We start from the raw sequence: 115,343 nt of genomic DNA, 5'->3' as shown, positions 1-115,343 counted from the left end.
GGCGGCGAGTCGCCCTGTTCCCGCGATGTACGCGACCGGCGCGGCGATGAGCAGCGGGCAGGGGGTGGCGAGCACGAGCACCTGCGCGAATCGCGTCGGGCTGCCGGATACCGCCCATGCCACGCCCGCGATGGCGAGCGAGAGCACGGTGAACGGCACGGCAAGTCGGTCGGCGGCGCGTACGACCGCGGGGCGTGATTCCTGAGCCTCGGAGACGAGCGCCATGATCCGCTGGTACTGCGAGTCGGCGGCGAGTTCGGTGGCGCGCATCGCGAGCGTGGTCGCGCCGTTCACCGCGCCGGACATGACGCGCGCGCCGGCGTACACCTCGCGCGGCACCGGTTCGCCGTTGATCGCGCTCAGGTCGAGCGTTGCGGAACCGGAGAGCAGCTCGCCATCGACTGGCACGGTCTCCCCCGGCAGCACGATGATCACGTCGCCGGGTTTCACCTGGTCGACCGGCACGGTGTTGAACCACGAGTCGCCGGTTCCCTCGCCGACGCCGGGCATGTTCGAGACGTGCGCGGTGCGCGGTGCGGCCTGAAGCAGTGCGTTCAGGTTGCCTTCGGCCTTCGATTGCGCGTATTCCTCGATCGCCTCGCCGGAGGTGATCATCAGGACGACGGCCCAGCTGGCCCAGTATTCGCCGACCGCGAGGGTGGAAAGCAGCGCCATCACGGCGAGCAGATCGACGCCGACCTGTCCGTGGCGGATGTCGTCGATCATGCCGCGCACAGTGTCGACGACCGTGTAGGCGACGAGCGCGACGACGATCCACTGGCCGATCGACGGGTCGGGCGGGAATGGCATCGCACTGGAGGAGGCCGCGCCGTCGCCGCTGCTCATACTCATGCGGGTTGCGAGGGCGCTCACCCAGGGCGCCGAACCCCACGGCTTCGCGTCCCACAACAATGCGATCGGGATCGCGGAGAGGATCACGACCGGCAGCATCGGCACACGTCGGCACAGGCGTATGACGGCAGCGAACAGGTCGCCGATGCGGCCGGAAATGGGTGCGGAGGTGAAGGAATCGTCGGAACCGGGGTGACCTGGCTTATCGGGGCGATCAGGGCGATTCCGATGGGAGGTATTGACGGTTGACTTGGGGCCTGTTGCGTTGGCGCCGGTTATGTTGCCATGCGGTGCGTTTGTTGCGTTGCCGCTGCTATTGCCGTTAAGTCGGCTCATCGTTTTTCCTTAGGCTGGTCAGGGCCGCACGGCTTCGTTGCTGGCAATCCCCCGGTATCGGATCGGATGGTTCGCAAACGTGCCGCACGGCGGTGCGGTCACGCCTTGTTAACCCATCGACGCATGTGCACGGCGGCTCCCGCTCAGCGGAGGCCAAGTGCATGCGATGCGCGCGATACACGGCGTAAAGATTCGTTATTCAGTTTTCGGAAGTTATGGTAACAACTCACAGTGACACCGCACACGGCGATACCGCCCCCTCCCACGCGATACCGCCTTCCCCCGCGGTGGCATACGCACCCTTTACGAGGTTCCGATTGCTCCTCCATCGCGCGGTCTGCACGCGCATGGCGCGGTGACTTTCCCATGACGCGGTGAGCCGTTTTCCATAAACCGCATGATTCCGCCGTTTTGCGTCACCGCATCATGGGGATTTCACCACTTCATGGGAAAGACACCGCGCGATGGCACCGGGAACCACACCATGGGAAACCGCGTCAGGGGCACCCCTTGGGAGACAGGGACACCCCACGGAAACAGGGACACCCCACAGGAAACATGGGCGCCACACCGCAACGCAGCGCAGCGCGACATAACACCAACATCGCGCGCAAAAAGAAGCCCCGCAACATAGCGGGGCTTCTTCAACGAGACGGAATAGAGAGGAAGAGAGACGTCTCGTTTAATGGTTGACCGAACCAACAGCTGTTCGGCCAAGTCTGTAATCGGCAATCGCGAACCCGGCGGACACCGCCGGCCGGTCGCGCGGACCGAACCGACGGCAGTCAACTACCGGAAGCGATTGGCGTGGAGCCGGTCTCAGTTGAGGCGCAGCTCGGTGGACGGGGCGAACAGGTGCATCTTGGCCGGATCGATCTTGATCTTGACGGTCTCGCCAACCTTCGGCAGCGCACGCGGGTTCACACGAACCGTGGTGAGCTTGTTCTGGTCGGACATGACCTGGGCCTCCTCGGCGGCGGAGCCGTCGGTGATGATGTTGCCGTAGATGTAGCCGTCGGAGCCGAGGTCCTCGACGTTCACGACCTTCAGGGAGAAGGCGTTCGGGTCGTCGGCCGGAGCCAGGGAAGCGTCCTCCGGGCGGAAGCCGACGACGATCTTGCCGCCGTCCTCCGGGGTGAGCTTGTTGACGGCGTCGGCCGGCAGGTCCACGGTGTCCTCACCGATCTGGGCCTTGCCGTTGACAACCGGGTGCACGTTGATGTTCATCGACGGGGAGCCGATGAAGCCGGCGACGAAGACGTTGGCCGGGCGATCGTACAGCTCGGTCGGGGCGCCGACCTGCTGCAGGATGCCGAGCTTGATGACGGCGATGCGGTCGCCCATCGTCAGGGCCTCGGTCTGGTCGTGGGTGACGTACAGGGTGGTGACGCCCAGCTGACGCTGCAGAGCGGCGATCTGGGTACGAGTCTGGACACGGAGCTTCGCATCGAGGTTGGAGAGCGGCTCATCCATGAGGAAGACCTTCGGCTTACGCACGATGGCGCGGCCCATGGCGACACGCTGACGCTGACCACCGGACAGAGCCTTCGGCTTGCGGTCGAGGTACTCGGTCAGGTCGAGGATCTTGGCGGCCTCTTCGACACGCTTGCGGATCTCCTCCTTCGGAGTGCCGGCGATCTTCAGGGCGAAGCCCATGTTGTCGGCAACGGTCATGTGCGGGTACAGCGCGTAGTTCTGGAACACCATGGCGATGTCGCGGTCCTTCGGCTGCATGGTGGTGACATCCTTATCACCGATCAGGATGCGGCCCTTGTTGACCTCCTCGAGGCCGGCCAGCATGCGCAGGGTGGTGGACTTACCACAGCCGGAGGGGCCGACCAGAACGAGGAACTCGCCGTCCTTGATGTCGAGGTTGAGATCATCCACGGAGGGCTTGTCGTTGCCCGGGTAGATACGAGTGACGTGGTCGAAGATAACTTCTGCCATTGTTCATCCTTTCAGAGGCAGGTACGTGCCTCACGATCCGTTGTAAAGGGATTACTGGTTGCTTTACTTACTGTGCTTTGATCCGTTCGTCACCTTCCGCCGCATCACTGCAACATCCGGTAAACCGCAAACCTCGGCGTTTACTTATTGCGGACCCTCCGGACTCCTCCGTCGAGCCTGCGCTTCACTATACACGGTCTGACGACCAAATCAAGGAAAGCGCTTTCGCAAGCGTTTTATGCAAGGATCACGGCGTGTCGCACACAAGGAATCGACTACACCGCGTGATGCGAATCACACATCACGCCAAACACCGGTTAACATCAATCCGACCCGACCGAACCAGTCGAACCGACCCGGATGCCCTGAGCCGTTCAATCCCGCTGACGCTCCTCGACTGCATTCTGCATCGCATCGACCCACTGGATGCGCATCTGACGCCAGTCCTCGCGCATGTCGCGGAACAGATCGGACAGCGACGGCTTCTCGCCCTGCTCGTCCGACTCGTCCTTCCCCGTCGAATCGACTGACCCCGCACCGGATGCGACGGAGGCACCGGAAGCGCCCGGCCGAGCCGGCACGGCGCCCACCGGCACCGCCGCTCCCTCGACCAGCCCGTTCACCCCGTTGGAGACGGCCAGCTTCAGGATGCCGAGCAGTTCGAGCAGTGCGTCCGGGATCGTCTCGCTGTCGTCCTTCTCGACGTCGTTGCGCAGTCCGTCGATACGCCGGCGCAGGGCGTCCGCGTCCTCCGGGTCGATCTTGAGACCGGCGATCAGCGACTGACGCATCGTCTCGTAGTCGAGGTTCGCGAAGAAGTTGAGCTGCTGGAGCTTCATGAACCCCTTGAGCTCGGGGAAGCGCTCGTCGATGTACTCCTCGCGATCGTCGGCGGCCTTCATCCAGTCGCGCATGAGCTTGGGGTCGGCGGTGGCGGTGATCGACCCGCCGCGCATGCGGTAGTGGTAGAGCACCTCGGGGATGCGCACGACGCGCGTGGCGGCGCCGATCACGTTGCAGATGCGCGAGAGATCCTCGATCTTGCGGCCCACTGGGAACGAGAACCCCGTGCCCTGATAGGTCGACGCGGGCGCGAGGAACGCCCAGAAATAGCCGTCGATCTCCGCCTTGACCTGCATCTTGATCGTCTCGACCGGCGTGAGCACCTGCACCTGATCGAAATCGTTGTGACGGTAGTCGGACAGCAGCGTCCTGCCGGACTCGGAGATCGTGTCGAACTTGAACATCACGAGGTCGGCGTCATACTTGCGCATCGCCCTGAGACAGTCCTCCACGAGGTTCGGCGCGATGGCGTCGTCGGAGTCGACGAAGTAGATGTAGTCGCCGGTGGCATGCGCGATGCCGGCGTTGCGCGCGTCGGACAGGCCGCCGTTGGGCTTGTGGATGACGCGTACGCGCGAGTCGCGTTCGGCCCATGCGTCGCACATCGCTGGGCATTCGTCGGGCGATCCGTCGTCGACGAGCAGGATCTCCAGATTGCGGTAGGTCTGCGCCGTCACGCTCTCGACGCATGTGTCGAGGAACCGCGCGACCTTGTAGATCGGGATGATGATGCTGACCAACGGCTCAAGTTCCATGCGCACCAGAGTAACGCCCCGAAGCGAACGAACGGTGAAATTAGGCAGATTTCGTGATCCCACCGATACAATCGAAGCGTAGGGATGCGAGGGATGCGCGAGGGAGGTTCGCATGCGCGAGATCCGTGTCGGGGTGGTCGAGGACGACGCCACCGCATGCCAGCAGGTGCTGGACTATCTCAACCGCTATCAGGCGGAAAGCCGGGACGGCGGGCAACCCGGCGACGGCGTGCGATTCACCGTGTCCGTGTTCGACGACGGCGAGAGAATCGTCGAACAGTACCGGCCGGTGTACGACATCCTGTTGCTCGACATCGAGATGAAGCGCATGGACGGCATGGAGGCGGCGCGTCGAATTCGCGAGCGCGACGATTCGGTCGTGATCGTGTTCATCACCGCGGCGCCGCAGTACGCGATCAACGGCTATCAGGTGGGCGCGCTGTCGTATCTGTTGAAACCGGTGCCGTGGTTCGCGTTCAAGCAGGAGATGAAGCGGTCGATCGACATGGTGCGCCGGCGCGCGGATGAGGCGATGCTCATCGACGCGGGTGGTCGTCAGCAGCGTCTGGAGCTGGCGGACGTGCTCTACGTGGAGTCGATCCGGCACACGATCATCATCCACACGCTGAACGGGAAGCTGTCGGTGACGGGCACGCTCAAGTCGTTCGAGGAGCGGCTCGAGGCGCGTGACTTCTTCCGCTCGAACTCGTGCTATCTGGTGAACCTGCGACATGTGCGCGGCATGGAGGATCAGGACTGCGTGATGTCGAACGGCGAGCGCCTGCGCGTGAGTCGCCCGCGCAAGAAGGCGTTCATGACCGCGCTGGCCGAGTACATGGGCGGCACCGGCGCAACCGGCAGGACCGGCGGCATGTGACGGACAGCCTGATGCACATGATGGACACGATGAACACGATGAACACGATGAACACGATCACGAACGCCCTGCCGGACATCCCGCGCCTGTATACGGCGGCGTGCGAATGGCTGGCGTGCGTCATGTACCTCGCGGTGATCCACCGCCGCGTGCCGATGCGCCGCACGGTCGCGGTCGCGTCGATCGGTCTGCCGGCGATGATCGCGATCCAGTATTTTGACGGCATGATGCCGATCTGGTTCTGGATCATCGGCATGCTGCTCGCGTTCGGCGGCATGTTCGCGATCGTGCTTCTGGGGGCCGGCACCGGCAAGCGCGAAGGCCTGTACATCGGGGCCCGCGCGTTCGTGCTCGCGGAACTGGTGGCGTCCTTGCACTGGCAGTTGGCGACGTTCCTGCGCGCGGCCGCCGGAGTCGACGATCCGCCGCAATGGGTGTCGATCTCGGTCTCCCTCGTGACGCTGATCGCCGTGTACGCGGTGTGCTTCTGCGTCGCGTGGCTCGTGGAACGCGGCAATTTCAGCCGTGACGAGCCGACTACCGTGACCCCGCAGCTGGCGGTGGGCACGGTGGCGATCACGCTGGTCACGTTTGCGATGAGCAATCTGAGTTTCGTCTCGACGAACACGCCGTTCTCCGGGCGCATCGGTCAGGAGGTGTTCTACATCCGCACGCTGGTCGATTTCTGCGGTTTCGCGATTCTGTACGCGCAGCAGGAGCAGGCGCGTCGGCTCGCGGCGAACATGGAGCTCGCCTCGATCAACGCGCAATTGGAGAGCCAGCATCAGGAGTATCTGGCGTCGAAGGAGAATCTCGAGTCGATCGGACGGCTTGCGCATGATCTCAAGCATCAGATCGCCGCGTTGCGTGCGGAGGTCGATCCGCAGCATGCGGCGGCCGGATTCGAGCAGCTGGAGCGATCCGTGGCGGAGTACAGCGCGCAGCAGCACACCGGCAATCCGGTGCTCGACGTGATTCTGACGACGAAGACGCGCGCGTGCGACGAACGCGGCATCACGTTCACCGCCGTGGCTGACGGGTCGCTGCTCGCGAAATCGAACATGTCGTCGATGGACATCGCCACGCTGTTCGGCAACGCGCTGGACAACGCGATCGAGGCGACGTCGCGGCTCACGGACCCTCAGCAGCGGCTGATCCGCCTCGCCCTGTACCGGCAGGGCGCGTTCACGGTGATCCGCGTCGAGAACTACTTCGACGATTCGACGCCGCTGAGCCGTGACGCGGCCGGCAACCTACGCACCACGAAACAGGACAAGTCGCGGCACGGGTTCGGCGTGAAGTCGATCCGACACATCGCCGCGCAGTACGGCGGCGAGGTGTCGATTCACGCCGAGGACCACTGGTTCACCTTGACCGTCCTCATTCCGTGAACAGTAGTCGGCCCCCTCTGACGAGGGGGCTGTCAGCGCCAAGCTGACTGGGGGAGAGATCCCCCGTGAGCCAGAAAACGGGTCACCCGACTGACCCTACTTGCCCTTGGGCATGATCCAGAACTTGAGGATCGGGTAGCTGACGACCACGGCGAGCAGCGTGTTGACGATCGAGGCGATCGTGCCTGCGATGCCGGCGTTCATGCCCCAGCCCTGGCACAGCGCGGTCACGTAGCCGGGCAGCACGAGATTGACGACGACGATCACCACGGCGAGGATCGCATACTTCCATGCGGCGTTGCGGAAGCTGGAATCGGACTTGAACACCCACTTCATCTGCACGAAGAAGTTGACGACCTGCGCCAACACCTCGGCGGTGAGGAACGTGAGGAATCCGCCCAGACCGTTGCCGCTTTCCGGATAGTTGAAGATCAGGAAGTGGAACGGCGCGGTGAGTCCCAGCGCGCCGACGAACACCGCGGTGCCGATCCACGTGACCACGAATCGGGCGATCGTGGAGATGTTCGACAGCACGTTGAACAGGATGAACTCCCAGATGGTCGGGTGGGTGGCGATCCAGCGGCGGACCGGGCCCATCGCGGCGAGCTCGGCGGGTGTGGGGGCCTGCGTGGACGTGGGGTTCGTCGTATCACTCATGGTTCAGCTCCTTTGCGGTGCGCTTGTTGGCGGATTGGTTGCGGAAGTAGGCGGAGATCAGCGATCCCAAGCCACGGAACGTACGCCCGTTGCCGATCTTCACGATCGCGTCGACCATCGCGGAATCGACCATGCCTTGGGTCATCTTGCTCATCGCGCGCGGCGGCATGTTGAGGATGAACAGCGTGTTGAGGTCGGGCGCGCCCGTCTTCTCACGCACCGTGCGCTCGCGCTTCGCGAGCATGTTGGCGATGGTGCGCGCGACGAATCCGCGCGAATCGCCCCACGAGGAGATCGGATCGTTGACGCCGAGTACGGCAGGCTTGCCGGGGGCGATCACCTCATGTCCGAACAGCGCGGTCATTTCGGCGTCGGTGACGTGCTTGACGTCGCCGTTGAGGTAGTGGCCGAGCGCGGGATCGGCGACGGATTGGAACGCGGCCGCCTCGGGGGCGATGATCGGCATGCCGAACAGCATGCCGTCGGAGTGCGCTTCGGCGTCGCCGTTCTCGGGAAGGGCGATCGTGCAGGTCACGCTCAGCGGCAGGGTTTTGGCGTCCGGGCCGACGGCGATCGTCCAATCGCCCGCTTCGACGCGCCACTCCCCCGCGCCGGACGTGCCGGACGGACCGGCAGCGGCGGCGAAATGGCGGAACGTGTAGCGGTCGAAGGCGATGCGCACGGTCCTCGTCTCGTGCGGCGCGAGCGCGACCTTCGTGAATCCCTTGAGCTCGCGCACGGGACGCAGCACGCCGGACGCAGCTGTCTGTCCAGACACCGCCGATCGCGACGGGCCGCTCACATACAGCTGGACGACGGTCGAGCCGGGCACGTCGGAGTCGTTGGTCACGGTGACGTCGATGCCGGAGCCGTCGGAGGCGAGCGCGATCGCGTCGTACGTGAACGTGGAGTAGGACAGGCCGTAGCCGAACGGGAAACGCACCGGAACGCCGGCGGTCTCGTAGTAGCGGTAGCCGACGAACGGGCCCTCGCGGTAGATCGCGTCGCGGCCGACGGCCGGATACCAGCCGGCGGACGGGCAGTCGTCGTAGCGCAGGGCCCACGTTTCGGCGAGATGGCCGGACGGGTTGACCTCGCCGGCGAGCGCGCGCACGGTGGCGGATGCACCGGCCTGGCCGGACAGGCCGACGTACAGGATCGCGGCGACGCTGTCATGCCAGGGCAGTTCGACCGGGGATCCGGCGACGAGCACGACGACGACCGGCTTGCCGGTGGCCGCGAGCACGGCGACCAGATCGTTCTGCGCCTGCGGGATCGCCATCGTGGAACGGTCGAGGCCTTCGGATTCACTGCGTTCGTCGAGGCCGACGACGGCGAGCGCGACGTCGACGTCCTCGCGGGAGGCGAGCGCGACGGCCTCGTCGATCAGGGTCTGGTTCGCGGCGCCCTGACGGTCGTAGCCTGCCGCGTAGCCGGCGACAGCGACGGACGGCGAGTCGGTGTCTGCGGCGGATTCCTGCGTCTTGAGCGCGTCCAGGATGTTCTCCTCGCACGTGGCGTTCACCTTCGACGAGCCGGAGCCTTGGAAGCGTGGCGTTTGGGCCATGTCGCCGATGACGGCGACGCGCGTGCCCGGCTTGAGCGGAAGGACGGGGGCGCCGGCTGTTCCAGCTGTTTCGGCTGTTCCAGCCGCAGTGATGGGCGCGTTCTTGAGCAGAACCATCGAGCCTTCGGCGACGCGGCGCGCGACCTCGTGGTGCGCGGCGGCGATGTCGTCCTTAAGCAGGTCGTCGCGGCCGACGCCGGTGGTGCGGATCAGTCGCGCGATCTTCGCGACCTCGCGGGCGCGGGCGTCGAGGTCCGCCTCGGAGAGCGTGCCGGCGGCGACCGCGCCTTCGAGCTCTCGCACGGAGGTGAGGCCGGGGCTGGGCATTTCCAGCGAACCACCCGCCTTGACGGCGGCGACGGCCGAGTTGGAGCCGCCCCAGTCAGAGACGACCATGCCGTCGAAGCCCCACTCGTCTCGCAGGATGTCCTGCAGGAGGTGCTTGTTCTCGTGCGCGTAGACGCCGTTGATCTCGTTGTAGGAGGTCATGATGGTCATAGGCTTGGCCTCGCGCACGGCGATCTCGAAACCGGTCAGGTAGATCTCGCGCATCGTGCGTTCGTCGATGACGGAGTTGGAGGCCTGGCGGCGCAGCTCCTGGCTGTTGACCGCGAAATGCTTCGGGCAGGCGGCCACGCCGTTCGACTGGATGCCGCGGATCAGGCCGGCGGCCATGCGCCCGGCGACGATCGGATCCTCCGAGTAGTACTCGAAGTTGCGGCCGCACAGCGGATTGCGCTTGATGTTGAGTCCGGGGCCGAGCAGCACGTTGACGTCGAGATCGTGCGCTTCGCGGCCGAGGGCCTCGCCCATCTCCTCGGCGAGGGCAGGATCCCACGAATTCGCGACCGTGCCGGCGGTCGGGAAGCAGGTGGCGGGCTTGGAGGCGCCGAGGCCGAGGTGGTCTCCTTCGCCGAGCTGGCGGCGCACGCCGTGGGGTCCGTCGCTCATGACGAAGCTGGGGATGCCGGCGCGGTCGTTGCCGCGCGAGTCCCATTCGGATCCGCCGGAAAGCATCGCCGCCTTCTCGGTCACCGAAAGCTCTTCGAGTTCCATATCGTTTTTCTCCTGTACGCCGTTGCACGGTTCGCTTGTTGTCTTCGATTCAAGCAGGTTTGCGGCCGATGAGTTCGCCCCCGCACACAACCTGTCGTTTCCCCCGCATGAATGGCTCTGTACGAGTCTGCGCGTCTCTGCGCGACAGACATGCTGCGTCTAGTTCGAGCGGATGAGTGATGGTATGTCCTGAGGCATGGTTGAGAGGGAATCACTCCTCCCTCAACTGCGCAAAGGGCATTTTTCAGGTTGAGGGAAGGGGATTTCCCGCACCCGACCTGATGAAACCGCCTTCTACGGGCTTTCCTATGTCAATGCTGTGGTTTTTTCTATGTCAATGTTATGGTAATCTCTATATCAAGGCTGTGGTAATTCCTATGTCAACGTTATGACGATCCATATGATTGCGACGGGAGGTTCCCCATCATCATGATTCCCCGATTGATGTCCGAACAAGTGAAACGATCGGCAACATGGCTCCCCGTCGTATCCGTCACCGGCCCACGGCAAAGCGGAAAATCCACGTTGGTACGCAGCGTTTTCCCTGAATACGACTACTTGAACCTTGAGAATCCCGAACTGCGCAACAAGGCCAACGCCGACCCGATCAGCTTCATCAAAGACCGCCAGCCGCCGCTGATCATCGATGAAGCCCAATACGCACCCGACCTGTTCTCCATGATTCAGGTGACCGCGGATGACATAGGCAAACCGGGACAGTTCATTCTCTCGGGATCGCAGAACTTCCTGCTGTTGAAGCAGATCAAACAGTCTCTGGCCGGGCGAGTCGGAGTGCTGAGACTGTTGCCGCTCTCCTACGCGGAGGCGGTACGGGCGAATCCAGCCATGACGGTCGAGGAATTCATCATCACCGGCGGATACCCACACCTCCATGATGCCCATATCCCGCGAAGCATCTTCTTCGAAAGCTACCTCGGCAGCTATATAGAACGCGATGTCGCTGATTACCTTGACGTGCGCAACCTCACGGCCTTCCGCACATTCCTGCGCCTATGCGCACAACATGTGGGCGGGCTCATCCGGGAGACGTCGATGGCCAATGAAGCCGGTGTGGCATACCGCACCGTCAAATCATGGCTTTCCATTCTGGAATCGAGCTACATCACGTTCCGGCTGCCCCCATACTTCAGTAACCTCAACAAACGACTGACCAAAACGCCCAAGCTGTATTTCCATGACACCGGACTGCTCTGTCATCTCCTGCGCATCGAAACGATCCAGGACCTGCAGGAACACCCGCTGTTCGGCGAAATCGTGGAGAATCTGGTCATCAGCGAAACGGTCAAACGCTATTACAACGCGCTCAAGGTCCCGGAGCTGTATTTCTACCGGGACGACAGCAAAATCGAGGTCGACCTCATCGACTGCACGCATTCGCAGACCAAGCCGGAACTCATCGAAATCAAATCGGGGCGCATGTATCACGACCGTTTCGCGAAGCACCTACGCTCCATCGGCTCGCTGCTGAACGTTCCCAACGACCACAGAACGGTCGTCATGCGCACTGAAGGCGTCTACCACGACCACGACATCACCGTCAGCGGTCTCAAGGACTTTCTTCTGCGCGAAGAGACACCCATCGGATAATCGGCTGAAATCCTTCTGTCCCTGCAGAAACCACAAGAGTCGGAATCGGCCAGCGGCCACGGTCTCTCCCGTCGACCACCTTCAGCGGCCACCTCGTACTGCAATTATGGACACACTACAGAACGGTTCAACAGTCCACCATGCGATTGCAGACGCTGCGTACAAATGGCAACGACCAGAACCGCCGTAAAAGACCCAAAATGTAACTTCTCAATAATTTTGAGAAGCTATCACCTAAACTTCTCAAAATTCTTGAGAAGTTGTAGTATTGGGTGTTGTAGAAACCTGCTGACTATCGATGACGGGAGGAACCCGATGGTTCCCGATAATCCACGCGAATCGTATGCCATGCTGGTGAGGGAGGCCATGCGCTTCGGCTTCCCCCTGCCGTTGCGACGGGATGATGTCATCCGCAAGCTGGACGAGCCCGCCGCATTCAACATCGTGCACATCATCACCGGCATCCGCCGTTGCGGCAAGACGTTCTACCTGTTCCAGAAGATCCGCGATCTGCTCGACGCCGGCGTGCCGCGCGACCGCATCCTCTACTTCAACTTCGCCGACGATCGCCTCCAGCCGATGCTGGACACGGTTCTGGACGACATCGTCAACGAATATTGGCGTCAAGTCCCCGAAGCCCGACGCGACGGCGCATACCTGTTTCTTGACGAAGTGCAGGAATGTGCGAACTGGCAGGGATTCTGCCAACGCATCGCGGAGCATGAGCGTGTGACGCTCGTCATTACCGGATCATCGTCGAAACTATCCAGCGACGAAATCGCCACGAACTTCCGCGGCCGTTCGCATCCGCACGAGATGTCGCCATTGTCGTTCCGTGAATACTGTGAGTTTCACGGTCTCGCCGTACCGGATCCGGCCGTCATGTCCGCCGCCCCCGTGTTCTCGCCACAGGAAACCACCGATTTCGAAGGCGCTTACGAACGGTATCTGGTCACCGGCGGGTTCCCCGGAGTACAGCGGCTTGACACCCCCGACCGCATCGAGATGCTGCAAAGCTACATGCGTGACGTGGTCGCGCGCGACGTCGCGGAACGGTTCGGGCGTGAGAACATCGCGATGGCGACGCAGACCGCACTCTACCTGCTGCGCAACACCGCGTGCGAACTGTCCGTGAACTCGCTGGTCGCGGCGTTGAAAGACAACGGCTGGAAAGTGTACTGGGACAAGGTCAACACACTGCTGGAACTGTTCAGGCAGGCATATCTGATCCACGAACTGCCCGAATACACCACCTCACTCAAACCGAACAGCACCGGCGTGCCGAAAGTATACGCAATCGATCAGGGCATGGTCTATGCCGTGTCCCGCGCGAATCAACAGGATCTCGGCAAACGGCTGGAAACGGCCGTGTTCTGCGAGCTGCGACGGAGGACGGCCGGACGGCGCACGGAAGCGGTTACGTCGTACACCATGCCCGGTTCCAGACAGGAGAAGGTCGATTTCCTCGTCGGTGACGCGTTGGCGGCAGAGCCGTATGCGCTCTATCAGGTGACAGCCCAGATGACGACGGAGAAGACCCGTAAGAGGGAAATCGGATCGCTGACCACGGTCATGCAACGCACCGGTCTCGACTCGGGCGCGATCCTGACTATGCACGACGAGGAGACCATCGACACTGAATCCGGCATCATACACATCATGCCAGCGTGGAAATGGGCACTGATGCAATGACGCACGCGTGACGCATGCAAGGCTCAATGACGGCAACCTCTCGCTAACGGGGGCGTCTGCGAGAGGTTGCTGTCATGAGGTGACGGGGATGGCTCGGTGACGGCAAGTCGGAAGACTCAGACGAGACATCCCCGATTGCCCGTTAGCGGGCGGTTCCGGTCGGGGCTACTCGGCCTCGGTCACCGGCGCGACGGTCGCGGCCTTGCGGCGGGCGAGGAAGCGGCGGATGGCGAGGAACTCGAGACCGATCACGAGGATGGCGGTCACGCCCCAGACGGCGTACATCGCGGTCTTCCACATCGGGGTGGCGACCTTGGGCTCGCCGTTCTCGTACATCCAGCTGTTGGCCACGGTGTAGAGGATGTTGTGGCTGGCCTGACGCATCGCCTTGACGGAGGTGGCGGACTTGTCGGTCACGTGGTTGGTGGTCACGGTGGTGGCGAGCATGGAATCGTTGCCGTTGCGAATCTCCTGATCGGCGTCCTGGTATCCGCGACCACGGAAGTAGTCGGTGAGTACGAAGCCCTGGAAGCCCCATTCGTCACGAAGAACGGTGTTGAGCAAGTTGGATGAGGCTGCGGCGTAGGTCGGCCCCACGTAATTGAACGCGCTCATGACCGCCTGGGCTCCGCCTTCCTTGACGCTCATCTCGAAGGGGCGCAGGTAGGTCTCACGCATGGCCTGTTCGCTGACCCACGTGGTCAAGGTCATCGTACGGTTGGTCTCCTGCTCGTTCAGGGCGAAATGCTTCATGAAGGAGTACACGCCCTTCTCACGGGCACCGGCAATCTGCTGGGATGCCATCACGCCGGAGAGCAAGGTGTCTTCGGAGAAATACTCGAAGGTACGACCCGCATAGGCGTTGCGATGCAGGTTCATGGCGGGGGCATACCAGCCGGCCACATGCATATCGTGGGCCATGTCACCGATCATCTCGCCGAACTGCTTGGCGAGGTCACGGTTCCATGTGCAGGCGAATGCGGTGGAGGCCGGGAAGCCGATGGAGCCGATGCCGGTGAAGTTGTTGTTCAGCGAGGCCGGGCCGTCGGCGTCGGTCACCTGGATCTTGCCCACGGAGGTCACCGCCGGGGTGCCGTATCCGCCATTGGCGATCAGGGAATCCATATCGTCGAAGGTGAGCTGGTCGAGCAGCTGATCCCACTGCGGATCGTCATAGTCCTTGCCATACAGATCGGACAACTTGACGCCGTTCTTGGCACCGGTGGTCGGCATCTCGTCGGAATCGTCGTTATGCTCGGCCGGATCGTAGTTGCCGTTGTTGGTGTATTCGGACTTGATCTTGTCGGACATGCTGAAATCGCTCGGCGCGGCGGTGGCTTCGGCATAGTTGGCGAAATGATCGGCGCGGGAAAGATACGTCACGTCGCCTTCCGCGTTCTGGAACTGGTTCGTCGCCACGATCTTGTCACCGTTGTGGGTGTTGTCATCGCTGTCATAGGCGATGGTCTTGTCCACGCTCACGGTGGCGGAATCAATCACCTTGTGGGAGTCCGACTGCAGCGAAATCACGTAGTCACCCTGTTCCAGCACCCAGGATTTGGCGTCATGCTCGTCATAGGAGGCCATGTCGTCGTCATCGAACTCGATGCCGACGGTCTCGGACTCGCCCGGGGCGAGCTCCTTGGTCTTCTCGAAGGCCACCAGGTTCACGGACGCCTTCTCGATGCCGCCGTTGGTGTACGGCGGGTTGTAGTAGACCTCGACGACGTCCTTGCCGGCCTTGTCGCCGGTGTTGGTGACGGTCACGTCGAACGACACCTTGCCGTCCTTGTAGGAAACCTCGCCCATCTTCTGTTCGAAGGTGGTGTACGACAGGCCGTAGCCGAACGGATACTGCACCGTGTCGTCGTAATCGATGAGACCTTCGTCGGCGGCGGTCTCATAGAACTTGTAGCCCACGTAGATGCCTTCGGAGTAGTTCACGAATGTCGGGGAAACATGCAGCTTGCTGCCGGTGCGGTCGTCGATCACCTCAACGGCCAGATCGTCCACGTTGTCGTAGTCGAAGTCGCCGAAGTTGTTGGTGGACGGGTTCTTGGAGAGGTCCTTGAGGAAGGTGTCGGAGGTCTTGCCGGAGGGGTTGACGGCGCCGGCGAGCACCTCGCCGAGCGCGGAGAAGCCGGTCTGGCCGGCCGGCGGGCACCACAGCACGGACTTGATCTGCGGATAATCGTTCAGGAAGTCAAGCTGGAAGGTGTTGGCGCCGTTGTAGACGAGCGTGACCTTGCTGTAGTTCTTGGTGACCAAGTCGAGCATGTTGCGTTCGGTCTGGCTCAGCTGCAGGAAACCCTCACCAGCCTTGAAGTCCTCATAATCCTTGGAGTTGTTCGTATAGGTGATGCCTTCGGCCTTCATGTTCATCGGCAGGTCGGCGCCCTCGCCGCCGACGCGCGTGATGACGACCACGGCCTCATCGGAGAAGGACTTCGCTTCGGAGATCAGGGAATCGGAGTACTGGTCGGCGGGTACTTCCGGCAGGGTCCAGTCCTGCGCCCACATGCCGACTTCGGGGCGGTCCTTGCGGTAGTCGGTGTACAGCTTGGTCAGGTCGGCGTTGGTCTCGATGCCGGCCTGCTTGAGACCGTCCAGCAGGGATACCGTCGGGTACTGCTCGGACATGGAACCGGAACCTGTGCCTCCATAGACCGGATTAGTGGAACCCCAACCGAACACGTTCACCTTCTTCGAGGCGAGCGGCAGGTTGTCGTCATCGTTCTTGAGCATGGTGACGGCTTCGGCCTGCACATCTTTGGCAAGCTTGTTCGCCGCGGCAACCGTGTCATCGGACAGCATGTACTTCGTACTTGTAGCATTGTTGAGCAGAGTGGCCAACGGGCCGGAAAGCATCATCGAGACGGCCACGACGATGCCGACCAATGCCACCAGCCAGGATTCGGAATGAACGAGTTTGCGGCTGGCCACGGTCTTCACCGTCTTCTTATTGACGGCAATGGTGATGATGATGGCCAGTGCCAGCAGAATTCCTACGGCCACCAGATAGGGGATCACCGAATTGATGACTCCCATCACGTCGGCCATGTTGATCTGTAGCATGGTGATTCTCCTCCTTGATCCAGCTACGGTTCTCTTCGATTCCGACATGCCGGCATTTCGACACTTCCTTGTCGTCCTTGTCGTCGATGTCGTTGATTTGATTGTGCCTGAGCGGCGCAGACCTCATCGCCCGTCCAGCCCATCCTGTCATTTCGACCGCATATTCTGCTTCCGACCCTCAAGCGACAGCCCGTCAGACGCCATGTCGGACCGGACCGTATGATCCGGCCGGTACGTTCCCCGAGGCCATTGACGGCGATGCCACCGCCAACGTACGGTGACTCGGGCTCAGCGTACGTTCCCCGTGGCTATGAGGCTTCTACCACCCGTATTCGTACTCTGCCCGCCGGTAAGCATACGAATACGGGTGATACGACCGAGATAGCCCGGAGGAACGTACGGTGACCTGCCCTCAGCGTACGTCCTCCGGGATTACGGCCGAAAACACCACGAAGAACGTACGGTGGGCGGTTCCACGGAACGGGTTCCGTGGGACATGGATAGGATGGGGGTATGAGTGATGTGAACGCGTTGACCCTAGAGCCGGGCGAGGTGGTGGGCGGCTACACCCTCATCTCCCGTCTCGGTTCGGGCGCGATGGGATCGGTGTGGCGCGTCAGTGACGGCGGCGGTCAGGTGTATGCGATGAAGATCCTGCGCGATTCGCTGTCCGACGACTTCGCCGACGCCGATTCCGGCAACGGCGGCACCCCCGGCAACCGTCAGTCGGCACCGCAGGATCCGAATCTCAAGGAGCACGTCACCGCCCGCGAGCGCCTGCGCCGCGAGGCGATGGCCCTGAAGAAGGTCAATCACCCCGGCGTGTGCGGTATCGTCGACATGGAACTCGACGACGCGCTTGCGTTCATCGTCACCGAACTGATCGAAGGCCGGAATCTGCGCGACGACGTCGCCGCGAACGGCCGGTATGTGGGCGATGATCTGGAGCGTCTGGCCCGCAAGTTGATCGAGGCGGTGAAGGCCGTGCACGCGGCCGGCATCGTGCATCGCGACATCAAGCCGACGAACGTGATGGTGTCGGCCACCGGTCCGATTCTGGTCGATTTCGGCATCGCGATGGGCGAGGGCGAAAGCCACGTCACCCGTACGGGTCTGGTGATGGGTACGCCGGGGTTCATCGCCCCGGAGATCATCGAGGGCGCCGAATCGGACGAGGCGACCGACTGGTGGTCGGTGGCGTCCGTATTGGCGTTCGCCGCGATGGGCGAGCCGGTGTTCGGCACGAAGCCGATGATGGCGGTGCTGGAGCGCGAGGCGTCGGGCAACGCGAATCTCGCGGGTCTGCCCGCGCACACGATGACCGCGTTCCGCAGCGCGCTGAACCCTGATCCGACGAAGCGCTGCACGCCGGATCAGCTGCTGCATGCGATCGCGTTGGATGCGCTCAATCCCATGGGATGGGATGGCGCGAACGGCACGGACCCCACGAACGGGGTGATGCACCCTTTTGGTCGTGAGGATGCCGGACGCGGGGATACCGCTGGCATGGTCGCCAGTACCGGCGATGTCGTCAGCACGCGCACGCTGTGGCCGGGCGCGTCGGCGGATACGAACGCCACGGCGATTCTCAACGACACCGGTTCCAACGCTCTCGCCGCCACGCGCGCGCTGAGCCCGGAGCAGTGCACGGTAGCCCTGCCGAGCGATCGGCTCGGCCCGAACGACGTGCCCGGTCTGCTGACCCCTCCCCCGCCGCCGGTCGCGCCCGATGCACCCGGTTCGACCAGGGTGATGCCGGCCGTCGGTTCGCCCGAACCGTTCAATCCCCGCGACGGTATGACCGACAATCCCGCCGCCCGCCCCGCGTTGCGACGCATCGCGACCAATGCGAACCAACCTTCCGCCGACGCGCGTCCGATGCGATTCGCGCAGTCCGGACAGTTCGCACAGGTGTCGCCGTCGCGGCAGACGCCGAAACCCGCCGATCTTCCGCCGGCGTATGTGCCGCCGGTGAGCGCGAAGGCCACGCAGTCATCTCGTGCCGCCATGTCCACTCCGATGGACGATGATGCGACATCGAAAACCCAGATAATGCCTCCGAAGCCGCCGAAGGACGGCCCGGATTCCGGCCGTCCGCAACGCACCACGGTGATGCCGGTGGGTCAGACGACGCCACCGGTACGGCCCGGCCAGAGCATTCCTTCCCGTGTATCCTCCGAACCTGGCGTCTCGACGATTCCGCTGCATCCGGGCGGCCGGCAGGTTCCGCGTCCGGAACCGCTGTTCCCTCAGCCGATACAGCAGCCTCAGCCTCCCGTCAACCCCGCCGATCCGGAGCGCACCGCCGCCATTGAAGGCACAGTTCCCGAGTTCCTGCGCACGCCCGCGCAGGGCGCGCCGCAGAACATGCCTCCGGTGATGCCTCTGCCGATGGATCAGCGTCCAAACCAGTACAGCCAGTTCGGCCGATCCGGACTGCCGAATCACGCGAATGCTGCCGATCGGCTTCGCGGCCAGTACGTCAGTCACGGCGTGCTGCCGCTCGTGGTGATGATGGTCATCCCGATGATCGCGGCGGCGGTCTGGCCGGTTGCGGGACTCATCGCCGCGGCGCTGCTGTTCTGGCTGCTGTTCACGGTCGGCTACAGCGAGACCGCGCAGCTCGACCGCGAGTCGAAGCGCGGCGGCGAGCGCAAGGGGTCGGATTCGGCCCTGCGCATCGTGCAGCTGCCGTGGCATCTGGTCAAGGGGCTGGCCGCGACGATCGCGCGCACACTGCAGTTCGCGCTGCTTGACGTGCTGTGCATGGTGTTCGCCACGATCGCGCTCGATCTGCCGTGGCAGCAGGTGCCGATGCCGAACGGCTACTGGCCGTATCAGGTGCCGTGGCTGACCGATGTGGCGCCGTTCTCCGTGACGAATCTGGTTGCGGCGGGCGTGGCGGCGACTGCGTGGATCCTCACGTCGCTGTGGCCGTTCTCTGAGGCGATTCGTCTCGCCGCGGGCGCGATGCGCGGGCGATCCGTCGCCAATCAACCGACCAATCAGCCGGATCAGCAGTACCAGCCGAATCAGCCGAACGTGTAATTCACGCGAAATTCAATCGCCGGCATGCGATCAAGGCGGCATACGGGCTACACTTGCGACAAGATCGTCTGATATGTCTCGTATCGACATATCACGCTGCGGATCACACCGCAGATCGCACCGGGAGAACCGGGTCATTCGGGGAAAGGATCACATACCCATGGCGAACGCCGATAAGACAGACAAGCGCAAGACCCGCGCCGCACGCCGCGCGGCCGAGGAGGCGGCCGCCAGGGCCCGCGCCGAGCAGGCGGCGAAGGAGCGCAAGCAGCAGACCATCATCGGCGCGATCGTCGTCGTGGTCGTCATCGCGCTGATCGCCATCGCGGGAATCGCGCTCTACCGTTCGCACGCCGCCAGCACCGCCCAGGCCAACATGACGGTCGACGAGGCGTACGCGAAGCTGCAGGACGTCAAGGACAAGCCGAGCACCGCGGACGAGAAGGGCGGCGTGCTCGTCTCCAAGGACGGCGTGGGCGAGAAGATCGCCGACGCGCCGACCGTCGCCGTCTACATGGACTTCATGTGCTCCGGCTGCGGCAACTTCGAACGCACCGCGGGCGAGACCCTCACCAAGCTGGTCGAGGCCGGCCAGATCAACCTCGAGCTGCATCCGATGTCGTTCGGCGACCAGTGGAGCAGCGACGAGTATTCGACGCGCGCCGCGAACATGCTGCTGGCGCTCACCGAGCAGGACAAGGATGCCAGCCACATCCTCGGCTTCCTCCAGAACATGTACGCCGAGGACTTCCAGCCGGCCGAGAACTCCGGCAAGAAGACCTCCGACGACCAGATGAAGGAGCAGGCGGTCAAGGCCGGCGTCTCGCAGAAGGTGGCCGACGCGTCCGTCACGGGCAAGTACACCGACTGGCTCGACGCGATCAACACCTATCTGCCCAAGCGCACCGATCTGCTGAACGTGTCCGGCCAGCTCAAGGGCCAGATGACCACGCCGACAGTCACGATCAACGGCAACTTCTGGGATATGAACCAGCTGACCACCGCCGACCTGACGGTCGACGCGGGTCTGGTCCAGGCGCTGGGCCTCGAGGACAGCCAGGTCGGCCAGGCCGGACAGCTGCCGTCGATCGGCGCGGACGGCAAGCCCGTCTCCCTCGTCTGATCACTGACCTGCTCACTGATCGCCCTGAACCACCGGCAAGTGATTCCATCCGGTCTGCTATGCTGGTAGCTCGCGCATGCGCGGGGTGCGGCACCATCACCACGGTGCACGCATGACACGCATGCCACGCCTCTTTAGCTCAGATGGCCAGAGCGGCCGCCTTGTAAGCGGCAGGTCGTCGGTTCGATCCCGACAAGAGGCTCGTCGCGCTCCGAAAAGGTGTACACTGTATGTGCGCACAGGGGGTGCACATTCAATACTTAACACGGGTAAGTCGCCTGGGAGCCTTCCCCCCGATTACGGTTCCTAGGTAGGACTGGAGCGTCCCCCAACCTGCTTCAGTCCGGTTTCAGGGGGCGGGAACTTCCCCTTCTCTCCCGCCCCCTTTTTCTTTTTCTTCGCACATGGTGCGCTACGATGGGCTCCGAGTGCGCCCGTCGTCGCGAAGTGGTGTTGCGGACGAGCATCGGGCGGGAAATGAGGTTTGCAATTATGGCACGGCGATGGACCCCGCAACGGTTTGTGATGTTGCGCCGTATCCGTGTGGCCGTGTGCGTAACGGCCGTCGTGGCGTCAATGGCGGTCACGTTCGGCCTATCCACGCGCAAGGCCGTCGCATTGAACGTCAATGGCAAGACGACCACCGTGCAGACGTACGCGATGAGCGTGGATCGCCTCCTGCAGGAGCAGGGCATCGACGTGAAGAGCCATGATCTGGTCGAATCCTCGTCGGGCGAACGACTCGCCGATCATGCGGTCGTCACCGTGCGCAGCGCCTTCCAGACGACCGTCAACGTCGACGGCGAGGAGATCCCGTTCTGGACGGTCGCCGACAGCGCCGACCAGCTCATCGGCTTCTTCAGGGCGAACGAGAAGCAGGCCTCGAAGATCACCGTCAACATCGGCAACGTATACAACCAGCTGACCGGCGGGCTCGTCATCAACAGCGAGGGTCCGGTCACGGTCATCGCCGACGGCAAGACGTCCGTCGCGCCGAACGGCAAGCTGCCTGCCGCGTCGATCCTCGATTCGAAGGGCATCAACGTCGGCAAGGAGGATCGCGTGACCGTTACGAAGGACGGCGGCACGACGATCCTGCGCGTCCAGCGCGTCACGCACGGTCAGGAGACGCGCGTCAAGACGGTGCCGTTCACGACTCGCACGGTCGTCGACGACTCGCTGCAGCCCGGTCAGACCGTGGTCCGTCAGCAGGGAGTCAACGGTTCGATCACGCAGATCTATGACGTCACGTACGTCGACGGCGTCAAGGAGAGCGAGACGCTCAACAGCGAGACGACGACGCAGGTGGCGCTCGACCAGATCATCGCGGTGGGTCCGGCGAAACAGGACACCACCGACAACTCGACAAATTCGGGCGATTCGTCGGATTCCGGAACGACGTCCGGGAAGGGCGATTCCGGATCGGGATCGACAGGGTCGTCGAATAGTTCGTCGAATGGTTCGTCGAACGGCGGCAGCTCGAACAACTCCAACAACTCGGGGTCCACGAGCAAACCGGACACGAACCAGAACAACCAGAACAACCAGAACAACAACACGTCGAAACCGAACACCGACACGAGCAAGCCGAACGACTCCGGTTCGACGAACAAGCCCGGCGCGGACGACTCGTCCAGCAACTCGGGCAACTCGAACAATTCCGGCTCGACCAGCAAGCCGAACACGAACACCGGCGGATCGAACAACTCCGGCAACTCCGGCGGCAGCTCGAACAACTCCGGCGGCAGCTCGACGAGCGGACGCCTGTGGCATCCGAGCATCTCGCAGGCCAAGACCTACGCCGCGGCCGCGGCCGCACAGCGCGGCTGGACCGGCGCCGAGTGGGACGCCCTCGTGTGGATCTGGGAGCATGAATCGGGCTGGCGGTGGAACGCCGACAACCCGTCCTCCGACGCCTACGGCATCCCGCAGGCCCTGCCCGGATCGAAGATGGGCACCGGCTGGCAGGACGACGGTGCGGTGCAGATCGACTGGGGTCTGAGCTACATCTCGGGCCGCTACGGCTCCCCCACCAAGGCCAAGGAATTCTGGCTGAAGAACAACTGGTACTAATGCACTCAATACGCACGCAACGCAACACGGACGGTGACATGAACGACACAGCACAGGAGAACACGGGCGAGCCGAAGACGGTTTCGATAGAACCGGTCGCAACGCCCGAGGCGGCAGCCGGAACCGGCCATCTGCTCGGCGCGGCCGACATCCGCCGCATCGCCGCCGACGCCGGCGTGAGCCCGACCAAGAAGTTCGGCCAGAACTTCGTCATCGACCCGGGCACCGTGCGCCGCATCGTGCGCGAGGCGCACGTCGACGCCGATACGCACGTGCTGGAGGTCGGCCCGGGTCTGGGTTCGCTCACGCTCGCGATCCTCGAAACGGGGGCGACGATGACCGCCGTCGAGATCGACCCGCCGCTGGCCGAGCGTCTGCCCGATACGATCGCCGAATTCATGCCCGAGGCGTCCGGCAGACTCACCGTCGTCAATCGCGACGCCCTGACCGTCGGCCCCGGGGTTCTGCCGCAGTTCGCGGACACGTCCAAGCCGTTCACGCTGGTCGCGAACCTGCCGTACAACGTGGCTACGCCGATCATCCTCACGCTGCTGGAGCGCTTCGACAACCTCGACTCCTTCCTCGTGATGGTGCAGAAGGAGGTCGCCGATCGTCTGTCCGCGGAGCCGGGCAACAAGATCTACGGCACTCCGAGCGTCAAGCTCGCCTGGTACGGCGAGGCCGGACGAGCCGGCGTCATCGGGCGCAACGTGTTCTGGCCCGCGCCGAACGTCGACTCGGCGCTCGTCTCGTTCCACCGTGGCCCCGAACGCGGCTCGGAGCAGTTGCGTGAGGCCACGTTCCGTCTCATCGACGCGGCGTTCGGCCAGCGTCGCAAGACGCTGCACGCGGCGTTGAAGAAGACCGTTCCGGCCGGCGCGTTCGAGGCCGCCGGCATCGACCCGACCCGTCGCGGCGAGACGCTGACGATCGACGAGTTCGTCGCCCTCGCGAGCGCGGTGATCGCCCTGGAATCCTCGGCCGACGCCGGGACCCAGACCGAGACCGAGGCGCAGGCATGAGCGCCGCAACCGCCCTGTCCGCGGGCTCACCCGTGACGGCAACCGCACCCGAACATCGCCCCGATACGCCGGCGATGGTGAGCGTCGACTGCCCGGCCAAGACGAATCTCACGCTCGAGGTCGGCGCCTCCCGCGCCGAATGGGGCGGACGCCACGAACTCGACACGATCTACTGCGCGATCAGCCTGACCGACACCGTCAGCGCGGCCGTCAAACCGGCCGGCACCGGCTTCTCGCTCGATCTGGCCGGCAAGCATCTGGGCGATCTGGCATCGTCGTCCGCGGATATGCGCCGCAATCACGCGGTGATGGCCCTGTTCGCGATGGCCGAGGCGGCCGGACGCGAACCGGACATCGCCCTGACGATCGACAAGCGCATTCCGGTGGGTGCGGGACTCGCCGGCGGTTCGGCCGACGCCGCGGCCACGATCCTCGCGCTCGACAAGCTGTGGGGGCTCAACTGGCCGATCGAACGCCTGCGCGAGGTCGCGGCGACGCTCGGCGCGGATATGCCGTTCTGCGTGGCCGGCGGCTACGCGCGCGGCACCGGGTACGGCGAGGTCATCGAGTCGATCGACGAAGGCTCCGAGACCGAACGCGCGCTGCGTGCCGACGGCTATGCAGGCGCACTGCTCGTCGGCGCATACCGCACGCAGCTGAGCACGCCCGACGTGTATCGCCTGTTCGATGCGATCGGCGCCGGATCGGGCGATCGCAACCATCTGCAGAAGGCCGCGATCAGACTGCATCCGCGCAGCGGGCAGGCGGTCGACGCGGCTCTCGAGGCCGGCGCGAGGCACGCCTTCGTCTCCGGTTCGGGGCCGTCCGTGGTGGCGTTCACGCCTACTCCCGCGGTGCGTCGGCAGGTGCTCGCGGCCTGGGAGCGTTCGGGCGCGGTGGACCGGATCATCGCGGCGGAAGCCCCCGCCAGGCCCCATATCCACCCCCATATCAGCGTCACGGTTGCACGCTAAGGTAACTTCTCAGCACAGCGAACGAAAGGGAAGCAATGGCCGAACAGTATGATGAGCGCGAGGCACGCAAGGCATATGTACGCCGGCGCCAGAGGACGGTGTTCTCCATCGTCGGCGCTGTCCTCGTGGTGGCGCTGATCGCCTCGTTCCTGCTCTATTTCGGCGTGATCAGGATCGACAAGGAGTCCCAGAACTCCGTCAAGCCGAATTACGGCGTGGCCGTGCCGTGCGCGGCGAAGAACGAGGATGGTTCGGCGATGAAGTGGTCCGACAACTCCACCGTTCCCGTCGAGGTGCTCAACGGCACCGAGTTCAGGGGTCTCGCCGGTGCGGTGAGCGAGGCGCTCAAGAACCGGCAGTTCAATGTGGTGAACGTCGACAACTACAAGTCCAAGAAGGTGGAGCGCACGACGATCTACTTCGGCGTGAACGCCATCAACCCCGCCTACACGCTCAACCAGTACTTCACCGACGCCGTCATGAAGATGGACGATCGCCAGGACCGTACCGTCGACGTGGTCGTCGGCGGCTCCTTCAACAACCTGCGCAGCGAGTCGGAGGTCAAGAAGCAGGGCAGCACGATCGTCGACTTCGAAGGCTGCAAGACCACCGAGGAGATGCAGAAGGCCGGCCTGCCCAAGACCTTCACGCATAAGGAGATCAACTGATCGTTCAACCGATCACGTCTGATCACGTCCGTCTGAACGCCTGAGCCTGAGCCCAAACGCTCAGGCTCAGTTGTTTTCCGCGGCCCAGCGTTTGAGCTCGGCCACGGCCACATCGTGCTCGACCGGGCCGTTATCGAGGCGATAGTCGAGCATGTGCTTGTAGGCGCGTCCGACCATCGGACCGGGTTCGAGACCCAGGATCGACATGATCTCGTTGCCGTCGAGATCCGGGCGGATCGCGTCGAAGTCCTCCTTCTTCTTGAGCTCGCGGACGCGCGCCTCCATCTCATCCATCGCCGTGGCGAAGATATGCGCCTTGCGGCGGTTCTGCGTCGTCGCGTCGGCGCGCGTCAGACGGTTGAGCCGCTCGTAGAGATGTCCGGCGTCCTTGACGTAGCGGCGCACCGCGGAGTCGGTCCACGGCTCGTCCACGTACCCGTGGAAGCGCAGGTGCAGATTCACCAGCTCGCTCACGTCCTCGACGATGTGATGGTCGAAGCGCAGTGCCTTGAGGCGCTTGCGCGTCAGCTTCGCGCCGACCGCGTCGTGATGGTGGAAGCTCACCTTGCCGCCGGATTCGAACTTGCGGGTCTTCGGCTTGCCGATGTCGTGCATGAGCGCCGCCAGTCGCAGCGTCAGATCCGGCCGCGGCACCGGACCGTCGTCGTCCGTCTCCAGGGCGACGGCACGCTCGAGCACGATCATCGTGTGCTCGAACACGTCCTTGTGGCGGTGATGTTCATCGATCTGCAGTTCCAGCGCGGGGATCTCCGGGAACACGATCGCAGCCAGACCGGAGTCGACCAGCGCCTCGATGCCGGCGCGCGGCCGGTCGGAGAGGATCAGCTTGGTCAGTTCGTCGCGCACGCGTTCGGCGGAGACGATGGAGATGCGATCGGTCATCGCGCTGATCGCCTCGGCGGTCTCCGGCTCGATCGAGAAGCCGAGCTGGGCGACGAATCGCACCGCGCGCATCATGCGCAGCGGATCGTCGTCGAACGACTGACGCGGGTCGACCGGCGTACGCAGCACGCCCTTGGCAAGGTCGTTCGCACCGCCGAACGGGTCGACGAACTCCAGATCGGGTACGCGCAGAGCCATCGCGTTGACGGTGAAGTCACGACGTGACAGGTCGCCTTCGAGACTGTCGCCGTAGGCGACCTCCGGCTTGCGCGAATCGGGGTCATACGTGTCGGAACGGTAGGTGGTGACCTCCACCTGCACCTCGGTGCCGTCCGGACGGCGGCGCATCGCACCGAGCGTGCCGAACTTGCGGCCCATATCCCAGAAGCCATCATGTCCGAAGCGGCGCAGGATCGGCTCGAACTGCTCGGGCCTCGCGGACGTGCAGAAATCGAGATCGTGACTGTGCCGGTGCAGCAGCAGATCACGCACCGGCCCGCCGACCAACGCCAGTTCGTATCCCTCTGCGGCGAACATGCGGCCAAGTTCAATGGCCTCCGGCCATACTTCGAAATTCACGACATCCCTTTCGCACGTTTTCTGGCTTTCTTGTCGCCTACCAGCATACCGTTACTCCAATTGCACACGGACTTGAGTAAGGTGGAAGGCATGATTACGCCCGCGGACCTTGCGCGCATGCTTCGTCATGCCGCCCCTGCCGCGGTCAACCATGCCCAAAACGGGTATGAGCAGGACGTGCTGATGTACACGTCTGAATCCTCTCCGAAGCGGCGGGAATCCAATGATTCCAAGGGTTCCATCAAGGACGTGGACGATCCCGACGACGCTGCGGACGCCGCTGCGGCGGCTGCGATGCCCCGTGTCGTCGACGACGTAGCAAGCATGGCCGATGACGCCGCCGTCATGGCCGAGACCGGCATGACCGACGTGACCGACGTGACGCTGACCATCACCGCCACGCAGACCGTCTCCCGCAACGAGGTCGAGGCCACGGCCCCGTCGTCGATGCCGACGCCGGCGACGGTGTTCGCGCGTCTGCGCGTCTCGGAGGCGGTCTCGCCGGCGACGCTCGCGCATCATCGCAAACCGATGAAGCCGGCGAAGCCATCCGGCCCGACCCCGGCGATGATGCCGCGTCGCCGCAACTCCGACGGCCCGACGAAGTTCGCCTCGCTCGACGCGCAGGAGCTGCCGGTCGTGCGCGAGTATTCGGCCGGCGGTCTGGTGTTCGACGAGCGCGGGCGCGTGGCGATCATCGCCCGCCATTCGCGCAGCGGACATCTCGAATGGTGTCTGCCGAAGGGGCATATCGAAAAGGGCGAATCGCCCCAGCAGACGGCCGTGCGCGAGGTGCACGAGGAGACCGGCATTCTGGGCGAGGTGGTCGATTCGATCGCGACGATCGACTACTGGTTCACCGGAACGACGCAGCGCGTGCACAAGCTGGTGCATCATTTCGCATTGCGGCAGATCGGCGGCACGTTGACGGTCGAGGGGGACCCGGACCATGAGGCCGAGGACGCCATCTGGGTTGATTTCAAGGATCTGGACGACGTGCTCAGTTATCCTAATGAGCGCAAGATCGCATGGTTGTATGCGAGGAAACTGAACAGGCAGGCAGACGAGTGAATCACGATACCCTCTACGCCCTTCGCACCCTCCACGCGCGTTGGGGGCGTGTTCTGGGCGGACTGCTGCTCGTCGTCGCGGTTCTGGCCGGCATGATCGGTGTGGCCGGCGTGGCCGGACCGACGACCGTCGCACAGGCCGCGGGCACCACGGCGGACGACACGGCAGACACGGACGGAACCTCCGGATCCACGACATCCGCGGCACAGCAGCGGCACACGATCGCACTGGTATCCGCCACCGCGGTCGTCACGGCGACGTCCGGCTACCATCTGACCGCCACGATCACGAACACCGGCGACGGCACGTGGGCGGCCGGATCGCTGACATTGTCCGTCAATCCGATGTACACGTTTGTTTCGCGCACTGACATGCAGGAGTGGGCGCAGGCGGAGAACCGCATCCCCACGCCGTCCCTGCTCGGCTCGGTCGACGTGCCGGCGATCGATGCCGGAAAGTCCGTCACGATGACGGTCGACGTGCCGGCCGACGCCGACGCGTTGAAGCGCATCACCAACTGGGGTCCGAAGCCGCTGCTCGTCGATTACACGCCCGGCGACGGATCGACGGCGGACGGCGCGCAGCTGCGCACGTTCCTCACGCGTTCGTCGAGTGGCCTGGGCACCGCGACTCCCGCGATGAAGCTCACCGTCGCCATGCCGCTGACCAGCTCGCATTGGACGACCAACGACGAGAAGCTGAACGGACTGGTCACGGGCGATACCATCGTCGGCGCCAACAGCAACGGCGCCAACGATGCCTCCGCCACCAGCAACGCGAACGGTACCTCCTCCGACGCCGTCACGCTCGAGCAGGATCACACCCGATTCGACCGCATGCTCGCCCAAGTGCTGACCAAGCACAGCGGGCTCGAAACCGTCGCCGACCCCACGTATCTCGACGCGCTGGCCACGCCGCCGCAGGTGAGCGCGGTCATGCAGCCGGCCGACTTCGACATCACCACCTACGCCGCACGCGCCGACGATCAGGCCTATGCCGCGGCGGGCGTGAGCACGAAGGCGTGGAACGCCAGCGCGGCGATCGCGCATTACCGCGCCGCCGTCAACGACCCGCAGGCGTCGACCGGCACCATCGCCTGGCAGGGCAGGGCCAAGTGGACGCTGCAGGCCCTGACCGCGGCCAGACAGCAGGGGTATGGCACGGTCATCGCCACGCATGACTTCGAATCGGCGGATGCCAGCACCGTGCACACCGGCACCACCATCGTGCCGACGGAGGCCGGCGATGTGACCGTACTCGTCGAACAGCGCGAGCTGAGTAACCTCATCAAGGGCACGGCCACCAGTCGCAGGGCGACGGCCGAGACCAGCGAGGCCGGACGCATCGCCCGATTCGTCGCACAGAGCGCGTTCTATCAGATGGAACAGCCGTACAACGACCGCAATCTGCTGGTCTGCTTCGACGAAGGCGAGACCCCCGCCACCGTGGACGCGTTCATGACCGCGATCGAACAGTCGACCTGGCTGCAGCTGACCGATCTGGACACGCTCGCCAAGGCGACGCCGCATGCGAGCGGCGAGAGCGCGAAGGAGGAGACGCCCAAGGAGGCGAAGCTCTCCGACTCGGCCATCACCGATCTCAACAACACGCTCACCGCGCTGGCCGACAGCCACGGTGACATCCTTCGCTTCCGCGACGCGATCCTCGACAGCGATGCCAACGCCAGCCCGCGCAACGCCTCCCAGACCCAGCCCGACGGAGGTCCCTCGCAGTGGATCAGCACGCTGCTCGCCGCGCACAACGAGCTCGCGCTGCACGCCCTGTCGACGGACGGCGGCAGCTCCGAGGTGGCCGACGCCTCCCGAACCGTGTCCGCGGGCGCACGAAGGCTCGCCGACGATCTGCTTGGCGGCGTGCATCTGACGCCGTCCGAAGCCGTCACGATGGTGTCGGAAACCGCGTCGATGCCGGTCACGATCAGCAACACCACCGCCTATCCGGTGACGATCCGCCTGTCGTCGATCACCGATTCGCCGGAGATCGTCACCTCGCGCACGACGACGGTGACGATCGCGCCGAAGTCCGAATCGCAGGTCACGTTCACGCTGCGCGCGGCCACATCCGGCTCGACGATCGCGCATGTGACGCTGCTTGATCGCACCGATCAGGCGTTCGGTCTCTCGCAGGACACCCCGATCAACTGCGTGCTCAAGATCAGCGACAAAACCGGTTTCGTCATCATCGGCCTCGCCGTGCTGCTCGGCGTGCTCGGCCTGTGGCGTCAATTCAACCGCAAGAAGGACCCCGACGAATGAGTTCCAACGTCGGCCGCAACTCCCTGATCATGGCATCGGGGACCATGGCCTCCCGTCTTACCGGACAGATCCGCACGATTCTGCTCGCCGCGTGCCTCGGCACCACCGGCATCGCCGCGAACGCCTACCAGACCGGCGCGATGATCCCGCAGGTGCTGTTCACCGTGATCTCCGGCGGCATCTTCAACGCGGTGCTCGTGCCGCAGATCGTGCGCACGTTCAAGGAGCATGACGCACAGGATCGCCTCAACAAGCTCATCACGCTCGCCATCGCGATCCTCACGGCGATGACGCTGCTGATGATGGCCGCCACCCCGCTGCTGACGATGCTGTACCTCAACTCCAGCTGGAACGAGGCGCAGCGCGCGCTCGTCAACGCGTTCACGCTGTGGTGCATGCCGCAGATCTTCTTCTATGGCCTGTACACGGTGATCGGCCAGATCCTGGCCGCGAAGGACAAGTTCGCCACCTACGCGTGGAGCTCGGTGGGCGCGAACGTCATCAGCTGCGCCGGCTTCACCGCGTTCCTCGTGCTGTTCGGGCCGGCCAGCCGCCAGCCGCTGGAGTTCTGGAGCGAGGACAAAATCTTCCTGACCGCCGGCACGTGGACGCTGGGCGTCGCGTTCCAGGCGCTGATCCTGTTCGTGCCGCTGATGCGCACCGGCATCCGCTATCGCCCGCAATGGGGCGTCTCCGGCATCGGACTGAAGGCGATGGGACCGGTGGCCGCATGGAGCATGGGCGTGATGGGCCTGCAGGAGCTGACGAACATCATCAACGCGCGCATCTCCAACGGTGCGCCGTTCGCCGGCAACGACCTGTACGGCATCGCGGGCAACGGCTCGTACCAGAACGCGTTCACGCTGTACATCCTGCCGTATTCGCTGATCGCCGTGTCGGTGGCGACCGCGATCTTCCCGAAGATCTCGCGCGCGGTGGCCGATCACAACATCGACGAGGCGCGAGCCGATCTAAGCGGCGCGCTGCGCAACGTCGGCGTGATGATGATGTACTTCGCGATGGCGATCATCGTGATGCCGGTGCCGATCACGATCGCCCTGCTGCCGAGCGTCAGCGTGCCCGAGGCGCAGCTGATCGCCGGACCGATGATCGCCCTGTCGTTCGGCCTGCCGCTCACCAGCGCGTACCTGCTCATCCAGCGCACGTTCTACTCGTTCGAGGACGGTAAGCATCCGTTCCTGTTCCAGTTGCTGGCCAGCGTGATCCAGATCGTCATCGAGGTGGGCATCGCGATGTTCGCGCCGGCACGCTACTGGACGGCTGGCATCGGATTGGCGATCACGCTGAGCTACGTGCTGAGCTTCCCGCTGCTGGTGCTCATGCTGCGTCGGCGGTTCGACGGCTATCTGGACGGCCGCCGCATCACCGCGACGTTCCTCAAGGCGCTGGTCGCGGCCGTGCTGGCGGGCGCCGCCGTGTGGCTGCTCACCGATCCGCTGATGAGCTTGCTGGGAGCCGACCTGTCACGCGGGCGGCTGAGCTGGCTGCAGGCGGTCGTCTTCTGCGTGATCGGCACGGTGATCACCGCCGTCATCTACGCGGTGATGCTCGTCGTGCTGCGCTGCGACGAATTCACCGGTCTGCTCGGCGCTCTGAACCGTCGTCTGGGCGGCCGTCTCGGCGATCACCTCCCAGGATTCCTGCGCACCCCGCGTCCGCCCCGTCACATGCGCCCCTGACAGTCGCTGCTTCCTCCGCCCGAAAACCGGCACGAAATCACTCCACAATCACCCCGAGGAACGATTCCGTATGCCTAGCCCCATGGTTAGAATGACAACAGCGCGGCAGGCCCTCAGGGTCGGCCGCAACACCTTTCCACAATCGGGCAGTATGGAGTCAAACGAACAATGAAGCCTCAGTTGGGTGACACGCTTTTCAACCGATACATGCTGGTCGCCCTGCTGCGCGACGAGCCCGGCGTTCAGGCCTGGAGGGCGAACGACCGCGTGCTGGCGCAGGACTGCCAACTGTTCATTCTCACCGCTCCGGAGACGCTCGACGATATCTCCTCCCTCGCCTCGACGGCCGGCCTCAAGGACGGCCTGACCCCGGTGCTCCAGTTCCGCAGGGCGGGCGATGTGGCCGTGCTCGTCACCAAGCTGGAGAAGGGCCTGTCACTGACCGAGTATCTGCGCGGCAAGGCCCGCGGCACGCTCAGCTATGAGGCGATCCGATCCGTGATCGGCGACGCCGCGACCATCGTCTCCGGCCTTGAGGTGCCGCGTCTGTCGACCGATACGATCCGCGTGTCCGTCGACGGTCTGGAGATCGCCGACGTCCCGCTGACGGCGCTGCTGTCCGAACCGACCGGCGCCCCCGATGGCATGCCCACCGAGCAGTTGGCGATCCGTCAGCTCGCCGCCGTGATGTACGGCATGCTCAAGCGCAAGCCGGTCACACTCGACACCGAATACGATCTGTCCTCGCTGGATTCGGACATGCCCACCGAATTCCACGTGATCCTGTCCCGTGGTCTGGAACTGCCCAACGCGAACACCGGCAAGCGCGGCGAGCCGATGCTCACGCTCGGCGAGCTGACCGCGCTACTCGGCGAATGGACGCCGTTGGCGCAACTCTCCGACCGCGATATCGCCCTGCCGTCCGATGCCGGTGAAGGCTCGATCTCGACGGTGGCCGTACGCGACCTGTCCAAGGCGAAACTGGCCGAGCTGCCCGCCGAGGACGTCAGCAACGAGCGTCTGCCGGAGCTGAAGATCCATCGCGCGCCAAGCGAGCAGGAGGCCGCTCGTCACGCCGATGCGATCGTCGCCGCGCAGAACGCGGAGAGCTTCGCCGACATGGAGGAATCGTTCAAGGAGTACTCCCCGCATGATTTCTTCGCGATGGGTCGCAACGTGCCGCCGGAGGAGCGAGCCCGCATCGCCGCACGTTCGTATGTCACGCCGGCTTCCGACGGAGGTGCCGGGGTCACCGGGACGAATGCCGCCGGGACTGCGGGGACTGCCGGGAATCGTATCGGTCAGGCGAATGCCGCCGGTCATGACGTGCAGCATCGCACCGAGGATCTGGTCAACGATTTCTCGTTCCAGGTCTACCCCGCCCCCGTCTCGCTGCCGGATGATCTGAACACCGGGGAAGAGACGTCGCGTATTCCGATCATCAACGAATCGAACATGCCGACCGTCGCCATCGATATGCGCGATCCGGAGAACATGTCCATCGAAGGCTTCGAGGATTTCGTCAACCCGCATGAGGCGGATGGCGCGCGCATCGACCATGCGTCGGACGGTGATCGCCGCGGACACGGCGGACGTAACGGTGCCGCGACTGCCGCGCCGAACGGACATTCCGGCAATGGCGGCACTAGCGGCAATGCTTCCGTCTCACAGCATGCCGGTACCGCAGCTGGTCATGGCGCTGCGCAGGCGGGTGCCGCGCATGATCTCACTGATCATGCTCAGGGCACTCAAGGTGCTCAGGGTGCGGCGGACGGTGCCCATGGCGGTGCGGCTGCCCCGCATGCAGGTCCGCACACCGCGCATGACGCCTCGCATCATGGTCACGGTGCTTCGGATGCCGCTGGTGTCGCCGGTGGTTCGATGCCGCCGGCCATCCCGGTCAGCCCGGCGCTGCCTCCGCGTCCGGTTGCGAGCGGTTTCGATATGAATCATCCGCCGAGCTTCAAGCCGAAGTCGATGCTTGATCGCGATCCGGCCGATGATGCGCACGAGGATCTGTCCGATCATCGTCTGCTCGGCAACATGACCACCGCCACTGTGCTGCTGGTCGTGGCCGCACTCGTGTTGATCGCACTGCTGGTTGGTGCCGTGTACCTGTTCAATCGCAGCAGCTCGAACCCGCAGGATCCGAAGGTGCAGCAGAACGAGTGGCCGTCCGAGGACAACCTCAACGACGTCCCCTTCGGAGACAGCAATAACGATCAGAGCAGCCAGTCCGGTCAGTCCGGCACCGCCGCCAACGGAGCCGACGCCTCCGACATCATCACCATCAACGTCACCAGCGCCTACTTCCGCTGATCACGCCAAATACGCCTGCGCATCAAGCGCGGCACGGCATCCCATGCCCGCCGCGCTGATCGCCTGACGGTACACGCGATCGACGCAGTCACCCGCGGCGAACACGCCCTGACGCGACGTACGCGTGCTGGCTCCGTCAACCAGCACGTACCCGTCCTCATCCTTGTCGACGAGATCGCCAAGGAAGCCGGTGGCGGGCGTGTGTCCGATCGCCACGAACACGGCCTTGGTATCCAGCGTGCCGGTCTCGCCGGTCACGGTGTTGCGGATATCGATGCTCGACACATTGCCGACCGCGGGAGCCGCAAGAGACAATCCGCCCGCATTACCCAGCGAGATGCCGTTCGTCGGCTTGCCGAGATTGAGCTGGATCCCCTGCCCTGCCGGCTTGATCGCAGCGGCTGCTGGCGCGGCGGCGGGAGCCTCGCCGTGAATCGCGGTGACGACCGTATCGGTGAGCAGCGTGAGTTTCTCGTTGGCACGCGCACGTTCGACCATGATCGCCGAGGCGCGGAACTCATTGCGACGGTGGATCAGCGTGACCGACGAGCCGAAGCGCGTCAGATACAGCGCCTCCTCGAATGCGGAATCACCACCGCCGACCACGACGATCGGCTTGTTGCGGAAGAAGAAGCCGTCGCAGGTCGCGCAGTACGAGACGCCGTGACCGGAGTATTCGACCTCGCCGGGCACGCCGAGCTTGCGGTACGTCGAACCCGTGGTGACGATCACCGCGCGGGCGTCGAGCTCATCCCCCGTATCGAGCGTCAGGTGATAGGTCGGCTTGACGTCGTCGCCTTCGGCCGGCACTTCGACGATCGATTCGACATCGGCATGATCGAATTCGGTGCCGAACTTCTCAGCCTGCGCCTTCATCGCATCCATCAGATCCGGACCCATCACACCATCCGGGAAACCGGGGAAGTTCTCCACCTCGGTCGTATTGACGAGCTGACCACCCGGCGTCAGCGCACCGGTCACCATCAGCGGCTTCAAGCCTGCACGAGACAGATAGATCGCCGCCGTGTATCCGGCAGGCCCCGAACCAACAATCACCACATTATGCAAAGTCATGCACCCCACCCTAGCAAACCACCGCCCCCGCTCACCCACAGCGCAACACACTTTTCAGCGATATGCTGTTTTCGTGGGTGGCTATTTGTTCTGAGCCATTGAGAGAGTAAGAGAAGAGCGTTTTCCACACGCCCACACGGCACACTTTCTATTGAACACACAAGCCTCGCGAGGGACTCAACGCAGCCAAGGCCGATTCCGGCCTTGAGTCCCACGAATCCGTGGGACTCAAGGCGATTTCCTGCGATTCTCGCGCTGAGTCCCGCAACAACACCCGCCCGCACCGTCACCGGACGGGGAACGCCCCATCAACACCGCTATAAAACGGCGGAATTCCAACGATTTCCATGACATGGCCGCCAGACGGCCGCAGGGCGGGCGTTCAAGCCGTGGGACTCAACGACAAAATCGCTCACAACCGCGTTGAATCCCCTGGATTCGTGGGACTCAGCGCGATTCCCCGCGTTTTTCACACTGAATCCCCCGAGTCAAGCGGACAAGGCGAACAGTAGACGCAACAGACACCAACTTGCCAAAACGAACTCGCTTTGATTTTGGAATTGGCCTTCGGCCGATGCTGTGTTTTTTGCGGCCCGTTCGGGCCGTATTTTCCTCTCTCCCCCAGTCAGCCTTCGGCTGCCAGCCCCCTCGTCAGAGGGGGCCAGATTACTGCTTGCTTTTACGGCCACGTCCCGTCAGAGGAGGCCGGGGCGATCACTCAGACCCACTTGCCGTCTGTAGCGGAGGCTCCGTCGGGGGTTGCGGTGTCGGATTCGGCGGAGGGCATGAGGAGGGAGAGGATGCGGTCCATGTCTTCGGGGGACGAGAAGACGATCTCGATGCGACCGTGCTTCGGGGTGCCCTTGATGGAGACCTTGGTGTCGAAGTGGTTCTCAAGATTCGTCTGGATCGGCGATCCGGCCCAGGGATTGTTCTTGTTGGTCTTCGGCTTCTTCGCGTCCTTGTTCTCGAGGTTCGCCATCGCGACGATCTCCTCGGTGGAACGCACCGACAGTCCTTCGGCGACGATGCGATTCGCGAGTTTGTCCATTGCCTCGGCGTCACCAAGACCAAGCAGCGCACGGGCGTGACCGGCGGTGAGGATGCCGGCGGCGACCTTCTTCTGCACGGTGCTCGGCAGGTTCAGCAGTCGCAACGTGTTGGCGATCTGCGGACGCGACTTCGAGACCGACTTGGACAGCTGCGCCTGCGTCAGACCGAATTCATCGATCATCTGCTGGTAGGCAGCGGCCTCTTCGAGTGGATTGAGGGCGACGCGATGCAGGTTTTCGAGCAGTGCATCGCGGAGCATGTCATCGTCGGCGGTCGTCTTGACGATCGCGGGGATGGTCTCCAGACCTGCCAGCTGGGCGGCACGCCAACGGCGCTCTCCCATGATGAGCTCGTACGTGCTGTCGAGTCGACCATCGAACTGGTTGAGCGGCTTGTGATCCGCCTGCTTCCTGCGGGCCTCCTCGATCTGCGCGGCCGGACGTTTCCGTACGACGATCGGCTGGAGAATGCCGACCTCCTTGATGGAGGCGGACAGCTCGTTGAGATCGTCCTCATCGAACACCGTGCGCGGCTGATGCGCGTTCGGACCGATGTCGGAGAGCTTCAGCTCAGCAAGATATCCGCCTTCGACCGGCTTGAGCTGCGGCTCTTCGGATTCGGCATCCTTCTTGTCCTTGTTCTCTGTTTCACGTGAAACATCGGCAGCGTTCTGCTTTGCAGCATCACTCCCCTGTCGATCGGCAGGGGTTGTCTCGACGGCGGAAGCATCCGCACTGGCGGTGTCGTTGAAGAACATATCGCTCGGATGGGCGATGTCGCCCAGAGCAGGCATCGCGGCACGCTTCGCCTTGCCGCCGGACTTCTTCGCCGAATGCGCTGCCTCCAGCGGAGACTCCTGCTGCGACGAAGTCGCCGGAGTCACGATCGACGGCACTGAGACCCGGGGATGCGAAGGCGCCACTTCAGCCTTCGGCTTCGGCTCGAGCGACTTTCCCGCCTCCTGCTTCTGCACGACCTCATTGATCACACGCTTAGTTTCACGTGAAACAATCGACGGATCCTCGCCCGGCAGATCGGGGAACAGCGCGCCAAGCCCCTTACCAAGACGCGATTTCGATGCCATATCAGGCCTCCTTCATTCGGGCTTCGATGGCGTCCAGCACGTTCGAGGAACGTCGGGCGATCTCCAGCGCGGCCTCCGAATAGGAGATCGCGCCCATGCCATGCGGGTCATAGGCGATGACGCTCTTGCCGAAGCTCGGCGCCTCGGAGATCTTCACCGTACGCGGGATCGTCGTGTCAAGCACGATGGACGGGTAGTGGCTCTTGACCTCGTTGAAGACCTCACGGCTGAGCAGCGTACGACGATCGAACATCGTCACCAGCATCGTCGATACGGTGAGGCTGGGGTTGAAGTGGTTCTGCACGAGGCCGATGGTGTTGATGAGCTGGCCGAGACCTTCGAGCGCGTAGTACTCGGCCTGAATCGGAATGAGCATCTCATGCACGGCGCACATCGCGTTGATGACCAGCAGGCCCAGGCTCGGCGGGCAGTCGACGAACACGTAATCGTAATGCACCTCGGAAGCGGCGAGGTACTCGTCCACGGCATCCTTGAGCAGGGTGTTGCGGTTCGGCAGATCCGCGACCTCAAGCTCCGCACCGGACAGGTCGATGGAGGCAGGCACGACGTCAAGCGTCTCGAAGTCGGGGCACGGCTGCTTGACTTCGGCGAGCTTCAGACGTCCTTCGATCACGTCGTAGACTGAGGGTTCACCGGAAGTGTGACGCACACCCAACGCGGTGGAGGCGTTGCCCTGAGGATCCATGTCGATGACCAGCACCTGAGCACCGCTTTTCGCCAGAGCGGCGGCGACGTTCACCGTGGACGTGGTCTTGCCGACACCGCCCTTCTGATTGGCCACGGCGATCAGTCGCGTCTTTGCCGGCTTGGGGTATGTGATCTTCTGCAGGCGCGCATAGCGACTGGACAGTTGAGCGATTTCCGCTCCGACCGGGGAACTCCCCTCTCCGAAGATGCGCTGCAATGTCTGTTCGGCGGACTCCATCGGATTCCGTTCCTCAGCCATGACTCCTCCTTGACAACATAAAACTCGCTCCAGTCTCCCTATCCGCATGGACATGGAAACCGGCTTTCCACACTTATCCACAAAAATGTGGATAAGTGTGGATAACTTGACCGTTACTCGACGACCGACGACGGATTCATCCTTGCGATCCCAATAATCACAATGCTTTCCGCTTGTCCGTCTTCAAACACGAATTTGTGGATAACTTTTCCGACTCTCTCGAATTGTGGATAAGTGTCCTTCAGCGCTTATCCACCAGCACCACGTGCGTAGGTTCCAGACCGGGGCCGACCTGAGCCTCGACCACCCGCGGATTCACACCATGACGCTTCGCGATCTCCTTCGCCGCCTTGTCGATTTCGGCCTGAGCGGAGCGGCCCTTCAACGCCACCAACCGCCCCTGCGGCTTGAGCAGCGGCAGCGTCCATCCGGATAGTTTGGTCATCGGGGCGACGGCACGGCAGGTGACCACGGCGAACGGATGCATGTCGCGGCGCTTGCGCATTGCGGCGATGACCTCCTCGGAACGCGCGCGCTCGATCCGCACGTTCTCAAGCTTCATCTCGTCGACGCATTCGGCAAGCCAGGCCACGCGACGTTCCATCGGCTCGATCAGCGTGAACTCGTGATCGGGAAGACATGCGGCGGCGACCAGACCGGGGAATCCCCCGCCACTGCCGACGTCGGCCACGCTCTTGAATCGCATGCCCTCCGTCGCTTCACGCACATACGGCACGATGGCCGCGGAGTTGAGGATGTGTCGTTCCCAGATGATGTCGACATCGCGCGGACCGATCAGACCGCGCGGCTCCCCCTCCTCGGCAAGTTTCACGTGAAACGCCTTGAGAGGTTCCAAGGCGTCGCCGAGCACCTCCTCAAGGATCGGCGAACCGTCAAGTTGATCAGCCATCATGCTCCTCTACTCATAGTCAGGCTCTCGCCGCGTCACTCCTCGCCCGTCTCCTCGACATCGTCATCATCGACGTCATCCGCACCGGCGTTGGCACGCAGATAGACGGTGACGTAACGGCGCGGCTCCTCGCCATGCGAACGGGAACGCAGGCCCTCCTCCCGAACCACATCGTGGATGACCTTGCGTTCGAAGGAGTTCATCGGCTTCAGATCGACCGGCTCGCCGGTCTCCTTCACCTCGTCGATCGCGTCGAGGGCGATGTCGTGCAGACGCTGACGCTTGCGCTTGAGGAATCCGTCGACGTCCACGATCAGACGCGAACGCTCGCCGGTCTTCTGCTGCACGGCGAGACGAGTGAGCTGCTGCAGCGCATCGACCACCTCACCATTGCGCCCGATGAGGTGCTTGATGTCGGTGTCATCGTCAGCGACGATCTGCACCATCGGCCGACCGTTGCGCACGCCCATCTCGATATCGCCTTCATAGTCGGCGATGTCCAGCAGACCTTCAAGGTAATCGGCGGCGATGTCGGCCTCATCGTTGAGCTGGTCCACCGTCTTATCGTCATCCAAGGCCATTGTGTTCTCCTTCTTACAGGGGTATTGGTTTCAAGTCTAATCCCACGGCACCATTTCCTACGTTGTGAAACGGCACTCGTGCGGCCCGATGGTTTCACGTGAAACCGATCCGAACACCATATGGCGTTTCACGTGAAACACGACGCATGCATGCATCATGCCAGTGTTCCACGCGAACCACCGGGCCTCACTTACTCAGTTCTTCAGTTATGCAAGCACACCGCTTCGGCGTACCGCTACTTCTTCTTGCGCTTGCGCTGCGGCTGTTGACGCTGGTATCCCTCGTTCACCTTGCGCTCGGCATCCTCCTTGGCCTTCTGCAGCTCCTCCTCCTCGAGGGACATCTGCCCGGCCTTGGCGCGACGCTCGTTCTCACGCTTGTGGTCACGGATCTCCTTGGCGTCCGCGGCGGGCGAGCCCGGAGTCGGGAACGCATACATCTGCCAGAACGTACGCAGCAGGTTGCAGACGTTGTTCGTCAGCCAGTAGACCAGCACGGCGAACGGCATGGTCGCACCGGAGAAGACGTACATAAGCGGGAAGATCCACAGCATCGTCTTCTGCATGGTGGCGGCCTGACCGGTCATCGTAGCCGGGTTCATGTTCTTCTTCATGTTGATCCACTGCATGAAGACCATGCAGGCGATCATCAACACAACGAAGATGCCGATGAACACCTTGCCGGTGATATCGGCTGTGCCGAAGACGTCGGTCACACTCACCAGACCGAACACCTTGGACTGCGCGAACTCCTTGGCGGTGGCCACGTCGAATGCGCCCAGCGCAGCGCGCTTGCCGCGGGCGATGAACGGAATGGCGGACAGCGTGTAGAACATGCACATGAACACGGGGCCCTGTACCAGCAACGGCAGGCACGAACCGGCGGGATTCGCGTCGTTGTCCTGGTAGAGCTTCATCATCTCACGGCTCATGGCCTCCTTGCTGGCCTGATCCGTCTTGCCCTTGTACTTGTTCTGGATGCGCATCATCTTCGGCTGGATCGCCTGCATCTTGCGCATCGACTTCATCTGCTTGTAGTAGATGGGGAAGATGCACGCATGCACGACGAGCACCAGGAAGATGATCGACAGCACCCACGACACGCCGACACGCGGCATGAACAGCGACAGGAACTCGTGGAAGATGTTCATGATCTGCGTCATGAGCCACTCGACCGGAGTCAGAATCTTGTACATCCAACCCCAGAAGCCCGAGTCCAGAAGGAATTGATCTTGATTAATCATCGTACGGAATCCTTAACTTCGTCATCCGGCAGCGGCGTCAACCGCGGCTCCTCGTGGGCCTTCGACCACGAGAACCGATAGAACACGGAAAACCGTTGCGGTACGTCGTCGATGCCACCCCTGCTCCACGGCCGGCAGCGCAACAGGCGCAGCACGGCGAGGAGTCCCCCACGGCATGCACCGAATCGTTCGATCGCCTCAATGGCATAGTTCGAGCAGCTCGGATAGTACCGACAACATGGCACGGCACGATGCGCGGAGAAATGACGCTGGTACCAGCGCACCGCGCGCACCATCAACTCACCGACGGCCATCACCGGCACATCACCGGCTCATCGCCCCTGTCCGGCGCGGTCAGCCCCACCGGCCCCGTCGATTCGATTCGCGATCGACGCGAAACATGCCGCCATCTGTCCGTCCAACGACTGGAACGATGCCTGCGCGGCCGATGGTTTCGCGCGAACCACGACATCGACCCCAACGGGGAGACGATCCTCGTATTTCGCGGCCAACACTCGGAAACGACGTTTGACCGTATTACGGGTGACGGCGTGTCCGACCGATTTGGATACGGCAAGCCCCAGCCTGCGGTCCTCCAGTGCCACAACCCCCTTCGTATACGAATCGTCGCGCACCAGATAGTGCACGACGATGTCGTTACGGGATACCTTGTGGCGGCGTTTGAGCACCGCGACGAATTCGCTGTGGCTTTTCAGCCGTTCCACTTGCGTTACTGCCGTCGAATCGGAAATCAGGCGGACAGGGTCTTGCGGCCCTTGGCGCGGCGACGGTTGATCAGCGCGCGGCCGGAACGGGTGCGCATGCGCGTACGGAAGCCGTGCTTCATGTGACGACGACGGTTGTTAGGCTGGAAGGTCCTCTTCATAATTGCTCCTAGGTCTTTCGGCCGCGCTGACGCGCGGCTCTCACGTGAGTCAAGCTATACCAAACTACCCTCACCCCTCCCCCAACGTCAACACGGAGGCATTTCATTCACAATTCGTCCGGCGGCCGTCCGCCGTTCATTCATGGCGAAACGTTGCAATGACGCCGATCGACGGAGAAAAGTTATCCACAAATTACACGGATGTTATTCACAATCCAGTGATTGCAACACGCAAGCCTGTGGATAACTCCCGGCATATGAGTAACAATAGGGTCCGCACTTTATTCGTTTCGAGCGGGACAGGAGGAACAGGTATGGCCGCGCAGTCGAACGACCCCGTCGCACACGCCAATCGCATCTGGTCCGACACGCTGTCGCTGCTCAAGCACAACAAGACGCTGTCCGCCCGCGACCGAGGCTGGTTCGAGGGCGTGTATCCGGAGGCGATCTTCGGCACGACGATCGTGCTGTGCGTGGAGAACACCGGCACGCGTCAGGCGTTGGAGAACGAGCTCAACCAGCCGCTGCTCGACGCGCTGCACATGGTCACCGGCGAGGAGATGACGCCGGCGTTCAAGATCGTCAAGCGCAAGTCCGCGAAATCGCACGGTTCGACCGTCAAGATCGCGAAGACCGCGCGATCCGGCCGTTCCGCCACCGCGACGATCTCGCAGCGGCCGCAGACCGTGTCGGAACTGTCGCACGAACCGTTCGGCGCGGGAGGTCCGGTCCCCCACGTGCCCGCCGACATGCCGACGAATATGCCCGGACCGATCGCCACTCAGAACGCGGCCCCGACCCGTCCCGAGTATCCGATCAGCAGCAACCGCGTGGCGCAGGATCCGCAGACGCATCTCAACAAGAACGCGACGTTCGACACGTTCGTGCCCGGCGATTCCAACCGTTTCGCCCGCACGGTGGCCCTCGCCGTGGCCGAGGGATCCGGCCGAGACTTCAACCCGCTGTGTATCTACGGCGGATCCGGTCTGGGCAAGACCCACCTGCTCAACGCGATCGGCAACTACGCGCTCGTCAAGGACCCGACCCTGAAGGTCCGCTACGTCAACTCGGAGGAGTTCACCAACGAGTTCATCGAGGCGCTGCAGAATCCGAACCAGTCGCAGGGTCAGATCGCCGAGTTCAACCGGCGCTACCGCGAGGTCGACGTCCTGCTCATCGACGACATCCAGTTCCTTGGCGGCAAGGAGGCCACCCTGGAGCAGTTCTTCCACACGTTCAACGCGCTGCATCAGGCGAACAAGCGCATCGTCATCGCCTCCGATGTCGCGCCGAAGAACCTGAAGGGCTTCGAGGCGCGTCTGATCTCGCGCTTCGACTCCGGTCTCACCGTCGACGTCAAGCCGCCGGACTTGGAGACCCGCATCGCGATCCTGCGCATGATGGCCTCGACGAACCACAGCAACATCCCCAACGATGTGCTCGATCTGATCGCCGAGCGATTCACCGAGAACATCCGCGAGCTGGAGGGCGCGCTGACCCGAGTCACCGCGGTCGCCGCGCTGAGCAACCAGCCGGTCACACGCGCGATGGCCGAGCAGACGCTGCAGGACTTCTTCACCACCGACGTGGAGGTCAAGCCCACCGACATCATCAGTCAGGTGGCGCGCTACTTCCATCTGACGTTCGAGGACATCACCGGCAAGTCGCGCATGAAGAACATCGCGATCGCACGCCAGGTCGCGATGTATCTGACGCGCGAGATGACCAGTCTGAGCCTCGTCGACATCGGCAAGGTGTTCGGCGGCAAGGACCATACCACGGTGATGCACGCCTGCGACCGCATCAGCAACGAGATGCAGGAGCGTCAGGAGGTCTACAACTACGTGATGCAGCTGACCGTGCGCCTCAAGCAGGGCAATTCCGACCTTCGGCAGTAAGGTGGATAGCCCGCCTTCGCGGGTGGTCTCTCCCCCAGTCGCCGGAGTCCCACAAATCGGGGGATCGTACGCCGAAATCGCGCTTCGGGACGGTCCGGCCGGTTCCGCTCTCCGTCCATCTGAAGCGTTTGTGGCGAACGTTTTTCACACTTCAACGGCGAAGTCTGCGAAAACGTGAAAAAATGATCGCCAGAAACGATTCTCCCAGTCGAAAATGCGTCGCAACACTCCGATGATCGCGTAGAATCGAAGAAAAGTTATCCACATAGTTATTCACAAATGTGGGTAACATCGGTGGAGAACCCGTGGATTAGTCCCCATTCCGATGTGGATAACCTGTGGGAAACAAGGCCCCGAATGTGGATGACCCACTCTCGAGTCGGAGGCTGTGGATAAGTCGATAAGTTATCCACAGCACCTGGCACCAGTTATCCACAATCGTCGCCATAGTGGGACACCAAGCGCCGGAACGCGTCGCCCCACTTTTCCACACTATCCACAGCCCTTATTACGACGATTACTTACGTTCTCTCCTTTTGATCGTAATCCTCTGCCCCACTTTTGCGCGAGCGGAGCGAGCTCCCGAAAGTGGGGCACGAAACCCGCGACTAGAATGAATCGCAGTCGACAAACCGCTGCGCACGCGACGGTACGCATGCGTACAGCAACCCAGCATCAGACGAAAGAGGCACCCATGAAGGTAGAAATCAACTCCGCCGCGCTTGCGGACGCAGTGGCCTGGACCACTCGCGTCATCGACACGCGTCCCTCCAACCCGATTCTGGCCGGCATCAAGCTCGAAGCGATCGACGGAACGCTGCAGCTTTCGGCGTTCAACTACGAGATCTCGGCCCGACACCACATCGAGGCCGGCGTCGACGAGTCCGGCGCGGTGCTCGTTCTGGGCAAGCTGCTCGCCGACATCACCAAGTCACTGCCCGCGGAGAAGACCTACCTCGCGACGAACGAGTCGACGATGACGATCACGTCGGGCAAGTCGACGTTCACCCTGCAGCTGATGCCGGCCGCCGAATACCCCGATCTGCCCGGAATTCCGCCGAAACTGGGCCAGGTCGACGCGCCGACCTTCGTGCAGGCGGTCGCTCAGGCGTGCGTCGCGGTCTCCCGCGAGGAGAATCGCCCGGTCCTCACCGGCGTGCGCATGCAGTTCGACGGCGACAAGGTGATCATGACCTCGACCGACCGCTTCCGCCTGTCGCGTGCCAGCTTCACCTGGACGCCGCAGGACGAGAACGTGAACACCACGACTCTGGTGCGCGGCTCCCTGTTGCGCGATGTGGCCCGCTCCCTCGACGAACACCAGAACGTGGTCCTCGATTTCGACACGGAAAGCCCGTCATTGCTTGGTTTTGAGAACGCCGGCCGCACTTCGACCTCGCAGCTGATCGACGGCGAGTTCCCGGCGGTCGATCGTCTGTTCGCCGACGAGTATCCGATCCAGGCGATCATCAACAGGACGCTGCTGATCGATGCGATCAAGCGAGTCGCGCTGGTCGCCGAGCGCAACGCGCCGATCCGCATGGCCTTCTCCGGCCAGGAGCTGACGCTGTCCGCCGGTGCGGTCGACGAGGCGCAGGCCATCGAAACGCTTGACATCGATATGGACGGCGATGAGATCACCGTCGCCTTCAACCCGAGCTACCTGATCGAGGGTCTGTCCGCGATCACCGAACCGTTCGTGCGCATGAAGATGACGACCCCGGTCAAGCCGGTCGAGTTCAACGGCCAGCAGGAGTCGGACTCCGACGAATCGATGGACTACCGCTACCTGCTCGTGCCGATGCGCTTCAACAGCTGATGCACCCCTTCGCCTGACTTTTCGCACTTATTTCGCAGATTTTTGCAAAGTGCGAAAGTCAGGGAAAACTTTTTAACCAAGGAACCAAGGATTCTCCCGTGTACATCTCCCGCCTCGCACTCGACCACTACCGCTCCTGGGAGTCGCTCGTAGTCGATCTCGAACCCGGCGTGAACGTGCTGCACGGCGAGAACGGCCTCGGCAAGACCAACATCGTCGAGGCCATCGAGGTGCTCTCCACCGGCTCCAGTCACCGCACCTCCTCCTCCCTGCCGCTCGTCGAACGCGGCGAATCCAAGGCCACGATCCGCGCCAACGTCGTCGAGAACGCCGGTGACGTTGGCGCGGGCGCCACGGGCGACGATCACCCCGAACCGCGCGTCACCACGTATGAGGCGACGATCGCGACCCGCGGCGCGAACCGCGCCCGCATCAACTCCGGCGCCTCCCGCTACCTGCGCGACATCGTCGGACTCGTCCCCTCGGTCTCGTTCACCCCGGACGACCAGCGGCTCGTCTCGGGCGAGCCCGCCGCACGCCGCACGTTCCTCGATCAGGCCGGCGCGCTGCTCGTGCCCCGCTACGCCGACATGATCCAGCAGTTCACGCGCATCGCCCGCCAGCGCGCCGCCCTGCTGAAGCAGCTCGGCACCCACGAGGGCTCGCCCGACGCGGCCCTGAGCGGGCTGGAGGTGTGGACCGGCCAGTTCATCGAGGCCGGAGTCGCCCTGACCCGCGTGCGCATGCGGATCCTGGAGCGTCTCGCCGCGCCGTTCGCCGCGATCTACGCGCGACTGGCGTCCGGCAGAGGCGCGGCGGGACTCGCCTACGCGCCGTCGTTCACGGAGGTGGCCGACGCAGGTCAGGGCGATCCGAGGCCCGCGATCTCGGCGCATTTCCAGCGCCTGTACGCCGGGGAGATCGCCCGCGGCATCAACCTGATCGGACCGCAGCGCGACGACCTCGCCATCACGCTCGACGGCATGCCCGCGCGCGACTTCGCCTCCAACGGCGAGATGTGGACGATGGCGCTGGCCCTGAGAATGGCGCTGTTCGAGGCCGTCACCGCCGATCGCGGCGTCAGGCCGATCGTCATCCTCGACGATGTGTTCGCGCAGCTGGACGAGTCGCGCAGGGGGCAGATCCTCGACTTCGCGTCCCAGCAGGACCAGGTGCTCATCACCGCGGCCGCGGCGGGCGACATCCCCGGCGGCATCGACGGCGACGACGCGAAGGCGAACATCATCGACGTCGCCGCCCTGCTGCCACGGGAGGACGCGCGATGAAGCCGCCGATCGCCCTGACCCTCAAACTCGACCCGCGCGAACTGCCCGCGAAGGTCTTCGAAGGCTACGCGTCACGCGAGGACGCGCGCCGGCACTGGGCCGAGGAGGCCGAAAAGGCCTGGGAGAGCTTCGGCAAGCCAGGACGCGACCCGGCGAGGCTCGGCGGCGTCGCGAACCTGATCGCCAGGGACGGCAAGTGGATCCCCCATCTCAAGATCTCCCAGCTCAACAACCACTGGGACCAGGTCGTCGGCCCGCTCGTCGCGCAGCATTCGCACGTCGTCGCGTTCAGGGACGGCGTGCTCACCATCGGCACCGAATCGCCCGTATGGGCCACGCAGCTGACCTACCTCATCCCGCAGCTCAACGAGAAGATCCGCGGCAGTCTCGAGGGACTCGACATCCGCGACATTCGCGTGGTCGGGCCCACCGCCGGATACAACCGGCGCTGGGTGCGCAACCGGAAGTAGCGGTGGCCGCCATCGCTGCGTGAGAAGTCCATATGCCTCATATATGGCGTTCGTCGGTAAAGACGAGTAGAATCACATGCAGTATGGTCAAAACGCTCCAAGACCCCTTAGAATGCGATTTTGGGGCAAGGACCCGCGAAACAACCCTTCGCGTGAAGTGAAATTGCAGGAGGAAGCCCTGTGGCGGATTCGTTGGACAAAGCCGAGAGCAAGGAAGAACAGCTCAAGGCCGCGGACGAACACATCAACAACACCGAATTGCAGGAAGGCGAGCTCGACGAGTCGATGACACCCGAGCACTACGACGCCTCCGATCTCAAGGTGCTCGAAGGCCTCGAGGCGGTACGCATCCGCCCGGGCATGTACATCGGTTCTACGGGTCCGCGCGGCCTGCACCACCTCGTCTACGAGATCGTCGACAACTCCGTCGACGAGGCGCTCGCCGGCTACGCCAGCCACATCGAGGTGTCGATCCTGCCGGACAACGGCATCCGCGTCGTCGACGACGGTCGAGGCATCCCGGTCGACGAGGTGCCCGGCGAAGGCATCTCCGGCGTCGAGACGGTCATGACCAAGCTGCATGCCGGCGGCAAGTTCGGCGGCGGCGGATACGCGGTCTCCGGCGGTCTGCACGGCGTCGGCATCTCCGTGGTCAACGCCCTGTCCACGCGCGTCGACATCGAGGTGCGTCGTCAGGGATTCCACTGGACGCAGACCTACATCGACCAGCATCCGACCGCGCGCCTGGCCAAGGGCGAGCCGATGGGCGAGGACGAGTCGACCGGCACGTCCGTCACGTTCTGGGCGGATCCGGCGATCTTCGAGACCACGGTCTACGACTTCGAGACCCTGCGCGCCCGCTTCCAGCAGATGGCGTTCCTCAACAAGGGCCTCAGGATCACCCTGACGGATCTGCGTCAGCCCGATCAGGCCGGCGACGAGATCACCGGCGAGGACGGTGACGGCGAGTCCGACGGCGTGCGCCATGAGACCGTCACCTACCAGTACGCGAACGGCATCCAGGACTACGTCGCCTACCTCGTCAGGTCGCGCAAGTCGACGCCGGTCGAGGACGAGGTCATCAACTTCGACGCCGAGGATCTGAAGCTCGGCATCTCCGCCGAGATCGCGATGCAGTGGACCACCGCCTACTCCGAGTCGGTGCACACGTTCGCCAACACGATCTCCACCACCGAGGGCGGCACCCACGAGGAGGGCTTCCGCGCGGCGCTGACGGGTCTCGTCAACCGCTACGCGCGTGAGAAGGGCATCCTCAAGGACAAGGACGAGAACCTCTCCGGCGACGACGTGCGCGAGGGCCTGACGGCCGTGGTGTCCGTCAAGCTCACCAACCCGCAGTTCGAAGGTCAGACGAAGACCAAGCTCGGCAACTCCGAGGCGAAGACCTTCGTCCAGCGCGTGATGACCGACAAGCTCGGCGACTGGCTCGACGCCCACCCGAGCGAGGCGAAGAACATCATCCAGAAGGCGATCGAGGCGTCCCGCGCGCGCATCGCCGCGAAGAAGGCGCGCGAGAACACGCGCCGCAAGTCGATCTTCGAGTCGGCCGGCATGCCGGACAAGCTCAAGGACTGCCAGTCCAGCAATCCGGAGGAGTGCGAGCTGTTCATCGTCGAGGGCGATTCGGCAGGTGGCTCCGCCATCCAGGGCCGCAACCCGATCACGCAGGCGATCCTGCCGCTTCGAGGCAAGATCCTCAACACCGAGCGCGCAAGCCTCGACCGCATGATGAAGTCCGACACCATCGAATCGCTGATCACCGCGGTCGGCGGCGGCTACGGCGAGGACTTCGACCTGTCGAAGGTGCGCTACCACAAGGTCATCATCATGGCCGATGCCGATGTCGACGGCGCTCACATCGCCACGCTGAACCTGACGCTGTTCTTCCGCTACATGCGCCCGATGATCACCGCCGGATACGTGTACGTGGCCATGCCGCCGCTGTACCGCATCAAGTGGACCAAGGGCGCGCACGACTTCGTGTACACCGACTCCGAGCGCGACCGCGTGCTCGCCGAAGGCAGGCAGAAGGGCCGCCAGCTGCCCAAGGGCGAAGGCATCCAGCGCTACAAGGGTCTGGGCGAGATGAGCTATCAGGAGCTGTGGGAGACGACCATGGATCCGGAGCATCGCGTGTTGAAGCAGGTGCAGATCGAGGACGCGGCCGCGGCCGACGAGACGTTCTCGATGCTCATGGGCGACGAGGTCGAGCCGCGTCGTCTGTTCATCCAGCGCAACGCGCGCAACGCCGCCTGGATCGACGCCTGACGGAATCCAGCGAAGTCGAAGCTCGAAGTCACAGTCACAAAGGAATGTTAAGAAGTGGCAGACGAAACCAATAACACGATCAACCCGGACGACAACGCCGGGAACCCGGATCAGCATCCGGAGAACCCGGAGCTGAATCCGGGCGAGGGCTCGATGGAGCCGCTGAGCCCGCAGGAGGCCGACAACACCGACTACGGCCTGATGACCGGCGAACGCATCCAGCGCAAGGATCTGCGCGCCGAGATGCGCGAGTCGTACCTCGCCTACGCGATGAGCGTCATCGTCGACCGCGCCCTGCCGGACGTGCGCGATGGCCTGAAGCCCGTGCATCGCCGCGTGATCTACGCGATGTACGACGGCGGCTACCGTCCCGACCGCGGCTACAACAAGTGCTCCCGCGTCGTCGGCGACGTGATGGGCAAGTACCACCCGCACGGCGACTCCGCGATCTACGACACCCTCGTGCGCATGGCCCAGTCGTGGTCGATGCGCTACATGCTCGTTGACGGACAGGGCAACTTCGGCTCCCCCGGCGACGATCCGGCCGCCGCCATGCGTTACACCGAGTGCCGCATGGCGCCGCTGTCGATGGAGATGGTGCGCGACATCGACAAGGACACCGTCGACTTCGTGCCCAACTACGACGGCAAGACCGAGGAACCGACCGTGCTCCCCTCGCGCTTCCCGAACCTGCTGGTCAACGGCTCGTCCGGCATCGCCGTCGGCATGGCCACCAACATCCCGCCGCACAACCTGCGCGAGGTCGCCGACGGCGTCCACTGGGCGCTCGAGCACCCCGAGGCGAGTCGCGAGGAGCTGCTCGAGGCACTGATCGCCCGCATCAAGGGCCCGGACTTCCCCACCGGAGCCACGATCCTCGGCCACAAGGGCATCGAGCAGGCATACCGCACCGGCCGCGGACTGATCACGATGCGCGCCGTGGTCAACACCGAGGAGATCAAGGGGCGCATGTGCCTCGTGGTTACCGAGCTGCCGTATCAGGTCAACCCGGACCGTCTCGTCGTCTCGATCCGCGAGGCCGTGCGCGACGGCAAGATCCAGGGCATCGCCGATATGCGCGACGAGACCTCCGGCCGCACCGGCCAGCGCCTCGTGCTCGTCCTCAAGCGCGACGCCGTGCCGAAGGTCGTGCTCAACAACCTGTACAAGCACTCGCAGCTCCAGCAGACGTTCGGCGCGAACATGCTCGCCCTTGTCGACGGCGTGCCGCGCACCCTCTCGCTCGACGCGTTCGTGCGTCACTGGGTGTCCCACCAGCTCGACGTGATCGCCCGCCGCACCGCGTACTTGAAGCGCGAGGCCGAGGAGCGCGATCACATCCTGCAGGGCCTGCTCAAGGCGCTCGACGCCATCGAGGAGGTCATCCGCCTCATCCGTTCCAGCCAGGGACGCGAGGACGCCCGCCCCAAGCTCATGGAGTTCCTCGACATCGATCAGGTGCAGGCCGACGCGATCCTGTCCATGCAGCTGGTGCGACTGGCCAACATGGAGGCGCAGAAGATCATCGACGAGCACAACGAGCTGCAGCGTCGTATCGCCGACTACGCCGACATCCTCGCCAAGCCGGAACGCCAGCGCACGATCGTCGGCGAGGAGCTCGACGAGATCGTCGCCAAGTACGGCGACGACCGTCGCACGCGCATCCTGCCGTTCTCCGGCGAGATGACCGACGAGGACCTGATCCCCGAGGAGAACGTGGTCGTCACGGTCACGCACTCCGGCTTCATCAAGCGCACCAAGGCCGACGAATACCGCGCGCAGCACCGCGGCGGCAAGGGCATCAAGGGCGCCAAGCTGCGCGAGGACGACGTGGTCGACCACTTCTTCCTCACCTCGACGCACAACTGGCTGCTGTTCTTCACCAACAAGGGCCGCGTGTACCGCATCAAGGCGTACGAGCTGCCCGAGGGATCGCGCGACTCCAAGGGCCAGCACGTGGCGAACCTGCTGCAGTTCGGCCCGGACGAGACCATCCAGGCCGTGCTGTCCATCCCGAACTACGAGGTGACCAAGTACCTGGTGCTCGCCACCCGCTCCGGCAAGGTCAAGAAGACCGCGCTCTCCGAGTACGATTCGCCGCGTCAGGGTGGACTCATCGCCATCCGACTGATGGCCGACGAGAACGGCGAGAACGCCGACGAGGTCATCGGAGCCGCGCTGTGCAACGCCGAGGACGACATCATCCTCGTCTCCAGGCAGGGCATGAGCCTGAAGTTCGAGGCGAACGACGATCAGCTGCGTCCGATGGGCCGCCAGACCGCCGGCGTGCAGGGCATGAAGTTCCGCGAGGGCGACGAGCTGCTCGCGATGGACGTCGTGTGGGGCGACACCGACAAGGATCTCCTCGTCGTCACGAACGAGGGCTTCGCCAAGCGCTCCGCGATCAGCGAGTACCGTCTTCAGGGCCGCAACGGCCTGGGCATCAAGGCCGTGCAGCTGGCCGAGGGCCGTGGATCGCTCGTCGGCGCGCTCGTCGTGTCCGAGGACGATCAGGTGATGGCCATCATGAAGTCCGGCAAGGTGATCCGCTCCGACGTGGCCGAGGTCAAGCGCACCGGTCGCAACACCCAGGGCGTCACGCTCGCCAAGCCCGACAAGGGCGACGAGATCATCTCGATCGCGCTGAACGCGGAGAAGGATGAGGATGCCGCCTCGGGCGATGACGAGAATGTGGCCCAGTCGGCTGAGACTCAGTCTGATGTCCAGACGACGGAGAATGTGAACAACCCCACGGATGGCGAGTAATCGTCTGTAAACGTTGCTAGTCTCGGCTACAGATTTCATCTCACGCCTACAGACCAGCGGAATCGTGAAGGAGCAATATGAGCGACAACCGAGAAGAGCAGCGGGAGGGCGCCGTGCCCGAAGTGGCGCTGCCGGAGCGTCCCGAGTCCGGAGCGACGACCGCGATCCCGACCGGCGAGCAGCCGGCCGAGCAGCCCGCGTCGTTCGCCGAGACGTCGGCTGAGCAGCCCGCGTCCGTGCCCGTCGAGGAGCATTCGCCGCGCGTGGCGCGTTCCGCGTCCAACAAGCCGGTGATCGGCGAGGCCGGTCGCGGTGCCGAGTCGGCCTCCGGCGCGCCGGTACGTCCTGGCGTTCGCCGCGGCACCCCGCGTGCCCGCCGCATGAACCTGTCGCTCACGCGCCTCAACGTGTGGAGCGTGGCCAAGGTGTCGTTCATGATGGGCGTCGCCGGAGCGATCATCCAGATCGTGGCCGCCACGCTCGTGTGGCTGTTGCTGAGCGCGGTCGGCGTGTTCGGACAGATCACCAACATCGTGGCCTCCACCGGTCTCGACACCGGCGGTCTCGACCTGACCAGCGTGTTCTCGCTGCCCACCGTGCTGTCGGTGGTGACGATCCTCGCGATCGTCGGCATCGTCCTGTGGACCCTGCTGTGCACGATCCTCGCCGCGATCTATAACGTGGTCAGCTCCTTGGTCGGCGGCATCCACGTCACCCTCGGCGACGACTGATCCCGGGCCAGTACGGGCCAGTTGATGGTACTGGCCAGTTGATACTGACCGGTACCCGGACGGTGGCCCGGGCTGCTGGCCGGTCGGTGGTACTGGCAGTGGTTCGGGCGGACGGTTTTCCGGTTGGTTTCCGTTTGCTGACCGTCCGGTAGTACTGGCGGTGGTCCAGGTGGCTGGTTTCCGGTCCGGGCCCATCCCCATCATCCTTCGAAAGGCTCCCCCACGGGAGCCTTTTTTCGTATCCGGGGTGGCTTGTGGATGACTCGTGGTGACCGGTGCCGGTGTACGTATTATTCCCCGGAATACCCATGGTGGTGACCGGTGATGTGGTGCTGGCGGGCCGGTGGTGTGGTTGTCTGTGTAGTTTCCCCGTGGGATACACCCTGGTCCCCTGATGTAGGTTTCCTCTGGGAGTACCTATGGCGGCCGGTGCCGTACGTTCCCTGTGGGTGCCTACGGTGCCGGTGGTGGGGTGCCGTGTACGTTCCCCGTGGGCATAACCCTCGATGCCACCGGGAACGTACGCTTCCCCATCGTCAGCGTACGTTTGTCCGGGTCATTATTTGTACCATCCGGCAGAACGTACTCTTACCGAGAATGAGGGTACGTTTTGCCGGATGGGCGCCGAGAAAACCCCGCTGAGCGTACGCTGATCAGCTGTCAGTGTACGGTCAACGGGGGTGCAGGCCTCCGTCCTCCGATTCGCCATTGATGGTGAATGCGGCATACAGAGGAAGACTGATGAGCGGTATTTCGGTTCCGGCGACGACATCGGAGCCGAAATCTCGCTCGGACAATCGGTAGGCTTTGGGTGACCGGCCGGTCTGCACGAACCGTTTCAGACTTTTCGCCGTGACGTTTCGTCCTGATTTGACTTCAACGGGAATGACCTGACCGATACGGTTCTGGAACACGAAATCCAGTTCGCCTCGTTCCTTTCCACCGGACATCCAATAGAACGTATCAAGTCCATTCGCCTTAAGTGACTGCATGACATAGTTTTCGGCCAATGCTCCGCGGAACTCAGAGGACAGTAGCTGGGCGGTCTCGGGTCGTAGTAGCAGATGAGCGTCGATGCCGAACTTGAAGAACATGATGCCGGTATCCGCTACGTAGACTTTGAAGAAGCTCCCCTCCTCATCGGAGTACGGGGCGAGTGGCGCCTCCATGTCGTTCGTCATCTCGTTTCTATTGACGATTCCCGCGGTCTCCAGCCATTCCAAGGGCTCCAGCAGTCGTTCTCGCCGACCTCCGCGGATGACGTCCGAGTATTTGAACTTCTTCGTACTCGAACGTAGCAGCTGCTTGGGCAGGCTATCCCAGATCCGTTTCGCCGCAATGCCGCTGATGCCATTGTCCGGGTCGGTCATGTCGTTGACATAGGTTTCGTTGATCTCTCGTTGTTCCTGTGTCACGGCGTCGAACGAGTGAGTGGTGCGATATACGTCCACCGGCTTCGGCATGCCGCCTATGGTGAGGTATCGATGATACAGATCCAGAGCCTTATCATGCAGAATGAATGATGTTCGACTGTCGGCATGTTCGCGGATCGAATCGGCCAGAGGACGTTCGTCGAGGGCCCAGAGAAACTCCTCGAAGTCCAATGGCTGCAAATCCAACTGTCTGACTCCTGACGGGAACGGCAGCCGACGTTTCTTCACCGTGACGCTGAACAGACTGCCGGTGGCGATGACCTTCCACTTGGTTCCGGAGAAGAAACGTAGGGAATTGAGAGCTTTCTCGCTGAGCTGGATCTCGTCGAAGAACAACAGCGTGCTCCCCATCTCACATCGTTTGCCGGTGTATTCGCGGATTCTCGCAACGATGGAGTCGATGTCGTTGGTCGGTACATCGAAGATCCTCTCGATGGTGTCGAGGTCCGTTTGCAGGTCGAGTTTGACCATGTCCCCGTTGAACAGTTCTTGAGCCATATGCTCCACAAGATATGTTTTGCCGGTGCGCCGGGCTCCGCGGATAAGCAGGGGACGTGTATCGTCCGATAAGGCCCATGTCCTGATGTCATCGGTCAATCTGCGTTGCATGTAGGTCATGTCGTGTTCCTTTGATGTGCCGTCCGTCCACCTGTGTACGTGATTTTATCTCTGTTGTTGTACTTGATGTACACGATTTTGTATGAATTCATGTACATGTTGTACGTGAATTCATACAAATGTCTGTGATATCCACCTGACCGGTGGTCCGTGTGGTGGTGCCGGTGATAGAGGTGTTCGTGCAGGTTCCCTGTGGAATACACCATGGTCCCCTGATGTAGATCCCTCTGGAGTACCCGTGGTAGCCGGTATACATTGCTCGTGGGAAGTCATGGGTACCCATGGTGGCCGGCGTACGTTGCCTATGGGTGTGCCGGTGGTGGGGGGCGTGTACGTTCCCCGTGGATGGCGGTTGGTGAGGATGCGTAGCGCCTCGTCCACGAGGTGGTCGTACGTTCCCCGTGGGTATGACCGTCGGTGTCACCGAGAACGTACGTTCCCCCATCGTCAGCGTACGTTTGTCCGGGTCATTATTCGTGCCATCCGGCAGAACGTACGCTCATGCTCGGTAAGGGTACGTTCTACCGGATGGACTCCGAGAAAACCCCGCCGGACGTACGCTGAGTCGTGGTAGACGTACGTTTTTGCGGGTAGGGGAAGAAAAGCTCCCGTTGGACGTACGTTGATCCGTCGTCAGTGTACTTCCAATGGGATCGGGCTTGAACTCCCCGTCGGGTGGTGTCGGTCACGCAGAACAGGGCGTCGCGCACCTGCGATTCGTATCGCAAGCTGTGCATCCACACTTCTGGGGACGATGATTGGTAAAACACCATCCCCAACCAGTAAATCGATAAAGTAAATTCGTTACCAAAATGATATGAATGCGGTATGTAACCGGTCACAAGAGTGCTATAGTTAATCGTGTGACCGGTTACAGTGCCGGCTGTTCGATGTCGAGGAACAGCTCTTTCAAAGGAGAGGAGTCGATAATGGCTTCAGCACAGGCTTCGTCCGCTGCGGTGCCCACTGGGTCGTCCGTGGCGCGGGAGAATAGGCATAAGCCGGATTGGCGTGGTTGGAAGTTCATGGCGCCGTTTGCGGTGGTGTTCGTGTTCGTGTTCATCATTCCGATCGTGTACGCGATCTATATCAGTTTCTTCAAGAAGCAGATGATCGGCGGCACGAAGTTCGTCGGTGTGGAGAACTATCTGCGTCTGTTCGGTGACGCGCAGTTCTGGAGCAGTGTGGGTCGTGTGGCGTTGTTCACGTGTGTGCAGGTGCCGATCATGTTGTTCCTGTCGGCGTTGATGGCGTTGGCGTTGGATTCGATGAAGCTGCATGGTACGAAGTTCTTCCGTATCTCGACGTTCCTGCCGTATGCGGTGCCGGCCGTGGTGTCCACGTTGATCTGGGGTTTCGTGTATGGCGCGAAGTACGGTCTGGTTGGTTCCCTGAACGGTGCGCTGGGCACGAATCTGGATATGTTCGCGCCGAGTGTGTTGCTGGCGTCGATCGGCAACATCGTGACGTGGGAGTTCACGGGCTACAACATGCTGATCTTCTACAGCTCGCTGTCGACGATCCCGCACAGCCTGTATGAGGCGGCGAGCATTGACGGCGCGAGCGAGTGGCAGATCGTCAAGAGCATCAAGTTGCCGGAGCTTCGTGGTTCGTTGGCGATCACGGTGATCTTCTCGATCATTGGTTCGTTCCAGCTCTTTAATGAGCCTTCGATTTTGCAGAACATGGTGCCGGGTAATGCGATCACGACGTATTACACGCCGAACATGTACGCGTACAACCTGAGCTTCTCAGGTAACCAGAGCAATTATGCGGCGGCGTTGGCGATCACGATGGCGGTGATCACGATGGCGATCGCGTACGCGGTGCAGTTGAACAGCATGAAGGAGCAGATGAAGTGATGACGGTTTCGATGATGATGTCCGTTGTGATGGTGAAGGAGCGTGCGTGATGAGTGCGGTGTCGGCTACCCTCGGTCGTATGAGCGCGGCTGATCTCAAGGCCCAGGAGAAGGCCGCCAGGCAGGCGGAGCGCGAGCGTCAGAAGCGCATCGCCCGTGACGAGGCCGCCGAGAGGAAACGCAGCGCGAAGGCCGGTTTCGCGAATGTGAACAATCCGCGCCGTAGCGTGTGGATGACGGTGGTGTGTGCGATCTTCGCGATCTACTGCCTGTTCCCGTTCGTGTACCTGCTGATCAACGCGACGAAGACCCAGGCGGACTTCACGTCGACGTTCGGTCTCGGGTTCGGCAAGAGCTTCGCCCTGTGGGACAACATCGTGACGGTGTTCACGTATCAGGACGGGATCTTCGGCCGCTGGCTGATCAACACCCTCCTGTACGTCGTGGTCGGCGCCGGCGGCGCGACCCTGCTGGCGATCATGGGCGGCTACGCCCTCGCCAAGTTCCGTTTCCCGGGTCGTAAGGCCGTGTTCGCGGTCATCATCGGCAGTATTTCGGTGCCGGGTATCGCGCTGGCGGTCCCGCAGTTCCTCCTGTTCGCCAAGCTCGGGCTGACGAACACGCCGTGGGCCATGATCATCCCGTCGCTCATCTCGCCGTTCGGACTCTACCTGATGTGGATCTTCTCGGATCAGGCGGTGCCGACGGAGTTGCTGGAGGCTGCGCGCGTGGATGGCGCGTCGGAGTTTCGTACGTTCTGGCAGATCAGTCTGCCCCTGTTGGCGCCGGGTATTGTGACGACGGCGCTGTTCACGATTGTGGCGACGTGGAACAACTACTTCCTGCCGTTGATCATGTTGAAGGACGCGGACTGGTATCCGTTGACGATCGGTCTGAACCAGTGGAAGGACCAGGCGTCCACGGCGGGTGGTCAGGCGATCCAGAATCTGGTGATCACGGGCTCGCTGATCACGATCATCCCGTTGGTGATCGCGTTCCTCGCCCTGCAGAAGTACTGGCAGTCCGGCCTCGCCGCCGGCGCCGTCAAGGAATGATCAGTTCGCCTCGGCTTCATTAGGTATCACGTCGGCCGGGCATGGGGATTGTCCTCATGCCCGGCCGACGTTTTCATTGTTCCGGTGTTCCGGTGGCCGGGGCTTGGGCGGATGCGTCATGTTCGACACGCTCCGGGCCGCTCTGGCCAAGTCTTTACGGTCGGACACGACGCATCCGCCCACGCCCCTCGTTTCGCTGTTCCGTTGCGTATGCATGGTTGCGTGTGCAGGTTGGCTAGATGGGACAAGGCGATGCGTCGGTACGGGGGCCGTGCAATGCGGGGCTGGTCATCACATGTCGTCGAAGGAGACGAGCGTTATGGCGGCGTCGTTGCTGGCTGCATTGCGTACCGGCTCGTCGAAGCCGGATTTGGCGAAAAGCATGTAACGGTTGTCGTTTGCGTGCAACAAGTCGGCGCGGTGCTGCAACGTCTCAAGCTCTCTCATACCGCTGGGGATGCTGCGCCACTTGCATTCGCAGAACAGCATCTGTTTCGGATCTTCTCCTGAACCTACGATATCGATCTCCTCCTGACGACGGGTGCGGGGATCGGCTCCCCACCATCGACCGGTTTGCAACAGCAGGAACGGGAGGTCGTCGGTCCCGTTCCTCATCCACAGCCATTGCGTACAGATGTCCTCGAACACCTGGCCCATGAAATCGGTGATCGAACGCATGATACGGTCGGTCGCAAGATCGGATCGACCTGATTGAATCAGTGACATATTTATCGGTACGAAGCGATACCAGAACCGGAAGAATGAGTCTTCGATCCTGTAGATAGTTTTGCGCGGCGAATCCTGCTGGAACGGTGTCTCCTTGCGCACGATGCCCAAATCGATCAGATTGCGCAAGTATGTGGAACAGTTGGACGTTTCCATATGGCAGGCCGTTGCTATGGTGTTCGAGCGTGAGGCGCCCGAGGCGATCGCTTGGATGATGGCGTTGTATTCAGCCGGGTTGCGAAGCTCCTGTTTGAGCAGATTGTCCGGTTCCTCAAATAGATAGCAATCGGGATCGATGATGTTCCAACGTATGTTATCGCGAATGGTCATGGAGTCATCGATCTGATTCAGGTACTGCGGGATGCCGTCCGTCAGCCCATAGGCAATCGCCGCATCCTCCGCGCTGAACCGTGGCAGGAACCGTCGGACGTCTGTGTATCCGAATGGTTCCACTTTGATCTGTGCAGTACGACGACCGTACAGCGGGCTTTCATAGCCGAGCACCTGACGTTCCATGAACGACATGGATGAACCGCACAGGATAAGCATGAGTCGGCTGTCGTCTTTATGGCGGTCGATTGCGTGCTGCAGCACCGAATTGGCCGACCGATCGGCTTTGGCGAGATATGGATACTCGTCGATGACGAATGCGATACGTTGCGTGCGTGCAAGTTCGAAGACGGCATGCAAAGCCTCCTCGAAATTACGGAATATGGGTGCCGATTCCATCGCGGCATCACCCTTCTCGAACAGGGCGATACTGCGGCTGAGTGCTTCAAGATTCCGCGACTCGCTGGATTCGATGGCAGAGAAGAAAATGGTCGGTCTGTCGTTGAGGAATTCGTTGATCAGCGTGGTTTTGCCGACGCGTCTTCTGCCGTACACGACGACGCATTCAAAGGCGTTGGTGTTCCATCGACGTTGCAAGGTGGCGAGTTCGCGATGTCTGCCTATGAACATAGTCCCGGCCTCTTCTCCGATTTATAGAATCGTAATTTACTAAATCACGATTCTATAAATCAGGGAAGAGAGATGCAACATGGACGTATGCACATCGGTTTGGGCGGGCTGGTTTAGCGGTGATGGGTGTTTCACGTGGAACACCCACCGCGTTCCACGCGGGCGTTGTTTCACGCCGACTGGCGTTCGACGATCGAGGTAGGCAGGAGCTTGATGTAGTGATCCTCCACCTGCTCGCCGCGCATCATCTTCAGCAACAGTTCGGCCATCGTCTGGCCGTGCAGGATCGAGTCCTGTCGGACCGTGGTGAGTTTCGGATTGGCGAGGATCGCCATCGAGGAATCGTCGAAACCGGTCACCGCGATATCGTCTGGTACACGATACCCGAAGCGCGTGAGTTGGTTAATCACGCCGACCGCGATGTTGTCATTCGCGCACACGAACCCGTTGATGTGATTGAGCATCGGCTGGAACTCGACCGCGGCCATCTCGCCGCTGGTGATCTCCCAGTCGTCGGCGTAGTAGACCTGACGCTCGTTGAACCGCTCTCCCATCGCCTGCTTGAACCCCTCGAGGCGGTTCACCGCGGACGGCGAGTAGCCCGGTCCGCACACGTACACGAGATCCGCGCGGTCCTTGTCGAGGAGATAGCGAGTGATGTCGCGTTGGCCGTCCCGGTTCGTGAAGTCGACCGCCGGATACGGCAGGTCGCCTCGGTCCCCGGCCTCCGAACGCACCACTGGACGACTGATGTTGAGGAACGTGTTGGCGAGTAAGTTGTCGTTGCTCAGCGAGAACAGCAGGTAGCCGTCGGCGAAGTCGCTGCGCACCAGCTTGGCGATGCGCTCGGTCGACTCGTCCGAATTGGCGATGAGCGTGACCATCTGGTAGCCGGCGTCACCGAGCGTCTGGTTCGCGCCGGTCATCGCCTCACTGACGCTGGCCTGCACGATCGTCTCGTTCGATTCGACCTGAATGATCAGCGCGACGGTGAGCGTGCGCTGCTGCGCCAGCGACTGCGCCGCCCTGTTCGGCGTGTACTCGAGCTCCCTGATGGCCGCGGCGATGCGTCTCGAAGCATCCTTGGAGACGTGGTTGTTGCCGTTGAGATAGCGGGAGACGGTGCCGTAGGAGACACCCGCCTGCTGCGCCACGTCACGTATCGTAACCTTCTTCCTCGTCGTCTTCATATACGTCATCGTATTCACCTCTCTGCCCTCTGTCCGACGCCGTGCTTTGTTGCCGTGTGCCACTGCAAGCAGGCGTCATCACGCTCCTTGTTCTTCGTCGAAGCGACACGCGGATTGTGACCGGTTACACACCAGTGTATACTCATTGCTGTAACCGGTCACACGGAGTGTTGCGGGGCCGGGAGAACAAAGCCTCAAGGAAGAGAAAGGCAAGTAACATGAGCTTCTCGATGAAGAAGTCGGTGGCACTGATTGGCGCTGCAGCCATGCTGGTTTCCGTTGCTGCGTGCGGCGAATCATCGTCGTCCTCCAGTCAGGGCAGCGCCGGCGACGCTAGCGGCGACGTCACGCTGAACCTGTGGGCATGGGAGCCCACCCTCAAGCCGGTCATCGAAGCGTTCCAGAAGAAGTACCCGAACATCAAGATCGACTTCAACAACACCGGTAAGGCCGACACCACCGTCACCTCACTGAACAACGCGATCCAGGCCGGCAGCGGCATCCCGGACGTCGTCCAGCTCGAGTACATGACCATCCCGCAGTTCGTCATCGGCGAGCAGAGCCAGCTGGCCAACATCAAGGACAAGACCTCCGGCTTCGACAGCTTCTACACCCCGGGCACCTGGAACTCCGTGAGCATCAACGACGGCGTGTATGCGCTGCCGATGGATTCCGGCCCGCAGGCCATGTTCTACAACAAGGCCACCTTCGACAAGGCCGGCGTCACCGAGATTCCGAAGACCTGGGACGAGTACTACGAGGCCGCCAAGAAGATCCACGCCCTCGGCCCGAACTACTACATCACCGCCGACACTGGCGACATCAAGGTGATGACCGCGTTCCTGTGGCAGGCCGGCGCCAAGCCGTACGAGTCCAAGGGCGAGAACGTCACCATCAACTTCAAGTCCGACCCCGAGGTCAAGACCGTCGCCGAGTACTGGCAGAAGCTGATCGATGAGGACCTCATCAACACCAAGGTCGCCACCTGGGCCGACGAGTGGAACCGCGGCATCGGCGACGGCACCATCGCCTCCATCTTCGAGGGCGCCTGGATGCCGGCCAATCTGGTCTCCAACTCCGCGGCCGCGAAGGGCAACATGCGCGTCGCTCTGCAGCCGAACTGGGACGCCAGCAAGCCGTCCAACGGTGAGAACGGTGGTTCCGCGCTGGCCGTGACCGCCGCCTCCAAGAACCAGGACGCCGCCTACAAGTTCATCGAGTTCGCGAACCACAGCAAGGAAGGCATCAAGATCCGTACCGACGGCGGTGCGTTCCCGGCCGACAAGGACACCCTGAAGGACGCCGACTTCCTCAAGGGCTCCGACGAGGTGCGCGCCTACTTCGGTGATCAGGACTACAACCAGGTCCTCGCCGAGGCCGCCAACCAGGTCACCTCCTCCTTCCAGTTCCTGCCCTACGCCGGCCAGGCCAACACTATCTACGGCGATTACGTCGGCAAGGCCTACACCGACAAGTCCACCACGCTCATGAAGGGCCTGTCCGCCTTCCAGGACGCGCTGGTCAAGTACGGCAACGATCAGGGCTTCACCGTCAAGGAAGGCTGATCCTGAGCCTCTGCTCTCCCCCAGTCAGCTGTGCTGACAGCCCCCTCGTCAGAGGGGGCCGGGAGGGGGCGTGGATGATCGCGGGAAGGCCGATCACCTTCCCCGAGATCCCTCATAGATCACTCATACTTCGCACGAATCTCCTCTCATCCGGCCGGGGCTCCGCTTCACGCGGGGCCTCGGCTTTTCCTATGCTCGTGAGTTCCCGCTGACAGGATATGAAAAGTTAGAAAAGAATAAACAAACTTAGAAAAAGATAAAAAAGGATATGAAAGCATAGAAAAGGAGAGCAATCGTCGTATCACGATCGAGGTGACGTATGCCGAATCCGTTCAGACCATCCGCAGGGGCGAACCCGCCGTATCTCATCGGCAGAGACTCGGTATTGGATGAATTCGATGACTCACTGGAATCGGGCCCCGGTTCGCCTTATCGACTAATGCGTATCACCGGAAGCCGTGGGTCCGGGAAAACCGTATTGTTGAATTCCCTCGGGAAACGTGCCCGCGCTCGACACTGGACGGTTTTTGATGAGACCGCCACTCCGGGATTTATCGGCAATCTCATACTGACACTGCGTTCAGAATACGGTTCCCGGAGCATCAAATCCATCGATCTTCCCAGCGTGGGCATCGAAGGGGTGGGAAGTGCCGATCTAGGCAAAGTCGAATTCAACGAGACGACCTTGCCCATGACATTGCGTGCGACACTCACCGATGCGTTGGATCGCATCGGGAAACGGCATTCCGATCATGGACTACTGATCACCGTCGATGAAACACAAGGTGCCAATGTCAGCGACCTTCGCGCACTGGCAACGGCGGTCCAACATCTGATTCGAGAGGAACGGAACATCGCGGTGGCCTTTGCGGGACTTCCCGGCATGACGTCCTCGTTGCTGCATGACAACGTCATCACTTTTCTCAGGCGTGCGATGCCGGTCGAATTGGAGGACATCTCCCTTGGCTTGGTCAGCGACGCCTTTGAAGAGGTCATCACGGCCAATGGCGGCGCCATCACTCCCGAAGCGTTGCAGATCGCCACGGAGGCGACGCATGGGTATCCTTTCATGATTCAGCTTGTCGGATACAACATCTGGCGAAAGGCGTCCGGATCGGTCATCGACGCGGGGGCGGCGCGTGCCGGTGTCGAGGCGGCGCGTATTCGTCTTGGCGGTACCGTGCATGAACCGGCGATCGAGGATCTGTCCAGTGTCGATCGCACATACCTGCTGGCCATGGCGCAGGATCAGGGGCCATCGCGCACGGGAGACATCGCTCAGCGATTGGGCAAAGATCCCCAGTATGCGGGGCGATACCGTGAACGTCTCATTCAGGCGGGAATCATCTATCCGTCGGCATATGGGTACGTGGACTTCACCATCCCATATCTACGTCAATGGTTGCAGGAGCATGCGGCCACGCTGATGCTGGGAGGCAACTGACGCGGGTCGTCTCCCTCTATTTCGCTGGCTCGGCCGGCGTGAAGCTGTCGCGCACCACCAGCTTCGTGGATAGGAGCGTGTGCTGTTTGATGTCGGTGTCGTAGCTCAGCGAGTCGGACAGCGTGTGCAGCGCGGTGCGGGCCAGCGCCTGCTGATCGATGTCGAACGTGGTGAGGGTCGGCGAGGTGTACTGCGCGATCGACTGGTTGTTGATGCTGATCAGCTCCACATCGCGCGGTACGACGATCCCCGCCTTGGTGAACGACTGCAGCACGCCCACGGCCAGCGAGTCGGTGGTCACGATGAAGCAGTCCGGCAGGTCGCCGGACGTGTCGCCGGCGAACGTCTCGACGACCCGCTCCCCCAGCTCGCGTCCGTTGTCGACGCTCACCGGGCCGCCTACGAACAGAAGCCCTTCGGTCGGCAGTCCGAGCCGTTCGCACCAGTTGCGGTAGGCCATCGTGCGGATGTCCTCCGGGTATTCGTGCCCGCCCATCATGCGCCCGGTGCCGCCGATCAGTCCGATGCGGCGCATGCCGCGCGCCATCGCAAGATCGAGCGCATCGAGAATCGTCTGCGGCAGGTCCGGCTGGACCGAGTCGAACAGGTCCGGCGCGGGATTGACGTCGATGAAGACGCCGTGCGGCAGAGCGTCGTGCAGCCGTTTCAGCTCGGGGTACGAGTATAGCTGTGAGCCGATCGCGATGAACCCGTCGAACTGGTTCGCGTTGTCGATCAGATGGGCGATTTCGGAGTGGAACGACAACGTCACATGCAGCTGCTGCGCGGTGTCGAGCAGGGTCGAGCGTAGTTCGCGGTAGTACGCGTTGTTGAGTTCCTCGTCATCGGTGATGCCGTCAAGCACCGCCACATCGCGCATCGCGACGAACTGGCGGTCCTGCGGTTCGTAGCCGAGGCGCTCGCTGACTTCGAGGATCTTGCGGCGCGTCTCCTCCTTGACCGAGAAGGTCGGGTCGCCGTTGAGCAGGCGCGAGACGGTCGCCGGTGAGAATCCCGCCTGTTTCGCGATTTCCTTGATCGTGACCATGTTGTTGTTCGCTGCTCCTTCGCGGGGCGGATCGTGCGTTTGATACCGCCCTCAAGCTGATTGGTAATGCGTTTACTAACGTCCATCCTAGCGCATGGCACGCTCGCGGCGTCGATTCGCTGTGTGTCAGCCGGACTGGTTCTGGGCTGGCTGCCGGAGGTGAGGGAGGAGAAGGCGACCATCGCGACGGTGCTGGGGCTGTTGGAGCCAGCTTTGCTGACAGCCCCTCGTCAGAGGGGTCGGTGACATCGAGCGCCGTTTCGATGAACTTGCACTGTGGGTGCGTGAAGACTATTTTTAGTAAAAGATTTACTCCAGAGTTGCGCCGACGGAGCAGTACGCAATAACGGACAGAAAGGGCAAAGACTATGACCAGTACTCAGCCGGACAATCACACGATGCACGCCGATCGCTTCGATCCGGCATGGCTTGACGATCCGCGCACGTTCGAGGTCAATCGCCTCGACGCGCATTCCAGCCATCGCTACTACGACCACGTCCCCGGCGCGGGCGAAACTTCGGACTTGAAGCAGAGCCTCGACGGCGCGTGGAGCGTCAAGGTCGTCGATCTCGCCGACTACGGCAAGGACGCATTTGGTGCCGATCCGCTCGCCGCATTCGCCGCCGCTGACTTCCAGCCGATCGATGTGCCCTCCACGCTCGAGACCCGCGGCTTCCTGAGCCACAAGTACGTCAACCAGCAGTACCCGTGGTCCGGTCACGAGGCTCCGGCGACCCCCGCCATCCCCGAACACAACCACGTCGCGTTCTACCGCCGCGGGTTCGCCGCCTCCCCGAAGGTCGCCGCCGCGCTCAGTGCCGGCCACACCGTCACCCTGACCTTCCACGGCGCGTCGACCGCGATCGCCGTATGGCTCAACGGCGCGTTCATCGGCTACAGCGAGGACTCCTTCACCCCCAGCGAGTTCGACGTGACCTCCGCCCTGCACGAGGGTGAGAACACGCTCGACGTCGCCGTCTTCGAATACTCCTCCGCCAGCTGGCTCGAGGACCAGGACTTCTGGCGCATGCACGGCATCTTCCGCTCGGTCGAGCTCGCCGCGCATCCGGCCGTCTACGTCGAGAACCTCAAGATCGATGCCGACTATGACCACACGACCGGCGCGGGCACGCTCGACGTCGCGGCGACGGTCGTGGGCAAGGCCGCATCGATCGAGGTCGCACTGCTCGACGCCGACGAATCGGTCGTCTGGCAGGACACCAAGGACGTCAATGATGCCAATGATTCCAAGGGTGCCGCGTCCGCCGAAACCCTGACCTGGCGCACGAAGCTCGCCAAGGTCGCCCCGTGGAGTGCCGAGGAGCCGACCCTGTACACGCTTGCCGTCACCGCGCTTGACGCCGACGGCCACGTGATCGAGGTCGCGACGCAGCGCATCGGCTTCCGTCACTTCGCCATCGAAGACGGCATCATGAAGATCAACGGCAAGCGCGTGATCTTCAAGGGAGTCAATCGCCATGAGTTCGATGCGCGCGAGGGCCGCGCGGTGTCCGAGGAAGTCATGGTCCAGGACATCCGCGAGTTCAAGCGACTCAACATCAACGCCGTGCGCACCTGCCACTACCCGAACCAGATTCGCTGGTACGAGCTGTGCGACGAGTACGGCATCTACGTGCTCGACGAGACCAACCTCGAGACCCACGGCAGCTGGACCGATTCGGGCGACGTGTTCCAGCCCGCCCGCGCGATCCCCGGCAGCAAGGACGAGTGGCGCGCCGCGTGCGTCGACCGCGCGGAGAGCATGCTGCGCCGCGACTACAACCATGCGAGCGTCGTGATCTGGTCGCTCGGCAACGAGTCGTTCGGTGGTGACGTGTTCTACACAATGCGCGACTTCTTCCACGCCAACGACCCGTTCCGCCCGGTGCACTACGAGGGCGTGTTCAACGATCCCGAGTTCGCCGCCGCCACCGACATCGAGAGCCGCATGTACGCCAAGCCGGCCGAGATCGTCGAGAAGTACCTCGGCGACGACGCCGACAAGCCGTACATCTCCTGCGAATACTGCCACTCGATGGGCAACTCCTCCGGCGGCCTGCACCTGTACACCGAGCTCGAGAAGTACCCGAAGTACCAGGGCGGCTTCATCTGGGATTACGTCGATCAGGCCCTGTTCCAGCGCCTCGGCGACGGCACCGAGCGCCTCGCCTACGGCGGTGACTTTGACGATCGCCCGAACGACTACGAGTTCGCCGGCGACGGCATCGTCTTCGCCGACCGCACCGTCTCCCCCAAGGCGCAGGAGGTCAAGCAGCTGTACGCCAACGTGAAGCTGGTTCCGGATGAGTCCGGCGTCACGATCACGAACGACAACCTGTTCGTGTCGACGGCCGACTACGTGTTCACCGCGCGCGTCCTCGTCGACGGCATCGAGCGCTGGCACGCCGACTATCGCTTCGACGTGTCCGCCGGCGCGAAGGTCCGCGAGCCGATCGCGTTCCCACACGTCACCGATCTGGTGCCGCTGTCCGGCCGCGCCGAGGTCACGTACGAAGTCGACCAGCGTCTCGCCGAGGCGACCGACTGGGCGCCCGCCGGCTACGAACTGGCGTTCGGTCAGCACACGGCGATCGTGTCGTTCGATGGCGATGGCGATTCCGCTGCCGATGTCTCCGCATCCAAGGCGGTCATCGCCGAGGACGGCTTCAACTCCGGCATCCACAGCGATGTCGCCGAAGTCCTCCTGTCCAAGACGGCCGGCGGCATGGTGTCGTTCCGTTACGGCGACCGCGAGATGGTCATCCGTCGCCCGAACCTGACGACGTTCCGCGCGCTCGTCGACAACGATCGCGGCAACGGATCCGGCTTCGATCGCGCCCAGTGGTTCGCCGCCGGACGCTACGCCCGCGTCACCGGCACGTCGATCGAGAAGACCGCCGACGGCACCGGCCTCGTCGCACGCTACGACTACGAGCTCGCCGACGCCAAGCGCACGCCGGTCATCGTGCGATACGAGGTCGACGCGGCCCTGCACGTGCACCTGACCGTCAAGTACGCGGGTGAGGAGGACGCGCCGACCCTGCCGGCGTTCGGCCTCGAATGGACGCTGCCGGCGCAGTACGATCACCTGAAGTTCTACGGACTCGGCCCCGAGGAGACGTACGCCGACCGCCTGCACGGCGCGAAGCTGGGCGTCTACTCGCGTACCGCCGCCGAGGACTGCGCACCGTACCTGATGCCCCAGGAGACCGGCAACCATGAGGGCGTGCGCTGGGCCGAGATCACCGACGTGGACGGCCACGGCATGCGCGTCGCTGCGGCTCCGGGCGCTTCGCCGTTCGCTGTGAGCCTGCTGCCGTACAGCTCGCTGATGCTCGAGGAGGCCACCCACCAGAACGAACTGCCGCCGGTTCGTCACACGTTCCTGCGCCTGCTCGCCGCCCAGATGGGCGTCGGCGGCGACGACACGTGGGGCGCACCGGTCCACGACGAGTTCCAGCTGCCCGCCGACAAGCCGCTGACCCTCGACGTGACCCTCCAGCTCATCTGAGTCATCCGATATTCCTGGACATTCCGGCCGCCCCGGTTGCCTCGGATGTCCTTGGATGTCCCCGGATGTCCCCGGTTGGCCACATCCCGGTTGCCTCGGATGCCCGACCCCGGCCATTTCGGACATCCTCCGTCCTCCCAACGGGGGTAACCGTCGCTCGACCCCACGGACCGTACGCTGAGCAATCGTCAGCGTACGGTCCATGGGGGTATCATCTTGCAATCCCCCGCATTCGTACGCTGCGGACTGGCAGGCGTACGAAATCGGGGGATTTCGTCGTTCAAGCCCCGAACACCGTATGCTGCGATCGACTCAGCGTACGGTGATCGGGAGTCGCCCTGTGATAGCCCCAGGAAACGTACGGAAGAACTGCACGGGGTCGTATGTAATCATGTGGGGACGTATGAGGCATGGGTCGTATAGTGGTGCCAATGTTGGGATACCTGAGTTACTTCTCCACATCGTTCATCATCGCGATGATCCTGTGGCCGGTCGTCTCGATTGTGCTCACCCTGCCGATCCTCGCGGGACTGTATCACCGGCATCACCGGCTACGTGCGATGTCCGTACTCGCCTCCTACCTGAGCACGCTGTACTTCACCGGACTCATCGCCCTGACGCTTTACCCGATGCCCGACGACCCGGACCGGTTCTGCACGGTGCACGCCGGCGACTACACTCCACAGCTCAATCCCCTGCGATTCCTCGAGGACATCCAGACGGGAGGTCTGTACGGGCTGTTGCAGCTGCTGATGAACGTCGTGTTCTTCATCCCGCTCGGCTTCGTATTCACCCGCTGGCTGCGTTGGTCATGGTGGGCGGTGCTGTCCTCCGGCCTTGTTGCATCGCTGTTCATCGAGACGTCGCAGCTCACCGGATTCTGGGGACTCTACCCGTGCGCCTACCGCCAGTTCGACGTCAACGATCTGATGACGAACACGCTTGGCGCACTCGTCGGATTCGTCATCGCGAAACTGTTCACCCGCTGGGTGCCGCAATCGGCCCTGCCCGGGCGAGATGACGTGAACATGCGTCCGGGTGCCATACATCGTGTGGTCGCCTACGTGATCGACATGATCTTCGTCGTGCTCGTCTACTTCCCCGTGACGCTGGCGATGGTCTTTGCGTTCCACTGGATGTCGACTCCGCTGCCGAACGGCGACTACACGCTGTTCGGAGGGCTGATCACGCTTGGCAACGGCTGGTTGAACGGCGTCGCGCCATCGGCCGCGGCGCTCGCGTTCCTCGTGTTCGAGCTGGCGATTCCGGCGACGCATCGCGGGCAGACCCTGGGCGGCATGTTCACGCACATGACGATCGAAACGGTCTCGCGACGCGGATGGAGCCGAGTGGCGTTCTACGCCGTGCGCACGCTGGTGCTGGGCCTGTTCACCGAAATGGCGATTATCGGGTTCATCGGCGCCGATTCCGACGCATTCCGCTCCCTGCTCGAGTATGCGATTCTCGGCTTCCTGATCGTGTTCGTCTTCGAACTGCTCACCCGCCGCGCGCCGTGGGATCTCATTGCGGGGAATCCGGCGAATCCGTCGAATAATCCGTCGAATCGATAGACCTGACAAAAAATCCGGCGCATGGAACAGAGAGGATTCGTTCCACGCGCCGGACGACTGAATCATGACTCCCCTGACGATGAGGGGACGGTCAATGTGGGTGAATTCCCGATGCCGGGTGTTCACCCACAGGTTCTATATGCTCACAGCACGCCCTGGGCGACCATCGCATTGGCGACCTTGACGAAGCCGGCGGCGTTCGCGCCGAGCATCAGATCACCCTCGTGGCCGTACTCCTTGGCAGCGGCCAGCGAGTTGGCGACGATGGTCTCCATGATCGACTTGAGCTTGGCGTCGGTCTCCTCGAAGGTCCAGGAGAGACGGTAGGAGTTCTGGCTCATCTCCAGACCGGAGACGGCCACGCCACCCGCGTTCGCGGCCTTGGCCGGGCCGTAGAGCACGCCGTTCTTCTGGTAGACGGCGATCGCCTCCGGAGTGGACGGCATGTTCGCACCCTCGCACACAACGGTCACGCCGTTGTCGACGAGCTGCTGCGCGGACTCGCCGTCGATCTCGTTCTGGGTCGCGCACGGCAGGGCGATATCGCCCTTGACGCTCCACACGCCCTTGCTGCCCTCGTGGTACTCGGCGCCCGGCACACGCTCGGCGTACTCCTTGATGCGGCCGCGCTCGACTTCCTTGATCTGCTTGACCACGTCGACGTTGATGCCGTTCGGATCGTAGATGTAGCCGTTGGAATCGGACACGGTGACGACCTTCGCACCCAGCTGCTCGGCCTTCTGCGCGGCGTAGGTGGCCACGTTGCCGGAACCGGAGATGATCACGGTCTTGCCTTCGAAGGAGTCGTTGCGCAGGACGCGCAGCGCTTCGGCGGTGTAGTAGCACAGGCCGTAGCCGGTGGCCTCGGTGCGGGCCAGCGATCCGCCGAACTCAAGACCCTTGCCGGTCAGAACGCCGGAGTACTCGTCGCGGATGCGCTTGTACTGGCCGAACAGGTAGCCGATCTCGCGGCCGCCGACGTTGATGTCACCGGCCGGAACGTCGGTGAACTGGCCGATGTGACGGGACAGCTCGGTCATGAAGGCCTGACAGAAGCGCATGACCTCGGCGTCCGACTTGCCCTTCGGGTTGAAGTCGGAGCCGCCCTTGGCGCCGCCCATCGGCAGCGTGGTCAGGCTGTTCTTGAGGATCTGCTCGAAGCCGAGGAACTTGATGACGCTCTCGGTGACGGTCGGGTGGAAGCGCAGGCCGCCCTTGTACGGGCCGATCGCGGAGTTGAACTGGATGCGGTAGCCGCGGTTGACCTGAACCTTGCCTTCATCGTCGGTCCACGCAACGCGGAACTTGATCACGCGCTCGGGCTCGACGAGGCGCTCGAGCACGCCCGCCTTCTCGTATTCCGGGTGCTTCTCGACGACCGGCTGCAGGCTCTCGAAGACCTCCTGCACGGCCTGCAGGAACTCCGGCTGATCGCCGTCGCGCTTCTCGACCTGCGCGTAGACGCGCTTGACGTACTCGTCCGTGAGCATATGGACTCCCCCTTGGGTTTGGGCTATCAATAGACGTTTCCGATTGTATGCACGTGCCGTTCGATCCGGCAAGGGTCTGTCCACGCTCTGTCAGTGGATGATTGATCGGCTCCATCGAGCGGTGTCGGATCCCATCGCGTTGTGATATTCCCATCGCGCGGTGAGACGATTTTTCGATTTGGCGGAATACCGCCGTTTTGCATCACCGCGTGATGGGTGAAACACCACTTCATGGGGATGTTGTTGCGTAATGGGGCGCGAGAGGGCGTGATGGGAACCGGGGAACCTGGGAATCTGGGAACGCTGTTAGGGCCTGCAAACGAGATAAGGGCCGTGGAATCGGTTGATCCCACGGCCCTCATCCTGTCCCTGAAGTGTCGCCACTAGTGGAGCATGCCGGGTTCGAACCGGCGACCCTCTGCTTGCAAAGCAGATGCGCTACCAGCTGCGCCAATGCCCCAGTGTCCCTAGTTCGAAAGGCGCCTCTTCAGTTGCAGATAGAAAAAAATAGCGGCTCAAACGGCCGCTGTTTTTTCCTGTGGGCCCGGGAGGACTTGAACCTCCGACCTCATCCTTATCAGGGATGCGCTCTAACCACCTGAGCTACGGGCCCGTCCGTGCACTTCAAAGCACAAGCAGTTATAATACAGGTCATTCGAGGTTTGTCAAAGAATGCGTGCGTTACGGCGTGTCGCCTTATGGGAGTAGGAGTGAGTGGCGATTTCATGGTGTACGCCGGGTAGTCACAGGATGAAGAAATCGCGATGTCCTCTCGGTAGACACAATGGCGGATATGCCATATCGTCGCCGCCCCTCCCGCGTCAGTCCCTTCCCTGCCGTCATCTCCATGCGTGTGATCGACGTCGACGGAATGCCGGTCGAGGTGACGCGCAAACGCATCAGAAACATGTATCTGCGCATCAAGCCTCCGTCCGGGGAAATCGTGGTGTCGGCGCCGGCGCGGATGTCCGAACGTATGATCGTCGATTTCGTGCGCGGCCGACGTGAGTGGATCGATCGGCAGCGCGAACGCATGGCCAAGGCGCGTCACGAGGCGATGGCGGGATTCGGCGAGGGCGAGTTTGATCCGTCGAGTAACGGTGGTGTTGGTGGTGTCGGCGGTGTCGAGGAAGCCGGCGACGACCTGTTCTCCGTCAGCGGACTGGATCCGTTCGATGGCGATACGCGTTCCGTTGACCCTGTCCCCTCGACGTCTCCTTCGTCGGACTCCCCCGCCTCGAACGACGGCGACGATGCCGATTTCGATCGCACCCATGTGTGGACCGACGATCGCCGCAAGCGCGCTGAGGAGGCGATCAACGCGGCTTTGCCCGGTCTCCTCGACAAGTGGACACCGATCGTCGGCAAATCGCCCACGCACATCACCCTGCGATTGATGACCTCACGATGGGGGTCGTGCACGCCGAAGACCGGGCGTATCAGACTGAACCTGCAACTGGGGCTCATGGAGCCCGAGTTCCTCGAATACGTGCTCGTCCACGAGCTCACCCACCTGTGGGAGCGCGGTCACGGCGAGCGGTTCCGCGCGCGCATGGACGCCTATCTGCCGCGTTGGCGCGATCTGCGCCGCGAACTCAACCGCCGCATTGTGTTGTAGCACCGTGATCCGGCGTCGTGTTGCGGGTGTGGGCCCGGATGGCGGCCGGGACCGGTCCTCGCTTAGCTATGCCGTCTGCGCGTCTCCCAGCTGTGCCGCTCAACGCTTTTTTCAGTGTTTTTGGCGTTGAGCGGCACGACGATGCGTCGTTACCGACTCGCCACCTTATTTGACATGTTGTCAAAATGGCTATTTTTCAACGATTCTGCAATAGCCGGTATCTCGAGGGCTGTCCTTGCTGCCGATGTGTCTGCCGCTCAACGTGAAAAAGCGCCGAAATCGCGTTGAGCGGCACGGTTTTCTGCCGCTCAACGAACATCAACCGATTGACATGCGCTGAGTGGCAGACTCATCACGCATCCATCCCCGATCCGCCCCGATCGACGTATCGGATCCTATGGGATCGGACGTCTCCCAGCCACACATAACGCCGGATACCACGTCTCCATCTGACCATTTATAACGCGTTATAACGCGTGTTTCGCGTGACAATGAGAAATGCGGTTCCCTTGAGACAAGGAGAACCGCATTTCTCATAAGTCAGTGTCAGTCAATAGAGAAAACGCCTACTCACGCGAGGTGAGAGCGCATGAACCACTGGAACTTCTCGAGCTCCTGGACATGGTCCTGGATGATGTTGGAGCTGATCACGTCGAGGTCGTCGAGCTCGGCGATGGCCTTGCGGTCGTCGGCGATGAACGCGTCGTAGTACTCGATGAGCGCCTTGAGGTACTCCTCGGTGCCTGCGCGGCCTTCGACATCGAACGCCTTCCACGTGCGGTTGCGGGTGATCGCGTCGGCGCGGCCGTCCGGCGTGCCGCCCAATGTGGCGATGCGCTCGGCGGTCTCATCGGCCTGAGCGAGGACGACCTCGACCTGCGGGTCAAGCATCTCATGCACGGCGATGAAGTTCGGGCCGGTCACGTTCCAGTGCGCGTGCTTGAGGACCAGAGCGGCCTCCTGCTCCTGGCTCAGGCGGTTCTGCAGAATCGCGATGGCCTTCTCGGAGACGGCCTCGTCGAGGCCGGGGACGATGAATGCGAGTGCCATGATTGTTCCTTTCCTTCCTTGTGGGAGTCTCCCATAAGGAACCTTGTATTACCCAGTCTAGAGGTTTCGGCTTCAATCAGGGCCGAGGTGCCGGCGTACGTGCCGGCGTACGTTCCTCCGGGTCTTTCTCCTAGACATCCGGGCAACCGTACTCTTGACAACCGTTAACGTACGTTTGCCCGGACATTCGCCGAAAAACCCCGGAGGAACGTACGTTTGGTAACCATTAACGTACGTTCCTCCGGATGTCCACCGGAATAACCCGGTGGAACGTACGCCGACGTCATAGGGAGTCGTCGTTGGTGCTGGCGTACGTTGGTGTTAGTTGGTGTCAGTTGGTTTGGTGTCAGTTCGTGGCCCCGGTGGCCCCACTAGTCGGCTCGTAGTGGTCCGGCGCGCCGGCCTTCTTCACCTCGATGGTCTCAATACGGCGGCCGTCGACCTGCTTGACGATCATGTCGTAGCCGTCGTCGGAGTGCAGCACGTCGCCGACCTCGCCCATCTTGCCGGTGTGCGCAAGGAAGTATCCGGCGACCGTCTCGTACGGGCCGTCCTCCAGTTCGATGCCGGTCAGATCCTCGAAGTCCTCCAATGTGGTACCGCCCTCGATCGTGGCGATGCCGTTGACGAACACGCTACGACGGTTGCGCGCCCCGCCCTTCTCCTCGGGCAGATCGTATTCGTCGTGGATGTCGCCAACCAGTTCCTCGGTCATGTCCTCCAGCGTGACGATGCCGTCGGTGCCGCCGTATTCGTCGATGACGACGGCCAGATGGATACCGCGCTTGCGCAATAGTTCAAGGCTCGGCAGCAGCTTCGACGTGCCCGGCAACGAGATGCCCTCGCGGGTGATGTCGGCGACGGTCTTCGCGTCCGGATCGCGCACGTCGAGCAGGTCGCGTACGTGTACGAAGCCGAGCACGTCGTCGAAGTCCTTGCCGGTGACGGGGTAGCGGGAGTACGGCATCTCGCGCACGTACTTGGCCGCGTCGGGGATCGTCATCGATCCGTCGAGGAACACGACGTCGGCGCGCGGGCGCATCACCTCCGCGACGATCGTCTCGGAGGCGTCGAACACGTCGTCGAGGATCGTGCGCTCGTCCTTGCTCAGGTTCGTGTTCGTGTTGACGAGCACGCGCAGCTCGTCGTCGGACACCTCGGATTCGGTCTCGTTCGGGTCGAAGCCGAGCAGTCGGACGATGCCGTTCGTGTTCTTGCCGATCAGCCAGATGATCGGACGGCAGATCTTCGCGAACACGTCGATCGCCGGGACGACTGCGCGCGCGATCTGCTCGGTCTTCTGCATCGCGATGCGCTTCGGCACCATCTCGGAGATCACGATCGAGCAGTAGGAGATGATGAGCGTCAACACGATCGTCGTCAGCGGCGCGGCGATGTGCTGCGGGACGCCGAGTGCCACGACCCACGGCACGATGAACGGCGAGATCGACGATTCACCGAACGATGCGGACAGGAAGCCGCACAGGGTCACGCCGATCTGCACGGTCGACAGGAAGGTGTTCGGATCGCGGGCGATTTTGGCCACGCGGGCGCCGCGGGCGTCCTCCTGCTCCATCTGGTCGATCTGCGAGCCTCTCAGGCTCACCAGTGCAAGTTCGGTGCCGGCGAAGACGGAGCCGAGCAGCAGGAATACGAAGATCAGCAGGATGTTTAAGCCAAGTGACATGTCTCCACTCTAGGGGAGCGGGGAGTCAAGTCGGGTTCGTGGAGGCTGGTTGGCTGGTCGGGGTCGGTCGGAGGGCGTCGGTGTGATGCCCGGTGTACGTCGTCGGCGGCTTGCGGGAAGTCATCCCCCGGATTCGTACGCTGACGTCGGCGGCATCGTCGGCCGGGCGTATCCGGGGCGTATCCGGGCGTACGTTCCGTGGGGCCGTAATCATGGAACCCCTCGGGGACGTACTCTGACTGTCGCTCACCGTACGTTCCCTGTGGCTTACCCGAGGTCATCCCCCGGATTCGTACGCTGACGTCGGGTAAGCGTACGAATCCGGGGGATGGTCCGGCGTTGACCCCTGCCGCCGTACGCTGATCGCCCGTCAGCGTACGTTCCTTGGGGTTCCTGGGGGTGGGGACGATGGGGCGACAGAGGCCGGGGCACGATGGTGTCTGAGGCGGCCGATCAGAAGCTCAGCACCTCGACGAGGCCGGTGTCGAGCTGGTAGCGGGCGCCGACCAGCATCAGGCGGTCCTCGGCCAGCGCGGTCTGGATGACCTCGCTTCTGGAGACCAGATTCTCGATCGTGCTCGCCACATGCACGCGCTCGATGTCGTCCTGCGCCTCGAGTTCGGCCTCGCGCGCCTGCCAGACGGACATGCCGACCGAACGCATGATGATCGACTTGGATTCGGCGATGCGCTCGTCGAGCGAGTCCATGAGCTCGGCGGCCGCGATCGAATCGTCGGCGTCGGCCGTGGCCTCGTGCAGCATCGCGTCCAATCCGTCCATCGCCATGTGCACCGCGCCGCAGCCCTGATGGCCGAGCACCACCAGCAGGCTCACGCCCAGTTCGCTCACCGCGTATTCGAGCGAGGCGAGCACGCCGTCGTCGACCACCTGACCGGCGGTGCGCACGGTGAACAGATCGCCCAATCCCTGATCGAAGACGATCTCCGGAGGCACGCGCGAATCCGAGCAGGAGAGCACGGCCGCGTCCGGATTCTGGCGGTCGATCAACGATTCGCGCGTCTGCGCATCCTGCCACGGATGCTCCGGCTTGCCCTCGGCGAACCGCCGATTACCCGCCAGCATGCGGCTCCACGTCGCATTCGCCGTGGACTGCTCGGGATCGGTGGGACCCTGCCCCTGCTCGAACTGCTCGTCAGTCGTCATCATCGTCTCCTTGTCGGATTTTTCGAACGTATCGTCGTCGTTCCTGCGTTCCCGGCGTGCGACGCCCTGTTCGGCACCCTATCCGCCGGGTGATTGCCGGGTGATCATCGGGCGATTGCCTTACGGCTCATAGTAGATCATCAACGTTGTATCGCCCGTCCTTCCCCGGATCATTCCGAGCGATGTTCGGGTAACGGGCGGGATCGTCCGGGAGTCTCACGGCTGGCGGAGGTCTGTCCGTCGGCCGTCCAACGTGCGGATGGCCGCATACGGGGATCGTGCCCCCGTCTGCTCACCCGTTTCGGCGATTGGATTTTCGCCTGATTCCCGTGTCCATTTTCGCCCGATTCCCGCCTGTGATGTTCCTCATATGGTCTTGCGCGCGCCGTCCGTTCCGCAGGCAGTGCGCTCGGGATAGGATGGGAGGGCATGGGAAGCGACCGGGGCCGCAACCGGCGGAGGTCTGTCCGGCGGCCGTCCGGACTCGTCCGTCCGGACGGACGGGCACGGCTGATTCCCACGAAGACTCTCACGGAAAGGAACAATGATGACTCTTCTGCAGCACGAACTCACCGACTTCAAGGTTCAGGCCTTCCAGAACAACGACTTCCACGAGGTGACCAAGGCCGACGTGCTCGGTCACTGGTCCGTGTTCTTCTTCTACCCGGCCGACTTCACCTTCGTCTGCCCGACCGAGCTCGAGGACCTCGCCGCTAAGTACGAGGACTTCAAGAAGATCGGCTGCGAGATCTACTCCGTGTCCACCGACACCCACTTCGTGCACAAGGCGTGGCACGACGCCAACGAGAAGATCGCGAAGATCCAGTACCCGATGCTGGCCGATCCGACCGCCCTGCTCGCCCGCGACCTCGACACCTACAACGAGGTCGACGGCATGGCCGAGCGCGGCGACTTCATCGTGAACCCGGAGGGCAAGGTCGTGGCCTACGAGGTCATCTCCTCCAACGTCGGCCGCAACGCCGACGAGCTGCTGCGCCGCGTCCAGGCCTCCCAGTTCGTCTACGAGCACGGCGATCAGGTCTGCCCCGCCAAGTGGCAGCCGGGCGAGGACACCATCGAGCCGAGCCTCGACCTCGTCGGCCTGCTGTGACAAACAGCTGGCTGTTTGTCACAGTGCGTCGCATGTAACCGTAATCCGGCCCCCTCTGACGAGGGGGCTCCCGGCGGAGCCGGGTGGGGGAGAGACAGGGAGGCGAGAATCCTTCCGGTCATCTCTCCCCCAGTCCACCGCGCGGACAGCCCCCTCGTCAGAGGGGGCCTACTTGTTAGAGGCCTATTTACTGCTTTTACTGCTTTGAAGGAGTTTGCATGACTGAGAACAACAGCGATCTGTACGACGTCGTCGTCATCGGCGGCGGCCCCGCGGGGCTCACCGCCGGCCTGTATCTCGCTCGCGCCCGCTATCGCGTGCTCGTGCTCGAGAAGGACGATTTCGGCGGACAGATCACCATCACCAACGAAGTCGTCAACTACCCCGGTGTCGGCCGCACCACCGGTCGCGCGCTCACGCAGACCATGCGCGAGCAGGCGCGTGACTTCGGCGCCGAATTCCTCTCCGCCGAAGCCACCGGTCTCGACGTCGACGGCGACGTCAAGATCGTGCACACCTCGCGCGGCGACCTGAAGACGTTCGGTATCCTCATCGCCACCGGCGCCTCCCCGCGCAAGCTCGGCTTCGAGGGCGAGGCGGAGTACGCCGGCCGCGGCGTCGCCTACTGCGCCACCTGCGACGGCGAGTTCTTCACCGGCAAGGAGGTACTCGTCATCGGCGGCGGATTCGCCGCGGCCGAGGAGAGCGTGTTCCTGACCAAGTACGCGAGCAAGGTCACCGTGCTCGTGCGCGAGGACGACTTCACCTGCGACGCATCCGTCGCCGCGGAAGCCAAGAACAACCCGAAGATCGAGGTGCGATACGGCGTCGAGTTGAAGGGCGTCACCGCCGGTCAGGGCGGGCTGCGCGAGGCGACGATTCTCGATCGCGCGTCCGGCCAGACCGAGACGTGGAAGCCGTCTGACGGCGGCACATTCGGCGTGTTCGTGTTCGCCGGATACGTGCCCGCGACCTCGCTCGTGCGCGGCGTCGTCGACCTCGATCCGCAGGGCTACGTCATCACGCACGACTACCTCGAGACGTCCGTGCCGGGCGTGTACGCGGCGGGCGATCTGCGCGTCAAGAACCTGCGTCAGGTCGTCACCGCGACGGCCGACGGCGCGATCGCGGCCGTTGAGCTGGAACGCTACGCGAAGTCGATGAGCGAGAAGACGGGACTCGTGCCGCCGCGTCCGACCGCGTCCGCGTACGAGAAGGCCGAGGCCGAGGCCGCGAAGGCCGCGTCCGGGGCCGAGGGCACGACGCCCGCTCCCGCGCCGGTCAAGCGCAGCGCCGATGCGGCCGCTGTCGCCTCCGCGCAGCGTAGGCCCGGCGAGCTGTTCTCCGATGCGATCAAGCAGCAGCTCGGCGTCGTCTTCGGACGCATGACCCGTCCGGTCACGCTCGCGCTCGAGCTGGACGACACCCCGCTTTCGGCGGAATTGCAGGGATTCGTCGGTGAGATGGTCGCGCTGTCCGGAGGCAAGCTCGCCTCCGTGGCGATCGACGCCGCGGGACTCGTCACCGCGGTCGACGGCGCGCCCGCCGCGTCTGCCGGACTGGTCGTCGGCGAGCCGGCTGAAATCGTGCTGCCTGCGGGCGGTGGCGACGCCGGTGACGCCGCCGTCCTGCCGACGTACGGCACGCTGGACGACACCGGTCGCGCCGAGTTTGACCCGGCCGGCCTGCTGCCTGGTGCTCGCCCGGCCGTGCGCCTGTGCGTCGCGGATCCGGTGAGCGACGGTCAACTGACCTTCACCGGTCTCGCGTTCCACGGCGTGCCCTCCGGTCACGAGTTCAACTCGTTCGTGCTCGGACTGTACAACGCGGCGGGCCCCGGCCAGCCGCTCGACGACGATCTCAAGTCGCGTGCGGAGGCGATCGACCAGCCGACCGACGTGATGATTCTCGTGTCGCTCACCTGCACGATGTGCCCGGAGACGGTACTCGCCTCCCAGCGCATCGCCTCGCTCAACCCGAACGTGCGCGCCGAGGCCTACGACATCTCGCACTTCCCGGAGCTCAAAGACCAGTACGGTGCGATGAGCGTGCCCTGCATCGTCATCAATCGTGGCGATGGTGCCGATGGCGGCGAGCAGAAGGTCGAATTCGGCAAGAAGAGCATCCCCCAGATGCTCGCATTGCTCGGGGCGTGACGCTCCCCGGCCCTTGTGGTTCCCGGGATTTCAGGGGTGAATCCCGGGAACCGGCATCGCCCTTAATCGCACATGCCCGGAATGGGGTTTCGGCCTGATTCCGGGCTTGTCATGTGCGAACGCACAGGGTGCCGGTTCCTGGGATCGTATGGGTGAATCCCGGGAACCGGCACATCGTGCGCTTATCACCCATCACCTATCACCCACCACCCATCTATCGTTTACCTACCATCCTGCGTATCCCCCACCAACTCATCGTGTGGTCTGAAGGCCCATCACGCGGTGAAAGTCACATGGAGCGGTGAGGGGATTTTGCGGATTGGCGGAATATAGCCGTTTTGCGTCACCGCTCGATGGGGAAGTCACTACTTCATGGGGAAGTCACCGCTTCATGGGGAGAATCACCGCGCGATGGATGAGATGCTCACGTCGGGGTGATGCGAAAAACGGGGGGCCCCGCAACCTGACAGAGGTTGCGGGGCCCCCCGATGATTCGACGGCACGGACCGGAATCAGCCCGTGTTCTGCAGGCCTGCGGCGACGCCGGAGACCGTGCAGAGGATGAGATAGATGAACCCGGCCTGCTGGCTCTTGGAGAGCTCTTCCTTGTCCACCTTCTTACGCAGCGAACGCAGCGCCAGCACCTGGGTGACGGACAGCGCGTCCACGTACGGGGAGCGGATTCGGATGGCCTGGCCGAGCACATGACGGTGCTGCAGCGGCCACTTGTCGCCGACGATGTCGAGCACCCACTTGCGGGTGAGCTCCATCTCGTGCATGACCTTCTCCGGCAGATCCGTGCGATCGTCGAGCGCCAGATACATCTTGGCGATGCGCTCGTCGGTCTTGGCCAGCGACATCTCGATGTTGTCGATGAACGTGGAGAACAGCGGCCATTCCTCGTAGGCCTGACGCATCGTCTCCAGATCGCCGAACTGCTCGCACGCGGTGCCGAGGCCGTACCATGCGGCCAGGTTGATGCGCGCCTGAGCCCAGGAGAAGATCCACGGGATCGTACGCAGATCGTCGAGCGACTTCGCACCCAGGCCACGCTTGGCCGGACGGGAGCCGATCGGCAGCAGGCCGATCTCCGTCAGCGGCGTCACGGTGGAGAACCACTGCGCGAAATCGGGCGTGTGCAGCAGGTCGAGGAAGCGGTTGTGCGCGGCCTCGTCGAGCTCGTGCGCCATCTCGGCGTACTTGGCGGTCATGTCCGTGTTGCGCTTCTCGACGCTCGGCGCGGACTGGAGCAGGGTCGCCGCCGCAACGGACTCGACGTGGCGGATGGCCAGCACCGGGTTGCCGTAGCGGGCGAAGATGACCTCGCCCTGTTCGGTGAGCTTGAAGCGGCACTTGACCGATCCGACCGGCTGGGCAAGCACCGCGCGGTTGGCGGGGCCGCCGCCACGACCGACGGCACCGCCGCGGCCATGGAACAGGGTCAGGTCGATGTCGTGCGATTCGGCCCACTTGGCGATGCGCTCCTGAGCGGAGTGCAGGGCCAGCGTGGCGGAGGTCGGGCCGGCGTCCTTCGAGGAATCGGAGTAGCCGAGCATGACCTCGAGCTTGTTGCCGGTGGCCTTCAGACGAGCCTGCACCTCGGGGATCTTGATCATTTCCTCGAGCACGTCCACCGAGTTCTGCAGATCCTCGAGCTGCTCGAACAGCGGGATCACGTCGATGGTCGGCACGTCCTCCGGATGTGCGAAGGCGAGACGGTTGAGCTCGTAGACATCCTTGATGTTCTGCGCGCTCTTCGTGAACGAGATGATGTAGCGGCGTGCGGCCTTGAGTCCGTTGCGCTTCTGGATCGAACCGAGGGCGCGGAAGGTGTCGAGCACCTCCTGGGTCATCGGCTGCAGCTCGCCGCGCTCACCGTGCAGGCCGTGCTCGCGGATGTCCGCGAGGGCGCGGGAGTGCACGACCGAGTGCTGACGGAACTCCATCTCGACCATGTGGAAGCCGAAGGTCTCGGCCTGCCAGATCAGGTCCTGCAGCGGGCCGTAGGCGGAGCGCTTGGCGCCCGCGTCGGCCAGCGACTGCTGCACGACCTTGAGGTCGGCGATGAAGTCGTCGCAGGTGTGGTACATCAGGTCGGCGTCGCGCAGGATCGTGTAGTGCAGGCGATCGGCGATCACCAGCATGACGGCGCGGTGCAGCTCCTTGGTGGAGATCAGCGCGGCCTTGTCGGTGAGCCTCTCGCTCATCTCCTTCTGGTGGCTCCACAGCACCCTGAGCGCAGCGCTCGGCGGCGTGGTCTCGGCCTCCATCGTCAGGTTCTTGCCGACGGTGCGGGTGGCCTCCTCGAGGGCGCCCAGCACGTGGTCGGAGAACTTGCGCGCGACCTGACGGCTGACCTTCGCGGTGACGTTCGGGTTGCCGTCGCGGTCGGAGCCGATCCAGCTGCCCGGGTGGAAGAACGCGGGGCAGACGGGCTCGACGAGTCCGGCCTTGTCGCCCAGAATCCAGTCGTCGAAGCGGCGGTAGACCTTGGGGATCGTGTGGAAGAGCGTGTTGTCGAAGATGTCGAGAATCGTGTCCGCCTCTTCGACCGGGGTCGGCTTCTTGAGCGCGATCGGCGAGGTGCGGAACAGCGCGTCGATCTCGTTGTAGAGGCGACGCAGGTTCTCCTTCTTGTCGGAGCCGCCCAGCAGCTTGTTGGCCGTCAGTAGCTCGGAGATGCGGCGGATCTTGCCTTCGACCGCCTTACGGCGGGCCTCGGTGGGGTGCGCGGTGAACACCGGGTGGAACTCGAGTCGGTCGAGCAGCTCCTTGGCCTTCGCCGGGCCCATCTCGTTGATGAGCTGATGGTAGGCGACGGTGAGCTCGTTGATCGGGTCCACGGCGCTGTCGTCGCTCACCTTGGCCTCACGTGCGTGCAGCACGGAGACGCGGTAGTCCTCCTCGCACAGGTTGGCGAGGTGGAAGTAGGTGGCGAACGCACGGGCCAGAAGCTGGGCGTCGTGAAGCTTCATGGCGTCGATGACTTCCACGGCCTTCTTGAGACCATCGTGATCCGGATCGGGATCGACCATCACGCCTTCGAAATGCTCGGCGCTGGCCTCGACGGCGTACTGGCGTACTTCGTCGAACGTGGCGAGCAATTTGGGATCGAATTCGCCGAGTACATCACGCAGGATGTGCAGACACAGATCCATGTCGCTGGCGAGTGATTCGGGCAGAGCACGCTCTTCGGGACCCTTGGTTCCCGTACCGGTCGAGACTATCGTCGCGTCGGCTGGCGTGATCTGCTGATCGTTATCTGTCATCAGACCTCCTTCTGCCGTACCTCAGGTTGCCCGGTCTGACGGTCGCCCGCGGCTCCTCCGCGGTTGTTGAGGCCGTCCGTTGCGAGCCCACAGCCCGTATACGGCGTTTGGTTGTGGTCAGCATTCTATCGTCGCGAAATCGCCATCTATGTTACGAAGTTCGATTATCGGGCGATTTTCGGATAATCGGGGGTGATCGGTTTTCCGTGCGATGGTCGTGCGATGACCGTGTGATGGTCGCGGAACGAGCGTGGGACGACCATATGGCGACCCCCGATCGTCCGAAAAGTGGACACGAAAGTGAACGCGGCGATGTTCGGGGAAGGGCGCGGGGTAGCGTACGATCTCGGGTAATTTGCGGGGATTCCATCGCAATTCGTCGGATTTCCTTCATCAGAATCGAATACACATGCAACAGCAGACGGACCATACCGACACACAGAACGGGCGCCGCACCGACACCAAGGAACCGCCCAAGGAGCACGGTGCGATCGCCGTATCGCACTACCACACGCACTCCATTCCGCTGGACATGGAGGACATCGAACGCGACTGGGACAAACCGATCACCGAGGCGGGCATCGCCGCCAAGGCGAGCGTTATCGTGCGCGTCGGACTGCTTGACCTGTCCGCCGGAACCGGATCGTTCCGTGTGCGTGAGATGATGCATCGCATCGCCTACCCGCTCGGCGTGCACGTGCGCGCCGACGTGAATCTGACCGACATCGAGGCCGCGTGCACCGACGGCAAGGACCGCATCACCGAGGTCATCGACCTGCCCACCACCGGCGTCAACACCGAACGCATCTGGCTGCTCGAGCACTTCGCCGACTGGTTCAGCGTGAACCTCGGCGAGGAGAGCATGTACCACACGCGCCCCGAGGTGTCCAAGGGCCTCATGCAGCACCTCGACGAGAAGGACGCCTCGCAGATGTCCGCCAAACTCGCCAAGGAGCTGCGCGAGGAGGAGAAGGAGGAACGGGAACGTCAGGCCGAGGCGCAGGAGGCGCGAGGTGCGACGGGAGCCGGTACGGTCGCGACATGGGTGAATCGCCTCGCCGGCCGCGGCCATGACGTCAAGTCGGGTCAGTCGGGTCAGTCGGGTCAGTTGGACCAGTCGGACCATGACGGCAAGTCCGGTCAGGTCGAACAGGATGGACAGGACGCCGTCCTCGACGCCCTCGAAGCCGCAAGCCAGCACACCGATCCCGGACAGCCGCTCGCCGAACCGCTGGACGTGCATGAGAGCGACTGGTCCAAGTCGGCGATGACCGAATCGCTCGCCGAACGCGCCGAACTCGCCAAGCAAGAGGAGCGCGAACGGCAGGAGCGGCATCGTCGCCGCGGCGTCAACGGATCCGGCCACGCCGACTCCGAAGTGATGGGCCCCGACTTCGAGGACATGAGGGACAGGATGGCCGAAGTCTCGGATCCGGCCGATCGTAAGCCGTCACGCGAGCGCCTCGTCGATCGTGAGTTCCGTGAGGTCCGTGACGCGCATGAGGGCCGAGGCCGTCATGGCGTGGCGCCGGAAGAAGGCTTCGTCGGCAACGGCGTCGGCAACGGCAGCAGCGGCGGCACCAAGGCCGCCAACGGCACCGCGGGATCCTCCTCTCGCAAACGTGATCACAAGCCGCCGAAGGGCGAATACGCCGAACACTTCGACCACGTCGGCAAGACACCCGTGGCCGGCCGCCCCGGCATCACCGTGCGGCAGGCGCACAAGCGACTCGACATGATCGAGCACCGCAAGCCGCTCTACTCCCCCGCGTTCGCCGGACTCGCCTCCGCCATCGCCTGCGCGTCCTTCGTGTTCCTTCTGGGCGGCGGCCCGTACGACATGGTCGGTGCGTTCGTCGGCGCCGGACTCGGCCACTGGCTGCGCCGCCGGCTCTTCGCCCACCACCTGAACCAGTTCTTCGTCACCTTCGTGTGCGTGGCCGTCGCCGCGCTCGCCTGCACCGGCACGCTGCGACTGATCGGCCTGTTCGACCCGATCGCATTGCAGCACGACACCGCGTACATCGGCGCGATGCTCTTCGTCATCCCCGGCTTCCCGCTCATCACCAGCGGACTGGACATGGCGAAGATCGACTTCCCCTCGGGCATCCAACGTCTCGCCTACTTCCTGTGCATCGTGCTCATGGCCACGCTCGCAGGCTGGATGATCGCCACGATCGTGCACCTCAACCCCACCGGATTCGAGCCGCTCGGGTTGAACCCGTGGGTCAACGCGCTGCTGCGCGCCGTGTTCGCGTTCCTCGGAGTCTGGGGCTTCTCGATCATGTTCAACTCGCCGCAGCGCATGTGCCTGACCGCCGCCGTCATCGGCATGATCACCGACACCCTGCGTCTCGAGATCGTCGACGCCGGCGTGCCCGCCGAAGCGGGCGCATTCATCGGCGCCCTGCTCGCCGGCCTGCTCGCCTCCGCATGGCGATCCTCGGTACGCAAGGGCTGGCTGCCCCCGCACCTTGGCTATCCGCGCATCTGCCTGACCGTGCCGTCGATCGTGATCATGGTCCCCGGCATGTATATGTACCGCGCGATGTGGTACCTCGGCAGCTTCCAGACGATCCACGCACTCGACTGGGCGTTCCGCGCGTTCATGGTGATCGTCTGCCTGCCGATCGGACTGGCGATGGCCCGCGTCATCACGGACAAGTCCTGGCGCTACGACATCTGACCGGCGCTTGATCGGCAGGCTAACCGACCTTCGCGCCGCGGCCGAACGCGCCCATACTCTGAGACGGTTTCGTGGCGTTTTCGGCGGATTGTCCGCACTGTCGGGGAACGTCGAGCGATATCGGGGAACGAGCACACAAGACAAGAGCGGAACGAGAGAAAGTAAGGCGGCCTTATCGTGGCGAACGATTTCTGGATCCTACTGGCCATGGTCATCTATTTCACGGCCATGCTGTCCATCGGATTCATCTACTCCAAACGATCGAACTCCTCATCGAAGGAGTACTTCGCCGGCGGCCGTGGCGTCGGGCCATGGCTGACGGCCCTATCCGCCGAAGCGTCCGACATGTCCGGATGGCTGCTCATGGGCCTGCCGGGCCTCGCCTACTTCACCGGCGCCGCCGACCCGATGTGGACCTCCATCGGACTGGCGCTCGGCACATACCTCAACTGGAAGCTCGTCGCCCGGCGACTGCGCCGCTACTCGGTCGTTGCCGGCGACGCGATCACCATCCCCGACTTCTTCGCCAAGCGCTTCCATGACAAGCGCGGCGTGATCTCGACCATCGCGGCGCTCATCATCCTCGTGTTCTTCTGCGTGTACGTGGGCAGCTGCTTCGTGACCGTCGGCAAGCTGTTCCACGCGCTCTTCGGCTTCGACTATCACCTCATGATGATCATCGGCGCGCTGGTCGTGTTCGTATACACCATCGTCGGCGGATACCTGTCGGTCGTGATGACCGACTTCATTCAGGGAGTGCTCATGTTCTCCGCGCTCGCCGTCGTGTTCATCGGCACGGTGGCCTCCGCGGGCGGCATCGGCAATACGGTCGCGTTCCTGCGCGCCATCCCGGGCTTCATCTCCGGCACGCAGGTGGCGGTGCCGCAGCTCGACCCGACGTCCGGGCAGCAACTCGTCGAGGCGGGCAAGGCGGTGTTCGGCGCACCCGCCGACTACGGCATCATCACCATCGTCTCGATGCTCGCCTGGGGTCTCGGCTACTTCGGCATGCCGCAGGTGCTTGTGCGATTCCTGTCGATCCGCAGCGTCGAGGAGGTGCGCAAATCACGGATCATCGCCACCTCCTGGTGCGTGCTATCGCTCGCCAGCGCGGTGTGCATCGGCCTGGTCGGGCGCGCGATGATGCCGACGCACCTGCTTACCTCGGGCGACGCGGAGACCATCTTCATCGTGCTCGCGCAGACGCTGCTGCCGAGCTTCATCTGCGGTGTGGTCGTCTCCGGTATCTTCGCCGCCTCGATGAGCTCGAGCTCGTCGTACATGATCATCGGCGCCTCCGCGATGGGCGAGAACATCTTCCGCGGGCTGCTGCACCGCAAGGCCACGGACAGGCAGGTCATGATCGTGGCGCGTCTGACTCTGATCGTCATGTTCCTGTTCGGCATCCTCGTGGCCTACGACCAGAACTCGTCGATCTTCCAGGTCGTCTCCTACGCGTGGGCCGGTCTGGGCGCCTCGTTCGGCCCGCTGATGCTGTGCGCGCTGTACTGGCGCCGCGCCAACAAGGCGGGTGCGGTGGCCGGCATGATCTCCGGCACCGCTGCGGTGCTCGTGTGGCATAACCTCATCAAGCCATTGGGAGGCGTGTTCGCGATCTACGAACTCCTGCCCGCGTTCCTCATCTCGCTGGCGTGCATCATCGTGGTCTCGCTGCTCACGGCCCGTCCGAGCGATCGCATGCTCTACGAATTCGATCACTACATGGATGATCCGCTGCCCGGTACCCTGCCCTCCGGCACGCTCCTGGTCGACGAGCCGATGCAGGCCATGGAATCCGAGGTCAATCCGCGGCGCGGTGATACCTCCCACGATGCGTGATGCGGGGACGTGGGTTGCAGAATGCGCGCGCAGCACGTCCCTGATTGCAGGATGAGCCGGTCTGGCACAAGGTGGGCATGAGGTGGTCGATTCATTAATGAATCGACGGCGCAGGATACTGGTTTTCTGCTGGGTTTCTGCGTTACAAGGGGTACTTTCGGCCTGTTGCGGACATCTATCTCGCTTACGTGGGGTACTTGTGTCAGGTATACGGGACCGAGAACGGCTTGATTGCAACGAGGTCAAGCCGTTTTCAGGCCTTGATACTTCGGACAAGTACCCCTCGTAAGTGAGATAGATGTCCGCAAACGCCGCAATGTACCCCTTGTAACGCAGATAGCTTGTCTAGTACCTCACCGCACTGTTCATCACCGTGCCGTTCAGAGGATGCGCCTCCCGCCGACGAACGTCATCGACACGTGCTGCGGCATGGCGCGCATCTCCTCCGGGGTTCGGGCCTCGTACGGGTCGGTGTCCAAGAGCACAAGATCGGCGGGGTCGCCGGCTTCGAGATGGTCGCGCCCGGCCGCCGTGGATGCGGCCAATGCCACGTCCACAGGCAGGCACTGCTCAGGCTGGAACGGCTCTCGATCGGAGTTCTCCGTGCCGAACACTGCCGCGGAGATGGCCATCCACGGATCAAGCGGCGCAACCGGGGCATCCGACCCCATGCGCAGCCGCGTGCCGGCGTCGTACAGCGACCGGAACGCATACGGGATGCCGGCCGGATACGCCCAGAAGCGGGTGATCACATCGCGGTCGTCCATCGCATGCTGCGGCTGGATGCTCGCGTCGAGCCCAAGCTGCGCGAGACGCGGGATATCGGAGCGCTTGAGCATCTGAGCATGCTCGATCGACCCATGGGCGCGCGTGCGCTCGGCCGCATTCAACACGATGGTATTCGCCTCGTCGCCGATCGCATGGCAGGCGATATCGAAGCCATGCTCGGTGGCGAGCCGCATGTACTCCTCGATCTGCTGCGGCGTATAGCTCAGCGTGCCGTAGGTCGGCGGTTCGATCCCTGAATACGGGGTCGAGCAGTAGGCGGAACGGGTGTTGAGCGAACCATCCGAGATGAGTTTCATCGCGCCGACCGTGCCGAGCCCCCGCGATCCGGGCAGCTCCTTTCCGGTACGCCAGCCGTCGTCGATGGCCTGCTGCAGGCGTTCCGGATAGACGCCGGCAGCGACGCGCAGACGATCGATGCCGGAAGCGAAACGACGGATCCACGTGTCGATGTTCTCGGCCATTTCGTAGTCGCGAATGCCGACCACGCCCTTGCCGGCCGCATCCCGCTCGGCCTCACGAAGCAGACGGTCGGTCTCCTCGGCAGCCCCCGGCGCCTTGTCGAACTGAGTGTAGGCGTCGAACCATTCGAGCTCGCCGACGAGCCCGGTCTTCTCATCCACATGGACGCCAAGTCGTCGGGCCGCCGCCGAATTCACCCATCCGCAGTGCATGTCGGCGCTGGAAAGCGCGACCGGCTGCTCGCCGGTCACCGCATCGATCGCAGCCAACGTGGGCTGTTGATCGTCGGACCACAGCGAGTGACGGAACCGCATGCCCACCACGAACGCATTCGGGTCGAGTGTGCCTGCGGCGCGGCGTTCGTCAAGATGCGCACGAAGCATCGCCATCGCCTCGTCGGCCGACCGAGCGCTGATCAGATCAAGGCGACCGAGGGTTTTCGACCACTGCGTGAAATGCGTATGGCAGTCCCACAGTCCGGGGATGACCCACAGACCGTCGGCGTCGATGGTGTCGGCCGTGTCGGTGTCGGCCGTGTCGGAAGCCGAGACTGACGTCGTTGACAAAGATGGCGTCACGGAGACGATGCGTCCTGCGCGGATGCTGAGGTCCACGCGTGTATCCGTGCCTACATCGCTGCCGGGAATGCGCGCATTGATGATATTGAGATCGCGGTCGTTCGGATCGCCGCTCGTGCTATTGCCGTTGTCCATACCGCTATGGTGCCACTGTCGGATGAGGGAGAGAAGCGTCCTTTCGACCGTTGAGCCGAATGATTGTGTCGAATGGTTGAGTCTCCTGTGCCGTCTCCTGTGCCGTCCCCGCCCGGCGGTGTCCGACAGCGCGATGGCCCGGTTATCCACAAACGCCCGCATCTATGCACGGCTTATTCTTCGATCAAGGTGCGATTCCCCAATGCCGCATAATCTGGGTTAAGCCGGATGCCTGCATCTCGCAGTCCTCGAAGAAAGGGATTGCACGGTTGTGCCGGGCAAGGAAAGCAGAGGATCGAGGAGGATCTGATGGGCGATTCGATGGCATTGACTGAGCTTACGGAACTGAAATATCGTCGTATGGAGGTGTGCGCTGCGATTCAACGGCGCACGGATTGGCGTCCGCCATATGCTTTGTCGACCGCTTTGGAACTGATGGCGATCGAGTTGCCTCGCATGCCTGCGTTGCCGTCGCGTCGGCGAATGCGGTACCGGAAGCGTAGTCGAACCAGTGAAGACGTGGCGGTGGCGGTTCCTCATCTCAATCGCCGATACCGGGTCAAGGGAGTCAATGCGGTGGTGTGGCGGTTCCCGATGGACACCGTCACGGTCGAACGGCAGTTCGCATGCACGTCCCCGCCTTGCACGTGGGCGATGTTCGCCCCATATGTGGGTTTGGAGGAGCTTATCGTGCTGGGGGATTCCATGACCCGGCGTGATGGGCGTCTGCGTCGGTCGACAGTGGAGGAACTGGGCCTGTACCTCGATGGTGCTGAGGAGTACGCGCGGCAGGAGCGTGAGGCGGGGCGCCAATGTCGGATGTTCAGAGGATATGCCGATTGTCGTCGTGCGCTGCCGATGATTCGCGAGGGCACGGATTCCTCGATGGAGACGCGCACTCGATTGGCGTTGATGAAATACGGATTGGATTGTCCTCGAGTGAACTACCCCGTGTTCATCGGACATGGAGAGAAGACCCTGTATTTGGACCTTGCGTATCCCGAGTTCAAGATCTGTGTCGAATATGACGGCTCTCATCATGCCGGTCAATGGCTAACCGATGTCAAAAGGCGGCAGAAACTCGAGGATGCAGGATGGAAGTATGTCCAAGTGACGACAATGGATATTGGTGATGACTCCTCTGAAGCGGCCTTGGCCGGCAGGGTTGCGGAGAGAATATACGAGGTAACGGGTTCGATCGCACCACTGACCGAGAGAAAGACCATTCGTCAGATCTGCGATGGCAGAAGTCGGTATCGCAAGCCGATGCACCTGCGACTTGGATTCACCCCATTGTTGAATTCTGGTGTCGGTGATGGTGAGGCGCTGGTCGATGTCATCGGTGACTGTGACCCGTGAGGATGGTGGTTCTCCAGACTGGGACACTGCCTATCTGCGTCTGCTATCTGCGTTATGAGGGGTACTTTCGGCATCGTGCGGACATCTATCTCGCTTGCGAGGGGTACTCGCCTCGGGTATAAGCGCCGGAAAACGGCTTGATGCCGCTGGGGCTAAGCCATTTTTCGGCCCTTATACTTCGGTCTGGTACCCCATGTAAGCGAGATAGATGTCCGCACAAGGCTGAAAGTACCTCATGTAACGCAGATAGAGGGAACGAATGTCCTTATCAGGCTGCTTTCGGTACTGCTTCGGTACTGCTTTCGGTACTACTACGGTACTGCTTCGGTACTGCTTCGGTACTGCTGAATATCAGTACTTCATGCCCATGGCCTCGCGCACCTCGTCGAGGGTGGCCTCGGCGATCTCGTTGGCGCGCTTGTTGCCGTCGTGCAGGACGTCGCGCACGTAGTCCATGTCCTTGGCCAGCTCGGCGCGACGCTCGCGGTGCGGGGCGAGGAAGTTGTTCACCGATTCGATGACGTACGCCTTGAGCGCGCCTGCACCCGCGGCGCCGATCTCATCGGCGATCTCCTTCGGATCGCGCCCGGTGACAAGACCCGCGGTGGTGAGCAGCGCGGAGACCTGCGGACGGTTGATCGGATCGAACGTGATGGTGCGCTCGGAGTCGGTCGGGCTCTTCTTGATGAGCTTGGCGGTCTCCTCGGCGGTGGCGCCCAGCATGATCGAGTTGCCGTACGACTTGCTCATCTTGCGGCCGTCGAGGCCCGGGATCTCCGGCGCGTCAGACAGGATCGCGGCCGGCTCCGGGAACACCGGGTGCTTCTTCGCGTAGCGCTCGTTGAAGCGGCGGGCGATGGTGCGCGTGATTTCGATGTGCGGCAGGTTGTCCTTGCCGATCGGCACGACGTTCGCCTTGCAGAACAGGATGTCGCACGCCTGATGCACCGGGTAGGTGAGCAGCAGACCGGTCAGGGCGTGGCCGGAGGCCTCCATCTCGGACTTGACGGTCGGGTTGCGGTGCAGCTCGGCCTCGGTGACGAGGGAGAGGAACGGCAGCAGCAGCTGGTTCTCGGCCGGCACGGCGGAGTGCGCGTAGATCATGGTCTTCTTCGGGTCGATGCCGGCGGCCATGTAGTCGAGCACGAGGTTGAGGACGTTGTCCTGGATGTGCTCGGTGGTGTCGCGGTCGGTGATGACCTGATAGTCGGCGATGATGATGTTGGAGTGCACGCCCTTGTTCTGCATGGCCACGCGCTCCTTGATGGAGCCGAAGTAGTGGCCGAGGTGCAGACGGCCGGTCGGGCGGTCGCCGGTGAGCATCGTGAACTTGCCCGGCTCGGCTTCGAGCTTGGCCAGCGTCGCGTCCGAGCGCTTCTTTGCGGCCAGGAAGCTGGCGCTCATTTCGTTGCCGGCGGCCGTGATCTGCGGCTCCTGCGTTTCTTCCGTCATGCGTATCGTCCTTTTCGGTGGTTTCGGTGATCCGGCTGATCAGGTGACTGGTCAGTGTGGTGATCAGGTTGTGTCAAAACCGTGCAAAATATCGCTTTTATCGTAAAAGCGCGAGCCGACAAGCCCAATGAATCAGACAAGTGGTACTCTTCTATGTTGATGAATTGATAGCAAGCATTATCTCAGGGGGTCACATGGGCCGCGGACGTCAGAAAGCCAAGCAGCAGAAGATAGCTCGTAAGCTCAAATATCTGACTACCGACACCGATTACGATGAGCTTGCCAAGGAACTGAGCGGTCAGGAGCCGGGAACCGGCTCGGTTGACCCGTTTGCCGACGTCGAGGATCAGTATTCTTCTCACTATGCGGACGAAACTTCGGACGCCGCCGTTGCGGCGGATTCGAGTGTTTCCGCTGATGCCGATGACGCTGATCGCGTTAGCGGTGCCAGCGCGCAGGGCGACGACGATCTGGACGAGTACGCCAAGTGGGCCGCCGAGGCGGCTGCGAAGGCTACCAGCGGTGAATTCCCCAAGGCAAGCAAGACCAGCGCGAAGCCGGTGCCGCACAAGCCCATCCCGATGCCGATGCCGAGCGCGCTCAAGCCTCATAAGGCCTGAGAACCGTCTCTGGCAGAGAGCATGCCATCGCATTGACTACCCCTCAGGCCTGTTACCGGGCCAGCTCCCCTGACAAGGGGAGCTGAGGGGGTAGTCCTCACAGCGGCAACAGCCACCCCAGATCGTCGCGTTCGCCGACCGCGCTGATATGCCCGGCCTCCTTCTCCTCGTTCCATGAGGTGATCCCGGCCGCAAGGCGTAGCCATACCTGCGGATCCAGTTCGATGACGTCCGGCGGCGTGAGATTATGCGGATCCGAGGCCGGTCCGTCGAGGATCTTGATCGCGCCCCACGGTGCCACGCGTACCTCCACACCGGGGCCGGGTGCCTTGCGTTCAAGCAGGAACAGCGAGTAGCGTACGGCCATCGCCATGACCGGGCGCGGCAGTTTCGGCGCGATGGCGAGGCGCGCAGGAGCGGGCGGAGCAGACATTGTCGTGATGCCGGTTGCGCTGTTATCTGTGCTGTTATCGCCGTCGGCCATATCGTTTGCGCCGTTACCGTCGTTCCCGGCACCTTCGTTGGCGATTGCGGCGATTGCGGTACTCGCGGGGATCGCTGCGGTTGGCGTACCAATGCGCGCGGCCTTGTCGTACGCCGCCTCGCGCCACTGCTCGAACGCCGCGCGTCCGCGTTCCAAATCCTTCTCCAGAATCACAGCCATACCGTCATTGTGCCACGTCAGTGGACGGTTTGACGGCTAATAACTGGACGGTTGCGTCACGGCTGCGGACGGCATGGGATGCGCGCGTAGAGCATCCATGCCCCGTCGTCGCCGCGGGTGCGGCACTCGCCTCCCAGCGACGCGATCACCTCGCGATGCATCCCCAATCCCCGCCCGGACCGTTCCGCGGCGCCAAGCTGCGGGGTGTGCGCGGCGTCGGGGATGTCGTTGACCTCGCGAATCTCGATGTACTCCGGACTGAGCATGACGTACAGCACGTACGCGTCCGGCCCCGGCGCGACATGACGCGCGATGTTGGTACTGATCTCGTGCAGCAGGGAGAGCGCCTCGCGCCGTGATGCCGCGTCCACGACCACCGCCATGCCGTTCACGGCGATCGTCCCGTCGTATCCGAGCGGTTCAAGGAATCGGTGCATGGCCGCCAGCTCACCGTCGAGCTGGGACATGAACGACGGTGTCGTGCCTGCCGTTGCTCTGTCCGTCGTTGCTGTCTGGGGTGAGTTGTTCTGCGCCAAGACCTCCTTGTTGCGCCCATCGTCGGCGCGATTCCCGTTCCCGATACGATCGTCGTTGAGATCGTCGTTGAGATTGTGCTCCGCAAGGAAATCGATGATGCCATGCACTTCCTGGAACGCCCGCTGACTGCTGTCCAGAATGTTTCTCCACGTCTCCGCTTCGCTGGTTTCGCTCTGAGTTTCGCCTTGGGCTTCGCCCTGCTCCCCCGGGCCCGCGTCCAACTCCTGCAGTCGCCGGCGCGCGGTGGTCGAGATGAATGTCAGTTCGTTCGACAGCGTGTCATGCATCTCGATGGCCAGCTGACTGCTGCGCCTTATGTCGTCGAGACGCTCCTCGATTCGTGTGTTCTCGTCCTCCTGTGCGTGCAGCCTCCGACGCCACGTAGCGGCCGCCGCGGTCGCCGCCGTGAGTGACGCCGTCACCCCGGCCGCGATCGCGCTGACGAGTGCCGATCCAGTGAGTGCGAACGCCGTTCCCATGGCGACGAGGGTCAGTACGATCCCCGCCACCAGCCATGGGTGGTTGATGTCCACGTCGATATCGAGCTGGTGAGAGAGCCGATCGCTGCCATTGCCGCGTTTGGAGTAGGAGATGCGTGATGTCATGTTCGTGTGCGATCAGTGCATGGTCATGCGGATCCAAGCGCCGATCAGCTCCTTGAGATTGCCGGCACCGAGCTTGCCCGCGGCCCGATTCAGATGCGTGCGTACCGTGGTGGCGCCGATGTTGAGCTCCTGTGCGATCTCCGGAACCGTCCGACCCCGCGACCACAGGTCGGTGATCTCCATCTCGCGCGCGGTCAGTGAGGTGTCGCCTTGGGCGAGTATGCGCCGGTGCGCGTCCGCGACCGTTTGGAACCGTACATCGCCGTTCTCCGGCTGCCACGTGTGCCCTGCGAGCACCTGTCTGATCGCGAGGGCCTGCAGTCGCGCGTCGTCGTTTTTGCTGATGATGCCCTGCGCGCCTGCATCGGCCATCTCCCCGGCATGCCGTTCGACGACCGACGCCGTGATGGCGAGTACGGCGGTCGTGGCGTTCTCCCGGCGGATCGTGCGCACGACGGCCGGGCCGTTGATATCGTTCATCGCAACGTCCGCGAGCAGGATCGACGGCGGGTCGACCGCGTCGGTGCACTGCCTGATCGCCTGCGCTCCCTCGGTGACCGGCGGAAGGATCGCGATGTCGGTCAGGATGCCGGCGAGGATGGTGCGCATCGCGAGGAGCGCCATGCGGTCGTTGTCCATGATGAGCATCGTCGGTTTCATGGATTGCGCGGATGGTTGCACGTCCGATTGCGGGGATAATACCGCCGACCTGTGTGCGACGGATGCCCTCCGCCCTGTACTCGTCATGCTCTCCACGGGGTCAAGAATAGGTTCGGGCGTGGATTCGCCTTGATTCGTCCTCATAAATGAGGACGCGTCTTCCCGTGTGTCCTCACAAGTGATGATCGTGGATACGTAGGTGCGCCTGCATTCCTTACTGTCGGGAAATGTCCGTTCAAGGACATGATCTCAGCTTGAGGAGGCATATGATGATCGCAATGGTGACAGTATCGGATCCGCGCATTGATACGGGTGTTATCGATATCCATATCAAGATTAATAAGTGGTGAGGTTACCATTGGTACGGACACATGTGGCCTGGGGCTCATGCATCCGTGATTCGTTTGGAGATGATAGGCGTGCGTGCCAATGAAGCTCGCTCCGGTGATGGTGATGGCGACGAGGATCGTCCCGTGCGTCCCGTGCGTGAGCGCGGCGGTCTGTGGCGTCTCGCCGACTATCGTTGGTGGTTCGCGGCGGATACGTCCGGTGCGCTGAGTGGCAGTGTGATCGCGTTCGCGATGCCGATGATCGTGCTGGCGATGACGGGGTCGTCATTGGTTGCCCTGATCGTCGAGGCCGGCTGCGTGGTCGTGCAGACGCTGGTCGGTCTGATTGGCGGCGTGGTGCAGGACCGCTACGATCGCAAGGCGCTGATGATGGTCTGGGGCCTGTCCGGTTTCGTTCTGTACGGGGTGTCTGCCGCGTTGATCGTCGTCGCGATCGGCTCCGGGTCCGCTTCCGACGCCGCACGTCCGCTCGCGTCCGCCCCGTGGGCCGTCGGCGCGATGATACTCCTCGTCCTCCTGTTCTCCGTACGTGACGGTCTGCTCGAGAACACATCGAACGCGATGCTGCGCGGCGTGGTCCCGGACGCGGACCTGCCGCACGCGATGGCCGTGAATGACGCTCGCGATTCGACGGTGACGCTCGTCGGTGGCCCGTTCGGCGGCATGCTCATGGCGCTCGGCCGTGCCGTGCCGTTCGTGGCGGGCGCGCTGCTCGGCGCGGTTGGCGCGCTGTCTGCGTGGCGCATCGCCCACTACTGGCATCGCGATCCGGCGGCGACACAGTCCGATTCGTCTGATTCGTCCGTCCTAAGCAAGGCGGGCGATGACGAGACGGGAGATGCTCTCCCCCGTTTCCGCGACGCGTTCGGTGGCCTGATCTGGCTGCTCAAGGACCCGTTCCAGCGCCACCTGTCCATCGCCGCCGCCGCGGCCGCCGGCGCCGGCAACGCGATCCTGCTGCTGACGACCATCGAGGCGTCGCAGGGCGGCACGCGCGTGATCTCCGCAGGATTCGTGGACGCGGCGACCTCCGTGGGAACGCTCGTCGGGGCGCTGGTCGCCTCGCGTCTCATCGACTCGATCCGCAGCGGTGCATTGGTCGCCGCGATGTTCGCGATGCTCGCGGTCGGATTCCTCGGTGCCGCCCTCGCCCCGTCGATGCCCGTCAAGGTCGCGTTCGTGGTGTGCGCCGTGCTGGCGATGCCGGCGGGCAACGCCGTGCTTGGAGGACTGAGCAACCTTCTGGTCGGCAAGGACAAGCTCGGCCGCATAGAGGCCGGCGGCACGCTGCTGCAGTACGGTGCCTACGGGCTTGCGCTGGCGATGTCCGGCATGGGCATGCAATGGCTGGGATATCGCGGCACGTGTCTGGCGCTCGCCGGCGTCATCGCCGCGGCCGCCGTGTATGCGCTGTCGATGCGTGCCCTGCTCACGCTCCCGACGCCCGACCACTGGGGCGATCACGTTACGGCCTGGCACATCGCCACGTTCTGACCGCTCCACGAGTCTGCCGACGAGTCCTCGACCGGCTCGTGAACATCGTCTCCCGATCCGATGGCCATACTACGTAGTATGGTGATGGATAAGAGCTATGACAACGTATGCACGAAGTGGTGCGGAATGTAACGCACTGTTCATGTATGGGTTGAAGCGCGGCCAATATCGCGCCTTATCATGGTCAGGGAAGTTCCATCCCGGAAGGACAAAAAGAAACATGACCGAGATCACTGCACCGAAGTCTCCCGTCACGGCTGAGCAGTTCGCCGACGAGATTCGTGAACAGCTGAAGTACACCCAGGGCGTCACCCCCGAGCAGGCGACCGCCGCCGACGTCTACGTCGCCGCCTCCAAGGCCGTCCGCAACCACCTCGCGGACTCTTGGTTCAAGACTCAGGCTGATATGGTCAACGGCAACACCAAGGCCGTCGGCTACTTCTCCGCCGAGTTCCTCATGGGCAAGCAGCTTGAGAACGCCCTGCTCAACGCCGGCCTGACCGATCAGTTCGACTCCGCCGTCGAGGCCCTCGGCTTCCAGCCGAAGGACATCGTCGACGCCGAGTACGAGCCGGGCCTCGGCAACGGCGGCCTCGGCCGTCTCGCCGCCTGCTACGTCGACTCCCTCGCCTCCCTTGGCGTGCCGGCCTTCGGCTACGGCATCCAGTACCGCTACGGCATCTTCAAGCAGACGTTCGACGAGAACGGCAAGCAGGTTGAGACCCCGGACTACTGGCTGAACAATGAGGAGCCGTGGGGCCACATCGACTACAACCGTGACCAGAAGGTCTCCTTCGGCGGCGAGGTCGTCGAGGAGAACGGCAAGAAGGTCTGGAAGCCGGCCTGGTCCGTGCGCGCCGTCCCGGTCGACTACCTCGTTCCGGGCTACGAGTCCCAGCGTGTGAACACCCTGCGCCTGTGGACCGCCAAGTCCTACGACGAGTTCGACCTGCTCACCTTCAACAAGAGCGAGTACCTCGACGCCGTCAAGCCGCAGGTCAAGGCCGAGGACATCTCCAAGGTTCTGTACCCGGAGGATTCCACCAAGGTCGGCAAGGAGCTGCGCCTCGAGCAGCAGTACTTCTTCGTCGCCGCCTCCCTGCACGACGCCATCCGCGTCTTCTACCCGGGCCAGGACAAGCCGGATCTGACCACCTTCCCGAACAAGATCACGTTCCAGCTCAACGACACCCACCCGGTCATCGGCATCCCGGAGCTCATGCGCATCCTCATCGATGAGTACGACTACGACTGGGACACCGCGTGGAACATCACGGTGAAGACCTTCAACTACACCTGCCACACCCTGCTGCCGGAGGCCCTCGAGGTCTGGTCCGCCGACCTCATCGGCGAGCTGCTGCCGCGTCACCTCGAGATCATCGAGAAGATCAACGAGCAGTTCGAGGACGAGCTCAAGGGCAAGGGCGTCGACGACGAGACCATCGAGCGCATGCGCATCTACACCGGCGACTCCGTCCGCATGGCCTACCTCGCCACCTACGGCGGCTCCCACGTCAACGGCGTGGCCGCCCTGCACTCCCAGCTCCTCAAGGACGTCACCCTCAAGGACTTCTCCGACGTCTACCCGGACAAGTTCACCAACGTCACCAACGGCGTCACCCCGCGTCGCTTCATCAAGCTCGCCAACCCGCGTCTGTCCGACCTCATCACCGAGGGCCTCGGCACCGACAAGTGGCTGTCCGACCTTGAGCTGCTGCAGGGCCTCGTCCCGCTGGCCAAGGACGACGAGTTCGTCAAGAAGTTCGCCGCCGTCAAGCAGGCCAACAAGCACGCCTTCGTCGGCTTCGCCAAGCAGCACTACGGCATCGACGTCGACGAGAACACCCTGTTCAACACGATGGTCAAGCGTCTGCACGAGTACAAGCGCCAGAGCCTGAAGATCCTGGCCACCATCTCCCAGTACGCCGCCATCAAGAACGGCTCCGCCTCCGTCGAGGACCTGCAGCCGCGCACCGTGTTCTTCGGCGCGAAGGCCGCCCCGGGCTACTACCTGGCCAAGATGACCATCGAGCTGATCAACAACGTCTCCCGCGTCATCAACAACGACCCGGACCTCAAGGGCAAGCTCGCCGTCTACATGCTCCCGAACTACAACATCGAGATGGCCCAGAACCTCATCCCGGCCACCGAGCTCGACGAGCAGATCTCCCAGGCCGGTAAGGAGGCCTCCGGCACCGGTAACATGAAGTTCGCCCTCAACGGCGCTCTGACCGTCGGCACCCTCGACGGCGCGAACGTCGAGATCCGTGAGCGTGTCGGCGCCGAGAACTTCTTCCTCTTCGGCATGACCGTCGACGAGGTCGAGGAGCAGTACGCCAACGACTACGATCCGGCCAAGTACTACGAGGCCGATCCTCGCCTGAAGCACGCCATTGACCTCGTCGCCAACGGCACCTTCTCCAACGGTGACCGCAACGCCTACGCGCCGCTCGTCGCCGACTGGCTGACCAAGGACTGGTTCATGACCCTTGCCGACTTCACCTCCTACGTCGACATCCAGTCCGAGATCGAGAAGCTCTACCAGGACCAGCTCGAGTGGAACCGCAAGGCCCTGCTCAACGTTGCGAACTCCGGCTTCTTCAGCTCCGACCGTTCGATCGAGGATTACCTCAAGGACATCTGGCACACCGGCCCGCTCGCCGACTGACGGAGCGTATACCGTCTTTCCTCAACCTCGACGTACCTTTGTATGCCTTCGGTTTCGGACGACGGTCTCCGCACACGTCAGTCGACTCGCTCCGCACGCTCCGCACGCGCGTGGCGAGAGCTAGCGGATAGCGACTGAGTGATAACGCAAAGGTCCCGCAATCCATTCGAGATTGCGGGACCTTTTCGTATAATCCGTATGTATGCGCTGTATGCGCTGTGGCGGTGCTGATCAGGCTTCGGCCGGGGCGGCTTCGGGAGCGTCGTCGGCCGGGGTAGCCTCATCCTTGGCCTTGTCGGCCTTCTCGGCCTTGTCAAGACCCAGATCGACCGGCGAGGAGCTGTTCTCCCACGGCTCCTCCCACGGATCATAATCCGGGTTCTGCTGCTTGTAGATGTACAGGCCCACCACGCCGGCGAGCAGCGCACCAAACAGCAACGCAAAGAACTTCCAACCGTTCGAGGACTTGTTCTCCATGACGGCTCCTTTCCCATTCTCGTCGCCCTGTTCGTTCAGTGACGACCTTGCTTCCCCATCATAGGCACGTTTTTGTGAGGATCGGGTGTGAACGCGCCCAAGGTATCTCCTCCCGATACACTGATCCCATGCGCATGAATCTACCGAAATTCCCTACGAGACAGCAGATCGCCTATGAGTGGAGGAACAACGGCCCGGTGGTCACCAAGGCGCTGGTCGCCGTGTGTGTGGCGGTGTGGCTTGTCGAGATCCTGCTGAGACTGCTCTCGCCCGCCTTATTTAACGAGTTCATCGGCTCCGGCATGGTGATGCCGTTCACGCTGTTCTCCCGCCCGTGGACGTGGTTCACGTCGATGTTCCTGCATGCGCCGAACATCATGCACATTCTGTTCAACATGATCGCGCTGTATTCGGTCGGCCCTGAACTGGAGCGCATGATGGGCCACTGGAAGTACCTTGTGCTCTACCTGATCTCCGGATTCGGCGGCGCGGTTGGCCTCGTCGTTTGGGCCCGCGTGACTGGCAACTGGATGATGGCCGCGTATGGTGCGTCCGGTGCGTTGTTCGGCCTGTTCGCCGCGATTCTGGTCGTCTACCGCCGTATCGGGGCCGATATCAACTCGATGCTGGTGTGGATGGCGGTCAACTTCCTGCTGCCGTTCGTGGTTGGCGGCATCGCCTGGCAGTCGCATGTCGGCGGATTCGTGACCGGTGGCGTGCTCACATGGCTGCTGGTTGCGGGGATTCCTGCGCTGCGCCGCCGCTCGTTCAACCAGCGCATGTGGCTCTATGGGGGAGCGGTGGTCGTCGCGCTCGTCGCGATCGCGATGGTGTGCCTGATGTCGATCGCGTGATCACGCCGTTAGTATCCTGCGCCGTAAAGTCATTGTTGAATTGACCACCCCTCAGGTCTGCTTCAGGTCTGCTTCGCGGTCCGGCTCGTCCTGCGATTACGGACGCGCTGCGCGCGCGCCATGCCGACTCGTCTGTCGGTCCCCGCACGTTGCCTGCAAACGGCGGAGCTGTTTGCTTCATGGTGACGCCCTGACCAACGGCAACGTCCCGACAAGGGGAGCCGGGATGAGACCAACGAATTTCCGGTGGAGGTACTAGATACTCGGCCGCGCCATCGCAGACCGACTCAATTGCATCGCCCGGCCGCACCGCCTCAGTCATACCTCCCAGCCCAGCTGTGCCGCAGCTGTGCCGCTCAACGCTTTTTTCAGTGTTTTTGGCGTTGAGCGGCACGAAGATGCGTCATTGTCGCCCCATCACCTTTTTGACATGTTGTCAAAATGGCTATTTTTCAACGATTCCGCAATGGCCGGTATCGCAAGGACCGCCCCCGCCGCCGATGTGTCTGCCGCTCAACGTGAAAAAGCACCGAAATCGCGTTGAATGGCACGGTTTTCTGCCACTCAACGAACATCAACCGATTGACATGCACTGAGTGGCAGACTCGTCACGCATCCATCCTCGATTCACCCCGATCGACGTATCGGATCCTACGGAATCAAACGTTGTCACCACTTCCCACCACCCACTTAACGCCGAACCCTATAGGATCGGACGAAATGTGTGTTCAATAGAAAGTGGGCGTGTGGGCCCTGTGGCTGTGTGGCTGTGTGGCTGTGTGGCTGTGTGGGCCCTGTGGAAAGTCTCTGAAGCGGGCCCGAGGGGGGCAGCCAATTCGGCAACGAACTTCCGACGGGGGATACTAGGGGGTGTCACCTGTGTGTAGTGGCGGGCGACGAGGCTCGCCACTACATGTAGTGTGAATTACAACCGTGTGGTTTTCCACAATCTGTGGAAAAGAGTGTGGATAACTTGGGGATAATGGCGGGCATATGGTGGAAAACAGGTGTGCATAACCCTACTTTACTGATCAAATCGGCGGAATTTCAACGATTGTGAATTGTGGATATGTGCACAATAGGTTATCCACAATTGCACATTCGGGGTGCTTAGGGGGTATGTAGGGGGTGTTTGAGGGTGTACAGGTGGATAACTCGGGCCGTCGAAAGGCTGTCCGGAGGCTGTATATGCCACAAATCGTGTGCATAACGCACCTCGATTGTGGATAACTCCCCAATATCCAGTGGATAGTTTGGGGATAACCACTACGTATTAGTGGAAAAGCGGTGCACAATCAGTGGATAAGTGGTGGATAACTTGTGGATAATGATCCACAATCGCTGGAATTTCAACGATTATCGCTGTGGATAACCTGTGGATTACTTGGTGTGCATATATGCAGGTGTGTGTGGATATCCTCTTGGAGGCTTCCCGGAGAGGGGGGTTATCCACATCAACTACTGCTCACGCAGCGAGTGGACGAGCTGGGAGACGGCGCGTGGCACAGGGGATTGGCTGAGCCATTCGGTGTTGAATCCTGAGGAATCGAGATAGATCCGGGCGGTCCCGAGCATGCCGAGGATGCCGCTGGCGGCGAACTCGGCGGTGATGCGCTGCACGGGGGTGAGCGAGTCCGCCGTGATCCCGAGCGAGGACAGCCAGACGTCGATGACGAAATCCTTGAGCTGGCGCACCAGTCCGGCCGAGCCGTGTGGTCCGGCGATCAGCGTGATCTTGTGGATGCAGTCGCGGTATGTGGGATCATTTATCCGTTTGCCATAGTCGGTGATCGCCTCGGCGTCGTCCGGCTCTCGAATGAGGTGGATGATGAACGATGCCACATTCGATTCCTTGTACAGTGCGGCGATCGCGTCGTCGGCCAGCTCGGGAATCGACGTGTAGTGATAGTAGAAGGCGCTGCGGTTCAGTCCGCTGACGCGCGTGATGTCGCTGATGCTGATCTGTGCGTACGGCTTGGCTTCCAGCAGTTTCCAGAATGCGGCCTGCATCTTCTGCGGCGCGGAGCGTTCGCCTGCCTTCGGTCGTCCCATGACCGTTCCTCCCCGTTGTCTTGTCGTTTTGTGGCGTCCTCCAACTCAACAGCATATCGGGTTATGGGGATTTTTATCCTACATCATGTTGGGTATTCTCATCGTTCGGTTGGATCCGAAGGGGACCCCAAAACGAGAGGAAGCACTATGAGCACGCTAAACAAACCACTGAGCAACAAACCACTGAGCAAGTCGTCGGACGGGACGCCGGTTGCCGCCATAGAGACGTTGAGGGCCTTCATCCATGTGCGGATGAAGGCCCTCAACGTATCTATGCAATGCGGCAGCCCGCGGGTCGGATTCGCCGCTCAGCGCCACCACATCGTCATGATGAAGCCGATCATGATGATCACGAAGCCGATGAGCAGGTTCCAGGCACCGATGTTCGGAATCGGGTAGTTGGAGGTCAGGTAGTAGGTGACGACCCAGATCAGGCCGATCACCATCAGGATGCAGAACAGCGGCACGAACCAGCGCGGGTTCGACTTGGTGCCCTTGATCGTCTCCTCGACGCGGCGGGTGTTCTCCTCCTGGCGCGCCATCATGCGCTGCATCTGGGGGGTCATCGAGGACTTGTCGGCGGTGGCGTTGAGGACGGCCTCGACCTTGTCCATGTCGACGAGACCCGCGGTATCCGCGTCCGTCGTCTTCTCCGTATCGGACTGCCAGTCCTTCTGTCCATTCGAGTTGTTGTCCAGCTCTTCGTCAGCCATCAGCGTAGTCTCCATTCAAGTTCTATAGGCTAGAAGTCATAATAGTGGTTACACTCGAACGCGGCGAACAATCCCGAATAATGGTGATCATACTGTACAACGCGAGGCCGTATGCATAGATAGGCCGCGGATGGAACGGGATTCCGGCGTGAAGGAAAGGCGGCGGCCATGGCCAGACACAGAGGTGGACGGCACAGTGTGAAGCGCTCCTTCGCGGGCGGCATCGCGGTGATGCTCGTCGTCGCGCTCACCGGATACCTGTTCATGACCAATCTGCGATTCAATCGCACCGCCACCGTCAACTCGGACACCGCCGGGCTCATCGAACAGCGTGTGGACGAGGTCAACAGGCTCAACGCCGAAGTCGAGAAGCTCAGTGCGGACGTGAGCACGATGACCGATCTCGTCGCGAAGAACGGCAGCGGCGCCACCGCTTACGATGCCGGTTCCGGCGCGACCCTGCCCGCGGTGGACGGCGCGGGCGTCGCCGTCACGCTCGACGATTCGCCGATGTGGGAGCAGGCGGTCGACTCCTCCGGTTCCAGCGAGGACATCGACAAGTACGTGATCCACCAGCAGGACATCGAATCGGTGATCAACGCGCTATGGGCGGGCGGCGCCACGTCGATGTCGTTCATGGACCAGCGCATGCTGTTCAACTCCGCCGTGATCTGCTCGGGCAACGTCGTCTCGCTGCATGGTAAGAAATACTCGCCACCGTTCACGATCTACGCGATCGGCGATCAGGACAGCCTGATCAAGGCGTTGGACGATTCGCCCGCGATCGGCATCTACAAGCAGTACGTCAGCGCGTTTGGCCTCGGTTGGAAGGTCGAACGGAAGAAGAATCTGCATTTCGACGAGACGGCGTCGCTGCTGCAGCCGCTCACCTACGCCTCGGTGCTGGGCGATGCGTCGGGCACGTCGGGCGATGATACGGGCGGAACAAGTGGCACGGCCGGCACGAACGGCACGAACGGCACAGACACGGGAACGCAGGGGGAGTAGGCATCGATGAAGCACAGCGCGAACAGGGCGGCGAACAGGAACGTACGTGACGGCAGACGGTCATCGGACGACATGACCACTCGCATGACCGCCGGTGCGACCGCAGGTGCGGCCACGGGCTCCCGCCGCAATCCCGTATGGCAGATGATCGGCATCATCGCGGAGATCCTCATCACGATGGCCGTGGTCTGCGCGCTGTACATCGTGTGGCAGATGTGGTGGACCGGCGTCATATCGGAACGCACGCAGGTCGAGACGCGCGAACAGGTGTCGTGGGCGACCCCCGGCACGTCGACCGCGGGCAGCACGGACGGTGCGGACGGTGCAACTGGCAGCGCGGACAGCGCGACCACCATCGCCAAGGCGCAGTCCGGCGATGCCCCCGTCCAGCCGACCAGCGCCAGCTACGGCGATCTGGTCGCCGAAGTGTACATCCCGCGATTCGGCGAGGGATGGCAGCGTAACATCGTCGAAGGCACCGACGCGGAACAGCTCGCCCGCCACGGACTCGGCCACTACCAGAGCACGCAGATGCCCGGCGAGGTAGGCAACTTCGCGATCGCCGGCCATCGCTCCGGCTACGGGGAGCCGCTCGGCGACATCGACAAGCTCCAGACCGGCGACCCGATCATCATCCGCACGCAGGACTACTGGTATGTATACACGTACACGAAATACCAGATCGTCGTCCCGACCGACGTGTGGGTGGTCGCGCCGAACCCGACGCCCGACTCGTCGGATCCGAACGCGAAACCGACCAAACGCATGATCACCCTGACCACATGCGAACCGAAGTACACGACCGCCACGCATCGCTGGATCGCATGGGGCGAACTCAAATACTGGGCGAAGGTGTCCGACGGCATCCCACAGGAACTCGCCTCCACCGACTCGGCCGGTCAGGTCAGGTTCGCGAGCACGAGCACCACCACCATGTCGCTGCCCGCCCGCCTCGGATCGCTCACGCCGTACGTGTTCGGCTCGCTGGTGATCTGGGCGGTGCTCGCGATCGCGGCAGCCGTCGCCTGGCAGTGGCCGCTGATCGCCGACATCCGTTCAGGCCGTCGCCGCAGGCCGGACGCGAGCATCTACGGCCTGCTCTGGCGACTTCAGCCGGGCATCCTGCCGATCCGCGTGGTCCTCACCGTACTGCTCGCCGCGGCCGCGGTCGGCGCGCTCTTCCAGTGGACGTTCCCTTGGGCGGCCGCCAACATCCCTATGCTGCAGCAGATGAGCAACTACGTGTCGGTCCAACAGTAGCCGCATTACACTCGCAGTAGACTTCTGGTCAGCAGACGCAATTCATGAAGGAGCCATCGTGACCGATTCCGCGCACATCCTTGTGGTCGACAACTACGATTCGTTCGTCTATACGATCGTCGGATACCTGAAAACGCTCGGTGCCACCGTCGACGTGGTGCGCAACGACGCCGTCGACCCGTCCGACGAGCACGTGACCGACGGCTACGACGGCGTGCTGATCTCCCCCGGCCCGGGCGCCCCGGCCGAATCCGGCGCCAGCGAGGACATGATCCGCCTGTGCGCCCGCCAGAACAAGCCGATGTTCGGCGTGTGCCTCGGCCTGCAGGCGCTCGCCGAAGTGTACGGCTGCACGGTCGATCACGCGCCGACGATCATGCACGGTAAGACCAGCCTCGTCGAGCACATCGACGACGAGATCTTCGCCGGAGTCGCCAATCCGATGACCGCCACCCGCTATCACTCGCTCGCCGTCGAGCCCGATTCCGTGCCGGACACGCTCGAGGTGACCGCGTGGACGCAGGGCGATCACATCGTGCAGGGTATCCGCGTCAAGGGCAAGCCGATGTACGCCGTCCAGTTCCACCCCGAATCCGTGATGACCCAGGACGGCTACCGCCTGCTGGCCAACTGGCTCGCCGTCTGCGGTCAGACCACCGCCGTAGCCAACTCAGCCGGCCTCCAGCCCAAGGTGAACAAGTAGGAGCAGGAATCGGCTCACCGAAAAGGTTCCACCGAAAAGGTTGAAAACGCAAGTGGGAGGGGCGGTGGTCCTGTTCTCGACCGCAGGCTTGGCCGAGCGGCCTTGAGCGTGTCGAGAACAGGACCACCGCCCCTCCCACGTCCCCGCTGGAGGTTTTGGTAAATACCAGGGTTAAATCCCGCTAGAGTCAGCGCTTGGCGCTGGAGGTGGTGGTGCCGCTGCCGGATCCACTGCCGGAACCGGACGACCCGGACCCGCCTGTACCGGAGCCGCCGGTTCCGCCACCTTCCGTGGTGCCGCCGCCGGACCCTGATCCGCCGGTGCCGGAGCCGTTGCCGCTTTCACCGCCGGTCGTGCCGCCATTGCCTGATCCGCCGGTGCCGGAGCCGTTGCCGCCACTCGGCGTGGCGACCGTGGTCAGGGTGATCGTATCGCCCTTCTGCGCGGTTGAACCGCTGCTCGCGCTCTGCGTGATCACGCGATCGGTGGTGCCGGTGGAGCCGGTCTGGCTCACGGTCAGGCCGAGCGCCTCAAGCTGCGCCTTGGCGCTTTCGTAGGTTTCGCCGATGACGTTCGGCACGGTCACCGGCGTCGAGCCCTTGGACACGATGAGGCTTACGGACGTGCCCTGCGTCACGGACATGCCGGACGACGGGTTGACGGCGATCACATTGCCTTCGGCTACGGAATCGCTGTACTCCTCGGTGATCGTCACGCCGGTGAAGCCTGCGTTCTTCAGCGCCTCGACCGCGGCGTCCTTGGACTGGCCGACCAGTCCGTCGGGCACCTTGGCCATGCCGGAGGAGACGTAGAGCATCACGACGGTGCCCTTCGGCTCGGACTTGCCGGCCGCCGGATTGGTACGCGTGACCTTGTCGCGTGCGATTGAGGCACTGTCCTCGGTCTGCACGCTCGTACCGACCTTGAAACCGGCCGATTCGAGCTCGGCGCGGGCCTCGGACTGGGTCATGTCGGTCACGTCGGGGATCTTCGTGTTCTGCGGTCCGGTGGAGAACCAGACGCGTACGGTCGAACCGCGTGCGGCCTTGGCGCCGCCCTGCGGATCCTGCTTGGTGAACGTGCCTTCCGGCTCGGTCGAATCGTTGTCGTCGACGGCCTTGAACGTGAAGCCGGCCGCCTCGACCTTCGCCTTGGCCATGTCCTTGGTCATCGACGAGGTGATCGTCGGCACGGTGGCCATCTGCTCGGTGGCCGCCTCGTTGCCCGAGATCAGGAACCATGCGCCGAGGCCGATCAGCATCGCCACGGCGAGGGCGATGAGCGATCCGATGACGATGCGCTTGCGCTTGCGGGCCTTGAGGGCCGCCGCGCGCTGGGCCGCGCGGGTCTGCGCCATCGTGGAGCTCGCCGCCGGACGCACCTGCTCGAACTGTCCGGTGACCGGGTTGAACGCCTGCGTGGACGAACCGTTCGCATCCGGGTTGAGCGGCACGGTGGCCGCATCCTGCTCGGCCTGCTTGCGGGCCTTCATGTTCGCCAGGTCGGTGAGCGGGTTGAACGCGGCCGCGACAGGCACGCCGCCGTTCATGAACGTCAGGATGTCGTTCTTGAACTCGGCGGCCGTCGCGTAGCGGTTCTGACGATCCTTGGCCATCGCCTTGGCGCAGATCGAATCCCACATCTTCGGCAGTCCGGGCACGACCGCGGACGGCGGGGTCGCGACTTCGGAGACGTGCTGGTAGGCGATCGCCACGGCGGAGTCGCCGGTGAACGGCGGACGCCCGGTGAGCATTTCGTAGAGCACGCAGCCGGCCGAGTACAGGTCGGAGCGCATGTCGACGGTCTCGCCGCGCGCCTGCTCGGGGGAGAGGTACTGCGCGGTGCCGACGACGCCCTGCGACTGGGTCATCGTCGCGGCCGAGTCGTCGAGCGCGCGGGCGATGCCGAAGTCCATGACCTTGACCATGCCCTGGTCGGAGATCATGATGTTGCCGGGTTTGATGTCGCGGTGGATGATGCCCATCCGATGCGAGTATTCGAGCGCGTTGAGCACGCCGAGCATCACCTGTTCGGCGTCGCGCTGGGAGAGCGGGCCGTTGGCGCGGATGATGTCGCGAAGGGTCTGGCCCTTGACGTACTCCATCACGAGGTACGGCAGGCGTTCGGGCTGGCCGTTCTCGCCGGTGATGATCTCCTCGCCCGAATCGTAGATGTTGACGATGTTCGGGTTGTTCATCTGCGCGACGGAGTGCGCCTCGCGGCGGAATCGCGCGAGGAAGATCTCGTCGTTGGCAAGGTCGGAGCGCATGATCTTGATGGCGACGGTGCGTCCGAGACGCGTGTCCATCGCCACATGCACTTCGGCCATACCACCGCGGCCGATGAGCTGGCCGAGCTGGTAACGGCCGTCGGCGAGTGCAGAGGGCATGCTACTCATTGCTGCTCCTTCCAAACATGCGTCGGCTCGAATCGTTCTGTGTGTGCTGTTCGCCGGTGATCGGCGTTGCGTCCGGCACCGTGCCGCTGACGCCCGGCGTGGTGACGGTCACGCGCGCGTTGGCCAGTGGGATGTGCGGCATGCTGGTGATCCTGCGGGGCAATCGGCCGCCGCTGCGGGCCATGATGCGCGTGGAGTCGTTGAGCTCGGTCTGCTGGTCGAGGAGTCGGCGTTCGATGCGTGCCAGCGTGCGGGAGACGACGAGCGCGTCCTTGGGGCGGTCGAGCGGGTCCTTGGCGAGCATCGACATGATGAATTCGCGCAGCTGCACGTCGATGTTCGCGGGCAGCGGCGGCACGGGGTCGTTGACGTGTGCGGCGGCGATGTCGACCGGGGTGGCGCCGGTGAACGGGCGATGCCCGCACAGGCCCTCGTAGGCGACGACGCCGAGCGAGTAGATGTCGGACTGGGGCGTGGCCTGCTGGCCCTGCGCCTGCTCGGGGGAGATGTACTGGGCGGTGCCGACGACCATGCCGTCCTGCGTGATCTGCTCCTGGTTGGTGGAGTAGGAGACGCCGAAGTCGGTGATCTTCACCTCGCCGGTGTCGGAGACCATGATGTTGGCGGGTTTGACGTCGCGGTGGATCACCCCGTGGGAGTGGGCGACGAACAGGCCGCGCGCGGTCTGGATGAGGATCGGCAGCAGCGTGAGCGGGTCCATCGCCCCCTGCTCGTGGAACAGGTCGGCGAGGGACTTCGACGGCACGTACTCCATGATGAGGAAGCCGATGCCGTCGTGTTCGTAGTATTCGAACAGCGCCGCGATGTTCGGGTGCGCGAGATTGGCGGAATTGTGCGCCTCCGCGCGCAGCCGGCGCAGTTTGGCCTCCGCGTTCGAGAGGTCGGAGCGCAGCGCCTTGATGGCGACGGGGCGGTTGAGCTGGATGTCCCAGCCCTTCCAGACCTCGCCCATGCCGCCCTTGGCGATCCGCGAGTCGAGGCGGTAACGGCGATGGATGAGCTGTCCTTCGATCAGTTTCATTGCTTGAGCGCCTCCTGGATGACGGTTCGGAAGATGGGGCCGGCCGACTGATAACCATAGCCGGTGGTGTTGTGCACGACGACGGCGACCGCGATCTGCGGGTCGTCGGCCGGGGCGAAGCCCATCACCCAGCCGTCGTTCGTGGCGTTGGTCGCGCCGATCTGCGCGGTGCCGGTCTTGGCGGCGACCTTCACGCCGCTCACGCCGATCGTGGGGGCGTCCTTGGTGACGACCGACTCCATCATCTGCGTGAGCTTGTTGGCGGTGTCGGCGCTGAACGGCTCGCTCATCTCGCTGGCCTTGGTCTCGCTGAACACGGACAGGTCGCTGGCGCGCACGCGGTCGACGATCGTGGGGCGCATGAGCTTGCCGTCGTTCGCGATCGCGGAGGCGACCAGCGCGTTCTGCATGACCGTCTCGGTGACGTCGCCCTGGCCAATCGAGGCGAGCGCGAGCTTGTCGGCGGTCATCGTCGTGGTCGGATAGTGCGAGGCGACGGCCTTCATCGGCGAGCCGGTCACGTCGGCGCCGTCGATGAGGATCGAGCTGCCGAAGCCGAGCTTCGAGGCCATGTCGGCGATCTTGTCCTGGCCGAGGCTCACGCCCAGCTGGGCGAACGCGGTGTTCGACGAGTAGGTGAGCGCGTCCTGAAGGGTCATCGCGCCGTTCGATCCGTTGGCGGCCGCACTCGAGTTGGTCAGCGCCGTCACGGTGCCGGGCAGGATGTAGCTCGCGCCGGCGGGGATCGACGTGTTCACGTCGTATTTGCCGGTTTCGAGCGCGGTGGCCGCGACGATCGTCTTGAACGTCGATCCCGGCGGGAACAGCTGGCTCGTCGCGTTGTTGAGCATCGGGTTGGCCGGGTCGGAGGTCAGGTTCTTGTAGTTGTTGGTGATCGTCTTGCCGTCGTGCGAGGCGAGCAGGTTCGGATCGTATGAGGGCGTCGACACCATCGCGAGGATGCGTCCGGTCTTCGGCTCCATCGCGATGACGGCGCCGGTCTGGCCCTGCAGCGCGTTGTACGCGGCCTGCTGGAGCTTCGTGTCGATCGACGTCTCGATGTTGGCGCCCTTGTTGTCGCTGCCGGTCAGCGTCGACCTGATGCGCTGCCAGAACAGCGTGTCCGACTGCCCGGAGAGCAGTGAGTTGCGCGACGCCTCGATGCCGCGGTCGGCGCGCTGGCTGATCGAGAAGAAGCCGGTGATCGGCGCGTACAGGACGCCGTTCGTGTATCCGCGCTGGTATTTGAACGCGTCGTTCGTGGCGGTCGACTGCGCGAGCACCGTGCCGTCGGCGGCGAGGATCGCGCCGCGCGGCGCGCCGAACTCGTGGTAAAGCGATCGCGAGTTGCGCGTGTCCGCGTTGAGCGAGGTGGAGCGGATCGCGGTGATGATCGTCGTGGACAGGCCGAGGACGGTGAACAGGACGACGACCGCGGTGAACAGCTGGCGCAGCATCTTGTTCATGAAGTTCATCGTGCGCCTCCCGTCAGAATGCGGCCGCCCGGGGTGCCCTGCGTGCCGGATGTGCCTTGCGTGCCTGGGATGCCGGGGGCGTCCCGACGGATCGCCTCGGTCTCCATCGCGTCGGAGGTGGCGGGCAGCGGCTCGACCGCGCCGTCACCGGCCGCCTCGGCCTCGGCGGCGGCCTTCTCCTGCTTGGCGACCTCCGCCTCGCGCTCCTTGAGCTCGTGGTCGCGCAGCACGGCCAGCGCCTCGTACTGGAACGTGTCGGTGGACACCTCCGGCGCCGGCTTGTTGGCCGCGTTCGAGACGATGATGAGCAGCGTCGAGAGCAGATAGTTCGCGATCAGCGACGAACCGCCGGCCGCCATGTACGGCATCGTGAGGCCCGTCAGCGGGATCACCAGCGTGATGCCGCCGACCACGGTGAAGATCTGGAACGCCATCGTGAACACGAGTCCGGAGGCGAGCAGCTTGCCGAAACCGTCCTTGACCTTCATCGCGGTGACGAATCCGGAGGCGATGATGATCATGTACAGCACGAGCACGGCCATGCAGCCGACGAGTCCGAGCTCCTCACCGATGGACGCGTAGATGAAATCGGAGTTGCCGAACGGCGTGAGGTTCGGCATGCCCTGACCGAGGCCGGTGCCGAGCAGTCCTCCCGCGGCGAGGCCGAACAGGCCGTTGACGATCTGGTAGGAGCCGCCCACGCGGTTGTAGAGCTGCGGGTCGAACGGGTGCAGCCACACCTCGACGCGCGCGCCGACGTGTCCGAAGATGCTGGCCGCCGCGACCGCGCCGACCGCGAATCCGATGAAGCCGATCACCAGCCAGCTGAGCCGCCCGGTGGACACGTAGAGCATGCCGACGAACATCGCGAAGAACATGAGCGAGGTGCCGAGATCGTGCTGGAGCACGAGCACGCCCATCGAGGCGAACCACACGATGATGATCGGGCCGAGATCCTTGATGCGTGGCAACTGCAGGCCGAGCACCTTCTTGCCGCCGACGGCCAGCTGGTCGCGGTGGTCGAACAGGTACGCGGCGAAGAAGAACGCGAGGAACAGCTTGGCGAACTCGCCCGGCTGGATCTGGCCGATGCCGGGCAGCTTGATCCAGATGCGCGCGCCGTTGATCTCCTGGCCGAGCACCGGCAGCATCGGGGAGAGCAGCAGCACCAGGCCGACGACCATGCTCACGTAGGAGAATCGCCGCAGCAGACGGTAGTCGCGCAGGAACACGACGAGCAGCGAGCACAGGACGATCGCGATGCACACGAACTCCAGCTGGCGCTGCGCGACGATCGTGCCCTTCTCATGGTCGATGCGCGCGATCATCACCGCGCCGATGCCGGTGAGCATCACCACGCACGGCTGGAGCACCTGGCTCGCGTACGGCTGGAAGTGGTTGACCAGCGCCCAGAAGATCAGCGACAGCACGCCGCAGATCGTCAGCAGCGTGACGAACGTGGAGGGGAAGGACCCCTCGGTCCGATAGAACATCTGATAGAACGCCATACCGCACAGCAGGAACGAGGCGAGCAGCAGTGCGATCTGGCGTAGGCGTAGGGCGATCATTGCTGAGCCCCGCCTTCCTGCGTCTGCGGCTGGGTTTGCGTCTGCGTCTGCGGCGTGGTCGTCTGGTCGGTCGACGCGCCGGAATCGGTCGTGCCGTCCGCGGATGCGCCGTCCGTCGACGTGCCGTCCGTGCCGTCAGTAGACGTACCGTCCGCCGCCTTGGCCGCGTCCGCGTCCTTCTTCGCCTTCGCCTTCTGGATCGAGGCGAGTTCGTCGCGGATCAGCTCGACGTGCGATTCGGCCTCCGAGTAGTTGTCGCGCACGATGCCCTGCTCCAGCTCCTTATGCCAGCTCGCCGGCAGCGCGCTTACCTTGATCGCGGTGCGCTTGACCTCGTGCGAGAGCGTCAGATTCGCGATGCTGGTGGGCACGCCCTGATAGATCGCGACATACCCGTCGGCCGTGCCGACGTAGTACTTCGACTGGCTGTAGCGGTACACGCCGAACAATGCTCCGGCGATCGCGGCCAGCACGAACACGATGGTCGCGATGATCGCCACGCGCCTACGGCGCCGGCGCGCGCGATTCGTCTTGTGCAGCTTGACCTGCTCGGCGCGGATGGCCTGCGCCACCTCAGGATCGTTCGGATCGGTGCTGATGCGTCCGTTGCTCTTCGTGACCACCGGGATCTCGCCGGTGTCCGGGTTCTTCGGGCGATCGCCGTTCTCCTCGCGCACCAGCGACGGCTGGACGACGCGCCGGGACTCGTCCTTGCTCTGGCCGCCCTGATCTCCCCGACCTGATTCATTGCCGGAAGTACCGGAGGTGCCGGAGGTCGAAGCGGAATCCCCGTCATTGCGCGGATCGTGTGCATCCCGGGCGTCATGCTGCGGCTTCTCGGCCACGGCCAGCGCGGCCGCACGCTGGGCGGGGGAGTCGTCGTCACGCAGCGCCGGAGCG

The 115,343-nt window shown here is 63.2% G+C and carries 78 protein-coding genes and 3 tRNA genes (2 of these 81 cut by a window edge); 41 read left to right on the top strand and 40 right to left on the bottom strand.

The window, feature by feature from the left end:
* The 3 genes from EMB92_RS06910 to EMB92_RS06900 form a co-directional block, all read right to left on the bottom strand.
* Positions 1 to 951, bottom strand: partial view of an HAD-IC family P-type ATPase gene (locus EMB92_RS06910; RefSeq protein WP_150394317.1) — the 5' end (the start) only. The gene continues 1,275 nt to the left of window position 1, outside the view; only the first 951 of its 2,226 coding nucleotides appear in the window; its start codon is at positions 949 to 951; the stop codon falls past the left edge of the window.
* A 1,056-nt stretch (positions 952 to 2,007) separates the two neighbouring features.
* A complete protein-coding gene (locus EMB92_RS06905) occupies positions 2,008 to 3,135 on the bottom strand; it encodes an ABC transporter ATP-binding protein (protein WP_043166197.1) in 1,128 nt (375 codons plus the stop codon).
* Between the two features lie 374 nt (positions 3,136 to 3,509).
* On the bottom strand, positions 3,510 to 4,733 hold the full coding sequence (locus tag EMB92_RS06900) for a glycosyltransferase family 2 protein (RefSeq protein WP_190973595.1): 1,224 nt from the start codon (positions 4,731 to 4,733) through the stop codon (positions 3,510 to 3,512).
* A gap of 112 nt (positions 4,734 to 4,845) precedes the next feature.
* Between EMB92_RS06900 and EMB92_RS06895 the strand changes: the two genes are divergently transcribed.
* Together EMB92_RS06895 and EMB92_RS06890 are read left to right on the top strand one after the other, a co-directional pair.
* Positions 4,846 to 5,610, top strand: a complete 765-nt coding sequence (locus EMB92_RS06895) for a LytR/AlgR family response regulator transcription factor (protein ID WP_150394247.1) — start codon at positions 4,846 to 4,848, stop codon at positions 5,608 to 5,610.
* 17 nt (positions 5,611 to 5,627) lie between these two features.
* A complete protein-coding gene (locus EMB92_RS06890) occupies positions 5,628 to 7,001 on the top strand; it encodes a GHKL domain-containing protein (RefSeq protein WP_395951885.1) in 1,374 nt (457 codons plus the stop codon).
* Positions 7,002 to 7,097: 96 nt separating this feature from the next.
* Here the strand turns inward: EMB92_RS06890 and EMB92_RS06885 are convergent, their stop codons facing one another.
* Together EMB92_RS06885 and EMB92_RS06880 are read right to left on the bottom strand one after the other, a co-directional pair.
* Positions 7,098 to 7,658, bottom strand: coding sequence for a GtrA family protein (locus EMB92_RS06885; RefSeq protein ID WP_150394246.1), 561 nt, complete (start codon positions 7,656 to 7,658; stop codon positions 7,098 to 7,100).
* Positions 7,651 to 10,281, bottom strand: coding sequence for a glycoside hydrolase family 3 C-terminal domain-containing protein (locus tag EMB92_RS06880; protein WP_150394245.1), 2,631 nt, complete (start codon positions 10,279 to 10,281; stop codon positions 7,651 to 7,653). The genes EMB92_RS06885 and EMB92_RS06880 overlap by 8 nt, the downstream gene beginning before the upstream one ends.
* Positions 10,282 to 10,725: 444 nt before the next feature.
* Here EMB92_RS06880 and EMB92_RS06875 point away from each other — a divergent pair, with 444 nt between their 5' ends.
* Positions 10,726 to 11,889, top strand: coding sequence for an ATP-binding protein (locus EMB92_RS06875; RefSeq protein ID WP_223847610.1), 1,164 nt, complete (start codon positions 10,726 to 10,728; stop codon positions 11,887 to 11,889).
* Between the two features lie 315 nt (positions 11,890 to 12,204).
* A complete protein-coding gene (locus tag EMB92_RS06870) occupies positions 12,205 to 13,581 on the top strand; it encodes an ATP-binding protein (RefSeq protein ID WP_223847609.1) in 1,377 nt (458 codons plus the stop codon).
* A gap of 165 nt (positions 13,582 to 13,746) precedes the next feature.
* On the opposite strand, the gene EMB92_RS06865 is transcribed toward EMB92_RS06870, so the two are convergent.
* Positions 13,747 to 16,656, bottom strand: a complete 2,910-nt coding sequence (locus tag EMB92_RS06865; protein ID WP_150394243.1) for a glycoside hydrolase family 3 protein — start codon at positions 16,654 to 16,656, stop codon at positions 13,747 to 13,749.
* Positions 16,657 to 17,169: 513 nt separating this feature from the next.
* Here EMB92_RS06865 and EMB92_RS11700 point away from each other — a divergent pair.
* The 7 genes from EMB92_RS11700 to EMB92_RS06830 all read left to right on the top strand — a co-directional run bounded on the left by EMB92_RS11700 (position 17,170) and on the right by EMB92_RS06830 (position 25,564).
* Complete coding sequence (locus EMB92_RS11700; RefSeq protein ID WP_223847608.1) at positions 17,170 to 19,704, top strand: serine/threonine-protein kinase; 2,535 nt, start codon at positions 17,170 to 17,172, stop codon at positions 19,702 to 19,704.
* A gap of 160 nt (positions 19,705 to 19,864) precedes the next feature.
* The gene (locus tag EMB92_RS06855; RefSeq protein WP_150394242.1) at positions 19,865 to 20,827 is read left to right on the top strand and encodes a DsbA family protein; all 963 of its coding nucleotides are present in this window, start codon (positions 19,865 to 19,867) and stop codon (positions 20,825 to 20,827) included.
* Between the two features lie 128 nt (positions 20,828 to 20,955).
* A tRNA-Thr gene (locus tag EMB92_RS06850) sits at positions 20,956 to 21,029 on the top strand.
* 290 nt (positions 21,030 to 21,319) lie between these two features.
* Positions 21,320 to 22,900 carry an aggregation-promoting factor C-terminal-like domain-containing protein gene (locus EMB92_RS06845; protein WP_150394241.1) on the top strand — a complete coding sequence of 527 codons (1,581 nt, stop codon included), beginning with the start codon at positions 21,320 to 21,322 and terminating at the stop codon, positions 22,898 to 22,900.
* Between the two features lie 38 nt (positions 22,901 to 22,938).
* Positions 22,939 to 23,922, top strand: coding sequence for a 16S rRNA (adenine(1518)-N(6)/adenine(1519)-N(6))-dimethyltransferase RsmA (gene rsmA, locus EMB92_RS06840; protein WP_150394240.1), 984 nt, complete (start codon positions 22,939 to 22,941; stop codon positions 23,920 to 23,922).
* A gap of 74 nt (positions 23,923 to 23,996) precedes the next feature.
* Positions 23,997 to 24,896, top strand: a complete 900-nt coding sequence (locus EMB92_RS06835; RefSeq protein ID WP_223847625.1) for a 4-(cytidine 5'-diphospho)-2-C-methyl-D-erythritol kinase — start codon at positions 23,997 to 23,999, stop codon at positions 24,894 to 24,896.
* Between the two features lie 35 nt (positions 24,897 to 24,931).
* Positions 24,932 to 25,564, top strand: a complete 633-nt coding sequence (locus tag EMB92_RS06830) for a LytR C-terminal domain-containing protein (protein ID WP_150394238.1) — start codon at positions 24,932 to 24,934, stop codon at positions 25,562 to 25,564.
* 66 nt (positions 25,565 to 25,630) lie between these two features.
* Here the strand turns inward: EMB92_RS06830 and EMB92_RS06825 are convergent, their stop codons facing one another.
* Positions 25,631 to 27,046, bottom strand: coding sequence for a CCA tRNA nucleotidyltransferase (locus tag EMB92_RS06825; protein WP_150394237.1), 1,416 nt, complete (start codon positions 27,044 to 27,046; stop codon positions 25,631 to 25,633).
* 90 nt (positions 27,047 to 27,136) lie between these two features.
* Between EMB92_RS06825 and EMB92_RS11490 the strand changes: the two genes are divergently transcribed.
* From EMB92_RS11490 to EMB92_RS06805, 4 genes are all read left to right on the top strand, one after another.
* Positions 27,137 to 28,117: an NUDIX hydrolase gene (locus EMB92_RS11490; protein ID WP_190973594.1), complete on the top strand. Its 981-nt coding sequence runs from the start codon at positions 27,137 to 27,139 to the stop codon at positions 28,115 to 28,117.
* The gene (locus tag EMB92_RS06815; RefSeq protein WP_190973593.1) at positions 28,114 to 30,393 is read left to right on the top strand and encodes a DUF6049 family protein; all 2,280 of its coding nucleotides are present in this window, start codon (positions 28,114 to 28,116) and stop codon (positions 30,391 to 30,393) included. The genes EMB92_RS11490 and EMB92_RS06815 overlap by 4 nt, the downstream gene beginning before the upstream one ends.
* A complete protein-coding gene (murJ, locus tag EMB92_RS06810) occupies positions 30,390 to 32,093 on the top strand; it encodes a murein biosynthesis integral membrane protein MurJ (RefSeq protein WP_150394236.1) in 1,704 nt (567 codons plus the stop codon). Before EMB92_RS06815 ends, murJ begins: the two co-directional genes overlap by 4 nt.
* 180 nt (positions 32,094 to 32,273) lie before the next feature.
* Complete coding sequence (locus EMB92_RS06805) at positions 32,274 to 34,412, top strand: protein kinase family protein (RefSeq protein WP_150394235.1); 2,139 nt, start codon at positions 32,274 to 32,276, stop codon at positions 34,410 to 34,412.
* Here EMB92_RS06805 and EMB92_RS06800 read toward each other — a convergent pair whose 3' ends face one another.
* The 9 genes from EMB92_RS06800 to rpmH all read right to left on the bottom strand — a co-directional run bounded on the left by EMB92_RS06800 (position 34,413) and on the right by rpmH (position 42,211).
* Complete coding sequence (locus EMB92_RS06800; RefSeq protein WP_150394234.1) at positions 34,413 to 35,486, bottom strand: NAD(P)/FAD-dependent oxidoreductase; 1,074 nt, start codon at positions 35,484 to 35,486, stop codon at positions 34,413 to 34,415.
* 718 nt (positions 35,487 to 36,204) lie between these two features.
* Positions 36,205 to 37,623, bottom strand: coding sequence for a ParB/RepB/Spo0J family partition protein (locus tag EMB92_RS06795; protein ID WP_150394233.1), 1,419 nt, complete (start codon positions 37,621 to 37,623; stop codon positions 36,205 to 36,207).
* Between the two features lies 1 nt (position 37,624).
* Positions 37,625 to 38,569 (bottom strand): ParA family protein, encoded by a 945-nt coding sequence (locus tag EMB92_RS06790; RefSeq protein ID WP_052119194.1) that lies wholly within the window; start codon positions 38,567 to 38,569, stop codon positions 37,625 to 37,627.
* Positions 38,570 to 38,831: 262 nt separating this feature from the next.
* The gene (rsmG, locus tag EMB92_RS06785; RefSeq protein WP_150394232.1) at positions 38,832 to 39,500 is read right to left on the bottom strand and encodes a 16S rRNA (guanine(527)-N(7))-methyltransferase RsmG; all 669 of its coding nucleotides are present in this window, start codon (positions 39,498 to 39,500) and stop codon (positions 38,832 to 38,834) included.
* 35 nt (positions 39,501 to 39,535) lie between these two features.
* Positions 39,536 to 40,081, bottom strand: a complete 546-nt coding sequence (locus tag EMB92_RS06780) for a Jag family protein (RefSeq protein WP_140445348.1) — start codon at positions 40,079 to 40,081, stop codon at positions 39,536 to 39,538.
* Between the two features lie 236 nt (positions 40,082 to 40,317).
* The gene (yidC, locus tag EMB92_RS06775) at positions 40,318 to 41,325 is read right to left on the bottom strand and encodes a membrane protein insertase YidC (protein ID WP_150394231.1); all 1,008 of its coding nucleotides are present in this window, start codon (positions 41,323 to 41,325) and stop codon (positions 40,318 to 40,320) included.
* Positions 41,322 to 41,621 carry a membrane protein insertion efficiency factor YidD gene (yidD, locus tag EMB92_RS06770; RefSeq protein WP_081887411.1) on the bottom strand — a complete coding sequence of 100 codons (300 nt, stop codon included), beginning with the start codon at positions 41,619 to 41,621 and terminating at the stop codon, positions 41,322 to 41,324. The genes yidC and yidD overlap by 4 nt, the downstream gene beginning before the upstream one ends.
* Before the next feature lie 36 nt (positions 41,622 to 41,657).
* Positions 41,658 to 42,050, bottom strand: coding sequence for a ribonuclease P protein component (gene rnpA / locus EMB92_RS06765; RefSeq protein WP_150394230.1), 393 nt, complete (start codon positions 42,048 to 42,050; stop codon positions 41,658 to 41,660).
* Between the two features lie 26 nt (positions 42,051 to 42,076).
* A complete protein-coding gene (rpmH, locus tag EMB92_RS06760; RefSeq protein ID WP_043166247.1) occupies positions 42,077 to 42,211 on the bottom strand; it encodes a 50S ribosomal protein L34 in 135 nt (44 codons plus the stop codon).
* A gap of 158 nt (positions 42,212 to 42,369) precedes the next feature.
* On the opposite strand from rpmH, the gene dnaA reads away from it, so the two are divergent.
* The 7 genes from dnaA to EMB92_RS06725 all read left to right on the top strand — a co-directional run bounded on the left by dnaA (position 42,370) and on the right by EMB92_RS06725 (position 53,470).
* Complete coding sequence (gene dnaA, locus EMB92_RS06755; RefSeq protein ID WP_395951877.1) at positions 42,370 to 44,109, top strand: chromosomal replication initiator protein DnaA; 1,740 nt, start codon at positions 42,370 to 42,372, stop codon at positions 44,107 to 44,109.
* 694 nt (positions 44,110 to 44,803) lie between these two features.
* Positions 44,804 to 45,928, top strand: a complete 1,125-nt coding sequence (gene dnaN / locus EMB92_RS06750) for a DNA polymerase III subunit beta (RefSeq protein WP_043166251.1) — start codon at positions 44,804 to 44,806, stop codon at positions 45,926 to 45,928.
* 98 nt (positions 45,929 to 46,026) lie between these two features.
* On the top strand, positions 46,027 to 47,214 hold the full coding sequence (gene recF / locus EMB92_RS06745; protein ID WP_150394228.1) for a DNA replication/repair protein RecF: 1,188 nt from the start codon (positions 46,027 to 46,029) through the stop codon (positions 47,212 to 47,214).
* Positions 47,211 to 47,684: a DciA family protein gene (locus EMB92_RS06740; protein WP_043166255.1), complete on the top strand. Its 474-nt coding sequence runs from the start codon at positions 47,211 to 47,213 to the stop codon at positions 47,682 to 47,684. Before recF ends, EMB92_RS06740 begins: the two co-directional genes overlap by 4 nt.
* Before the next feature lie 180 nt (positions 47,685 to 47,864).
* Complete coding sequence (gyrB, locus tag EMB92_RS06735; RefSeq protein WP_395951874.1) at positions 47,865 to 49,973, top strand: DNA topoisomerase (ATP-hydrolyzing) subunit B; 2,109 nt, start codon at positions 47,865 to 47,867, stop codon at positions 49,971 to 49,973.
* 54 nt (positions 49,974 to 50,027) lie between these two features.
* Entirely contained in the window at positions 50,028 to 52,739 is a 2,712-nt protein-coding gene (gene gyrA / locus EMB92_RS06730; protein ID WP_395951872.1) for a DNA gyrase subunit A, read from the top strand.
* Between the two features lie 77 nt (positions 52,740 to 52,816).
* Entirely contained in the window at positions 52,817 to 53,470 is a 654-nt protein-coding gene (locus tag EMB92_RS06725) for a DUF3566 domain-containing protein (protein WP_150394227.1), read from the top strand.
* A gap of 671 nt (positions 53,471 to 54,141) precedes the next feature.
* Here EMB92_RS06725 and EMB92_RS06720 read toward each other — a convergent pair.
* On the bottom strand, positions 54,142 to 55,521 hold the full coding sequence (locus tag EMB92_RS06720) for an ATP-binding protein (RefSeq protein ID WP_150394226.1): 1,380 nt from the start codon (positions 55,519 to 55,521) through the stop codon (positions 54,142 to 54,144).
* 929 nt (positions 55,522 to 56,450) lie between these two features.
* Between EMB92_RS06720 and EMB92_RS06715 the strand changes: the two genes are divergently transcribed.
* Complete coding sequence (locus tag EMB92_RS06715; RefSeq protein ID WP_150394225.1) at positions 56,451 to 57,383, top strand: carbohydrate ABC transporter permease; 933 nt, start codon at positions 56,451 to 56,453, stop codon at positions 57,381 to 57,383.
* Between the two features lie 79 nt (positions 57,384 to 57,462).
* Positions 57,463 to 58,437, top strand: coding sequence for an ABC transporter permease subunit (locus EMB92_RS06710; RefSeq protein WP_223847607.1), 975 nt, complete (start codon positions 57,463 to 57,465; stop codon positions 58,435 to 58,437).
* Positions 58,438 to 58,728: 291 nt separating this feature from the next.
* On the opposite strand, the gene EMB92_RS06705 is transcribed toward EMB92_RS06710, so the two are convergent.
* Both EMB92_RS06705 and EMB92_RS06700 read right to left on the bottom strand, forming a co-directional pair.
* The gene (locus EMB92_RS06705; protein WP_150394224.1) at positions 58,729 to 60,123 is read right to left on the bottom strand and encodes an ATP-binding protein; all 1,395 of its coding nucleotides are present in this window, start codon (positions 60,121 to 60,123) and stop codon (positions 58,729 to 58,731) included.
* 170 nt (positions 60,124 to 60,293) lie between these two features.
* Positions 60,294 to 61,313, bottom strand: a complete 1,020-nt coding sequence (locus tag EMB92_RS06700; RefSeq protein WP_107044967.1) for a LacI family DNA-binding transcriptional regulator — start codon at positions 61,311 to 61,313, stop codon at positions 60,294 to 60,296.
* Between the two features lie 218 nt (positions 61,314 to 61,531).
* Between EMB92_RS06700 and EMB92_RS06695 the strand changes: the two genes are divergently transcribed.
* On the top strand, positions 61,532 to 62,878 hold the full coding sequence (locus EMB92_RS06695) for an ABC transporter substrate-binding protein (protein ID WP_150394223.1): 1,347 nt from the start codon (positions 61,532 to 61,534) through the stop codon (positions 62,876 to 62,878).
* 319 nt (positions 62,879 to 63,197) lie between these two features.
* Positions 63,198 to 64,322, top strand: a complete 1,125-nt coding sequence (locus EMB92_RS06690; protein WP_150394222.1) for an ATP-binding protein — start codon at positions 63,198 to 63,200, stop codon at positions 64,320 to 64,322.
* A 16-nt stretch (positions 64,323 to 64,338) separates the two neighbouring features.
* On the opposite strand, the gene EMB92_RS06685 is transcribed toward EMB92_RS06690, so the two are convergent.
* Positions 64,339 to 65,370, bottom strand: a complete 1,032-nt coding sequence (locus EMB92_RS06685; protein WP_150394221.1) for a LacI family DNA-binding transcriptional regulator — start codon at positions 65,368 to 65,370, stop codon at positions 64,339 to 64,341.
* A 368-nt stretch (positions 65,371 to 65,738) separates the two neighbouring features.
* Between EMB92_RS06685 and EMB92_RS06680 the strand changes: the two genes are divergently transcribed.
* On the top strand, positions 65,739 to 68,882 hold the full coding sequence (locus EMB92_RS06680; RefSeq protein ID WP_150394220.1) for a beta-galactosidase, LacZ type: 3,144 nt from the start codon (positions 65,739 to 65,741) through the stop codon (positions 68,880 to 68,882).
* A 431-nt stretch (positions 68,883 to 69,313) separates the two neighbouring features.
* Complete coding sequence (locus EMB92_RS06675) at positions 69,314 to 70,453, top strand: VanZ family protein (protein ID WP_150394219.1); 1,140 nt, start codon at positions 69,314 to 69,316, stop codon at positions 70,451 to 70,453.
* Between the two features lie 143 nt (positions 70,454 to 70,596).
* Here EMB92_RS06675 and gdhA read toward each other — a convergent pair whose 3' ends face one another.
* From gdhA to EMB92_RS06660, 3 genes are all read right to left on the bottom strand, one after another.
* On the bottom strand, positions 70,597 to 71,943 hold the full coding sequence (gene gdhA / locus EMB92_RS06670; protein ID WP_140445332.1) for an NADP-specific glutamate dehydrogenase: 1,347 nt from the start codon (positions 71,941 to 71,943) through the stop codon (positions 70,597 to 70,599).
* A gap of 387 nt (positions 71,944 to 72,330) precedes the next feature.
* Positions 72,331 to 72,403: transfer RNA gene (locus EMB92_RS06665), tRNA-Ala, on the bottom strand.
* A gap of 79 nt (positions 72,404 to 72,482) precedes the next feature.
* Positions 72,483 to 72,556, bottom strand: a tRNA-Ile gene (locus EMB92_RS06660).
* Positions 72,557 to 72,736: 180 nt separating this feature from the next.
* On the opposite strand from EMB92_RS06660, the gene EMB92_RS06655 reads away from it, so the two are divergent.
* Positions 72,737 to 73,561 (top strand): M48 family metallopeptidase, encoded by an 825-nt coding sequence (locus EMB92_RS06655; protein WP_375137636.1) that lies wholly within the window; start codon positions 72,737 to 72,739, stop codon positions 73,559 to 73,561.
* Positions 73,562 to 74,131: 570 nt separating this feature from the next.
* Here EMB92_RS06655 and EMB92_RS06650 read toward each other — a convergent pair.
* From EMB92_RS06650 to EMB92_RS06640, 3 genes are all read right to left on the bottom strand, one after another.
* Positions 74,132 to 74,611, bottom strand: coding sequence for a Dps family protein (locus tag EMB92_RS06650; RefSeq protein ID WP_043166669.1), 480 nt, complete (start codon positions 74,609 to 74,611; stop codon positions 74,132 to 74,134).
* 346 nt (positions 74,612 to 74,957) lie between these two features.
* Positions 74,958 to 76,298, bottom strand: coding sequence for a hemolysin family protein (locus tag EMB92_RS06645; RefSeq protein ID WP_150394218.1), 1,341 nt, complete (start codon positions 76,296 to 76,298; stop codon positions 74,958 to 74,960).
* A gap of 453 nt (positions 76,299 to 76,751) precedes the next feature.
* The gene (locus EMB92_RS06640; protein WP_223847622.1) at positions 76,752 to 77,462 is read right to left on the bottom strand and encodes a carbonic anhydrase; all 711 of its coding nucleotides are present in this window, start codon (positions 77,460 to 77,462) and stop codon (positions 76,752 to 76,754) included.
* A gap of 547 nt (positions 77,463 to 78,009) precedes the next feature.
* Between EMB92_RS06640 and ahpC the strand changes: the two genes are divergently transcribed.
* Together ahpC and EMB92_RS06630 are read left to right on the top strand one after the other, a co-directional pair.
* Positions 78,010 to 78,573, top strand: a complete 564-nt coding sequence (gene ahpC / locus EMB92_RS06635) for an alkyl hydroperoxide reductase subunit C (RefSeq protein WP_043166665.1) — start codon at positions 78,010 to 78,012, stop codon at positions 78,571 to 78,573.
* A gap of 218 nt (positions 78,574 to 78,791) precedes the next feature.
* Entirely contained in the window at positions 78,792 to 80,729 is a 1,938-nt protein-coding gene (locus EMB92_RS06630) for an FAD-dependent oxidoreductase (protein WP_150394217.1), read from the top strand.
* A gap of 512 nt (positions 80,730 to 81,241) precedes the next feature.
* Here the strand turns inward: EMB92_RS06630 and EMB92_RS06625 are convergent.
* On the bottom strand, positions 81,242 to 83,998 hold the full coding sequence (locus tag EMB92_RS06625; protein WP_140445328.1) for a phosphoenolpyruvate carboxylase: 2,757 nt from the start codon (positions 83,996 to 83,998) through the stop codon (positions 81,242 to 81,244).
* 532 nt (positions 83,999 to 84,530) lie between these two features.
* Between EMB92_RS06625 and EMB92_RS11695 the strand changes: the two genes are divergently transcribed.
* Positions 84,531 to 86,684, top strand: coding sequence for a threonine/serine exporter family protein (locus EMB92_RS11695; protein WP_223847621.1), 2,154 nt, complete (start codon positions 84,531 to 84,533; stop codon positions 86,682 to 86,684).
* 177 nt (positions 86,685 to 86,861) lie between these two features.
* Positions 86,862 to 88,523, top strand: a complete 1,662-nt coding sequence (locus EMB92_RS06610; protein ID WP_140445327.1) for a sodium/proline symporter — start codon at positions 86,862 to 86,864, stop codon at positions 88,521 to 88,523.
* Positions 88,524 to 88,903: 380 nt separating this feature from the next.
* Here the strand turns inward: EMB92_RS06610 and EMB92_RS06605 are convergent, their stop codons facing one another.
* Positions 88,904 to 90,484 carry an amidohydrolase gene (locus EMB92_RS06605; protein ID WP_150394216.1) on the bottom strand — a complete coding sequence of 527 codons (1,581 nt, stop codon included), beginning with the start codon at positions 90,482 to 90,484 and terminating at the stop codon, positions 88,904 to 88,906.
* A gap of 309 nt (positions 90,485 to 90,793) precedes the next feature.
* Between EMB92_RS06605 and EMB92_RS06600 the strand changes: the two genes are divergently transcribed.
* Positions 90,794 to 91,843, top strand: coding sequence for a putative endonuclease domain-containing protein (locus tag EMB92_RS06600; RefSeq protein ID WP_150394215.1), 1,050 nt, complete (start codon positions 90,794 to 90,796; stop codon positions 91,841 to 91,843).
* Between the two features lie 351 nt (positions 91,844 to 92,194).
* Here the strand turns inward: EMB92_RS06600 and trpS are convergent, their stop codons facing one another.
* Positions 92,195 to 93,295: a tryptophan--tRNA ligase gene (trpS, locus tag EMB92_RS06595; RefSeq protein ID WP_043166651.1), complete on the bottom strand. Its 1,101-nt coding sequence runs from the start codon at positions 93,293 to 93,295 to the stop codon at positions 92,195 to 92,197.
* Between the two features lie 194 nt (positions 93,296 to 93,489).
* Between trpS and EMB92_RS06590 the strand changes: the two genes are divergently transcribed.
* A complete protein-coding gene (locus EMB92_RS06590; protein ID WP_107044675.1) occupies positions 93,490 to 93,915 on the top strand; it encodes a DUF3073 domain-containing protein in 426 nt (141 codons plus the stop codon).
* 97 nt (positions 93,916 to 94,012) lie between these two features.
* Here EMB92_RS06590 and EMB92_RS11930 read toward each other — a convergent pair whose 3' ends face one another.
* Genes EMB92_RS11930 through EMB92_RS06575 form a run of 3 tightly spaced genes read right to left on the bottom strand, consistent with a single transcriptional unit; the run spans position 94,013 to position 96,381 of the window.
* A complete protein-coding gene (locus tag EMB92_RS11930) occupies positions 94,013 to 94,579 on the bottom strand; it encodes a sterol carrier family protein (RefSeq protein ID WP_150394214.1) in 567 nt (188 codons plus the stop codon).
* 56 nt (positions 94,580 to 94,635) lie between these two features.
* Entirely contained in the window at positions 94,636 to 95,721 is a 1,086-nt protein-coding gene (locus EMB92_RS06580; RefSeq protein WP_150394213.1) for a sensor histidine kinase, read from the bottom strand.
* 12 nt (positions 95,722 to 95,733) lie between these two features.
* Entirely contained in the window at positions 95,734 to 96,381 is a 648-nt protein-coding gene (locus EMB92_RS06575; RefSeq protein ID WP_223847606.1) for a response regulator transcription factor, read from the bottom strand.
* 419 nt (positions 96,382 to 96,800) lie between these two features.
* Between EMB92_RS06575 and EMB92_RS06570 the strand changes: the two genes are divergently transcribed.
* Both EMB92_RS06570 and EMB92_RS06565 read left to right on the top strand, forming a co-directional pair.
* Positions 96,801 to 98,225, top strand: a complete 1,425-nt coding sequence (locus tag EMB92_RS06570) for an MFS transporter (RefSeq protein WP_223847605.1) — start codon at positions 96,801 to 96,803, stop codon at positions 98,223 to 98,225.
* A gap of 220 nt (positions 98,226 to 98,445) precedes the next feature.
* A complete protein-coding gene (locus EMB92_RS06565; protein ID WP_140445323.1) occupies positions 98,446 to 100,893 on the top strand; it encodes a glycogen/starch/alpha-glucan phosphorylase in 2,448 nt (815 codons plus the stop codon).
* Between the two features lie 231 nt (positions 100,894 to 101,124).
* Here the strand turns inward: EMB92_RS06565 and EMB92_RS06560 are convergent, their stop codons facing one another.
* The gene (locus tag EMB92_RS06560; protein WP_107044651.1) at positions 101,125 to 101,370 is read right to left on the bottom strand and encodes a hypothetical protein; all 246 of its coding nucleotides are present in this window, start codon (positions 101,368 to 101,370) and stop codon (positions 101,125 to 101,127) included.
* 128 nt (positions 101,371 to 101,498) lie between these two features.
* Here EMB92_RS06560 and EMB92_RS06555 point away from each other — a divergent pair, with 128 nt between their 5' ends.
* Positions 101,499 to 102,224: a rhomboid family intramembrane serine protease gene (locus tag EMB92_RS06555; protein WP_375137635.1), complete on the top strand. Its 726-nt coding sequence runs from the start codon at positions 101,499 to 101,501 to the stop codon at positions 102,222 to 102,224.
* 1,458 nt (positions 102,225 to 103,682) lie between these two features.
* On the opposite strand, the gene EMB92_RS06550 is transcribed toward EMB92_RS06555, so the two are convergent.
* Positions 103,683 to 104,276, bottom strand: a complete 594-nt coding sequence (locus EMB92_RS06550; protein WP_140445320.1) for a TetR/AcrR family transcriptional regulator — start codon at positions 104,274 to 104,276, stop codon at positions 103,683 to 103,685.
* 308 nt (positions 104,277 to 104,584) lie between these two features.
* A complete protein-coding gene (crgA, locus tag EMB92_RS06545) occupies positions 104,585 to 104,989 on the bottom strand; it encodes a cell division protein CrgA (protein ID WP_043166641.1) in 405 nt (134 codons plus the stop codon).
* Positions 104,990 to 105,157: 168 nt separating this feature from the next.
* Here crgA and EMB92_RS06540 point away from each other — a divergent pair, with 168 nt between their 5' ends.
* The 3 genes from EMB92_RS06540 (at position 105,158) to EMB92_RS06530 (ending at position 107,960) form a co-directional block, all read left to right on the top strand.
* A complete protein-coding gene (locus EMB92_RS06540) occupies positions 105,158 to 105,997 on the top strand; it encodes a DUF881 domain-containing protein (RefSeq protein WP_150394212.1) in 840 nt (279 codons plus the stop codon).
* 84 nt (positions 105,998 to 106,081) lie between these two features.
* Positions 106,082 to 107,257 (top strand): class E sortase, encoded by a 1,176-nt coding sequence (locus EMB92_RS06535; RefSeq protein WP_223847620.1) that lies wholly within the window; start codon positions 106,082 to 106,084, stop codon positions 107,255 to 107,257.
* 58 nt (positions 107,258 to 107,315) lie between these two features.
* A complete protein-coding gene (locus EMB92_RS06530; protein ID WP_107044558.1) occupies positions 107,316 to 107,960 on the top strand; it encodes an anthranilate synthase component II in 645 nt (214 codons plus the stop codon).
* Between the two features lie 187 nt (positions 107,961 to 108,147).
* Here EMB92_RS06530 and pknB read toward each other — a convergent pair whose 3' ends face one another.
* The 5 genes in view from pknB to EMB92_RS06505 are tightly spaced (at most 5 nt apart) and all read right to left on the bottom strand, a layout consistent with a single transcriptional unit that may run on beyond the window.
* On the bottom strand, positions 108,148 to 110,358 hold the full coding sequence (pknB, locus tag EMB92_RS06525) for a Stk1 family PASTA domain-containing Ser/Thr kinase (RefSeq protein ID WP_449727607.1): 2,211 nt from the start codon (positions 110,356 to 110,358) through the stop codon (positions 108,148 to 108,150).
* Entirely contained in the window at positions 110,351 to 111,400 is a 1,050-nt protein-coding gene (locus EMB92_RS06520; protein ID WP_150394210.1) for a serine/threonine-protein kinase, read from the bottom strand. Before EMB92_RS06520 ends, pknB begins: the two co-directional genes overlap by 8 nt.
* Positions 111,397 to 112,866, bottom strand: coding sequence for a peptidoglycan D,D-transpeptidase FtsI family protein (locus tag EMB92_RS06515; protein WP_150394209.1), 1,470 nt, complete (start codon positions 112,864 to 112,866; stop codon positions 111,397 to 111,399). Before EMB92_RS06515 ends, EMB92_RS06520 begins: the two co-directional genes overlap by 4 nt.
* A gap of 5 nt (positions 112,867 to 112,871) precedes the next feature.
* Entirely contained in the window at positions 112,872 to 114,443 is a 1,572-nt protein-coding gene (locus EMB92_RS06510; RefSeq protein ID WP_150394208.1) for an FtsW/RodA/SpoVE family cell cycle protein, read from the bottom strand.
* Positions 114,440 to 115,343, bottom strand: partial view of a PP2C family protein-serine/threonine phosphatase gene (locus EMB92_RS06505; RefSeq protein WP_150394207.1) — the final stretch only. The gene runs 977 nt beyond the window's last position; the window shows 904 of its 1,881 coding nt (coding positions 978-1,881); the start codon falls outside the window, past its right edge; its stop codon occupies positions 114,440 to 114,442. Before EMB92_RS06505 ends, EMB92_RS06510 begins: the two co-directional genes overlap by 4 nt.

Origin of the sequence: Bifidobacterium callitrichos, assembly GCF_008698085.1 — a bacterium.
Classification (GTDB): Bacteria; Actinomycetota; Actinomycetes; order Actinomycetales; family Bifidobacteriaceae; genus Bifidobacterium; species Bifidobacterium callitrichos.
The sequence above is the reverse complement of the archived record's forward strand: the minus strand, read 5'-3'. Positions and strand labels throughout refer to the sequence as shown.

What these genes read in the sequence shown, in the direction of transcription:
- EMB92_RS06650 (WP_043166669.1), bottom strand. Translation starts at nt 74,611, where the DNA reads ATGGCACTCGCATTCATCGTCCCCGGCCTCGACGAGGCCGTCTCCGAG.
- murJ (WP_150394236.1), top strand. Translation starts at nt 30,390, where the DNA reads ATGAGTTCCAACGTCGGCCGCAACTCCCTGATCATGGCATCGGGGACC.
- EMB92_RS06715 (WP_150394225.1), top strand. Translation starts at nt 56,451, where the DNA reads ATGGCTTCAGCACAGGCTTCGTCCGCTGCGGTGCCCACTGGGTCGTCC.
- rpmH (WP_043166247.1), bottom strand. Translation starts at nt 42,211, where the DNA reads ATGAAGAGGACCTTCCAGCCTAACAACCGTCGTCGTCACATGAAGCAC.
- EMB92_RS06605 (WP_150394216.1), bottom strand. Translation starts at nt 90,484, where the DNA reads ATGGACAACGGCAATAGCACGAGCGGCGATCCGAACGACCGCGATCTC.
- EMB92_RS06550 (WP_140445320.1), bottom strand. Translation starts at nt 104,276, where the DNA reads ATGGGACGACCGAAGGCAGGCGAACGCTCCGCGCCGCAGAAGATGCAG.
- EMB92_RS06865 (WP_150394243.1), bottom strand. Translation starts at nt 16,656, where the DNA reads ATGCTACAGATCAACATGGCCGACGTGATGGGAGTCATCAATTCGGTG.
- yidC (WP_150394231.1), bottom strand. Translation starts at nt 41,325, where the DNA reads ATGATTAATCAAGATCAATTCCTTCTGGACTCGGGCTTCTGGGGTTGG.
- EMB92_RS06575 (WP_223847606.1), bottom strand. Translation starts at nt 96,381, where the DNA reads ATGAAACCGACGATGCTCATCATGGACAACGACCGCATGGCGCTCCTC.
- EMB92_RS06540 (WP_150394212.1), top strand. Translation starts at nt 105,158, where the DNA reads ATGGCCAGACACAGAGGTGGACGGCACAGTGTGAAGCGCTCCTTCGCG.
- EMB92_RS06830 (WP_150394238.1), top strand. Translation starts at nt 24,932, where the DNA reads ATGGCCGAACAGTATGATGAGCGCGAGGCACGCAAGGCATATGTACGC.
- pknB (WP_449727607.1), bottom strand. Translation starts at nt 110,358, where the DNA reads ATGAGTAGCATGCCCTCTGCACTCGCCGACGGCCGTTACCAGCTCGGC.
- EMB92_RS06890 (WP_395951885.1), top strand. Translation starts at nt 5,628, where the DNA reads ATGATGGACACGATGAACACGATGAACACGATGAACACGATCACGAAC.
- EMB92_RS06600 (WP_150394215.1), top strand. Translation starts at nt 90,794, where the DNA reads ATGGGCGATTCGATGGCATTGACTGAGCTTACGGAACTGAAATATCGT.
- EMB92_RS06555 (WP_375137635.1), top strand. Translation starts at nt 101,499, where the DNA reads ATGCGCATGAATCTACCGAAATTCCCTACGAGACAGCAGATCGCCTAT.
- EMB92_RS06905 (WP_043166197.1), bottom strand. Translation starts at nt 3,135, where the DNA reads ATGGCAGAAGTTATCTTCGACCACGTCACTCGTATCTACCCGGGCAAC.
- EMB92_RS06880 (WP_150394245.1), bottom strand. Translation starts at nt 10,281, where the DNA reads ATGGAACTCGAAGAGCTTTCGGTGACCGAGAAGGCGGCGATGCTTTCC.
- rsmA (WP_150394240.1), top strand. Translation starts at nt 22,939, where the DNA reads ATGAACGACACAGCACAGGAGAACACGGGCGAGCCGAAGACGGTTTCG.
- EMB92_RS06885 (WP_150394246.1), bottom strand. Translation starts at nt 7,658, where the DNA reads ATGAGTGATACGACGAACCCCACGTCCACGCAGGCCCCCACACCCGCC.
- EMB92_RS06835 (WP_223847625.1), top strand. Translation starts at nt 23,997, where the DNA reads ATGGTGAGCGTCGACTGCCCGGCCAAGACGAATCTCACGCTCGAGGTC.
- EMB92_RS11695 (WP_223847621.1), top strand. Translation starts at nt 84,531, where the DNA reads ATGGAGGACATCGAACGCGACTGGGACAAACCGATCACCGAGGCGGGC.
- EMB92_RS06800 (WP_150394234.1), bottom strand. Translation starts at nt 35,486, where the DNA reads ATGACTTTGCATAATGTGGTGATTGTTGGTTCGGGGCCTGCCGGATAC.
- rsmG (WP_150394232.1), bottom strand. Translation starts at nt 39,500, where the DNA reads ATGGCTGATCAACTTGACGGTTCGCCGATCCTTGAGGAGGTGCTCGGC.
- EMB92_RS06870 (WP_223847609.1), top strand. Translation starts at nt 12,205, where the DNA reads ATGGTTCCCGATAATCCACGCGAATCGTATGCCATGCTGGTGAGGGAG.
- EMB92_RS06740 (WP_043166255.1), top strand. Translation starts at nt 47,211, where the DNA reads ATGAAGCCGCCGATCGCCCTGACCCTCAAACTCGACCCGCGCGAACTG.
- EMB92_RS06680 (WP_150394220.1), top strand. Translation starts at nt 65,739, where the DNA reads ATGACCAGTACTCAGCCGGACAATCACACGATGCACGCCGATCGCTTC.
- EMB92_RS06625 (WP_140445328.1), bottom strand. Translation starts at nt 83,998, where the DNA reads ATGACAGATAACGATCAGCAGATCACGCCAGCCGACGCGACGATAGTC.
- EMB92_RS06565 (WP_140445323.1), top strand. Translation starts at nt 98,446, where the DNA reads ATGACCGAGATCACTGCACCGAAGTCTCCCGTCACGGCTGAGCAGTTC.
- crgA (WP_043166641.1), bottom strand. Translation starts at nt 104,989, where the DNA reads ATGGCTGACGAAGAGCTGGACAACAACTCGAATGGACAGAAGGACTGG.
- EMB92_RS06510 (WP_150394208.1), bottom strand. Translation starts at nt 114,443, where the DNA reads ATGATCGCCCTACGCCTACGCCAGATCGCACTGCTGCTCGCCTCGTTC.
- EMB92_RS06520 (WP_150394210.1), bottom strand. Translation starts at nt 111,400, where the DNA reads ATGAAACTGATCGAAGGACAGCTCATCCATCGCCGTTACCGCCTCGAC.
- EMB92_RS06560 (WP_107044651.1), bottom strand. Translation starts at nt 101,370, where the DNA reads ATGGAGAACAAGTCCTCGAACGGTTGGAAGTTCTTTGCGTTGCTGTTT.
- EMB92_RS11700 (WP_223847608.1), top strand. Translation starts at nt 17,170, where the DNA reads ATGAGTGATGTGAACGCGTTGACCCTAGAGCCGGGCGAGGTGGTGGGC.
- dnaA (WP_395951877.1), top strand. Translation starts at nt 42,370, where the DNA reads ATGACGCCGATCGACGGAGAAAAGTTATCCACAAATTACACGGATGTT.
- EMB92_RS06705 (WP_150394224.1), bottom strand. Translation starts at nt 60,123, where the DNA reads ATGTTCATAGGCAGACATCGCGAACTCGCCACCTTGCAACGTCGATGG.
- EMB92_RS06855 (WP_150394242.1), top strand. Translation starts at nt 19,865, where the DNA reads ATGGCGAACGCCGATAAGACAGACAAGCGCAAGACCCGCGCCGCACGC.
- EMB92_RS06580 (WP_150394213.1), bottom strand. Translation starts at nt 95,721, where the DNA reads ATGACATCACGCATCTCCTACTCCAAACGCGGCAATGGCAGCGATCGG.
- EMB92_RS06895 (WP_150394247.1), top strand. Translation starts at nt 4,846, where the DNA reads ATGCGCGAGATCCGTGTCGGGGTGGTCGAGGACGACGCCACCGCATGC.
- EMB92_RS11490 (WP_190973594.1), top strand. Translation starts at nt 27,137, where the DNA reads ATGATTACGCCCGCGGACCTTGCGCGCATGCTTCGTCATGCCGCCCCT.
- EMB92_RS06710 (WP_223847607.1), top strand. Translation starts at nt 57,463, where the DNA reads ATGAGCGCGGCTGATCTCAAGGCCCAGGAGAAGGCCGCCAGGCAGGCG.
- EMB92_RS06720 (WP_150394226.1), bottom strand. Translation starts at nt 55,521, where the DNA reads ATGACCTACATGCAACGCAGATTGACCGATGACATCAGGACATGGGCC.
- EMB92_RS06700 (WP_107044967.1), bottom strand. Translation starts at nt 61,313, where the DNA reads ATGAAGACGACGAGGAAGAAGGTTACGATACGTGACGTGGCGCAGCAG.
- EMB92_RS06645 (WP_150394218.1), bottom strand. Translation starts at nt 76,298, where the DNA reads ATGTCACTTGGCTTAAACATCCTGCTGATCTTCGTATTCCTGCTGCTC.
- EMB92_RS06640 (WP_223847622.1), bottom strand. Translation starts at nt 77,462, where the DNA reads ATGACGACTGACGAGCAGTTCGAGCAGGGGCAGGGTCCCACCGATCCC.
- EMB92_RS06535 (WP_223847620.1), top strand. Translation starts at nt 106,082, where the DNA reads ATGACCGCCGGTGCGACCGCAGGTGCGGCCACGGGCTCCCGCCGCAAT.
- EMB92_RS06675 (WP_150394219.1), top strand. Translation starts at nt 69,314, where the DNA reads ATGTTGGGATACCTGAGTTACTTCTCCACATCGTTCATCATCGCGATG.
- EMB92_RS06875 (WP_223847610.1), top strand. Translation starts at nt 10,726, where the DNA reads ATGTCCGAACAAGTGAAACGATCGGCAACATGGCTCCCCGTCGTATCC.
- dnaN (WP_043166251.1), top strand. Translation starts at nt 44,804, where the DNA reads ATGAAGGTAGAAATCAACTCCGCCGCGCTTGCGGACGCAGTGGCCTGG.
- EMB92_RS06845 (WP_150394241.1), top strand. Translation starts at nt 21,320, where the DNA reads ATGGCACGGCGATGGACCCCGCAACGGTTTGTGATGTTGCGCCGTATC.
- EMB92_RS06900 (WP_190973595.1), bottom strand. Translation starts at nt 4,733, where the DNA reads ATGGAACTTGAGCCGTTGGTCAGCATCATCATCCCGATCTACAAGGTC.
- EMB92_RS06685 (WP_150394221.1), bottom strand. Translation starts at nt 65,370, where the DNA reads ATGGTCACGATCAAGGAAATCGCGAAACAGGCGGGATTCTCACCGGCG.
- gdhA (WP_140445332.1), bottom strand. Translation starts at nt 71,943, where the DNA reads ATGCTCACGGACGAGTACGTCAAGCGCGTCTACGCGCAGGTCGAGAAG.
- trpS (WP_043166651.1), bottom strand. Translation starts at nt 93,295, where the DNA reads ATGACGGAAGAAACGCAGGAGCCGCAGATCACGGCCGCCGGCAACGAA.
- EMB92_RS11930 (WP_150394214.1), bottom strand. Translation starts at nt 94,579, where the DNA reads ATGGCTGTGATTCTGGAGAAGGATTTGGAACGCGGACGCGCGGCGTTC.
- EMB92_RS06725 (WP_150394227.1), top strand. Translation starts at nt 52,817, where the DNA reads ATGAGCGACAACCGAGAAGAGCAGCGGGAGGGCGCCGTGCCCGAAGTG.
- EMB92_RS06795 (WP_150394233.1), bottom strand. Translation starts at nt 37,623, where the DNA reads ATGGCATCGAAATCGCGTCTTGGTAAGGGGCTTGGCGCGCTGTTCCCC.
- EMB92_RS06655 (WP_375137636.1), top strand. Translation starts at nt 72,737, where the DNA reads ATGCCATATCGTCGCCGCCCCTCCCGCGTCAGTCCCTTCCCTGCCGTC.
- EMB92_RS06780 (WP_140445348.1), bottom strand. Translation starts at nt 40,081, where the DNA reads ATGGCCTTGGATGACGATAAGACGGTGGACCAGCTCAACGATGAGGCC.
- EMB92_RS06690 (WP_150394222.1), top strand. Translation starts at nt 63,198, where the DNA reads ATGCCGAATCCGTTCAGACCATCCGCAGGGGCGAACCCGCCGTATCTC.
- yidD (WP_081887411.1), bottom strand. Translation starts at nt 41,621, where the DNA reads ATGGTGCGCGCGGTGCGCTGGTACCAGCGTCATTTCTCCGCGCATCGT.
- ahpC (WP_043166665.1), top strand. Translation starts at nt 78,010, where the DNA reads ATGACTCTTCTGCAGCACGAACTCACCGACTTCAAGGTTCAGGCCTTC.
- EMB92_RS06630 (WP_150394217.1), top strand. Translation starts at nt 78,792, where the DNA reads ATGACTGAGAACAACAGCGATCTGTACGACGTCGTCGTCATCGGCGGC.
- EMB92_RS06790 (WP_052119194.1), bottom strand. Translation starts at nt 38,569, where the DNA reads ATGGAGTCCGCCGAACAGACATTGCAGCGCATCTTCGGAGAGGGGAGT.
- EMB92_RS06590 (WP_107044675.1), top strand. Translation starts at nt 93,490, where the DNA reads ATGGGCCGCGGACGTCAGAAAGCCAAGCAGCAGAAGATAGCTCGTAAG.
- EMB92_RS06515 (WP_150394209.1), bottom strand. Translation starts at nt 112,866, where the DNA reads ATGAACAAGATGCTGCGCCAGCTGTTCACCGCGGTCGTCGTCCTGTTC.
- EMB92_RS06695 (WP_150394223.1), top strand. Translation starts at nt 61,532, where the DNA reads ATGAGCTTCTCGATGAAGAAGTCGGTGGCACTGATTGGCGCTGCAGCC.